Source organism: Caulobacter sp. AVps16 (assembly GCF_058681455.1).
The window spans coordinates 1127674-1239450 of the sequence record NZ_CM178739.1 but is presented as its reverse complement, the minus strand read 5'-3'; the positions used below and the strand labels follow the sequence as shown (position 1 = coordinate 1239450).

Annotated in this window: 116 protein-coding genes, 3 tRNA genes and 1 pseudogene (2 of these 120 cut by a window edge); 63 read left to right on the top strand and 57 right to left on the bottom strand. The window is 64.2% G+C overall.

Features of this window, described 5'->3' with window-relative positions; translation table 11 throughout:
- On the top strand, positions 1–532 hold the 3' portion of the coding sequence (locus ACW17U_RS05995; RefSeq protein WP_492055219.1) for a response regulator. It extends 1451 nt beyond the left edge of the window; 532 of the gene's 1983 nt are visible here — the last part of the coding sequence; the start codon falls outside the window, past its left edge; it ends in the stop codon at positions 530–532.
- Here ACW17U_RS05995 and ACW17U_RS05990 read toward each other — a convergent pair.
- Positions 529–960 (bottom strand): HIT family protein, encoded by a 432-nt coding sequence (locus tag ACW17U_RS05990; protein ID WP_062147019.1) that lies wholly within the window; start codon positions 958–960, stop codon positions 529–531. The two genes, ACW17U_RS05995 and ACW17U_RS05990, sit on opposite strands and share 4 nt — an antisense overlap.
- A gap of 53 nt (positions 961–1013) precedes the next feature.
- Between ACW17U_RS05990 and ACW17U_RS05985 the strand changes: the two genes are divergently transcribed.
- Positions 1014–1595, top strand: a complete 582-nt coding sequence (locus tag ACW17U_RS05985; RefSeq protein WP_492055218.1) for a DUF4287 domain-containing protein — start codon at positions 1014–1016, stop codon at positions 1593–1595.
- A gap of 48 nt (positions 1596–1643) precedes the next feature.
- Complete coding sequence (locus ACW17U_RS05980; RefSeq protein WP_492055217.1) at positions 1644–2129, top strand: pyridoxamine 5'-phosphate oxidase family protein; 486 nt, start codon at positions 1644–1646, stop codon at positions 2127–2129.
- Positions 2130–2138: 9 nt separating this feature from the next.
- Here ACW17U_RS05980 and ACW17U_RS05975 read toward each other — a convergent pair whose 3' ends face one another.
- From ACW17U_RS05975 to ACW17U_RS05960, 4 genes are all read right to left on the bottom strand, one after another.
- Entirely contained in the window at positions 2139–3299 is a 1161-nt protein-coding gene (locus ACW17U_RS05975) for a GNAT family N-acetyltransferase (RefSeq protein ID WP_492055216.1), read from the bottom strand.
- Complete coding sequence (locus ACW17U_RS05970) at positions 3296–4069, bottom strand: glycerophosphodiester phosphodiesterase (protein WP_492055215.1); 774 nt, start codon at positions 4067–4069, stop codon at positions 3296–3298. The genes ACW17U_RS05975 and ACW17U_RS05970 overlap by 4 nt, the downstream gene beginning before the upstream one ends.
- Positions 4069–4530: a RidA family protein gene (locus tag ACW17U_RS05965; protein WP_492055214.1), complete on the bottom strand. Its 462-nt coding sequence runs from the start codon at positions 4528–4530 to the stop codon at positions 4069–4071. Before ACW17U_RS05965 ends, ACW17U_RS05970 begins: the two co-directional genes overlap by 1 nt.
- A 135-nt stretch (positions 4531–4665) precedes the next feature.
- Entirely contained in the window at positions 4666–5100 is a 435-nt protein-coding gene (locus ACW17U_RS05960; RefSeq protein ID WP_062147030.1) for a phasin family protein, read from the bottom strand.
- Between the two features lie 286 nt (positions 5101–5386).
- On the opposite strand from ACW17U_RS05960, the gene ACW17U_RS05955 reads away from it, so the two are divergent.
- Positions 5387–6685, top strand: coding sequence for a D-alanyl-D-alanine carboxypeptidase family protein (locus tag ACW17U_RS05955; protein ID WP_062147032.1), 1299 nt, complete (start codon positions 5387–5389; stop codon positions 6683–6685).
- 88 nt (positions 6686–6773) lie between these two features.
- On the opposite strand, the gene ACW17U_RS05950 is transcribed toward ACW17U_RS05955, so the two are convergent.
- Entirely contained in the window at positions 6774–7574 is an 801-nt protein-coding gene (locus ACW17U_RS05950) for an alpha/beta fold hydrolase (protein WP_492055213.1), read from the bottom strand.
- Positions 7575–7744: 170 nt separating this feature from the next.
- Between ACW17U_RS05950 and ACW17U_RS05945 the strand changes: the two genes are divergently transcribed.
- Positions 7745–8284, top strand: coding sequence for a TetR/AcrR family transcriptional regulator (locus ACW17U_RS05945; protein ID WP_492055212.1), 540 nt, complete (start codon positions 7745–7747; stop codon positions 8282–8284).
- Between the two features lie 243 nt (positions 8285–8527).
- Positions 8528–9580, top strand: coding sequence for a 2OG-Fe(II) oxygenase family protein (locus tag ACW17U_RS05940; RefSeq protein ID WP_492055211.1), 1053 nt, complete (start codon positions 8528–8530; stop codon positions 9578–9580).
- A gap of 43 nt (positions 9581–9623) precedes the next feature.
- On the opposite strand, the gene ACW17U_RS05935 is transcribed toward ACW17U_RS05940, so the two are convergent.
- Positions 9624–10049, bottom strand: a complete 426-nt coding sequence (locus ACW17U_RS05935) for a J domain-containing protein (protein WP_062147040.1) — start codon at positions 10047–10049, stop codon at positions 9624–9626.
- 39 nt (positions 10050–10088) lie between these two features.
- Positions 10089–10925 (bottom strand): division plane-positioning ATPase MipZ, encoded by an 837-nt coding sequence (gene mipZ / locus ACW17U_RS05930; protein WP_062147042.1) that lies wholly within the window; start codon positions 10923–10925, stop codon positions 10089–10091.
- Positions 10926–11125: 200 nt separating this feature from the next.
- Here mipZ and panC point away from each other — a divergent pair, with 200 nt between their 5' ends.
- The gene (gene panC, locus ACW17U_RS05925) at positions 11126–11986 is read left to right on the top strand and encodes a pantoate--beta-alanine ligase (RefSeq protein ID WP_492055210.1); all 861 of its coding nucleotides are present in this window, start codon (positions 11126–11128) and stop codon (positions 11984–11986) included.
- Position 11987: 1 nt separating this feature from the next.
- Here panC and ACW17U_RS05920 read toward each other — a convergent pair whose 3' ends face one another.
- The 5 genes from ACW17U_RS05920 to ACW17U_RS05900 are packed head-to-tail and all read right to left on the bottom strand — an operon-like array spanning position 11988 to position 17352.
- The gene (locus tag ACW17U_RS05920; protein ID WP_062147046.1) at positions 11988–12386 is read right to left on the bottom strand and encodes a DUF1489 family protein; all 399 of its coding nucleotides are present in this window, start codon (positions 12384–12386) and stop codon (positions 11988–11990) included.
- Between the two features lie 19 nt (positions 12387–12405).
- The gene (locus tag ACW17U_RS05915; protein WP_492055209.1) at positions 12406–14367 is read right to left on the bottom strand and encodes an acetyl/propionyl/methylcrotonyl-CoA carboxylase subunit alpha; all 1962 of its coding nucleotides are present in this window, start codon (positions 14365–14367) and stop codon (positions 12406–12408) included.
- Positions 14368–14378: 11 nt separating this feature from the next.
- On the bottom strand, positions 14379–15218 hold the full coding sequence (locus ACW17U_RS05910; protein WP_492055208.1) for an enoyl-CoA hydratase-related protein: 840 nt from the start codon (positions 15216–15218) through the stop codon (positions 14379–14381).
- Positions 15215–15757, bottom strand: a complete 543-nt coding sequence (locus tag ACW17U_RS05905) for a GNAT family N-acetyltransferase (protein ID WP_492055207.1) — start codon at positions 15755–15757, stop codon at positions 15215–15217. Before ACW17U_RS05905 ends, ACW17U_RS05910 begins: the two co-directional genes overlap by 4 nt.
- 2 nt (positions 15758–15759) lie before the next feature.
- On the bottom strand, positions 15760–17352 hold the full coding sequence (locus ACW17U_RS05900; RefSeq protein WP_492055206.1) for a carboxyl transferase domain-containing protein: 1593 nt from the start codon (positions 17350–17352) through the stop codon (positions 15760–15762).
- A gap of 179 nt (positions 17353–17531) precedes the next feature.
- Between ACW17U_RS05900 and ACW17U_RS05895 the strand changes: the two genes are divergently transcribed.
- Positions 17532–19304 (top strand): patatin-like phospholipase family protein, encoded by a 1773-nt coding sequence (locus tag ACW17U_RS05895; RefSeq protein ID WP_166504340.1) that lies wholly within the window; start codon positions 17532–17534, stop codon positions 19302–19304.
- Here ACW17U_RS05895 and ACW17U_RS05890 read toward each other — a convergent pair.
- Positions 19282–20064, bottom strand: a complete 783-nt coding sequence (locus ACW17U_RS05890; RefSeq protein WP_492055205.1) for a methyltransferase domain-containing protein — start codon at positions 20062–20064, stop codon at positions 19282–19284. The genes ACW17U_RS05895 and ACW17U_RS05890 overlap by 23 nt on opposite strands.
- 136 nt (positions 20065–20200) lie before the next feature.
- On the opposite strand from ACW17U_RS05890, the gene ACW17U_RS05885 reads away from it, so the two are divergent.
- Together ACW17U_RS05885 and ACW17U_RS05880 are read left to right on the top strand one after the other, a co-directional pair.
- Positions 20201–20368 carry a hypothetical protein gene (locus ACW17U_RS05885; protein ID WP_492055204.1) on the top strand — a complete coding sequence of 56 codons (168 nt, stop codon included), beginning with the start codon at positions 20201–20203 and terminating at the stop codon, positions 20366–20368.
- Between the two features lie 94 nt (positions 20369–20462).
- Positions 20463–20548 (top strand): annotated as a pseudogene (locus tag ACW17U_RS05880) (hypothetical protein).
- A gap of 103 nt (positions 20549–20651) precedes the next feature.
- Here ACW17U_RS05880 and ACW17U_RS05875 read toward each other — a convergent pair.
- From ACW17U_RS05875 to ACW17U_RS05855, 5 genes are all read right to left on the bottom strand, one after another.
- Complete coding sequence (locus ACW17U_RS05875; protein WP_084746237.1) at positions 20652–21806, bottom strand: isovaleryl-CoA dehydrogenase; 1155 nt, start codon at positions 21804–21806, stop codon at positions 20652–20654.
- Positions 21807–21883: 77 nt separating this feature from the next.
- Positions 21884–23164 carry a lysozyme-family localization factor SpmX gene (gene spmX, locus ACW17U_RS05870; RefSeq protein WP_492055203.1) on the bottom strand — a complete coding sequence of 427 codons (1281 nt, stop codon included), beginning with the start codon at positions 23162–23164 and terminating at the stop codon, positions 21884–21886.
- Between the two features lie 103 nt (positions 23165–23267).
- The gene (gene mgtE / locus ACW17U_RS05865) at positions 23268–24722 is read right to left on the bottom strand and encodes a magnesium transporter (protein WP_492055202.1); all 1455 of its coding nucleotides are present in this window, start codon (positions 24720–24722) and stop codon (positions 23268–23270) included.
- Between the two features lie 154 nt (positions 24723–24876).
- Positions 24877–24963, bottom strand: a tRNA-Leu gene (locus ACW17U_RS05860).
- 82 nt (positions 24964–25045) lie between these two features.
- Positions 25046–25297 carry a FliM/FliN family flagellar motor switch protein gene (locus ACW17U_RS05855; protein WP_007670373.1) on the bottom strand — a complete coding sequence of 84 codons (252 nt, stop codon included), beginning with the start codon at positions 25295–25297 and terminating at the stop codon, positions 25046–25048.
- Between the two features lie 70 nt (positions 25298–25367).
- Between ACW17U_RS05855 and lipB the strand changes: the two genes are divergently transcribed.
- Positions 25368–26093 carry a lipoyl(octanoyl) transferase LipB gene (gene lipB / locus ACW17U_RS05850; protein ID WP_492055201.1) on the top strand — a complete coding sequence of 242 codons (726 nt, stop codon included), beginning with the start codon at positions 25368–25370 and terminating at the stop codon, positions 26091–26093.
- Here the strand turns inward: lipB and ACW17U_RS05845 are convergent.
- The 3 genes from ACW17U_RS05845 to ACW17U_RS05835 all read right to left on the bottom strand — a co-directional run bounded on the left by ACW17U_RS05845 (position 26090) and on the right by ACW17U_RS05835 (position 29024).
- Positions 26090–26479, bottom strand: coding sequence for a DUF805 domain-containing protein (locus ACW17U_RS05845; protein WP_492055200.1), 390 nt, complete (start codon positions 26477–26479; stop codon positions 26090–26092). The genes lipB and ACW17U_RS05845 overlap by 4 nt on opposite strands.
- A gap of 43 nt (positions 26480–26522) precedes the next feature.
- Complete coding sequence (locus ACW17U_RS05840) at positions 26523–26927, bottom strand: DUF805 domain-containing protein (protein ID WP_062147074.1); 405 nt, start codon at positions 26925–26927, stop codon at positions 26523–26525.
- A gap of 102 nt (positions 26928–27029) precedes the next feature.
- Positions 27030–29024, bottom strand: a complete 1995-nt coding sequence (locus ACW17U_RS05835; protein ID WP_492055199.1) for an acetyl-CoA carboxylase biotin carboxylase subunit — start codon at positions 29022–29024, stop codon at positions 27030–27032.
- Positions 29025–29180: 156 nt separating this feature from the next.
- On the opposite strand from ACW17U_RS05835, the gene ACW17U_RS05830 reads away from it, so the two are divergent.
- Positions 29181–32978 (top strand): LamG-like jellyroll fold domain-containing protein, encoded by a 3798-nt coding sequence (locus ACW17U_RS05830; protein WP_492055198.1) that lies wholly within the window; start codon positions 29181–29183, stop codon positions 32976–32978.
- 35 nt (positions 32979–33013) lie between these two features.
- Positions 33014–33511, top strand: a complete 498-nt coding sequence (locus ACW17U_RS05825; protein ID WP_062151562.1) for a GlcG/HbpS family heme-binding protein — start codon at positions 33014–33016, stop codon at positions 33509–33511.
- A 49-nt stretch (positions 33512–33560) separates the two neighbouring features.
- Here the strand turns inward: ACW17U_RS05825 and ACW17U_RS05820 are convergent, their stop codons facing one another.
- Positions 33561–34139, bottom strand: a complete 579-nt coding sequence (locus ACW17U_RS05820) for a DJ-1/PfpI family protein (protein WP_492055197.1) — start codon at positions 34137–34139, stop codon at positions 33561–33563.
- 9 nt (positions 34140–34148) lie between these two features.
- Positions 34149–34469, bottom strand: a complete 321-nt coding sequence (locus ACW17U_RS05815) for a heavy metal-binding domain-containing protein (protein WP_492055196.1) — start codon at positions 34467–34469, stop codon at positions 34149–34151.
- A 70-nt stretch (positions 34470–34539) separates the two neighbouring features.
- On the opposite strand from ACW17U_RS05815, the gene msrB reads away from it, so the two are divergent.
- A complete protein-coding gene (msrB, locus tag ACW17U_RS05810) occupies positions 34540–35022 on the top strand; it encodes a peptide-methionine (R)-S-oxide reductase MsrB (RefSeq protein WP_492055195.1) in 483 nt (160 codons plus the stop codon).
- A 104-nt stretch (positions 35023–35126) separates the two neighbouring features.
- Positions 35127–35729 carry an alpha/beta hydrolase gene (locus ACW17U_RS05805; RefSeq protein ID WP_492055194.1) on the top strand — a complete coding sequence of 201 codons (603 nt, stop codon included), beginning with the start codon at positions 35127–35129 and terminating at the stop codon, positions 35727–35729.
- Between the two features lie 242 nt (positions 35730–35971).
- On the opposite strand, the gene ACW17U_RS05800 is transcribed toward ACW17U_RS05805, so the two are convergent.
- The 3 genes from ACW17U_RS05800 to ACW17U_RS05790 all read right to left on the bottom strand — a co-directional run bounded on the left by ACW17U_RS05800 (position 35972) and on the right by ACW17U_RS05790 (position 38158).
- On the bottom strand, positions 35972–37108 hold the full coding sequence (locus ACW17U_RS05800) for a glycosyltransferase (RefSeq protein ID WP_492055193.1): 1137 nt from the start codon (positions 37106–37108) through the stop codon (positions 35972–35974).
- Entirely contained in the window at positions 37105–37881 is a 777-nt protein-coding gene (locus ACW17U_RS05795; protein ID WP_492055192.1) for a hypothetical protein, read from the bottom strand. Before ACW17U_RS05795 ends, ACW17U_RS05800 begins: the two co-directional genes overlap by 4 nt.
- Before the next feature lie 192 nt (positions 37882–38073).
- Positions 38074–38158: transfer RNA gene (locus ACW17U_RS05790), tRNA-Leu, on the bottom strand.
- 102 nt (positions 38159–38260) lie between these two features.
- On the opposite strand from ACW17U_RS05790, the gene ACW17U_RS05785 reads away from it, so the two are divergent.
- Positions 38261–39268: a P1 family peptidase gene (locus ACW17U_RS05785; RefSeq protein ID WP_492055191.1), complete on the top strand. Its 1008-nt coding sequence runs from the start codon at positions 38261–38263 to the stop codon at positions 39266–39268.
- Here ACW17U_RS05785 and ACW17U_RS05780 read toward each other — a convergent pair.
- The 3 genes from ACW17U_RS05780 to ACW17U_RS05770 form a co-directional block, all read right to left on the bottom strand.
- Positions 39255–39761: a MarR family winged helix-turn-helix transcriptional regulator gene (locus ACW17U_RS05780; protein ID WP_062147088.1), complete on the bottom strand. Its 507-nt coding sequence runs from the start codon at positions 39759–39761 to the stop codon at positions 39255–39257. The genes ACW17U_RS05785 and ACW17U_RS05780 overlap by 14 nt on opposite strands.
- 237 nt (positions 39762–39998) lie before the next feature.
- On the bottom strand, positions 39999–40817 hold the full coding sequence (locus ACW17U_RS05775; RefSeq protein WP_492055190.1) for a hypothetical protein: 819 nt from the start codon (positions 40815–40817) through the stop codon (positions 39999–40001).
- A gap of 84 nt (positions 40818–40901) precedes the next feature.
- The gene (locus tag ACW17U_RS05770) at positions 40902–41144 is read right to left on the bottom strand and encodes a hypothetical protein (RefSeq protein WP_492055697.1); all 243 of its coding nucleotides are present in this window, start codon (positions 41142–41144) and stop codon (positions 40902–40904) included.
- Between the two features lie 135 nt (positions 41145–41279).
- Here ACW17U_RS05770 and ACW17U_RS05765 point away from each other — a divergent pair, with 135 nt between their 5' ends.
- Entirely contained in the window at positions 41280–41462 is a 183-nt protein-coding gene (locus ACW17U_RS05765) for a DUF3606 domain-containing protein (RefSeq protein WP_492055189.1), read from the top strand.
- On the opposite strand, the gene ACW17U_RS05760 is transcribed toward ACW17U_RS05765, so the two are convergent.
- On the bottom strand, positions 41463–41885 hold the full coding sequence (locus ACW17U_RS05760; RefSeq protein WP_492055188.1) for a hypothetical protein: 423 nt from the start codon (positions 41883–41885) through the stop codon (positions 41463–41465).
- A 2-nt stretch (positions 41886–41887) separates the two neighbouring features.
- Positions 41888–42136: a DUF3297 family protein gene (locus ACW17U_RS05755; RefSeq protein ID WP_062147094.1), complete on the bottom strand. Its 249-nt coding sequence runs from the start codon at positions 42134–42136 to the stop codon at positions 41888–41890.
- 214 nt (positions 42137–42350) lie between these two features.
- Here ACW17U_RS05755 and ACW17U_RS05750 point away from each other — a divergent pair, with 214 nt between their 5' ends.
- The 5 genes from ACW17U_RS05750 (at position 42351) to ACW17U_RS05730 (ending at position 46626) form a co-directional block, all read left to right on the top strand.
- Positions 42351–42956 (top strand): YqaA family protein, encoded by a 606-nt coding sequence (locus ACW17U_RS05750; protein ID WP_062147096.1) that lies wholly within the window; start codon positions 42351–42353, stop codon positions 42954–42956.
- Positions 42953–43582, top strand: a complete 630-nt coding sequence (locus tag ACW17U_RS05745; RefSeq protein ID WP_492055187.1) for a disulfide bond formation protein B — start codon at positions 42953–42955, stop codon at positions 43580–43582. Before ACW17U_RS05750 ends, ACW17U_RS05745 begins: the two co-directional genes overlap by 4 nt.
- On the top strand, positions 43579–44139 hold the full coding sequence (locus tag ACW17U_RS05740; protein ID WP_062147100.1) for a demethoxyubiquinone hydroxylase family protein: 561 nt from the start codon (positions 43579–43581) through the stop codon (positions 44137–44139). Before ACW17U_RS05745 ends, ACW17U_RS05740 begins: the two co-directional genes overlap by 4 nt.
- Before the next feature lie 117 nt (positions 44140–44256).
- On the top strand, positions 44257–46014 hold the full coding sequence (locus ACW17U_RS05735) for a M1 family metallopeptidase (RefSeq protein WP_492055696.1): 1758 nt from the start codon (positions 44257–44259) through the stop codon (positions 46012–46014).
- Positions 46015–46071: 57 nt separating this feature from the next.
- Complete coding sequence (locus ACW17U_RS05730; protein ID WP_492055186.1) at positions 46072–46626, top strand: VanZ family protein; 555 nt, start codon at positions 46072–46074, stop codon at positions 46624–46626.
- 1 nt (position 46627) lies between these two features.
- Here ACW17U_RS05730 and ACW17U_RS05725 read toward each other — a convergent pair whose 3' ends face one another.
- Together ACW17U_RS05725 and ACW17U_RS05720 are read right to left on the bottom strand one after the other, a co-directional pair.
- Positions 46628–46813, bottom strand: a complete 186-nt coding sequence (locus ACW17U_RS05725; RefSeq protein ID WP_062147104.1) for a hypothetical protein — start codon at positions 46811–46813, stop codon at positions 46628–46630.
- The gene (locus ACW17U_RS05720; RefSeq protein WP_492055185.1) at positions 46814–47032 is read right to left on the bottom strand and encodes a hypothetical protein; all 219 of its coding nucleotides are present in this window, start codon (positions 47030–47032) and stop codon (positions 46814–46816) included.
- A gap of 108 nt (positions 47033–47140) precedes the next feature.
- Here ACW17U_RS05720 and ACW17U_RS05715 point away from each other — a divergent pair, with 108 nt between their 5' ends.
- Positions 47141–47449, top strand: coding sequence for a hypothetical protein (locus ACW17U_RS05715; RefSeq protein WP_492055184.1), 309 nt, complete (start codon positions 47141–47143; stop codon positions 47447–47449).
- Positions 47450–47809: 360 nt separating this feature from the next.
- Here the strand turns inward: ACW17U_RS05715 and ACW17U_RS05710 are convergent, their stop codons facing one another.
- The 4 genes from ACW17U_RS05710 to ACW17U_RS05695 form a co-directional block, all read right to left on the bottom strand.
- Positions 47810–48559, bottom strand: coding sequence for a DUF3313 family protein (locus ACW17U_RS05710; RefSeq protein ID WP_492055695.1), 750 nt, complete (start codon positions 48557–48559; stop codon positions 47810–47812).
- Positions 48560–48999: 440 nt separating this feature from the next.
- Positions 49000–49773 carry a LytR/AlgR family response regulator transcription factor gene (locus tag ACW17U_RS05705; RefSeq protein ID WP_492055183.1) on the bottom strand — a complete coding sequence of 258 codons (774 nt, stop codon included), beginning with the start codon at positions 49771–49773 and terminating at the stop codon, positions 49000–49002.
- Positions 49770–50909, bottom strand: coding sequence for a sensor histidine kinase (locus ACW17U_RS05700; protein WP_492055182.1), 1140 nt, complete (start codon positions 50907–50909; stop codon positions 49770–49772). The genes ACW17U_RS05705 and ACW17U_RS05700 overlap by 4 nt, the downstream gene beginning before the upstream one ends.
- 618 nt (positions 50910–51527) lie before the next feature.
- Positions 51528–51992, bottom strand: coding sequence for a helix-turn-helix transcriptional regulator (locus ACW17U_RS05695; protein ID WP_492055181.1), 465 nt, complete (start codon positions 51990–51992; stop codon positions 51528–51530).
- A 598-nt stretch (positions 51993–52590) separates the two neighbouring features.
- Between ACW17U_RS05695 and ACW17U_RS05690 the strand changes: the two genes are divergently transcribed.
- Positions 52591–53325 (top strand): hypothetical protein, encoded by a 735-nt coding sequence (locus tag ACW17U_RS05690; protein WP_492055180.1) that lies wholly within the window; start codon positions 52591–52593, stop codon positions 53323–53325.
- Between the two features lie 282 nt (positions 53326–53607).
- On the opposite strand, the gene ACW17U_RS05685 is transcribed toward ACW17U_RS05690, so the two are convergent.
- Complete coding sequence (locus ACW17U_RS05685) at positions 53608–54483, bottom strand: LysR family transcriptional regulator (RefSeq protein ID WP_492055179.1); 876 nt, start codon at positions 54481–54483, stop codon at positions 53608–53610.
- Between the two features lie 86 nt (positions 54484–54569).
- On the opposite strand from ACW17U_RS05685, the gene ACW17U_RS05680 reads away from it, so the two are divergent.
- The 7 genes from ACW17U_RS05680 (at position 54570) to ACW17U_RS05650 (ending at position 62333) form a co-directional block, all read left to right on the top strand.
- The gene (locus tag ACW17U_RS05680; RefSeq protein ID WP_492055178.1) at positions 54570–55292 is read left to right on the top strand and encodes a class I SAM-dependent methyltransferase; all 723 of its coding nucleotides are present in this window, start codon (positions 54570–54572) and stop codon (positions 55290–55292) included.
- Between the two features lie 114 nt (positions 55293–55406).
- Positions 55407–55847 carry a DUF6326 family protein gene (locus tag ACW17U_RS05675; RefSeq protein ID WP_492055177.1) on the top strand — a complete coding sequence of 147 codons (441 nt, stop codon included), beginning with the start codon at positions 55407–55409 and terminating at the stop codon, positions 55845–55847.
- 557 nt (positions 55848–56404) lie between these two features.
- A complete protein-coding gene (locus ACW17U_RS05670; RefSeq protein WP_492055176.1) occupies positions 56405–57163 on the top strand; it encodes a hypothetical protein in 759 nt (252 codons plus the stop codon).
- Between the two features lie 98 nt (positions 57164–57261).
- Positions 57262–58062 (top strand): SDR family oxidoreductase, encoded by an 801-nt coding sequence (locus ACW17U_RS05665; protein ID WP_492055175.1) that lies wholly within the window; start codon positions 57262–57264, stop codon positions 58060–58062.
- A gap of 579 nt (positions 58063–58641) precedes the next feature.
- Positions 58642–59022 (top strand): hypothetical protein, encoded by a 381-nt coding sequence (locus tag ACW17U_RS05660; RefSeq protein WP_492055174.1) that lies wholly within the window; start codon positions 58642–58644, stop codon positions 59020–59022.
- A gap of 989 nt (positions 59023–60011) precedes the next feature.
- Positions 60012–60971 carry a TraB/GumN family protein gene (locus ACW17U_RS05655; protein WP_492055173.1) on the top strand — a complete coding sequence of 320 codons (960 nt, stop codon included), beginning with the start codon at positions 60012–60014 and terminating at the stop codon, positions 60969–60971.
- A gap of 240 nt (positions 60972–61211) precedes the next feature.
- A complete protein-coding gene (locus ACW17U_RS05650) occupies positions 61212–62333 on the top strand; it encodes a hypothetical protein (protein WP_492055172.1) in 1122 nt (373 codons plus the stop codon).
- 144 nt (positions 62334–62477) lie between these two features.
- On the opposite strand, the gene ACW17U_RS05645 is transcribed toward ACW17U_RS05650, so the two are convergent.
- Positions 62478–63143 (bottom strand): TetR/AcrR family transcriptional regulator, encoded by a 666-nt coding sequence (locus tag ACW17U_RS05645; protein WP_492055171.1) that lies wholly within the window; start codon positions 63141–63143, stop codon positions 62478–62480.
- An 87-nt stretch (positions 63144–63230) separates the two neighbouring features.
- On the opposite strand from ACW17U_RS05645, the gene spt reads away from it, so the two are divergent.
- From spt to ACW17U_RS05630, 3 genes are all read left to right on the top strand, one after another.
- Positions 63231–64448: a serine palmitoyltransferase gene (gene spt, locus ACW17U_RS05640; protein WP_492055170.1), complete on the top strand. Its 1218-nt coding sequence runs from the start codon at positions 63231–63233 to the stop codon at positions 64446–64448.
- Between the two features lie 853 nt (positions 64449–65301).
- A complete protein-coding gene (locus ACW17U_RS05635) occupies positions 65302–65499 on the top strand; it encodes a hypothetical protein (protein ID WP_492055169.1) in 198 nt (65 codons plus the stop codon).
- A gap of 227 nt (positions 65500–65726) precedes the next feature.
- Positions 65727–66482 carry a DUF1889 family protein gene (locus tag ACW17U_RS05630; RefSeq protein WP_492055168.1) on the top strand — a complete coding sequence of 252 codons (756 nt, stop codon included), beginning with the start codon at positions 65727–65729 and terminating at the stop codon, positions 66480–66482.
- 321 nt (positions 66483–66803) lie between these two features.
- Here ACW17U_RS05630 and ACW17U_RS05625 read toward each other — a convergent pair whose 3' ends face one another.
- The gene (locus ACW17U_RS05625; RefSeq protein WP_492055167.1) at positions 66804–67799 is read right to left on the bottom strand and encodes an AraC family transcriptional regulator; all 996 of its coding nucleotides are present in this window, start codon (positions 67797–67799) and stop codon (positions 66804–66806) included.
- 90 nt (positions 67800–67889) lie between these two features.
- On the opposite strand from ACW17U_RS05625, the gene ACW17U_RS05620 reads away from it, so the two are divergent.
- The 5 genes from ACW17U_RS05620 (at position 67890) to ACW17U_RS05600 (ending at position 75112) form a co-directional block, all read left to right on the top strand.
- The gene (locus tag ACW17U_RS05620; protein ID WP_492055166.1) at positions 67890–69569 is read left to right on the top strand and encodes an alpha-amylase family glycosyl hydrolase; all 1680 of its coding nucleotides are present in this window, start codon (positions 67890–67892) and stop codon (positions 69567–69569) included.
- A 5-nt stretch (positions 69570–69574) separates the two neighbouring features.
- Positions 69575–70381: a phytanoyl-CoA dioxygenase family protein gene (locus ACW17U_RS05615; protein ID WP_492055165.1), complete on the top strand. Its 807-nt coding sequence runs from the start codon at positions 69575–69577 to the stop codon at positions 70379–70381.
- 64 nt (positions 70382–70445) lie between these two features.
- Positions 70446–71393 (top strand): apurinic/apyrimidinic endonuclease family protein, encoded by a 948-nt coding sequence (locus ACW17U_RS05610; RefSeq protein WP_492055164.1) that lies wholly within the window; start codon positions 70446–70448, stop codon positions 71391–71393.
- The gene (locus ACW17U_RS05605) at positions 71383–72870 is read left to right on the top strand and encodes an MFS transporter (RefSeq protein ID WP_492055163.1); all 1488 of its coding nucleotides are present in this window, start codon (positions 71383–71385) and stop codon (positions 72868–72870) included. Before ACW17U_RS05610 ends, ACW17U_RS05605 begins: the two co-directional genes overlap by 11 nt.
- A gap of 22 nt (positions 72871–72892) precedes the next feature.
- A complete protein-coding gene (locus ACW17U_RS05600) occupies positions 72893–75112 on the top strand; it encodes a GH92 family glycosyl hydrolase (RefSeq protein WP_492055162.1) in 2220 nt (739 codons plus the stop codon).
- A 202-nt stretch (positions 75113–75314) separates the two neighbouring features.
- On the opposite strand, the gene ACW17U_RS05595 is transcribed toward ACW17U_RS05600, so the two are convergent.
- The 5 genes from ACW17U_RS05595 to ACW17U_RS05575 form a co-directional block, all read right to left on the bottom strand.
- On the bottom strand, positions 75315–77168 hold the full coding sequence (locus tag ACW17U_RS05595; RefSeq protein ID WP_492055161.1) for an alkyl/aryl-sulfatase: 1854 nt from the start codon (positions 77166–77168) through the stop codon (positions 75315–75317).
- A 379-nt stretch (positions 77169–77547) separates the two neighbouring features.
- Positions 77548–78111, bottom strand: coding sequence for an HNH endonuclease (locus tag ACW17U_RS05590; RefSeq protein WP_492055694.1), 564 nt, complete (start codon positions 78109–78111; stop codon positions 77548–77550).
- 163 nt (positions 78112–78274) lie between these two features.
- Complete coding sequence (locus ACW17U_RS05585) at positions 78275–78928, bottom strand: DNA-3-methyladenine glycosylase family protein (RefSeq protein ID WP_492055160.1); 654 nt, start codon at positions 78926–78928, stop codon at positions 78275–78277.
- A gap of 41 nt (positions 78929–78969) precedes the next feature.
- Complete coding sequence (gene greA / locus ACW17U_RS05580) at positions 78970–79449, bottom strand: transcription elongation factor GreA (RefSeq protein WP_492055159.1); 480 nt, start codon at positions 79447–79449, stop codon at positions 78970–78972.
- 211 nt (positions 79450–79660) lie between these two features.
- Positions 79661–79771: a hypothetical protein gene (locus ACW17U_RS05575; RefSeq protein WP_236849452.1), complete on the bottom strand. Its 111-nt coding sequence runs from the start codon at positions 79769–79771 to the stop codon at positions 79661–79663.
- A gap of 155 nt (positions 79772–79926) precedes the next feature.
- On the opposite strand from ACW17U_RS05575, the gene ACW17U_RS05570 reads away from it, so the two are divergent.
- Both ACW17U_RS05570 and gluQRS read left to right on the top strand, forming a co-directional pair.
- Positions 79927–80547 (top strand): TetR/AcrR family transcriptional regulator, encoded by a 621-nt coding sequence (locus tag ACW17U_RS05570; RefSeq protein WP_492055158.1) that lies wholly within the window; start codon positions 79927–79929, stop codon positions 80545–80547.
- A gap of 4 nt (positions 80548–80551) precedes the next feature.
- A complete protein-coding gene (gene gluQRS, locus ACW17U_RS05565) occupies positions 80552–81391 on the top strand; it encodes a tRNA glutamyl-Q(34) synthetase GluQRS (RefSeq protein ID WP_492055157.1) in 840 nt (279 codons plus the stop codon).
- On the opposite strand, the gene ACW17U_RS05560 is transcribed toward gluQRS, so the two are convergent.
- On the bottom strand, positions 81388–82131 hold the full coding sequence (locus ACW17U_RS05560; protein ID WP_492055156.1) for a GNAT family N-acetyltransferase: 744 nt from the start codon (positions 82129–82131) through the stop codon (positions 81388–81390). The genes gluQRS and ACW17U_RS05560 overlap by 4 nt on opposite strands.
- Before the next feature lie 3 nt (positions 82132–82134).
- Positions 82135–82767 carry a TlpA family protein disulfide reductase gene (locus tag ACW17U_RS05555; RefSeq protein WP_492055155.1) on the bottom strand — a complete coding sequence of 211 codons (633 nt, stop codon included), beginning with the start codon at positions 82765–82767 and terminating at the stop codon, positions 82135–82137.
- Here ACW17U_RS05555 and argH point away from each other — a divergent pair, their 5' ends adjacent.
- The 4 genes from argH to ACW17U_RS05535 all read left to right on the top strand — a co-directional run bounded on the left by argH (position 82768) and on the right by ACW17U_RS05535 (position 86734).
- Entirely contained in the window at positions 82768–84192 is a 1425-nt protein-coding gene (gene argH, locus ACW17U_RS05550; protein ID WP_492055154.1) for an argininosuccinate lyase, read from the top strand. It begins immediately after the preceding gene.
- Positions 84189–84506, top strand: coding sequence for a hypothetical protein (locus ACW17U_RS05545; RefSeq protein WP_236849454.1), 318 nt, complete (start codon positions 84189–84191; stop codon positions 84504–84506). Before argH ends, ACW17U_RS05545 begins: the two co-directional genes overlap by 4 nt.
- Before the next feature lie 164 nt (positions 84507–84670).
- A complete protein-coding gene (lysA, locus tag ACW17U_RS05540; RefSeq protein ID WP_492055153.1) occupies positions 84671–85936 on the top strand; it encodes a diaminopimelate decarboxylase in 1266 nt (421 codons plus the stop codon).
- A gap of 189 nt (positions 85937–86125) precedes the next feature.
- A complete protein-coding gene (locus ACW17U_RS05535) occupies positions 86126–86734 on the top strand; it encodes an FkbM family methyltransferase (protein WP_492055152.1) in 609 nt (202 codons plus the stop codon).
- 131 nt (positions 86735–86865) lie between these two features.
- Here the strand turns inward: ACW17U_RS05535 and ACW17U_RS05530 are convergent, their stop codons facing one another.
- On the bottom strand, positions 86866–87450 hold the full coding sequence (locus tag ACW17U_RS05530; protein WP_166504215.1) for a phosphoribosyltransferase: 585 nt from the start codon (positions 87448–87450) through the stop codon (positions 86866–86868).
- The gene (locus tag ACW17U_RS05525; RefSeq protein WP_492055151.1) at positions 87389–88318 is read right to left on the bottom strand and encodes an MJ0042-type zinc finger domain-containing protein; all 930 of its coding nucleotides are present in this window, start codon (positions 88316–88318) and stop codon (positions 87389–87391) included. Before ACW17U_RS05525 ends, ACW17U_RS05530 begins: the two co-directional genes overlap by 62 nt.
- Positions 88319–88401: 83 nt before the next feature.
- Here ACW17U_RS05525 and ftsE point away from each other — a divergent pair, with 83 nt between their 5' ends.
- The 4 genes from ftsE to ACW17U_RS05505 are packed head-to-tail and all read left to right on the top strand — an operon-like array spanning position 88402 to position 91320.
- Positions 88402–89106, top strand: coding sequence for a cell division ATP-binding protein FtsE (gene ftsE, locus ACW17U_RS05520; RefSeq protein WP_166504344.1), 705 nt, complete (start codon positions 88402–88404; stop codon positions 89104–89106).
- Positions 89103–89996 (top strand): cell division protein FtsX, encoded by an 894-nt coding sequence (locus ACW17U_RS05515; protein ID WP_492055150.1) that lies wholly within the window; start codon positions 89103–89105, stop codon positions 89994–89996. Before ftsE ends, ACW17U_RS05515 begins: the two co-directional genes overlap by 4 nt.
- Positions 89993–90613, top strand: a complete 621-nt coding sequence (locus ACW17U_RS05510) for a YdcF family protein (RefSeq protein WP_062147142.1) — start codon at positions 89993–89995, stop codon at positions 90611–90613. Before ACW17U_RS05515 ends, ACW17U_RS05510 begins: the two co-directional genes overlap by 4 nt.
- Complete coding sequence (locus tag ACW17U_RS05505; RefSeq protein ID WP_062147144.1) at positions 90610–91320, top strand: lysophospholipid acyltransferase family protein; 711 nt, start codon at positions 90610–90612, stop codon at positions 91318–91320. The genes ACW17U_RS05510 and ACW17U_RS05505 overlap by 4 nt, the downstream gene beginning before the upstream one ends.
- On the opposite strand, the gene ACW17U_RS05500 is transcribed toward ACW17U_RS05505, so the two are convergent.
- On the bottom strand, positions 91317–91862 hold the full coding sequence (locus ACW17U_RS05500; protein ID WP_492055149.1) for a gamma-glutamylcyclotransferase: 546 nt from the start codon (positions 91860–91862) through the stop codon (positions 91317–91319). The genes ACW17U_RS05505 and ACW17U_RS05500 overlap by 4 nt on opposite strands.
- Here ACW17U_RS05500 and ACW17U_RS05495 point away from each other — a divergent pair.
- From ACW17U_RS05495 to ACW17U_RS05465, 7 genes are all read left to right on the top strand, one after another.
- A complete protein-coding gene (locus ACW17U_RS05495; protein ID WP_492055148.1) occupies positions 91813–92898 on the top strand; it encodes a DUF2125 domain-containing protein in 1086 nt (361 codons plus the stop codon). The genes ACW17U_RS05500 and ACW17U_RS05495 overlap by 50 nt on opposite strands.
- Before the next feature lie 93 nt (positions 92899–92991).
- Positions 92992–93792: a chorismate mutase gene (locus tag ACW17U_RS05490; protein WP_492055147.1), complete on the top strand. Its 801-nt coding sequence runs from the start codon at positions 92992–92994 to the stop codon at positions 93790–93792.
- A gap of 45 nt (positions 93793–93837) precedes the next feature.
- A complete protein-coding gene (gene hisC, locus ACW17U_RS05485) occupies positions 93838–94959 on the top strand; it encodes a histidinol-phosphate transaminase (RefSeq protein WP_492055146.1) in 1122 nt (373 codons plus the stop codon).
- Positions 94959–95897, top strand: a complete 939-nt coding sequence (locus tag ACW17U_RS05480; protein WP_492055145.1) for a prephenate/arogenate dehydrogenase family protein — start codon at positions 94959–94961, stop codon at positions 95895–95897. The genes hisC and ACW17U_RS05480 overlap by 1 nt, the downstream gene beginning before the upstream one ends.
- Positions 95878–96306 (top strand): ExbD/TolR family protein, encoded by a 429-nt coding sequence (locus tag ACW17U_RS05475; RefSeq protein ID WP_492055144.1) that lies wholly within the window; start codon positions 95878–95880, stop codon positions 96304–96306. The genes ACW17U_RS05480 and ACW17U_RS05475 overlap by 20 nt, the downstream gene beginning before the upstream one ends.
- Entirely contained in the window at positions 96303–96638 is a 336-nt protein-coding gene (locus ACW17U_RS05470; protein ID WP_492055143.1) for a DMT family transporter, read from the top strand. The genes ACW17U_RS05475 and ACW17U_RS05470 overlap by 4 nt, the downstream gene beginning before the upstream one ends.
- Positions 96639–96798: 160 nt before the next feature.
- A complete protein-coding gene (locus tag ACW17U_RS05465; RefSeq protein WP_492055142.1) occupies positions 96799–97092 on the top strand; it encodes an EF-hand domain-containing protein in 294 nt (97 codons plus the stop codon).
- Positions 97093–97154: 62 nt separating this feature from the next.
- Here the strand turns inward: ACW17U_RS05465 and ACW17U_RS05460 are convergent, their stop codons facing one another.
- A complete protein-coding gene (locus ACW17U_RS05460) occupies positions 97155–98723 on the bottom strand; it encodes a DUF885 family protein (RefSeq protein WP_492055141.1) in 1569 nt (522 codons plus the stop codon).
- 133 nt (positions 98724–98856) lie between these two features.
- On the opposite strand from ACW17U_RS05460, the gene pcaF reads away from it, so the two are divergent.
- The 4 genes from pcaF to ACW17U_RS05440 all read left to right on the top strand — a co-directional run bounded on the left by pcaF (position 98857) and on the right by ACW17U_RS05440 (position 105261).
- Positions 98857–100059 (top strand): 3-oxoadipyl-CoA thiolase, encoded by a 1203-nt coding sequence (gene pcaF, locus ACW17U_RS05455; RefSeq protein WP_492055140.1) that lies wholly within the window; start codon positions 98857–98859, stop codon positions 100057–100059.
- A 141-nt stretch (positions 100060–100200) separates the two neighbouring features.
- The gene (locus ACW17U_RS05450; RefSeq protein ID WP_492055139.1) at positions 100201–102072 is read left to right on the top strand and encodes a glycoside hydrolase family 9 protein; all 1872 of its coding nucleotides are present in this window, start codon (positions 100201–100203) and stop codon (positions 102070–102072) included.
- 113 nt (positions 102073–102185) lie between these two features.
- A complete protein-coding gene (locus ACW17U_RS05445) occupies positions 102186–104045 on the top strand; it encodes an ATP-binding protein (RefSeq protein ID WP_492055138.1) in 1860 nt (619 codons plus the stop codon).
- Positions 104046–104175: 130 nt separating this feature from the next.
- Complete coding sequence (locus ACW17U_RS05440) at positions 104176–105261, top strand: glutathione S-transferase family protein (protein WP_492055137.1); 1086 nt, start codon at positions 104176–104178, stop codon at positions 105259–105261.
- 134 nt (positions 105262–105395) lie between these two features.
- Here ACW17U_RS05440 and ACW17U_RS05435 read toward each other — a convergent pair.
- A tRNA-Gly gene (locus tag ACW17U_RS05435) sits at positions 105396–105470 on the bottom strand.
- A gap of 296 nt (positions 105471–105766) precedes the next feature.
- Between ACW17U_RS05435 and ACW17U_RS05430 the strand changes: the two genes are divergently transcribed.
- Together ACW17U_RS05430 and ACW17U_RS05425 are read left to right on the top strand one after the other, a co-directional pair.
- Positions 105767–107275 (top strand): methyl-accepting chemotaxis protein, encoded by a 1509-nt coding sequence (locus ACW17U_RS05430; protein WP_492055693.1) that lies wholly within the window; start codon positions 105767–105769, stop codon positions 107273–107275.
- Between the two features lie 25 nt (positions 107276–107300).
- Positions 107301–107765, top strand: coding sequence for a chemotaxis protein CheW (locus ACW17U_RS05425; RefSeq protein WP_062147165.1), 465 nt, complete (start codon positions 107301–107303; stop codon positions 107763–107765).
- 50 nt (positions 107766–107815) lie between these two features.
- Here ACW17U_RS05425 and ACW17U_RS05420 read toward each other — a convergent pair whose 3' ends face one another.
- A complete protein-coding gene (locus tag ACW17U_RS05420; protein WP_492055136.1) occupies positions 107816–108817 on the bottom strand; it encodes a UDP-glucuronic acid decarboxylase family protein in 1002 nt (333 codons plus the stop codon).
- Between the two features lie 142 nt (positions 108818–108959).
- Here ACW17U_RS05420 and ACW17U_RS05415 point away from each other — a divergent pair, with 142 nt between their 5' ends.
- Positions 108960–109565, top strand: a complete 606-nt coding sequence (locus ACW17U_RS05415) for an HD domain-containing protein (protein ID WP_062147170.1) — start codon at positions 108960–108962, stop codon at positions 109563–109565.
- Between the two features lie 25 nt (positions 109566–109590).
- Here ACW17U_RS05415 and ACW17U_RS05410 read toward each other — a convergent pair whose 3' ends face one another.
- The 3 genes from ACW17U_RS05410 to ACW17U_RS05400 form a co-directional block, all read right to left on the bottom strand.
- On the bottom strand, positions 109591–110481 hold the full coding sequence (locus ACW17U_RS05410) for a TraB/GumN family protein (protein WP_492055135.1): 891 nt from the start codon (positions 110479–110481) through the stop codon (positions 109591–109593).
- 84 nt (positions 110482–110565) lie between these two features.
- Positions 110566–111465, bottom strand: coding sequence for an alpha/beta fold hydrolase (locus tag ACW17U_RS05405; protein WP_492055133.1), 900 nt, complete (start codon positions 111463–111465; stop codon positions 110566–110568).
- A 95-nt stretch (positions 111466–111560) separates the two neighbouring features.
- On the bottom strand, positions 111561–111777 hold the final stretch of the coding sequence (locus ACW17U_RS05400) for a hypothetical protein (protein WP_492055132.1). It continues 461 nt past the right edge of the window; 217 of the gene's 678 nt are visible here — the last part of the coding sequence; its start codon lies off the right edge, out of view; the stop codon is at positions 111561–111563.

The window sequence follows — 111777 nt, the reverse complement described above, 5'->3', positions numbered from 1 at the left end:
GGGCCTGGCCATATCGCGCGCCCTGGTCGAAATGATGGGCGGCAGCCTGACCGTAGAAAGTACGGTCGGCCTGGGGTCCCGCTTCACCTTCAGCCTGCTGATGACGCGCGTTGACCACCTGGAGCCAGCCTTGGCTGCGCCGGCCCTGCCCCAGGATCTTCGCCTGCTTGTTGTGGACGATCACCCCATGAACCGGCAGATCGCCAGCCAGATGCTGGAGGCGGCAGGCTTCAAGGTCGATACGGCCGAGAACGGCGAGGACGCCGTACAGCGCGCCCGTGAGGCCCCGTATCATGCCATCTTCATGGACCTGCACATGCCCGTCATGGATGGGCTGACGGCCTGTCGCCAGATCAAGGCCCTAGGCGGCGCGGTCGGGCGGACGCCGATCATCGCCATGACCGCGGCCACCTCGACGGATGATATCGCCGCCTGCCTGGCGGCCGGAATGGTGGACCACATCGCCAAGCCGATCCAGCTGATGACCCTGATCGCAGCAGCCACCAACGCCGTGCCGAACGGGGCGGCCTAAAGCGCCGCCGCGATCTTCTCGGCCAGCACCTTGAGCTCCTCGACATCGGCCATGCCCTCGGCGTGCCGGCCCATCGCCTCACCCTCATAGCGGGGGATGACATGGAAGTGCAGGTGGAACACGGTCTGGCCGGCCGGGGCACCGTTGAACTGGGTGACAATCACGCCGTCAGGCTTCAGCGCGGCGGTGACGGCGGCGGCGGCCTTCTGGGTGGCACCGATCAGGCGGCCCAGGGTCTTGGCCTCGGCTTCCAGCAGGTTGCGGGCCTTTGAGGTCCTGGAGATCACCAGCATGTGGCCACGGGCCTGCGGGAAGACGTCCATGAAGCAGAGGACCTGATCGTCCTCGAACACCTTTACGGCCGGCATTTCGCCCCGGATGATCTTGGCGAAGATGTTGTCGGGATCGTAGGTTCCGTGAAGGCTCATGGCCGTCTCCTGATGAGAGGGGTGTCGTAGCAAACCACAGGAGGCGTGCAAGCATGGACACCAAGCCACCGGGCCTGACCGAGCAGCAGCAGAAGTGGTTCGCCTCGGTGCGGGCCAATCTGCAACGTGAAACCGGCAAGACTCTCGAGGAATGGGTCGAGATCGTGCGGCGCGAGTGCCAGGAAACGCGGCCAAAGGCCCGCACCGACTGGCTGAAGGCGACCTATGGCATCGGCCAGAACCGGGCCGCGACGATCCTCTCGGTCGCCTACCCGTCCGAGATGGGCTGGGACGACGCCGAAGGGTTGCGCGCGGCGCTGTGGACCGATCCGGCCGCGCTTTCGATCCTCGTGGCCATCGAGGCTTCAGTCTCCGACCTGCGTGACGTCGTCACCGGTCAGCGCAAGGGCTTCACGGCCTGGTCCCGCAAGAGCCAGTTTGCGGCCCTTAAGCCCTTAAAGGGCGGGGGTGCCGTCCTTGGCCTCGCAGTGTCGCCTGAGGCCGACCCACGCCTCCTGGAGCCGCGCAACGAGGGCTGGTCCGAGCGGCTTAAGGCCAAGCTCCCCCTCACCTCGCCCACGGATGTGGATGACGGAGTCCTGGCGCATCTCAAGGCCGCCTGGGAGCGATCCTGAGGGAACCTATGGCGCGCTTTCCCTTTGGTTTCCCAAATGGAGGAAGCCATGTCCCATCAAGCCGATCTCGTTGCCCGGTTCTGGAAAACCCTGAAGGCCGACCGCACCGTCATGCTGGGCCTTTCCGAGGTCGAGGGTGGACATGCCCAGCCGATGACCGCTCTTTTCGAAGGCGATCATAGCGGCCCGCTCTGGATCTTTACGTCATCCGAGACCAGCCTGGTGTCGGCACTAGGCAGCGAAACCCTCGACGGTATCCTGAACTTCGTCTCGAAGGGACACGAGCTCTTTGCCACAGTCCAGGGGCGTTTGTGCCTCGACACTGACCGCGCCACAGTCCACCGGCTCTGGAACCCCGCCATCGCCGCCTGGTATGCCGGCCGGGAAGATCCCAAGCTGCGCCTGCTTCGCTTCGAGCCCGGTGCCGCCCAGATCTGGCTGAACGAACACAGCCTGATGGCCGGCGTGAAAATGCTGCTCGGGGCCGACCCCAAGGCTGATTACAAGGACAAGGTCGCCGAAGTCCGGCTTTGACCGTGCGGCTCAGCGTTCTACCCTGAACGGCGAATACTCCTCGCTGAGCATCCGCATGTCATGCTCCACCGCCTCGCGCTCGCGCTCGAGATAGCGGGCCACAGGCTCGCGCAGCATCGGGTCGGCGATCCAGTGGGCCGAATAGACCGGGCTGGGCAGATAGCCTCGGGCAATCTTGTGCTGGCCCTGGGCCCCGGCCTCGACGCGTGGCAGGCCAAGGCGGATCGCATGTTCGATGGCCTGGTAATAGCAGAGCTCGAAATGCAGGAACGGCACGTCCTCGGCGCAGCCCCAGTGGCGACCATAGAGGCAGTCGCGGCCCAGAAGGTTCAGGGCCCCCGCGATCCACGGGCCGCCGGGCCGGCGCGCCATCACCAGCAACACCTTGTCGGCCATCCGCTGGCCCAGCAGAGAATAGAAAGCGCGGTTGAGGTAGGGCCGGCCCCACTTGCGGCTGCCGGTGTCCATGTAGAAGCCGAAAAAGGCATCCCAGTGGGCTTCGGTCAGGTCGCTGCCGGTCAGGGCCACGATCTCCAGCCCCTCCTGGGCGTCGCGGCGTTCGCGGCGGATGGTCTTGCGGCGGTTGGACGACAGGGCCATCAGGAAGTCGTCAAAGGTCGCGTAGCCGGCGTTTTCCCAGTGATACTGCTGGTCCTGCCGCTGCAGCAGGCCGCGCTGACCCATCCAGTCCCACTCATCGGCCCTGGGGAAGGTCACGTGCAGGGATGAGGCCCCCATGCGCTCGCACAGGGTCAGGGCCCCGCCCAGCAGGGCCGAACGTCCGTCGTCGACATCCACATCCGGCCGCACGATCAGCCGTGAGCCGGTGACCGGCGAGAACGGCGAAGAGCACTGGAGCTTGGGATAGTAGCGCCCCCCGGCCCGCTCATAGGCGTCGGCCCAGGAATGGTCGAAGACATATTCGCCCTGGCTGTGGGACTTCAGATAGAGCGGCATGACACCGGCGACCTGTCCGCCCTCGTCCTCGACCGACAGGTGCTGCGGTGCCCAGCCGGTGCGGGACGCGACGCACCCGCTCTCCTCCAGGATCGACAGGAAATCATAGCTGACAAAGGGATCGCCAGTCGGGGCGGCGCAGGCGTCCCAGGCCTCACGCCCGATCTCGGCGATCTCGCGATGGACGCGAACCGCCGGCTTGACTGCCGTCACGCGTGATAGCCCTCAAAGATCAGGTTGTCGCAATGATCGCGTACGGCATCCCACTGCTCGGGTGAGCGGACGGTCCAGGCGACGACGGGCATGCCCCGGGCCCGATAGATATCGGCCCGCGCGCTGGGCAGCATGTCGAGCCCCAGGGCCAGGAAGTCAGGACGGGCGATCTCGACATGTTCGAGAGCCGCAAAGGCCTTGCGCTGCTCGGGGGCCAGCTTGGCCGGCTTGCCGTCGGCATAGCTGTAGGAATCCAGCCCCCGCAGGATCTGCGGATGGTGGTCGGCGAACCAGGCATGGGAATAGGGATTGAATCCGATCACCGCGATCGGGCCGTTGTGATCGAGCAGAATCTCACTGACCCGCTTCTCAAGGGGACCGACCTCGCCGAATGGGGTCTTTAGCTCGATGTGAACCATGGCCCGGTGACCGATCAGGGTCAGGGTCTCGGCCAGGGTCGGGATGGTCTCGTCCGAATTCGCCAGCCGGATCGTGGCGAGCTCGGCGGCGGTGTGGTCCTTCACCCGACCGGACTGCGTCGTCATCCGGTCGAGGCTGTAGTCGTGAAAGACCACCGCCTCGCCATCGGACGTCAGTTGCACGTCCAGCTCAATGCCGTAGCCGTGGGCGCAGGCCGCCTGGAAGGCCGCCAGCGAGTTTTCCGGAGCACCGCCCGGCGTCCACAGTCCCCGGTGGGCGATGGCGGGCTCGAACAGTCGCTCCCAGGCCTCGCCGAACACTTCGGTAGACGGACGCTCGGGCGTGCGCATCAGGCGATCTCCACCACCGCATCGACCTCGACCGCGAAGCCCAGAGGCAGGCGGTAGACGCCGACCGCCGAGCGGGCGTGGCGGCCGGCATCGCCGAACACCTCGACCATCAGGTCCGAACAGCCGTTGATGACCTTGGGAATGTCGATGAAGTCCGGGCCGGCCTGAACGAAACCGCCCAGCTTGACCACCCCCACCACACGGTCCAGGTCGCCATCGCAGGCGGCCTTCATCTGGGCCAGCAGATTGATCCCGCACAGTCGCGCGGCACCCTGGGCAGTCTCAAGGTCGACATCGACCCCGACCGTCCCCTTGATGCCACCCGAGGCGTCGAGCGAAATCTGGCCGGAAATGTGGATCAGGGACCCTGACCGCACGAACGGCACATAGTTGGCGACCGGGGCCACAGGCTGCGGCAGAACCAGGCCAAGCTCGTTCAGACGGTCTTCGATCTTCGACATCGGGCACTCCATTCACGCGCCGCAATGCTTAACGCCACCCGGGTCAGGTACAAGAAAAAAGGCCCGAACCGTCACCGGTTCGGGCCTTCATTTCAGGTGTGCAGAGCCGCGCCGGGCGCAGCCCCGCAGGTCGCCTTAGCGGGCGGCCTGGAACTTTTCGACGGCGGCGCTGACGCGCTCGTTCAGGGGCTTCATCGAGTCCTTGATCGAGGCCGAGACGATCTCCGAAGCCTTGGTCATCTGGGCGATATAGGCTTCCAGAGCCGACTTGGCGAAGGTCGTCTGCAGTTCCATGGCTTCCTGGACGCTCTTGGCGCCGGCCAGCGACTTGGCAGCGGCGACCTGGTCTTCAGCGGCCTTCTTGGAATAGGCGAAGGTCTCGGCGCCCAGGGCTTCGGCACCCTTGGTGGCGGCGGTCACCGAAGCGACGACGGCTTCGAGGTTCTTCTTGGAAAGGGTGTTGGCTTCGGACAGAGCGGCCAGGGACTTTTCGACGCCATCCTTGAACGCTTGGTTCGAGGCGGTGCTGAACTGCTCGACGGTCTTCTTCATCGTTTCGGCGGCGGCCATGGGGAGTCTCCTGGCAATGTGGCGGGGCATGGCGAAGCTGTGCGAGCAGCCCCATGCGCTTGGGACAACGACGATTTGCCATGCTGCAGTGCAGCAGTCAAGAAAATTGTGCAGCGCACCATGACCTAGGGTCAGTCTGCAACCCGGCCGCAACGCGCACAATTTTTCCGCACTCGCGACAACATCGCTCACCGGTTGTTTACTTTGGCTAAAGGCGGGTCAGTTCATGCTAGGCTCACGCGTGTGGCGGTGCGGAACCGCTTTGTTCAAGTGACGGACGTCATTCATGTTCGCCAAGATTCGGTCCGCCCGAGCCCTCCTCGCCACCGTAGGCCTCGTGCTGTCCTGCATTCTCGGCGCCCTCGTCCCGACCACGAGCGCCTCGGCCCAGATCCCTTATCTGCAGCTGAACGCCACCGAACCGAAATATGCGTCCATCGTCATCGACGCCAATTCCGGCGAAGTTCTCTATGACAAGCGCGCCGACAGCCCGCGCTATCCCGCCTCCGTGACCAAGGTCATGACCCTCTACCTGGCTTTCGAAGCGCTGAGCGAGGGCCGGATGAAGGCCACCGACCGGGTGGTGATTACGCCCCGGGCCGCTGCCCAGGCTCCGACCAAGCTCGGCCTGCCCGCCGGCGACAGCATCAGTGTCGACGAGGCCATCCGGGCCATGACCGTCAAGTCTGCCAATGACGTGGCCGTGGCCATGGCCGAGAAGCTGGCCGGAAGCGAGGCGCGATTCGCCGCCCTGATGACCCTGCGCGGCCAGGAACTGGGCATGCGCAATACCCGCTTCGTCAATGCCTCGGGCCTGCCCGACAGCCGCCAGATCAGCACGGCCCGCGATCTGGCCATCCTGTCGCGCGCCACCATGCGCGACTTCCCGCAGTACTACAGCTATTTCAGCGTCAAATCCTTTGCCTTCCGGGGCAATACGATCCGCGGCCACAACCGCCTGCTCGACAGCATGAACGGCTTTGACGGCCTGAAGACCGGCTACACCAATGCCTCGGGCTACAATCTCGCCGGCTCGGCCGTGCGCGACGGCCGTCGCCTGATCGCCGTGGTTCTGGGCGGATCCTCGACCGCCTGGCGCGACAACAACATGGAAGACCTGCTGCTGACCGGTTTCGAGGTCCTCAAGCGCCGGGCCCATGGCGACCGCACAACCATTGCCGCCAACCTCTATGAAAGCGAACCGACCGGCCCGATCATGCGCCCCTCGATCGAACAGGGCGACGGCGAGCAGTCGAGCCTGCAGATCATGCTGACCGACACCCCCCGCGCCCAGCCGGTCAAGGCTGCGCCGACCTTGAAGGCTGCCAAGGCCGTCAAGACGTCCAAGGGCAACTGGGCGATCCAGGTCGGGGCCTTCAAGTCCAAGAGCCTGGCCAAGCAGCAGCTGACCCTGGTGCGCGGCCGCTTCGCCCGGTTCGTGGCCGATGCCGAGGGCGCGGTCGAAGGGGCCGCCGGCGGGGCCTTCCGGGCCCAGTTCCAGGGCCTGACTGCAGAGGCCGCCCGCGCCACCTGCGCGGCCATTACAGCCAAGCGCCAGCCCTGCATGGTCCTGTCGCCCCGCTAGGCCCGGCGGTTACCGCCGATCTAAGACGCCAGCAGGTGCGACTTGCGTGTACTGACAGCCAAGTTCCGCGGTGGTTCGGTCCGCCACTCTAATTCTGAGGGCCTGGAACTCCGGCTCCGATCCCCAACACAAAGCCATGAAAGGCCGCGTTGAAGGCCTCCGGATCTTCCAGGAAGGCCGAATGTCCGCCTTGGAACATCTGCACTTCGGCACCCGGAATTCGGCGGACGGCCTGCTTGGCAAAGCGCCAGGCCACAATCTGGTCGTGTCTGGCCCAGGCGAAAAGAACGGGGACTGCAAGACCTGTTGAGGCCTTGCGGAGGTCCGCATCGGGCTGGCGGAAACTGTCCCAGGCCTGTTTCAACAGCGATGCCATCTCAGGTCCGGCTGCGATGATCCGGGCACGTTGTACGGCGGCCCGCTTTCCGGACAGAACCAGCCGATAATAGGCTGCAAATGACCGGGCAAACCAGGCGGCACCCCGCTCCCCTGCCGCGAAGAATCCCACCATCCCGGCAATCACAGCCCTGGTGAGGGCACTGGGCGGCGCAAGCCCGCCGGGATTGCAGAGAACGAGTCCCCTCACCTTGCCGGGATGGCGCAGGGCAAAGGACAGCGCCGCCGCGCCACCAATGGAATTGCCCAGCAGGATTGGACGCTCGTCGCCACAGAGAGCCGGGATCAGATCGTCAAGCAGCGCGGCATAACGTTCGGCACTGGCCGTTCGGCCTGTCGTCTCTGCAGGGCTCGATCCATGCCCGGGCCAATCCACGGCGATGACATCATAGCCCAGCGGCGCGATCGCGGCGGCAAAGCCTTCATAGTCCCTCCCGCCGTGGCCCGTGGCGTGAAGGCAGATTACGGGAACCCCTTTGCCAGACCGGCTCACCGCAAGAACGGCACCATCTGCCGGTACCAGAGCCGACGGCGGCTGGACGCCGATGAGGCTGCGGAGCGTTTGCGATAGATCGGGATTTTTGATCATGCGACGGAAGTGATATATAAATCACTTAGAGTCAACGCAGTTGGATTCTCTGCCCAGGTTCCCGGGAGCTCATCATGAAGAAACGCGGACAAGGGCGTGAGGCGCTCATCGAGGCGGCCCGGCTCGAGTTTGAGGACCACGGCTTTGAGGGCACAAACAGCAATGTTATCGCCCGACGCGCCGGCTATGCGCCCCAGACCTTCTACCGGCACTTCGAGGACAAGCGGGCCGTCTTCCTGGCGGTCTACCAGGCCTGGGCGGCGGCCGAGGCGCGCGACCTGTCGGTAGCCGACTCGGCCGAGGCCGTGGCCGACGCCCTGATCCGTCATCACAAGACCCACCGGGTGTTTCGACAGTCTCTGCGGGCCCTGACCGTGAGTGATCCCGAGGTTGGCCAGGCCCGCGCAAGCGCGCGGCAGGCGCAAATTCTGGCCCTCGCCGCCCGCACGGGCCTGACTCACCCTGCCCGCTGCCTCACGGCCATCTTCAACATTGAAAGAGTTTCCGACGCCATCGCTGACGGGGAGTTTCAGGCTTGCGGCGTGAGCGAGGAGAGGGCCCGTGAAGAGCTCATCGCCGTCATCAGCAACCTGTTTGACGCGGGATTACGGTGACGTGCGGTGACAGTGCACCCTATTCCCGCTTCGGTTTGAGATCCGCGCGGCAGGCGGCGTGCGGTGCCAGTCAAGGGCACGGTCAGCCTAGCGCCATCACCGTGGTCAGCCGCATCCGTCGTCCAGAGTTTCGGGCTCAAGGCCGAGGCCGAGCTTGACGACACTCACCCCACGTTCAAGAACGTCGATGCAGAGCACGCTGTCCGCGACCGCAAAGGATGGCCGAACCAAGTCGGGGATAGAATGCCTCTCGTTGCCGGTTCACCAGCGCCGATGTTCACCGCCAAAACGCATAGTCGCCCCGACTTCGCGTTCGGCAGCCTGGGCGGCATGTGTATCCTGCTGGCCTTCCTGCCGTCTGACGCCGAGGTCCGGAACAGGGCTATCAGCTTCCTACAGGCCAGGCTTGATCTCTTTGACGACAGCGCCCGAACAGCCTTTTGCGTCCTTCGTGAGGAGGCCGAATTCGCCTCGCGCAAACCGCATATTCCAGGTCTGCGCTATTTCCACGATCAGGACGGCTTGATAGCCGACCAGTTCGGCCTCCTGGGTGATAGCGGTGAAACCCTGGGTCAATGGGTGCTGCTGGATCCCTCACTCCGACTCATCCACTCGGCACCGCTGGACCAGGCTGAGAGCGTCTTCGCGATGGCGAAAGCCTTCGACAATCCGGACGATCACGCCGGTGTGCCCCTGCATGCGCCCGTGCTGATTGTGCCCCGGATCTTTGAGCCGGCATTTTGCAAGGACTTGATCGCGGTCTATGAGCGCCATGGAGGCTGCGCTTCCGGCGTGATGCGTGACATCGGTGGCAAGACCGTTGGGGTCATGGATGACTTCAAGCGGCGTCGGGATGCAACGATCGAGGACGAAGACCTCAAACGTCAAATACAAAGCCGCATCATTGCGAGGCTTCTTCCCGAGATCGCCAAAGCCTTCGTCTTTCAGGCCACGCGCATGGAGCGCTACATTGTGGCGCGGTACGACGCTGAGGAAGGTGGCTACTTTCGCCCCCATCGGGACAACACCTCCAAAGCCACCGCCCACCGGCAGTTTGCCTGTTCCATCAATCTGAACGCCGAGGATTTCGAAGGGGGTGACTTGCGGTTCCCTGAGTTTGGACGGCGCACCTATCGCCCACCAACCGGTGGAGCGGTGGTTTTTTCGTGTTCCCTGCTGCATGAAGCCACGCCGGTCACTCGAGGGACGCGCTACGCCTTCTTGCCGTTTCTCTACAACGATGAGGCCGCCCGGATTCGACAAGAAACCGAGCAATTCCTTGCGACAACGACCTAGTTCGGACCGCCTGAGCCGCCACTGACGCGCCCTCACCCATGTCCTAGCGCTGAAGCAGCCTGTCTCGCGCGGCGTTGAGCTGGGCTGCCAGGCCGGTGGTGCCGCCCTTGTCCGGATGGGCCAGACGGATCAGGCGGGCATGGGCCGAGCGGATCTCCTCGGCGGTCGCCTCCGGACCGACCCCCAGGATCGAGCGGGCCTCGGTCAGGCTGGGCCCGCTGACCGCCGGGGCTGGTGCCTTGCCGGTGGCGGGACGGCGGCGCGCCTCCGAGGCGGTCCACAGGCCAATGACGCCCAGCACAATGCCGGTGCCCCAGCCGCCGCGAATCGTTGTGTAGGCCGCGCCCGCAAAGGCCACCAGGGCCGCGACCCCGGCACCAATCCGCCAGCCGTCACCCTTCAGGAAGGGTTTGCGTCCACCCCAGAACACCAGGGCCAGTACCAGGCCGCCAAGCAGCAGATAGATCATCGCCGTTCCGGTCGCGCCCGGCTGGCCCCCAATGGGCCCCTACTGGGCAGCGAGCAGAGTTTCCCCGGAATAGGCCGAAAGACCAAGCGAATGCATCAAGGCCCGCAGTTCCTGGCGCGCGGCCAAGTGCTGGAGCGACACCGGCACCGGACGAACCTGGGGCGACAGGTCGGCTATGGTCAGGCCGAAGGGGAACAGTTCGCGATAGATGACGCGGTCGCGCAGGCCAGGCCCCATGCGGAAGCCGACCCGCTTGGCCAGGGCGGCCAGACGGTCTTCCAGGCGCTTGCGATTGCGGGCCTCGGTGGTGGCCAGGCGGTTCCGCAGCACGACCCAGTCGAGCGCCTTGCGCTGTCCGCTCAGGGCCCGCGCCTTGCGGGCCTCCCAGACGGACTCTGAATAGAGGCTGGGCGAGGTCAGTTCCATGGTCACGGGGTCGACATGGCCCAGCATGTCGAAGTCGACAAAGCTGTCATTCATCGGGGTGACGATCAGGTCGGCCCGGCCATGGGCAATGCGGGAGATGGCGGTGTCGCCACCGGGGGTGTCGATCAGGACGAAGTCGGCCTCTTCGAGCGCGCGGGCGAACACGGCTTCAAAGCGCTCGACCTGCTCGCTTTCCGGAGCGGCGGCCAGGGCGACGTCGTCATCGCTGAGGCGCAGTTGCAGGGGCTCGGGCAGGTTCAGCTTCTTGTCTTCCAGCCAGGCCCGGCGGTTCTCGAAGAAGCGCATGGAGGTGCACTGACGCAGGTCCAGGTCGATCACCGCCACCCTGGCGCCGCCATAGAGCAGGGCCGTCACGAGGTGCACGGCGATGGTGGACTTGCCCGCCCCGCCCTTTTCGTTACCGACCACGATCACGCGCGTATCAGCCATGTGCTCGCTCCTTCATCCGCCGCGACTCGCACGGCCAATGAAAAGTTAACACGAGGTCCATAGGCCAACCGAGCGGTCATCGCTTTGTTCCACAGGCCCTTTTGTCGCAGGGGGTGTCGCACCTCGCCTCTTGTGCAGCGCAGTAGACGCCGTCGCGGCGCTCGGCCATAAGCCTCGCCTGTTTGTAAAGGAGGCCGTCCATGCCCCCAGCTTCCCCTGCCATTGTTCGCACCGTCGCTGACCTGCGGGCCCAGGTCGCCGCCTGGAAGGCCGCCGGGGATCAGGTTGCCCTGGTTCCGACCATGGGCGCGCTGCATGACGGCCACCTGACCCTGGTCAAGCTAGGCCAGACCCGGGCCAGACGGACGGTGGCCAGCGTCTTCGTCAATCCCCGGCAGTTTGCACCGCACGAAGACTTCGACGCCTATCCGCGCGGCGAGGCCCTGGACGCCGAGAAACTGGCCTCGGTCGGTTGTGACCTGATGTTCGCCCCCACACCCGAAGCCATGTACGGGCAGGGCTTTTCGACCTCGATCCAGGTCGCCGGGGTTTCCGAACCGCTAGAGGGGGCCGCACGTCCGCAGTTCTTCGGCGGCGTTGCCACGGTCGTGGCCAAGCTGCTGATCCAGTGCCAGGCCGACTTCGCCGTGTTCGGCGAGAAAGACTACCAGCAGCTCCAGGTCATCAAGCGGCTGGTGGCTGATCTGGACCTGCCGGTCGAAATCATCGCAGCCCCGACCGCCCGGGCCGAGGACGGTCTGGCCCTGTCCTCACGCAATGCCTATCTCACGGTCGAGGAGCGGCAGATCGCCGCCGCCCTGCCCCGCGTGCTGCACGAAGCGGCCCAGGCCGTCGCTCACGGGGGCCGCATCGACGAGGCCGAGGCCGCCGGCAAGGCCGCCCTGAGCGCCGTCGGCTTTGGCCAGATTGACTATCTTGAGGTGCGTCAGGCCCTGGATCTCTCAAGGCTGGGCCCGGGTCCGATGGGCCAGGCACAAGGCCGTATCCTGGTGGCCGCCTGGCTGGGCAAGACCCGCCTCATCGACAATATGGCGGTCTAGCCTACCAGGCCCCCAGTTCGCGGAGCTGGCGGGCCAGATCCAGCGGCATCTCGGCGGCTTCGCTTTCGCTCAGATCGGCCGGGGCGTCTTCTGCCGGCAGGTAGCGCCAGCCCTGAAAGGCCCGACGAGGCTGGGGCACGACGCGGATGATCGGCGGATCGACGGTGACCTCGCAGCGCTTGGCCGCGCCCTCGCCTACCGTGTCGATGGCCAGGATCTTCTGGCGGCACAGGACCTGGCCCTTGAACACGCGATAGAGCGAGCCACCGTCCAGCACCTCGTCGATCCGCTTGGGCGTCATGCGGGTGTGCATGATCCAGGGCTCACCGGTCCGGTGCCAGGCGACAAGGTCGTCGATCGAGTCGCAACCGACGACCAGCTTGATGATGTGCAGGGGCATGGGCGACTGTTAGCGCGGTTCAGGCCGCCGGTTCCAGCTTGACCAGCACCACACCTTCACTGACCTGCCCGCCGGCCACAGCCGACAGCTGCGCCACCACTCCGTCGAACGGCGCGGCAAGGGCATGCTCCATCTTCATGGCCTCCAGCGTCAGCAGGGTCTGGCCCTTGACGACGCTCTGACCGGCCTCGACGGCCACCGAGACGATCTTGCCCGGCATGGGCGACAGGATCGCCCCGTCCGAAGCCGCCGCATGGGCCCCACCACCCTGGTAGTCGAACGCGAACTCCTGGACATCGCCGCCCTCGAAAACGCGCAGCGGCCCATCGCCATGCGCCCCCGGCAGGACGTCGACATCGTCCAGCGCCCGGCCGTCCTCGACCGTGATGTCCCAGGACCAGTCGTCACCCCGCCCGCCGGCCAGGGCCACGCGCAACGGGACCTTGCGGCCGTCGATGCTCATCGGCAGGTCCATGGCCGCGCGCGGCGCATTCATCCGGAAGCCCAGCAGGCGTGATGGCGCACTGGCAAAGGGGTCAGCCTTGGGCTGGTCGGACTCCATGAAGGCTTCAAGCCTCTGGCCAATGGCCGCCAGGGTCGGGGCGTCCGTAAAGGTCCGCTCGACCAGCTCGTCCAGATGCGCCTCGATGAAGCCGGTATCGATGCGGCCTTGGACGAAATCGGGATGGCTGGCGCACTTGGCCAGAAAGGCGGCATTGGTCTTGACCGGCCAGACCTCGACCAGAGCGCAGGCCTCGGCGAGACGCTGGGCGGCATCCTCGCGATCGGCGCCGTGGGCGATCAGCTTGGCGATCATCGGGTCGTAGAACGGCGTGACCTCGCCGCCCTCCTCCACCGCGCTGTCGACGCGGACATCGCCCTCCGGCAGGCGGAAATGCTTCAGCCTGCCGGTACTGGGCAGGAAGCCGGTGACCGGGTTCTCGGCATAGAGACGGGCCTCCATGGCCCAGCCGTCCAGTTCGATCTCGTCCTGCTCCAGCGGCAGGGGCTCGCCCGAGGCGACGCGCAGCTGCCACTCGACCAGATCCTGGCCGGTGACCATCTCGGTGACCGGATGCTCGACCTGCAGGCGGGTGTTCATCTCCATGAACCAGATCCGGTCAGCGCGCAGGCCCTCGCTGGCATCAGCGATGAACTCGACCGTGCCGGCCCCGACATAGTCCACGGCCTTGGCGGCCTTCACCGCAGCGGCGCAGACGGCCTGCCGCGTGGCCTCGTCCATGCCGGGGGCCGGGGCTTCCTCGATGACCTTCTGGTGGCGGCGCTGCAGCGAGCAGTCGCGCTCGAACAGGTGGACGACATTGCCGAAGCTGTCGCCAAAGACCTGCACCTCGATGTGACGCGGCCGGGTGACATATTTCTCCAGCAGCACGCGCTGGTCGCCGAAGCTGGCGGCCGCCTCACGCTGGCATGAGGCCAGGGCCTCGGCAAAGTCCGCAACTGCCAGCACCTTGCGCATGCCCTTGCCACCACCGCCGGCCACGGCCTTGATCAGGACCGGAAAGCCGATCGCGGCCGCTTCTTTGGTCAGGCGCTCGACCGACTGATCGTCGCCCAGATAGCCCGGCGTGGTCGGCACCCCCGCCTCGATCATGAGTTTCTTGGCGGCGTCCTTCAGGCCCATGGCGCGGATCGCCGAAGGGGGCGGGCCGATCCAGACCAGACCGGCATCCAGAACCGACTGGGCGAAGTCGGCATTTTCGGACAGGAAGCCATAGCCGGGATGGATCGCCTCGGCCCCCATCTGCCGGGCCGCCGCCAGGATCTTCTCCGGCACCAGATAGCTCTCCCGCGCCGGAGCTGCGCCGATCAGGATGGCGCTGTCGGCCTCCATCACGAACGGCGCATCGGCGTCAGCTTCGGAATAGACAGCGATGGTCCGCACGCCCAGCTCCCGGGCGGTGCGAATGATCCGGCGGGCGATTTCACCCCGGTTGGCGATGAGGACGGAAGCGATCAAGGATGTGGACCCTATTCTGTCCAGGACGGTTTACGACGGGCGAGAAAGGCACGTACGCCTTCCTGGCCCTCTTCCGACACACGACGGCGCGCAATGCGCTTGGCGGACTCTTCGATCAGCCCCTTGTCGATCTTCTGATCCACAAAGTCATTGACCAGGGCCTTGGCGTCGCCGATCGCGCCCGGGGCGCAGGCGGCCATTTCCTCGATCAGGGCATCGCGGGCAGCTTCCAGACCGGCCAGATCGTCGAACACCTCGTCGACCAGGCCATAGCTCCAGGCCACATCGGCATCGAACACCCGGCCGGTGGCAAACAGCAGCTTGGCCGTGCGCGGGCCCAGGGCGGCAATGACATAGGGGCTGATCGTCGCCGGGGTCAGACCAAGCTTGACCTCGGAAAAGCTGAACCGGGCATCGGCGGTGGCCATGGCGTGATCGCAGGCCGCCACCAGGCCGGCACCGCCGCCGAAGGCGGGGCCTTCAACCAGGGCCACGGTCAGGGCCGGCACATCGTGCAGGGCCTTCAGCATGTGGGCCAGTTCGAGCGCGTCGAGGCGGTTGTCGTCCTCGCTCCAGTCGACCGCATCGGCCATCCAGGTCAGGTCAGCGCCGGCGCTGAACGCCCCACCCGTGCCACGCAGGAACACCACGCGGACACCTTCGGCCCCGTGCAAGGTCTCGAAGGCCTCGCGCAGGGCCGCGATGGTCTCCGCGTTGAACGCGTTTTTCTTCTCGGGCCGGTTGATCCAGACCGTCACAGCCCCTTCGGGCGTGCTTTCCAGGTGAACCAGCGGGCTCACGGCGTCGGTGTAGGGCACCTCGACAAGGGGGTCGGCGATAGGATTGGTCATTGGTCTTGGCCTTCCTGGGGTCTGGCTAAGCAATACATCACATGCGGTCGCAACGGATGATCCAGCGCAAGGTCGGGATGATCGAAGTCCCGCCCTTCGTCGCGCGTAAGGCCTAGCCGTTGCATAACCGCCTGGGACCGAACGTTCGAACGGGCCGTAAAGGCCAGAATCTCGTCAAGTGGCAGGCGCGCGAAGCCGTCGGCGAAGATCGACGGCATCACGCCGGAGACCAGACCCCGGCCGACAGCGTCGGTCCGCAGCCGCCACATGGCTTCGACGCCCTCAAGCCCGAACGCACCGTGCAGGTCGTGAAGGCCCGCGGCGCCGACAGCCTCGCCCGTCTCGTCCAGGACCGCCCAAATGCCCCAGCCTTTATCGGCCACGCCTGCCGCCACCCGCGCGAAGGTCGCGCGGCTACGCTCGGAGTCCATTGCGCCGCCCAGCCACTGGGCGACCAGCGGATCGCGATTCAGCGCGTCCCAGGCCGGGAACAGAGCCTCGGTCCAGGGTGACAGACGAGGATGGGGCGAAGCACTCATGGTTACATCCGGAAGATGCCGAACGTCGTCTCCGGAATGGGCGCATTCAAACTCGCCGATATGGCCAGACCCAGAACGTCGCGGGTTTGCGCCGGATCAATGATGCCGTCATCCCAGAGCCGCGCGGTGGCGTGGTAGGGATTGCCCTCATCCTCGTATTTCTGACGGATCGGGGCCTTGAAGGCCTCGGCCTCATCATCGGTCCACTTGGCGGCGTCGCGGTGGACGGTGGCCAGCACGCTGGCGGCCTGCTCGCCGCCCATCACCGAGATGCGGCTGTTGGGCCAGGTGAACAGGAAGCGCGGGCTATAGGCCCGGCCGCACATGCCGTAATTGCCCGCTCCGAAACTGCCGCCGATCAGCACCGTGAACTTGGGCACCTCGGCCGAGGCGACCGCCGTGACCAGCTTGGCCCCGTCCTTGGCTATACCGCCGGCCTCGTACTTGCCGCCGACCATGAAGCCCGAGATGTTCTGCAGAAAAACCAGTGGAATCTTGCGCTTGCAGGCAAGTTCTATGAAGTGCGCGCCCTTCACGGCGCTCTCGGAAAACAGCACGCCGTTATTGGCCAGGATCGCCACGGGCTGGCCCCAGATTCGTGCGAAGCCGCAGACCAGGGTCGTGCCGTAGAGGGCCTTGAACTCGTCGAACTCGCTGCCGTCGACGATGCGGGCGATGACCTCGCGCACGTCATAGGGGGCGCGGACGTCGGTCGGCACGATTCCGTAAAGCTCTTCGGCATCGAACAGCGGTGCCTTGGTCTCGGTAATCACCAGTTCGGCGGGCTTGGTGGTGTTCAGGTTGGCGACGATGGAGCGAACGATCTCCAGCGCATGCTCGTCGTCATTGGCCACGTGGTCGACCACGCCCGAGCGACGGCCATGTGTATCTGCCCCGCCCAGTTCCTCGGCGCTGATCACCTCGCCGGTGGCGGCCTTCACCAGCGGCGGACCGGCCAGGAAGATCGTGCCCTGGTCACGGACAATGACGGTTTCGTCGCTCATCGCCGGCACATAGGCCCCGCCGGCGGTACAGGACCCCATGACGCAGGCGATCTGGGCGATGCCCGCCGCGCTCATCCGGGCCTGGTTGAAGAAGATGCGGCCGAAATGGTCGCGGTCGGGAAAGACCTCGGCCTGGTGCGGCAGGTTCGCGCCACCGCTGTCGACCAGATAGACGCAGGGCAGCCGGTTCTGAGCCGCGATTTCCTGGGCGCGCAGGTGCTTCTTCACCGTCATCGGGTAATAGGCGCCGCCCTTCACGGTGGCGTCGTTGGCGACGATCATCACCTCGCGGCCCGAGACCCGACCGATCCCGGTGATGACGCCGGCGCCGGGCGCTTCGCCATCATAGAGATCGCAGGCCGCCAGCTGTCCGATCTCCAGGAACGGTGAGCCCGGATCCAGCAGGCGCTCGACCCGCTGGCGTGGCAGCAGCTTGCCCCGCGCCACATGGCGCTGGCGCGTCGCCTCGGAGCCGCCCAGCGCGGCTGCGGCGACCCTCTGGTGCAACTCGGCGACCAGACCGCGATTATGGGCGGCATTGCGGACGAAGGTCTCGCCGGACGGATCGATAACGGAGTTCAGCTTCGGCATGTGTGCGGCATAGCCTTTTACATTCAAACCCGAAAGGCGGTAATTTTAGCCTTCAGCCCTGTGAGATTTCGCGAAAACCCTCCGCCAAATCGGACAGGGCGGCGGGCGACAGTCGGACCGATCGCGTCCCGATGGTCAAGCCTCGGCATTCAAGCTAGCGTCCCTTCGTGGCAACGACTCTGAACGCCCCTGACGACTCGGCCCTGGCGCAACTGTTCGCCCGCGAGCAGCGCAGCGGCGGCGCGACCTGGTTTTCCCTGCCGGGTGGCGCGACGCTCTATGCGCCGGGAGAAAGCGCCGACCATCTCTATTTCCTGCGCACCGGCCGCATGGGCGCATTCCGGCGTGAGGAGGGCCAGGAGCCGCAGTTCCTGGGAGTCATTCGGCCGGGCGAGCCGGCCGGCGAAATGGCCCTGATCGGCGGCACGTCCCATTCAGCCAATCTGGTCGCCTTGCGCGACAGCGAGATTCTGGCCCTGCCCCGAGCGGCTTTCTTCGAGGCCGCCGAAACCGATCCGACGGTCATGATCGAACTGTCGCGACTGATGATCCGCCGGGCCCGCCAGGCCCAGACCCACGCCGCGATCGGCGATCCGTCGGTTTTTGGCTTTATCGCCGTGGAACCCGGACCCGCTATCCGGCCCGTGGTCGAGCGTCTGGCGCGGAGCATGGTGGCTCTGGGCTACTCGGTGACCGTCGAGGGCGCGGAGTCGCAACTGGCCCCCACCGAGTGGTTCAGCAATGTCGAGCGCGAGCACGACTTCGTGCTGTATGTGGCCGAGGCCGACGAAACCCAGTGGAAGCACGTGGTCGGCCGACAGGTCGACCGCCTGTTCCGGATCGGGCGTGGCGAACGTCCGCCACCGCCGACCATCCCGACCTATGCCTCTGGCCCCCTTCAGGCCCAGCGTCTCGTCGACCTGATTCTTCTGCAGTCCGGCAACCTGAAACAGCCCCAGGGTTCCGAGGCCTGGATGGAGGCCACCAAGGCGGCCCGCCTGTTCCATCTGCGCGAGAACGGCATGGCCGATGTCCAGAGACTGGCCCGGGTTCTGACCGGCCAGTCGGTGGGCCTGGTGCTCTCCGGCGGCGGTGCTCGGGCCTATGCCCATATCGGCGCCATCGAAGCCCTGCGCGAGCGCGGCATTCCCATCGACTTTGTCGGCGGTGCCTCCATGGGCGGGGTGATCGCGGCGGGCCTGGCCATGGGGTGGGACGACGGCGAGATGGAGGCCCGAATCCGCAAGGCCTTCGTCGAGTCGAGCCCCGTCGACGATATCGCCTTTCCGATGATCGCCATGACGCGCGGCGACAAGGTCAAGGCCCGCCTGCAGGAACATTTCGGCGACGTGCAGATCAGCGACCTGTGGCTGCCGTTCTTTTGCGTGTCCTCAAACCTGACCTCGGGTTCCTACCACCTCCACCGCCGGGGTCCGCTCCACAACGCCCTGCGGGCCTCGATCTCGCTGCCGGGTGTGCTGCCCCCGGTTTGCGAGAACGGCGCGGTCCTGGTCGATGGCGCGGTCATGAAGAACTTCCCCGCCGACGTCATGCGCGCCTTCCAGCTCGGCCCGATCGTCGGGGTGGATGTCACGCGTGGCCGCAGCATCACCGACGAGGACGTGGTCAGCCCCCCCTCGCTGTGGAAGTGGGTCCTGTCAGGCGAATGGCGCAAGGGTCCGCCGATCGTCGCGCTGTTGATGCGTGCTGCCACGGTCTCCACCGGGCGAGATCTTGCGGCCAGTCGTGAAGCCTCGGACGTGCTGATCACGCCGAAGCTGGACAAGATCGACATCCGTGACTGGCGCGCCTTTGAACCCGCCGTGGCCGCCGGCAAGATCGCGGCCGCGATCGCCATAGACTCACTGGACCGTCCGGTCACCGACCTACGCCGCCGTCCGAGCCTGGTCGAGCGCGCCCGCGAAGCGCTCAATCCCGTCGGGCGAGGATGAACATCCGGGTGAATGGAAACAGTGTCACGCCGTCCTCGCGGCGAGGATAGTCGCACGCCAGTCGCGCCCGCCAGGCGTCAAGGAACCCTGCCTTTTCCTCCGCGTCGGTCAGGGCGTCCAGATAGGGCAAAAGCGTCGTCCCCATTGTCCAGTCGACGATCGGATCCTGACCGTGCAGGGCGTGCAGATAGGTGGTCGTCCAGATATCGATCTCGGGGCACAGCGGTGCCAGCCATGCGTAGTAGTCGCGCGCATCATGTGACGGCCGCACCCCCTCGACGCCGGCCAGTCGCGGGGCCCAGGGGCCGGTCGCGGCGATCTCACCCAGGGTCTTTCGCCAGGCTGCATCCGTCACCAGCGGCATCTGGCAGGCCAGCACGCCGCGGGGGGCCAGGGCGGTCGCCAGACGCGGAAAGAGGACGGCATGGTCGTCGACCCATTGCAGTGCGGCGTTGGTGAACAGAAGGTCGACCGGTTGCTCGGGCGCGAAGCTGGCAATATCGCCCAGAACCCAGTCCACCCGGGAGGAAAGTCCCCTCGCCCGCTCCAGCATCTGGGGACTTGAATCCATTCCGTGCACGGTCGCAGAGGGGTGTCTCGCCGACAGCAGCGCCGCCTGCTCGCCCGCACCGCAGCCCAGATCCCAGATCTGAATTGGATCAATGTCACGCGGCAGCGCCGTCAAAAGATCGAGCGCGGGTCGTTCCCGATAGCTCCGATAGAGGGCGTAGATGTCGGGGTTCCAGACAGGCATAGGCATGGCCTTCACTTCGGGTGCGACAATTGGCGCGCGCCGGAGACAGCACAGCAATCGTTAACATCTTTGTTAATGCGCGATTCACACTATATCTAATTCAGGTCTCCGACAGTGAGACCTTAGGGAAGGACATGGAGCCATGCCTCGACCGGCCAAGCGCACTGTGGTCGTTGATCACCGCAAGGATGCGGTGGGATTGATGCCGCCACCGGCTCAAAGGCTTGATTTTCCCCGGCCCATGATGATCGCCGCGACCGTGCTGTTCTGGGCCGTGGTCATCATGACCCTGAAGATGCTGCTCGCCTGATCCCCGATCGCTCTGCGGCAAAAGGCCGTAGCTGAAATATCCGCTTTCCTTGCCCGGAATTTCGCGCCCATACTCTGCTTGTGTTGTTCAACAACTGAAAGGAGGTGACCAGTGTCTCATTGTCTCCAACCGAGGTCGCGCATCGTGACCTGGAGCCTGAAGATAGAGGTATCCGCCTAGAGGCGTTGAATCGCTCCAGGTTTCAGTCACGCCGCGCACCGCGGCCACGACGATGGAGGGCCGTTCCGGGCGACCGGAACGGCCCTTTTTCATGGCGCGAAGGTCAGTTGCCGACCAGTTCGCGGCCGATCAGGAAGCGCCGGATCTCGTTGGTGCCGGCACCGATGTCATACAGCTTGGCGTCGCGCAGGAAACGCTCGACCGGCCATTCCCGCGTATAGCCGGCACCGCCCAGGGCCTGAATGGCCTCCAGACAGGTCTTCACGGCATTCTCCGAGGCCAGCAGGATCGCGCCGGCGGCGTCGAAACGGGTGGTCTTGCCCGCATCACAGGCACGGGCCACGGCATAGACATAGGCCCTGGCCGAGTTCAGGGCGACATACATGTCCGCCACCTTGCCCTGCATCAGCTGGAACGAGCCAATGGCCTGGCCGAACTGCTTGCGTTCGCGGACATAGGGCAGGACGACGTCGATACAGGCCTGCATCAGGCCAAGCGGCCCCGCCGCCAGTACGGCGCGCTCATAGTCCAGCCCGCTCATCAGCACGCCGACGCCACCGCCGACCGGGCCCATGACGTTCTCCACCGGGACTTCGCAGTCTTCAAAGACCAGCTCGGCGGTATCCGATCCGCGCATGCCCATCTTGTCGAGCTTCTTGCTGACGCTGAAACCCTTCATGCCCTTCTCGATCAGGAAGGCGGTGATGCCGCGATCACTGGTCTTGGCATAGACCACCAGGGTGTCGGCATGCGGGGCGTTGGTGATCCAGAATTTCGTGCCGTTGAGTACATAGTGGTCGCCCTTGAGCTCGGCCCGCAGCTTCATGGACACCACGTCCGAGCCCGATCCGACCTCGCTCATGGCCAGAGAGCCGACATGTTCACCGCTGATCAGCTTGGGCAGGTAGCGGGTCTTTTGCTCGGGTGTCGCCCAACGGCGGATCTGATTCACGCAGAGATTGGAGTGGGCCCCATAGGACAGGCCGACCGAGGCTGACGCGCGGGAGATCTCCTCCATCGCGACCACATGTTCGAGATAGCCGAGCCCCAGGCCGCCGAACTCCTCCTCGACCGTGATGCCGTGCAGGCCAAGGTCACCCATGGGCACCCAGAGCTCGCGCGGAAAGCTGTTGGTTTCATCGATCTGAGCGGCGATCGGCGCGATCTTGTCGGCCGCGAACCGGGCAGTGGTGTCACGGATCGCGTCGGCCGTTTCGCCCAGCGCGAAGTCCATCGAGGGTGCGGAATTTGTCATCATGCGCCACCCCATAGCACAAACGCCCGCAGATCAACGAGACCTGCGGGCGTTCATGCTCATCGGCTTTTCAGCCGGGATCAGTCCTCGTCGCCCTCTTCGGGTCCGCCCAGCTTGCGCAGCAGCAGATAGGCCGAGACGACAAAGCAGATGGCCCCCACCATGCTGGCGCCGTAGCCGAACATCTTGATCTGCGAGAAGCCCGGACCCGAGGCCACGGTCAGGATCCACAGCACACCGCCGCCGAACATGGCCAAGCCCAGCACGCCGAGGCTGACCAGCAGGCTCAGATTGCCGAAGCGCGGGGCTTCCGGTTCGGTGAACGGCACGTCCATGGCGCTCAGGGTCACGTCCTCACTGGTCGAGAAACCATCGAGATTGAAGACCGAAGGCGAGGTTCGGGTTGCGGTTTCGAACAGGGTGGGCTCGACCACGAAGGGACGCGGGGCCGGGGTTTCGACCACCTCGACGACCGGCGTCGGCGGCGTGACGGGAGCCACCGGCTCCGGGGTCAGGCGGAACGGGGCGCTGACGGTCTCCTCGAAGTCCTCATAGAGGACGGCCGCTGGCACGGCGGCAGCCGGCACCGGCGGCTCCGGCAGAACCAGGTCGTCCCGCGAGGCGACATGAGCCACAACGACCGGGGCCGGGGCCGGGGCCGGCGTATCCGGCAGGATGGCCTCAAGACGCGCGCCGACGGCTGCAGCAGCCTGCTCGCTGGCCGAAGGAGCCTCGTCCGCGGGGGCGACCAGGATCGGGGCAGGCCCTTCCTCGCGCTCGATTGTGGCGCGATCGCCTTCGAAACGCGCCATCACCGTGGCCGGAGTCTGTTTGGGCACGGCGCAGCTGGCGTCGTAGTCGACCTTGGGCCGCAGGATCGGGCTGGGCGCCGCAACCCAGACGCCATCCGCAGGCGTCAGGAACAGGGCCTTTTCCGCCGAGCGACGGCGGACCAGGGCGTCGATGACGATCCGTTCGCCCTCGAAATCGGCCTTGCGCCACATCTCCATCGCGCAGGCGGCCTGCAGCAGCGAGCCCTCATTGACCCGGCGCAGAACCCCGGAGCGGATGAAATTGTCCAGACCGATATTGAAGGCGAAACAGACCAGCGCATCGAACTGGTTCTGGTTCAGCGGCGTATAGGTCTGTTCATTGACCGCATGGGCGACCGAAATCAGGTCGTAGAGCAGCAGGGCTTCGGCGTCCTGTTCCGTGACGCTCGCCCCGCCGCGAGCGGTCAGGGTATGGCCGTAACCGATGGTCCAGCGCCCGTCCGGGAGCTGAGCGGCTTTCATCCGGTAGCCTTCGAATCTCTTGATGAGATCGACGGCGGCGCGGGAGACCTGATGACGCGGTTTCATCGCGGAGAATGACCCAGTTTGAGACAGACGCAGGTGCGTTCGTCTCTCTCCCGGCAAGATAGGGGCCGCTTTGCCCGTTCCCGTGACGGGAGAGCTGATTTTTCTAGTTCAGCAGCAGGGCGGCGATCAGCAGGACCGCAAAGAAGCCCGTAAAATCGGTCAGGAAGGTCACGAAGATCGACGACGAGACCGCAGGGTCCCGGCCCATCTTCTCCAGGGCCAGGGGGGCCAGGATACCACCGACGGCGGCCGTGAAGATGTTGGTCACCAGGGCCAGGCCGACAATGATCGCCAGTTTCCCGTGATGGTCCTCGGGTCCGAAGATCATGTAGGTGGCCCCGCCCATCACGAGAGCAAGACACAGGCCATTGACGAGGCCGACCGACAGCTCGCGCAGAACGATCCGGCGGGCATTGGCCGTGGTCAGTTCCTTGCTGGCCAGAGCCCTCACGGCCACGGCCAGGGTCTGGGTGCCGGCATTGCCGCCCAGCGACGAAACGATCGGCATCAGGATGGCCAGGGCCACCAGCTTGGCGATCTCGTCCTGGAAGACAGCCACACCGCTGACTGCAATGGTCGCGGTGACCAGGTTGAGCAGCAGCCAGGGCAGCCGGGCACGGACGATGTCGACCACGCTGGCGTCACGGCCGGCATCCGACACACCGGCCAGGGCCAGGATGTCCGCCTGGGCCTCGTCGCGGATGACCTCAACGATGTCATCGACCGTGATCTGACCCACCAGACGGCCGCCCGGATCGATCACCGGCGCACTGATCAGGTGGTACTTGTCGAAGATATAGGCCACCTCTTCCTGGCCCATCTCGACCTGGATTTCAGTGACCGCCTCCATCAGGTCGGCCAGCCGGGTCTCGCGGCGGCTGCGCAGCAGCAGGCTGATCGGAATGGCTCCGACCGGCTTGTAGCTGGGATCCACCACATAGACGTCGAAGAACAGCTCAGGCAGAGAGTCGCCGGCCTCGCGCACATGGTCGATCGTATGGCCGACGCTCCAGAACTCCGGTGCCGCGAGAAACTCGCGCTGCATCAGACGGCCGGCGGTCTCGTCTTCATAGGACAGTGTCGTCTCGATCGCCGCGCGATCGGTCTCGTCCATGGCCGCCAGCACCTGGAAGCGTTTGGTGTCGTCCAGGTCATCGATGACGTCGGCGGCGTCGTCGGTGTCGAGTTCCTCGAGCGCGCGGGCCAGGGCGACCGACGGCGTGGCCTCGAGCACTTCCTCGCGGATATTGTCCTCGAGCTCGGCGATGATCTCGCCGAGGGCTTCGGGGTCGAGGAGCGGAATGACCTCTTCGCGATAGGCCGAGGAGAGAAAGCCCATCAGGTCGGCGACGTCGGCGGGCTCCAGGGCCCCGACCAGCTCGCGCAGGCGCTCGGTATTGCCGCTGTCGGCGGCGTCGATCACCATCTCGACATATTCGGGATTGAGCGCGTAGTCGTCGCCGAGGGCGAGGTCTTCAAGGTCCTCTGGAAGGGCGGCCTGGGAGAGCAGAGCCTTGTCCAGCGCGTCGTCGGTCAGTTCGGCGATGTCCCGGGTCATGGGGGCCTCCTGAGCTCAAAGGGCTTGGCGTCGCTGGCGTGTTCCGAAGGATGGCTGGCCCGCTTCCCGGGGGAAAGTCAGGCCTGAAAACGATTAGAGCGCGCCCGGCGAGTCGGAAACCGATTTCGCCAAGCGCGCTCTAGTCAGTTTCACCTGGTGCGGTCGAGAAGACTCGAACTTCCACGCCCTTTCGGGCACAGCGACCTCAACGCTGCGCGTCTACCAATTCCGCCACGACCGCACGTGGTGAGGGGCGGCTGGTAGCAAACTGAATCTGGTTTGGAAAGGGCTGAGTTCGCTGAAAGCGAACTTACCGCTAACGGTCAGACGCCGCCGGCCATGTAGTCATAGACATCAGCGGCCCGCGTCACCTGGATGGCGATGCGATCGTCGCTGATCTGGATCTCGCCGCGAGCGATCGGGTGGTTGTTGGCCAGGATCCAGACCTCGTCATTGGTCTTGGCGTCCAGCGGGATCACCGCGCCGCGACCCATGCGCAGCAGCTGCTGCATGGGGAGGATCGAGCGCCCCAAAAGAACGGAGATCTCGACATTGACGGCGTTGACCTGGCTCACGAACTAAGGCCCCTGAAATCGACTCTCGACCAGACTGGTCGCGCCATCGAGATTGCAAGAATAGGGCCGTATGCTTGATCGCCCGTTAAGCCTTGAAAATAAAGGAAACCCGCGCCTAGGACGCAGCGACGGCGCGCCCGTGGGGTGGGCGGTTTCGACCGGTTACGTCCCCTACCCGGCAGCCGTTGCCGCCATGGAGGCGCGTGCCGCCGCCATTGCCGAGGGCACGGCGGGCGAACTCGTCTGGCTGCTGGAGCATCCGCCGCTCTATACCGCCGGCATTTCGGCCAAGGGTTCCGACCTGATCGAACCCGACCGCTTCCCGGTCTTCGAGAGCGGGCGCGGCGGCCAGTACACATATCATGGCCCCGGCCAGAGGGTGGCCTATGTCATGCTGGACATGACCAAGCGCGGCCGCGACGTCAGGGCCTTTGTCGAGGCTCTGGAGGCCTGGATCATCGACGCCCTGGCTAGCTTCAATGTGGTCGGCGAGATGCGCGAGGGCCGGGTCGGGGTCTGGGTTGAGCGCAAGGGGCCAGGCTGGTCACGCGAGGACAAGATCGCCGCGATCGGGGTCAAGCTGCGCAAATGGGTCAGCTTCCACGGCATCAGCCTGAATGTGGAACCCGACCTTGGCCATTTCTCGGGCATCGTGCCCTGCGGCCAGACCGAGCACGGGGTCACCAGCCTGGTCGATCTGGGTTTGCCGGTGACCCTGGACGAGGCCGACGCGGCCCTGAAGGCCAGCTTCCAGAGGATGTTCGGGGCGGTGGAAGACGCGGACGCGCCGGTCTAGGCCGTGCGAACGCCGGCAGAATCCTTTGAGGGCCAAGAACAGAGCGCTATCCAGAACAGGATCTGAACGCCTGGAATGAGCGAAAGCCCGGCCCACCAGCCCGCATGCCCCATGTCATGCAGACGCTTCGACGACAGCGCCGCCAGAGCCCACACCTGCGCTAGCCACAAGGCCAAGGCCACGGCGGCGAGAGGCGGCCCCATTGCGGCGAGGGCCTCGGGGCGATGATCGATCATGCGGCCATAGGCGGCAAAGCTGTAGACCGGGGCCTTCGCCAGGAAACAGGCCAGGAAACCCAGGTTGCCGATCAGCCAGGTCACGGTGGTGTCCATCAGGAAGCGTTCCCGCTCCACCGCGCCACGCGCATCAAACCACCGCAGGATCATGCCTGACCTCACCTTTTTCGGCGAAAGACAGCAGCACTAAACCTTAGATCGAAATCGCCTTCAAGGGATTGGGGCCATAGCGATTGGCCCCCTGCTCGCTACCCATGACGCCCAGCTCGACGATGGCCCACAGGATGGCGATCGAGAACACGAAGTCGAGGAAGTGCTCGGGCTGGGGCCACACGGCCACGACAGCTACCAGGATCAGGGCGGCGAACCACCCTGAGCGGCCACGGTCATGCAGGCGCTTGGACAGCACGCAGGCGCCCGAAAACAGCAGGGCCGGATAGACCAGCCAGCCGGTCAGCCAGTGCAGGGTATAGCCGGCTATGGCCTCATAGATCACGGTGAAGCCGATCAGCACGGCCGCAGCGATCAGGAACGGTGTGCGCGACAGCCTGCCGTTCGACGACAGGAACAGCTCCGCCCATTCACTCTGACCGTTCATGCTTGCAAGCTCCAGCGACTCTCGAAGCCGAACCTAGGCCGACGGCAGGGCCAGTGGAAGTCGTCGAACGGCCACAGGGGCGGCGAAATGTCTTCCGCTGCCCTAGGCGAACTCGACAAGCACCTCATCGGCCGCGACCGGGTCACCGCCCTTGGCATTGACGGCCTTTACCACGCCGTCGCGCTCGGCGCGGATGATGTTCTGCATCTTCATGGCCTCAAGCACGCAGACCACCTCGCCCTCGCGTACCTGCTGGCCGGCGGCGACGTCCATCGAAACCACCAGGCCCGGCATCGGCGACAGCACCAGCTTGGAGGTGTCGGCAGCCTGCTTCTCGGGCAGCATGTCATGCAGCTCGGCGGAACGCGGGGTCAGAACCAGCACCCGGGCCTTGGCGGCGCGGTGGCGGATGGTGAAGCCCTCGGCCGCCGGCGCGACCTGAACGGTGAACGCAGCCCCGCCCAGCACGCCCCGGAATACGGGCTTGCCGGGACGCCAGTCGATGTCGCTCAGGATCAGGGCGCGACCCTCGTCGAGCAGGTCGACGGTCAGGTCCTCTTCACCCGACAGCTTCACGCGACGCTTGGCGTGGCCCACGGCCACCACCCACTCGTCACGAACGGTGCCATTGAGGCCCGCGACATTGGTCCGCGCACGGGCGGCATAGACCCGCTGCATGGCCGCGCCGACGGCGGTCAGCACATCGATCTGGGCCGGGGTCGGCTCGGTGCCGGCAAAGCCGTCCGGGAACTCGTCCTTGATGTAATTGGTCGACAGCTGGCCCGAGCGGAACCGCTCCTGGTCCATGACGGCATTCAGGAACGGGATGTTCTGGCCCAGACCCTCGATGTGGAAGTCCTCCAGGGCCCGGCCCATGCCGTCGACGGCGGCGATCCGCGTCGGGGCCCAGGTGCAGAGCTTGGAGATCATCGGGTCGTAGAACATCGAGATCTCGTCGCCCTCGCGCACCCCGGCGTCGTTGCGAACCTTGTAGCCTTCCCGCTGTCCCTCCTCCGGAGGGGCGTAGCGGACCAGGCGGCCGATGCTGGGCAGGAACTTGCGGTAGGGATCCTCGGCATAGATCCGGCTCTCGATGGCCCAGCCGTTGATCTTCAGGTCCTTCTGTTCGAAGGCCAGTTTCTCACCCCAGGCGCTGCGGATCATCTGCTCGACCAGATCCAGGCCCGTGATCAGCTCGGTGACCGGGTGTTCGACCTGCAGGCGGGTGTTCATCTCGAGGAAGAAGAAGCTCTTGTCCTGGCCGGCCACGAACTCGACCGTACCGGCGCTGTCGTAATTGACAGCCTTGGCCAGGGCCACGGCCTGGGCCCCCATGGCGTTGCGTGTGGCCTCGTCGAGCAGCGGGCTCGGAGCCTCCTCGATGACCTTCTGGTTGCGGCGCTGGATCGAGCATTCGCGCTCGAACAGGTGGACGACATTGCCGTGCTTGTCGCCCAGCACCTGGATCTCGATGTGGCGCGGGCTGACGATGAACTTCTCGATGAAGATCCGGTCGTCGCCAAAGCTGGCCTTGGCCTCGGCGCGGACGGCCGGGAAGCCCTCTTCGACGTCCTGCTGCGTCCAGGCCACCCGTATGCCCTTGCCGCCACCGCCGGCCGAGGCCTTGATCATCACCGGATAGCCGATCTGCTCGGAAATCTTGATCGCGTGGGCGGTGTCGTCGATCTCGCCGATATGTCCCGGCACGCAGGAGACCCCGGCGGCCTGGGCGAACTTCTTGCTCTCGATCTTGTCGCCCATGGCGCTGATCGCACCGGGATTGGGACCGATGAACACGATGCCCTCATCGGCGCAGCGCTGGGCGAAGCCGGCATTCTCCGACAGGAAGCCAAAGCCCGGGTGCACGGCCTGGGCCCCGGTCTGCCGGCAGGCGTCGATGATCTTGTCGGCCACCAGGTAGGACTGGTTGGCCGGCGACGGGCCGATGTGGACCGACTCGTCGGCCATCTCGACGGCGAGGCTGCCTGCGTCCGCGTCGGAATAGACCACCACGGTCGCAATCCCCAGCCGGCGACACGTCTTGATGACGCGAACGGCGATTTCACCCCGGTTGGCGATCAGGATCTTGCTGAACATGGTGTGGCCCCCTGCAAGCTTATTGTCTTGTTGGACACCGGTTATCAGGCCCGCGCCTGTTTGCAACCTTGCCCCTACGGCGGTACACCGGAGACAGGGCATGACACCGGTTTCCAAAAACAAGGCCCACGACGTCTGGTTAGGGGAGAAGCAGCCGTGATCAAGGCAATGATTCTGGGCTGGATGGGCGGTGCCCTCCTCCTGGCCGGCACGGCCACGGCCGCCTCCAAAGAGCAGCCGGCCCTGCTATTCCATCTGTCGGGCGACCAGGGACTGGTCGCTGATACGGCCGCCGGCGACGCCATCCCCAATTTCAGCGACAAGGTGACGCCGATCGCCGACGGCGCGTTCGGCAAGGGCTTTCATGCCGAGGACGACGGAGTCGTCGCCTGGAACGCGCCCGGCAATGTTCAGGCCCAGCGCGGGTCCCTCGCCTTCTTCTGGCGCTCAGGCTACCCGGTCGGCCAGGCCCCGTTCGTGATCTTCCGGGTCGGTTTCGCCGACCACAGCAGCTGGGACATGGCCTTCCTGCGGATCGACTGGAACGGCGCGGGCTTTGACGCCTTCGTCACCGACAACGGTCTGGCGCGCACCCGCGTCTCGTTCAAGCTGGACAAGGCCCCGAAGGCTGACGCCTGGACCCATCTGGCCTTCACCTGGGATGAAACCACCGGCGTTCAGCTGTTTGTCGACGGCAAGCCGGCCGCGCGCCGCGATCGCAAGGCGATCTATGATGCCGGCCTGGACCAGTTCGGCGTCGCGGCGCGGGTGATCGCGCCGCACCAGGTCCAAAGCCGCTACAACTTCCTGCGCGGCGGAGACCTGGATGAGCTCCGCGTCTATGACCGCCCGCTAGAGGCGGCCGATTTCGCTGCCCTGGCCAGGAACGCGCCAACCGAAACGCCGGCCCCGGTCGCCCTGCTCAGCGATCCGGCGACGCGCGCGGCCTGGCGTCTGCGTTATGGCTGGAACCGCGAGAAGGACCTGCCGCCCTATCTGGCCGCGCCCTCGACGCGCATCCGCAAGGTCGAGTTCACTGACGCCAAGGACATCAAGCAGTGGATGTGGCGGGCCAATGACGGGATTCCTGAAACCACCTGGCCCGGCGTCTATAACCGCTCGCGTCTGGAAGGCCGCAACGACTACTTCCAACTGCCGGACTGGAACGTCTATGTCGAGGGCGGCAAGACGCTGAAGCAGTCCCTGCCCGACGAGCCCATCAACCGCCTCGAGATCCAGGGCCCGGCCTATGGCGAGCTGACCTGGACGCCCGCAGCAGGCGGCAAGCCGACCAGGCTGGGCCACCGTGACAGGAACCAGGGCCGCACCGTCACCACCCTGGCCACCGCCGTGAAGGGCGGCGTGATCAGCTTCACCAATACGGCCCAGGAAACCCCGATCCAGGAGCTCTGGGCCTATAATGTGTCGGAGGGCCTCGAGCCGGCCGGTGCCTTCAAGATGAGCTACACGGTTCGCGCCGATGCAGAGCCCGACTATCTGAACCTGGCGGATCTCAAGCGCTACATTGCCGGCCGCCATCCGGTTGCGGAGCGCGCCACCGTGGTGGCCCTGCCGGAGGGTGCCCCCAGCCGCAAACGAAGCTCAGCCAAGGGACCGGTCTCAGGCCTGCCGATCGTGCATGTGCTGATCCCGTCGAATTTCGGCGACGCGCCGGCCAATCTGCCGCTTGCCCGCAACTGGGCCTATGGCTGGGAAAACGTGCGCGACGGCCTCGACGGTATCGCCATCGACATTCCGGCGCTCAACATCGCCGCCTCAGACGGCGAACTCGTGCCACTGAACATTCAGATCAAGGATCCGATCTGGCCCGGCCGCAACATGATCGATGTCAGCGTTTCGGTGAAGCCGGGCGAGGCCCGCACCGTCTGGCTGGACCTGCGCGACCGCATCCTGACCGCCGACAGTCTCTATCTGACCCTGGCCTCCGCCAGCGACGCGTTCGGCCCCCAGGCGCTGGACGGGACGAAGATCAGGCTGGTCTTCAAGGATCGTGACCTGGCCAAGGCCGAGCATATCGCCGACCGCTTCAACCAGATGAAGGACAACTGGGCCTTCCTGGTCGAGGAGCACACCACCTCCAAGCGTCAGGGCCTCTACCGCCGCCTGGATGCCGACATGACGGACCTGCTGCGGGTCGATCCCGATCACCAGCAGGGCCGCGAATACTGGGGCGACATCACCTATGGCAGCCAGGGCTGGCCGAGCTTCGAGCAACCCAAGGCCCCGGAAGGCACGCCACTCTGGGCCTTCCGCCAGTCGCAGGACCTGAAACGGGTCAGTCAGTTCGTCAACTGGTGGATCGACGAGCGTCAGTCGGAATATGGCGACTTCGGGGGCGGGATTTCCGACGATACCGACCTGACACAGCAGTGGCCGGGCCTGGCCCTGATGGGGGTCGAGCCTGACAAGATCCGCAGTTCCCTGAACCGCCTTGCGGACGCCGCCCATCGCAACGGCATGTTCACCGAAGGCCTGCCGACCATCACCACCGACGAGCTTCACGTCTATGAGGAAGGCATCAATTCTGATGCTGAATCCCTGTACCTCAACTACGGCGACCCGCTGGCCGTCGAGCGGATGATGGCCACCGTGCGTGGCCTGCAGCGGGTGGTAGAGACCAACCCGGCCGGCCACCTGCACTTCAATTCCAACTGGTTTGGCGGCAAGACCATCTATCGCGAAGCCCCCTGGGAATGGTCCAAGCCCTATTCCTACCTGATCCTGCACCCCGCCATCCTGCTGGGGACCTATAATGGCGACCCGCAGTCGCGGGCCATGATCATCGGTCTTGCCGACGGCTATCTGGCCCATCAGGCCAAGGACGGCAGCTTTCCCAACGAGATCAACTGGCGCAGCGATGCCGAACGCGGCGGCACCATGCTGCAGGGTTCGGGCGCCGGTTCGCCGATGCAGATCTTCTGGGCGGCCTATCGCTTCACCGGCGATGCCCGATATCTCAAGCCCATTCTCTGGCGCGTCGACAAGAATGGCCCGCGAACGATCGCGGACCTGACCGAGAATGTCCTGGTCGCACTCGACAAGCACGCCACCTGGGGCGAGGCCCTGACCCGGCGCGCCGAGACCGGGGGCGATTTCGAGCGCTTTGCCGCCTGGCAAATGACCGGGGACAAGGCCCACCTCGAGCGGCTCTATGCCGATGAGATCAAGTGGAACAGCCAGCACATGGCGATGCTGACGGAAGGCCACTGGTGGTCGGATCGCGTCGAGCTGCCCAGCGACCTGCTGCAGCGCTCGCGCCTCGGCGGGATCGCCCTGAAGCGCAACCTGCTCTATCCGGGTCACCTGGTCAGCTGGCGCTTCGACGGCGAGACCCGCGGCGAAGACGTGGCGATCCTGATCCAGGACACGACGCCCGGGCGCTTCAAGGTTCTGGCCCATAACCTGACCGGCAAGCCGGTACAGGCCGACATGACCGGCTGGGGTATTGCCCCCGGTCAGTGGACCCTGCGGCAGGGCCTCGACACCAATGGCGATGATGCCCTCGATGGCACAGCCGAGACGCGTGACCTGACGTTTGAACGGACACGGACCGTGCGTCTGACCCTGCCACCCGGCCAGACCAGCGTCATCGAGATGGCCCTGAAAACGCCGGGCGATGACCCGGCAGGGCGCGCCGATCTGGGCGTGGGGCGTGGCGATGTCACGGTCAAGGGCTCCAGGGTCAGCGTCGCGATCCACAGCCTGGGGGCCAAGGACGCCCTGGCGGCCCGGCTTGATCTGATCGATGCCGCCGGCCAGGTCATCGCCTCAACGCCGACGCCGGCGCTCAAGGCCCCCGCGGACCTCAAGCCGAAGGTGGGGCGCGTGACCCTGACCGCGCCTGCCGCCCTGAAGCCGTCAGGCCTGCGCCTGCGCCTTGTCACCGACCAGCCCCAGATCACGAGCCTCAATGACGAGGTTGGCGTGCCATGACTGACCCGATCCAGCCGCCCGAGGAATCCGAAGCCATGAAATCCACTGCTCTTGCCGCTGCCCTGGCCGTGGCCCTTGTCTCTCCCGCCATGGCGCAGACCGCCACGCCGCCCTCGGCACCGCCCGTCTATCCGCCCTATGGCCGCTCGGTGACCCTGGCCGAGGCCAAGATCGCCGTCGCCGCCGCCCAGGCCGAAGCCGTCAAGAACGGCTGGTTCATGGTCATCACCGTGGTCGAGCCCAATGGCGCGCTGGTGGTGAGTGAAAAGATGGACGGCACGCAGTACGGCTCAAACGATGTGGCGCGCCGCAAGGCCGAAACCGCCGCCAACTTCCGCCGGCCGACGCTCTTTTTCCAGGACGCGGTCAAGGGCGGGACGCTGAACGCCATCTTCACCGGGGCCCTGGCCATCGAGGGCGGCGAGCTGCTGATCGTCGATAACCGCATCATTGGTGCGATCGGCGCGTCGGGCGGAACGGGTGCCCAGGACGGCGTGGTGGCCCGTGCCGGCGCGGCGGCCCTGGCCAAATAGACGACTCCGGAAGGGCGGGGTCGGCAACACCCCGCCTTTCCACGGCTCGTCAGGCCGGAGCGAACTCCCTGGCGAACATGGCTTCGTAACCAGCGATCAGCGCTTCGGACTCCGGTGCGATCAGACGTGCGATTCCGGCCGCGAAGCTGACCGGCGCGATACCGGCGGCGCTCACGATCCTGCCGGAGGTCACCGCTCTCGCCTGATCGACGTACCGGGTGCCGCCCCCATAGCCGGGAGCCTGCTCCCCCAGCCAGTCCTTGCCATTGGAGGTATGGTCGCGACCGTCAAACAGCCTCGCTCGGGCCGCGGCGACGGTGCCCGCGCAGATCGCGCCGACGATCTTGCCGTCGGCGACGGCCTGCCGCAGCAGCCCGAACACCGCCTCATCGACAAAGCCTGTCCAGGCTTCCGAACCGATTAGCAGGAAGACGTCGGCGTCGGACAGGACCGGATCGTCAAACCTGTAGTCTGCAGCAGCCAGCAGGCCGCCGATTGAGGTCTGGGGCTCACCATCCGGCGTGGCGACCTCGATCTGGACGCCCAGATGCTCACGCAGAAGCGCCAGGACCGGCCCAGCCTCCCAATCGGCCCAGCCCGGTTGCAGAAATGCGACGGCAACAGTCATCGGCCTCCCCTAACGCAGCTTCACGGCGGTGCCGGCGGCGGTGACCATCAGCATGCCGCCGTCAGGGCCCAGCGACTCATAGTCGAGATCCACGCCCACCACGGCGTCCGCGCCCAGGCGGCGGGCCTCATCGTTCATTTCCTTCAGGGCGATGTCACGCGCCTCGCGCAGGGCCTTCTCGTAACCGCCCGCGCGCCCGCCGATGATATTGGTAATGCCGGCGAAGATGTCGCGGAAGATGTGCGCGCCGATGATCGCCTCTCCCGACACCACACCCAGGGTGGCAGCGGTTTCGCGCTCGGCGATCGAGGGGGTGGTAGAGGTCAACATCGGCTCGTTCCTTCCTGATGGGCGTCTTCGACTCTACCCGATTGGCTCCGGGCACCCTACACTGGGTGTCATGACAGACGCCGCCCTCCGATCTACCGCCGGTTTTGACCTGACCCCGCCCAACGAGGCCGAGCGCGCGCGCCTCGAGGGCGACCTCACCGCCGAAGAGGCGCGGGTTCTGCTGCAGCACGGCACCGAGGCCCCCTTCTGCGGCGGTCTGCTGGGCGAGAAAAGCCCGGGTGTCTATGGCTGCCGCCTGTGCGGCCTGCCCCTGTTCCGCCACCAGACCAAGTTTGAGAGCGGCACCGGCTGGCCCAGCTTCTATGCGCCCTTTGCCGAAGATCATGTCCGGGCGATCAAGGACAGCTCCTATGGCATGACCCGCATCGAAACCCGTTGCGCCCGTTGTGACAGCCACCAGGGACACGTCTTTCCGGATGGCCCGCCCCCCACGCGCCTGCGTTATTGCATCAATTCGGTGTCCCTGCAGTTTGTGAAGGCCGGCGATCCCCTGCCCGACCCCCTGCATCGCGGCGATCCTGCGGGCGACTGATCCGGGCCTTCAGGTTCTCTATATTCCTACCGAATTGATCTGGTTTGAATGCGCTGCTGCAAAAGGGTTTGGCTCTGGCCATCCCCCCTTTCGGAGGCCGCATCATGATCAGTATCCACGCATCGCACCGGCCTCGCCTGGCGCAGGACGACGGCCCGCCCATTCTCATCGTGCCAGGACTGTACAATTCCGGCCCGGACCATTGGCAGAGCCATTGGGAGCGCGACCTGCCCGGCGCGGAACGTGTCGAGCAGACGGACTGGGAACGTCCGGCCCTTGGCGACTGGACGATCAGCCTGGCAGAGGCCGTTCGGAAGAATCCCGGTGCCATACTGGTCGCCCATAGCCTGGGCTGCGCCCTGGTCGCCCATCTCGCCCAGGTGACCGGCGGGCGGGGTATCGGGGGCGCCTTGCTGGTCGCGCCGGCCGACGTCAACCAGGAGGGCCCCGTGGGTCGCCTGCTGACGGGCTGTTCGCCAATCCCGCGCCAGCGCCTGCCCTTCCCCAGTACGGTCGTGGCCAGTCGCAACGACCCCTTTGTCGAGATCGAGCGGGCCCAGGCCTTCGCCCGAGGCTGGGGCGCGAAATTCATCGATCTGGGTCAGGCGGGCCACATCAATGTCGCCTCTGGCCATGGCCCCTGGATCAAGGGCCGCGCCCTGCTGGCGGACCTGATCCGAGAAGTGAGAGTTGCTCGCCTTGGCTGACCGACGAAGCAAGCGTTGCAGTGCCACGTGGCCGTATCTGGATTAGCCAATCTGAGCTTCAGCCCAGACGATGAAGACCCACGGCCAAATCCTTCAGATGACGCGACTGTTCTGCATCATCCTTAGTAAGTGGCCCGTCAAACTGAACGCCAATCCAGGCCCTGATTGCAGAGAGCGGCAGATTTTTTCTGCTCCTGCCAAGGATCACAACCTGAATGCGCCCGTTTTCACGCTTGGCACTGTCAAGCTTTTTGCGCGTCGACGGCCTCTGCCAGGGCCAGCTTGGTCTTCGAAAGCTCGTCTTCCAGCTGACTCACGCGCATCTCCAGGTCCTGGCACTCCTTGATCCAGGGCCACCGATCATTAGCGCGCGGACTCGGAAGGCTGAGCTTCAAGAACCTGAATAGAGCCTGCGCCTTTTCGCGCTCGTCAGGTAATGGCTGCGCCATGGCTTCTTCATAAATGCCCACGAGACGGTCCAGCATGGGTTCCAGAGAGGCCATTTGACGCGCCTGGTCTGAAACCTGACGCGCATCATCGGGATCGTAACGCTCAATCTCTGCTGAAATCAAAGCTTGGGTCAACATCGGCGAAAGTGACCTCAGCCCAAAGTTCAGATCCCTCAACCGGGGCAGGTTGGTCGTCGTGACCATGCCGCCCAGGCCCCGAGCATCAAGAAGAATTACTGCGCAACCGGCACAGAGGGCTTCCAACGCCATCCGCGCCGTCGCGAACACGACATCGTACTTGAGGAGCTCGAATTCGGGGTGAGCGATAACCTTGTCGCCGACACCGATCACATCGAGTTGCATGCCGAATTTTCGGCATACAGCTTCGAGCATGGGAACATGGGTCTGGAACTTCGTGAAAGCCAGGGCCTTCAAAGGCCTGACTGGTAGAGGCACAGAGCGCGGGACGTATCGCGAAAGATCGACACTATTGTGAAGGATCTCGACGCGCTTCTTGTCTATGCCTTCGCTATGGACCAGGCGATCATGGACGGCCTGATCTACAGCAAGATAGCGATAGACCTGCGGGAAATCGGCAGGCTTTTCTTGCCAGAATGCCCAGGCGTGGCACATTTGAACGGCAGGCACCTCCGGGAAGTGGATTAATGCCTCTGCCGTCTGGATGAAGTGTTGGCCGTGAATCACATCCGGCGGGTCAGTGATGAGAGAGAGATCATTGACAACGGCGACACCTCTTTCTCGCAATTCTGCAGCAGGCGTCCCCAACACCGGTGAGTAAACAATAGGCCTGTGGCCGCGCTTCAACAAACCCAGAGAGATATCGCGTATCACCGTTTCAGTACCGCCACGACGCTGTAGCCAAACGTTGGTGAGCAGAACTTTTAGAGGTCGTTGGGCCGTACCGGTCACGCTCTGACATCCCTTGATTGATACGCGACAAGGCCACCAACTAACGGACCAATATGGTCCTTGTAGGTAATAAGTGTCTTGAAAACGCCGGAAGCCACCAAGGGAGCGGCGGCGATCTCGTATTGCGGGGTGACGCTCGGAGCCTTCAAGGCCTCAAGACCACTTGGCCGGTCATATAAAGCTTCACGATCAAGCAAACCGGGATCAATCTGGAGCAGTCGGTTGACCTCAAAGCTCAGCTCCGTCGCGCCGGCAACAGCCGACGCTTTGCGCTCAAGCTGGGCCGGACTCAGGACTATGGCTTCGAGCGGCTGCTGCACCCTGGTGCGAGATCCTCGAAATTCGATATCAAAGTCGAGGTGCCTGATTTCACGCTTCAGGATGCGGCCCGCTCGCTGCGCCGCTAGCGTTGAAATCATGCTGCAGAGGTCATGGACCGGGGAGTATTCTTCGATCGGATCACTGACAATTTGCTCCGCCAAATTGTCGACGAGGGCCGACGTCATGACGTCGAGCAGGCGGGTGAAAAAGCCCAGATCCTGGGCAAGGATCGCTGAATAGAATTCTCGATCACCGGCAAGACCGAACAGCGGCCCCGGCGTAGCACCGGCCGCCTTGATAAGCCTTCTGGATGCCTCGAGCCTGGGCGGCGCAGCCCGGCTTCCGGAACCATCCGTCCAGATCAGGACCAGGGGCTTTTCACGTTCCATCCAGCAATGGAGCAGAAGTTCATGGCCGGGATGGGCAACGGCAAGGACAGTTCTGAGCGGCATTTCAGAGCTCTAATCTGTAGTAATTTATCAAAAAATCTAAGCAGTTTTAGAGCCGAAATCACACGTGCCGGTTGCCTTCAATGCAAAACTTCTCAACACAACATTACTGCAGATTTGTTTGAGAACTCATACTAAACTAATATTGAACGATTCAGTTCGTTACCAAGGTGGAAAACTTGAGTTTCAAGTTTCTGGTGCGGGCGGTCGGGGTCGAACCGACACTCCTTTCGGAACCGGATTTTGAGTCCGGCGCGTCTACCAGTTTCACCACGCCCGCAGACTTCGCATTTCGCGAAGGGCCGTCTCTCTAGCAGGCGTCCGAGGTGAATTCCAGTGGCGAGACGACTGGCCTAGGGTTGGCCACCAGGAGATTCTCGCCATGCCTCGACCCGGCCCTCGAAACCTGATCACGGACGTGCCGGGACTGACCGTTGGGTCCGCCCAGGACGAGTCCATCCGCACCGGCGTCACCGTGATTCTCTGCCCTGAGGGCTGGAACGCGGCCGTCGATGTTCGCGGCGGTGGCCCAGGCGTGCGCGAAACCGACACCCTTGCGCCAGAAAACAGCTTCAGCCGGGCCCACGCCATCTGCCTCTCCGGAGGTTCGGTCTTTGGCCTTGGCGCAGCGGACGGAGTCGCCAGCTACCTGTCAGTCAAGGGAATCGGAGTCCGCCTGGCGGCCGGGCCGGTAGCCATCCCCATTGTGCCGGCCGCCGTTCTTCACGACCTGGCCAACGGCGGCGACAAGTCATGGGGCCTGACGCCCCCCTACCGAGAGCTGGGCCAGGCCGCTGCTGCCGCCGCCGATCACAGCTTTGAACTCGGCGCAGTCGGAGCCGGTCGCGGGGCCAGGGCCGGCCTCGTCAAGGGTGGGCTGGGCTCAGCCTCGATCGACCTCGGCGGCGGCCTGATCGTCGGCGCTCTGGTCGCGGCAAACCCCATCGGCGCGGTCTATATGCCGGACGGCGAAACCTTCTGGGCCTGGCCGTTCGAGATCGATGGCGAGTTCGGCGGGCGCACACCACAGGGGCCTGTCTCCGCGACGGAACCCCTGCCCGACGAATCAAAACTCGGCGCGGCCGGCCGCCTGCGGGCCGGGGCCAACACCACCTTGGCGGTCATTGCGGTCACAGCAGACCTGTCCACGGCCGAGGCCAAGAGAGTGGCGATGATGGCCCACGACGGCATGGGCCGCGCCGTCAGGCCGGCCCATACCAGTTTCGATGGGGATGTAGTCTTCGCCCTGGCCTCAGGCCAGGTCGAATTGCCCCGCGACCCTGGCACCCGGCCGGTCGAGGTTTCACGGCTGGGATCAGCGGCGGCGGATTGCCTGGCCCGTGCGATCGCCCGCGCTGTCTATGAAGCGCGGGATTTCAGGGAATTATAGTCTCACCGCCCGCCAGTTGGGTCGCTGTGACCTCAAGCCGGCCCAGGAGGCGCTTCAGGGTCACCACCTCGCTGGGGGCAAGGCCTGACAGCAGGGCCGCTTCATAGGCCAGGGCCATGGGAGCGATCTCGGCGAACAGGCGCCGGCCTGCGGCGGTCAGTTCCAGCCGGTGGGATCGACGATCCGCCCTGACCGTCGTGCGATTGACCAACCGCCTTTCCACCAGATCCTGGGCCGCGCGACTGACCCGGACCTTGTCCATGGCCGTGCGGGTTACGGCGGCGTGGGGCGTCAGACCCCCTTCAGCCAGAACAGACATCAGCCGCCATTGTGGAATGGTCAGGCCGAACCGGTCCTCATAGGCGCGCGCGATCAGCCGGCTGACCGCCGCCGCCGCCGTCACCAGGCGATACGGGACATAGTCGGCGAGGCTCAGCGCCTCTTCGGGTGCCACAGGCACCGCCGTCGTCAGGGAAGAGACCGTTGCGGTCATGACCCGTTCCTTTCGTCCTCCCGGGCGTGGTCGCCCATTGGAAGACGATCCTTCGCCAATCCTTGCGTCGTCACGACGACCCGCCGGGTCTCCGTGCATCTCGCGGCAAACTGATGTCACGCCCTGGCGGCGAGAACCACAATCGTCGAATCTCTCGTGCGACACAATCGGCGCATTTCGTGCGTCGGTTGTGCATTCGCGGCACAACTCGCCCGTGCCGTGGGCAGAGACCCGTCCCTAGTGGTGTGAGAGATCTTTCAGCTTGTTGTCCGGAAACGGTGTCGTGCTGGTCAGGGCCGCCTGGCAACGCTCGAGCTCCAGAAGGCAGTCGCCGCGGCTCCAGAAATCCGAAAACTCGACCACCGCCATCCGCACCTGCTTGGAAAAATCCTTGTGATCCAGAACCTTGGGTTCCGGCTCGGCATGGTGATCGTCCGCAGGCTTGGGCGGGCTGGGAGGATTGGAAATCACCACGGTCTGGCCACCGATCCGTGGGCCCAGAATCGTGACATTCGGCGCGGCCGCTTCGATCACCGCAACGACACAGCGCTCGCACTGGCAGGTGGGATCATGGCCGCCATGACCCACCGTCCCGTGTCCACCATGGTCGGCCACGCCATGGGCATGCGGCTGGCCATGCCCATGGCCATGACCATGACCACCGCCGTGCCCATGGGCGTCCTTGCCACCCTTGTCCTTTTCCTCAGCCGGCTCGCCCTTAAGCGCCTCGGCCAGACCCTTCATCGCCTTGGCGCAGGGGCCGCCGAACTGCAGGAGCGGCCCGATACGCCTTTGTACTTCCTCGACCAGTTCCTGGGTCTTGGAGACCAGCTCGCCCGAAGGCGCGCTCGTCGCTGCGACGCACTTGGCCTTGATCGCATCATGGATGGTCTTGGCAACGCCGCGCGACTGCTCACCCCTGTCCTTGCGGCCCAGGTTTCGCCCCACGGCAAAGGCCAGGGCCGCTATGACCACGGCGGCCAGCACCAGACCCGCCAGCAGGGTCGGGTCAAAGATCGGGATGGGCTGATCGACCGGAAACTCTGACTGGTACACCAACCCCTCCCCATACTGCGGCGACACCATGATGGCGCGACTTATGGTTAACGCAAGCCAAGACCACTTGCACCCTGAAGCTTGTCACCCTTTGCGGGAAATCACGCCCCTGGCCCGCGCGCCCTGATCATATCGTGACGGTCCGCCATAGACGGCGACCTCACAGAGGATGTCGCCACCTTCATCGGCGACCCACAGATAGTTCCGCTCCACCTCGACATCGCGGCCGGCCGGTGAAATGCCCTCGAACGTGTCGCCCCAGGGAATCACCTTGGACAGGTCGCGCCAGCTGAGGGTCATGGCGCGGCTCAGCTCATCGGCCGCCATGGCGTCAAGATCGGGGTCGCTCATCGGTCGGCCAGGCTCTGAAACGGAGGAATCGCGCAAAAAGATGCGCCGCGGGCGTCGCCTCGACAACTGTTGGAGCGCAGGATAGGTCGCGGAACAAGGCAGGAGACCAAGATGGGCGTTCCCAAGGGCAAGCGCGACTTTCGTGACGAAGACCGACTCGATCCCCGCGAACGTCACCAAGTCGAGTACTGGATGAAGCGCTGGGGCGTGACCAAGGACCAGATCGTCGCCGCCCACCGCAAGGTCGGCAATTCCATCAAGGATATCGGCGCGGAACTGGGCAAGAAGCGCTAGCTAGCGCTTGTCCCGTTGGAAGGCCTTGGCTTCCGCCGCCAGGGACGTCAGGGCTGGATCGGTCGCATCCGGCTCGGGCGCGAACGGCAGGCTGCCGGCCACGCCGCGCAGGGCCAGCCAGAGCGGATGGCTGAAATGGCCCAGAATCCGCAGCGGCCGCCGCTTGTCATCGGTCACATCCCAGCCTTCCCGTTCGAACTGGTCGGCCTGATCGCGCATCGACTTGATGTCGATGCCGTCCCAGCCTTCCGGATCCGGAATCTGGGCGGCCTCGTCGGCGGTCAGTCCGAAGGTGTCCCGCGCCAGTTGATCGATCTCCGGGAACTCCCGCCGCGCCTCGGGATCGGCGAAGGCAGGCTTCATCAGGGCCCTGTGTTCAAGGTCGGCAAAGCCGGGCAGATCGATCAGGCGACGCAGGGTCACGTTCAGGACTCGGCGATATCGCGGAAATAGGGAACCACTTCGCCCTGCAGCTTGATGGTCATCGGATTGCCCTTGCGGTCGAGCGTCTTGCCGGCCGTCACCCGGACCCAGCCTTCGCTGACGCAATACTCGTCAACATTGGTCTTCTCGACCCCCTTGAAGCGGATCCCCACGCCGCGTTCGAGAAGCTCGGCATTGTAGAAGGGGCTGTCGGGATTGGTGGCCAGACGGTCAGGAGGGGTATCGCTCATCGGATCGGCTTTCGAAGATGTCGTGGGCGCAAGCCCTTGAACGCGGGTGATAACCATCCGCCACCGGAAATCCAAGCGCCGCGACGCCAGCCCGACCCATGGTGCCCGATCCCGGAGGGAGATGGGCATCATTCTTGTGCCGGGAAATCGATCATGGCTGGGGACAATGGCCGCGCCCCCTGCTAGCTAAAGGGGTCACCAAACCGGAGTTCGCATGCTGCGTCGCCTGTACGATTGGGTCATGGGACTGGCCGCCTCGCGCCACGCCCCGAAGAGCCTGTTCGCCATCTCCTTTGCCGAAAGCTCATTCTTCCCCATTCCGCCAGACGTGATGCTGGCCCCAATGGTTCTGGCGCGCCCTGACCGGGCCTGGTCCTATGCCACGATCTGCACCCTGGCCTCGGTTCTGGGGGGTGTCCTCGGCTACGCGATCGGATTCTTCCTGCAGGATTTCGGCATCTGGCTGATGGCTGCGACCGGCCACGCCGGCGGCCTGGCCGAGTTCCAGTGCTGGTATGACAAGTACGGGGTCTGGGTCATTCTGGCCAAGGGCGTGACGCCCATTCCCTACAAGCTGGTGACCATTGCCTCTGGTCTGGCGGCCTTCAGCTTCCCGATGTTCATCATCGCCTCGGTGATCACGCGCGGCGCACGCTTCTTCCTGGTCGCCTGGGTGGTCAAGAAGTTCGGCCCCGCCCTGCTCCCGGTGATCGAACGCCGCCTCGCCCTTTTTGCCGGCGGCCTGTTCGTGCTGCTTGTGATTGGCCTGATGGCGAGCCATTTCCTGGGCGGCAGCAGCGGTGGTGCCTGCGCGGTATGACCAGCGACCTCAACGATCCCAAGGCGACAGCCGTCGGCCTCGCGCTTGAGGAAGCCCCCGTCCTTGACCCCGTGCGCGGTCCTTTGCCGGCCGAGGCCGTCGCGCCGGTCAGGGCCCCGATCATCGCAAAGGCCCTCGACGCCTGGCCGCTGGTTGCCCTGGTGGCCAGCGCCAGCCTGCTGGCGACCGCCCATGCCTTCGAGACCTTCGGCAAGCTCTATCCCTGCACCCTGTGCCTGAAACAGCGCGAGGTCCTCTGGGTGGCGGGCACCGTCGCCCTGGTCGCCCTGGCCGCACGCTACAGCCCGTGGGCCGCGAAGCTGCGTCAGCCGTTCGACCTACTGCTCGCCGCGGTCTTTCTCTATGCGGCCGGGCTCGCGGCCTTTCATGCCGGGGTCGAGTGGAAGTGGTGGCCCGGCCCTACCACCTGCAGCGGCGGCACGGTCGCGGCCGCCGGCGACCTGGTGGCCATGCTCAAGGGCGACAAGATCAAGCCCCCCGCCTGCGACAAGGCCGCCTGGGTCTTTCTAGGTCTTTCCATGGCCGGCTGGAACGCCCTGATTTCGCTGGGTCTCTCGGGTGCCAGCCTCGCGGCCGGCCTGCGCAAGTCAAAGGCAACCTCGTGAGCGGACCCGCGCCGCGTCGACCGGGGGCCGGGGCTGCGCGCGCGCGCCTGGCCGAGATTCTCCGCGTTGATCAGGCCGGGGAACTGGCCGCAGTCCATATCTATCGGGGCCAGGCTGCGGTCATGCGCGCCAGTCCCGGCCGCGAGCGGCTGGCAGAACAGCTGCAGGAGATGGAAGGCCATGAACAGGTCCATCTCACTCGCTTCGACCAGCTTCTGACCGAGCGCGGGGTTCGTCCGACCTTGATGTCGCCGGTCTGGCGGGCGGCCGCCTTCGCCCTCGGAGCGGGCACGGCCCTGCTGGGCGACAAAGCGGCCCACGCCTGCACCGAGGCCGTCGAAACGGTCATCGAAAAGCACTATGCCGCCCAGATCACCGAACTGGCCGATCGCGATCCCGACCTCGCCGCTGAACTCTCGAAGTTTCGCGACGACGAGTTGGCACACCGGGACCTGGCCGTTGAGGAAGGTGCCCATGACGCCGTGGCCTATCCCCTGCTGACGGCCGTGATCCAGGCCGGTTGTCGGGCGGCGATCAAGATCAGCGAGAAGATCTGACCCCCTTGGCGTAACGTCCGCCCCGGCCTACCCATGGCGACCATCATGCCGTGCCGGGGGTCCTGCTTGTCCTGCTCTTCCAATCCGCTGGTCGCCGTGGCCCTGACCACGGTCCTGATGCTCGGCAGTGATCTGGCAACAGCCGAGGTTCGGCACGCGTCCCCAAAGACCACCGCCCTCACTCTCGGGACCGGCGGCGAGGTTCCGGCCGAGCAGCGCGACATGAGCCTCGAGCATGTCGACCTGGGCCTGAAGGTGATCCCCGCCCGCAAGGCGATCGAGGGCGATGCCACCCTGACGATCAAGGCGCGGGGTCCGCTGAGCCGACTGGTCCTCGACCTTGACCGGAACCTGCCGGTCAGCCTGCTGGCCCTCGATGGCAAGCCCCTGGCTGCCGGCACCTGGAGCAATCCCGAAGGCAGGCTCACCATCACCTTGCCAGCGCCCCTGGCCAAGGACGAGACGGTCAAGCTCCGGATTCGCTATGCCGGGGTCCCGCATGAGGCGAAGCGCGCGCCCTGGGATGGCGGCTTTGTCTGGAAGACGACGAAGTCTGGCGAACCCTGGATTGCGACCGCCGTACAGGGCGACGGCTGCGATCTCTTCTGGCCCTGCATCGACCAACCGATGGGTGAACCCCGACTGGTCGACCTGCACGTTACCGTCCCTGCACCGCTGGTCGCACCGGCCAATGGCCAGTTCCTCGGCATGACCGAGAAGGATGGGTGGCGAACCTATAACTGGCGCGCCAGGTCGCCGAATACCTATGCCATCGCCCTGAACATCGGGCCCTATGTCGAACTGGCTGACAGCTACAGGAGCCGCTTCGGAGACAGTTTTCCGATCCGGTACTGGCACCTGAAGGGGCATGAGGTCGAGGCCAAGGCGCTGTTTGCTGAGTTTGCGCCCATGCTCGACTTCTATGAAGCGATGATCGGCCCCTATCCGTTTCGGGACGAGAAGATGGGCGTCGTCGAAACCCCTCACCTCGGCATGGAGCACCAGACCATCAATGCCTACGGCAATGGCTATGCCAGGGATGTCTATGGCTATGACTGGCTGCTGCAGCACGAACTGGCGCACGAATGGTTTGGCAATCAACTGACCAATGCCGACTGGGACGACATGTGGCTACACGAGGGGCTGGGCACCTACATGCAGCCGCTCTACTCCCAGTGGCTGCATGGCGACATGGAATACATGGCGCGGCTCAATACCCAGCGCGCCGCCATCCGGAACCAGTTCCCGATCGTGGCCGGAAAGGTCATGGCGGAAGATCAGGTCTATGATGCCAAGGTCGGACCGGGCAACGACATCTATTACAAGGGTGCCAACGCCCTGCACACCTTGCGGAGCCTGATCGGCGACGAGGCATTCTTCAAGGCGGTCCGTATCATCGTCTACGGTCGGGCGGACCCCCGGCCCGGCAATTTCGCACCGCGCTATGCCACGACCCGGGACTTCATCAATGCCGTCAATAACGTGACGGGCCAGGATTATGGCTGGTTCTTCAACGTCTATCTCTATGAAGCCGCTGCGCCGGAACTGGTGCAGAGCCATGAGGGCGAAGATCTCGTCCTGAGCTGGAAGGTTCCGGGGAACAAGCCCTTCCCGATGCCGGTCGAGGTTAAGGTCGGAAGCCAGGTCGTTACCCTGCCGATGACGGGCGGAACGGGCCGGGTCCCGGTCGGTGCAATGACGCCGGTCATCGTGGATCCCGCCTCGAAGATCCTGCGTCGCCAGCCTCATGTCGAAGCCTATCAGGCCTGGAAAAAGTCCAAGGACGAGGCCGCAAAGGCCGAGGCCGAAGCTCAAAAGAAGGCCGCCGCCAAGACCGCCAAGGCCAAGCGCAGGGCTAAGACTGCCAAGTCCTGACGGCTCAAGGCGAGACGAATTCAGACTTGGTTGACGATATTCCTTAACGGAACTGGTGTGAGGCTGGGGCTAGAGATCAGCCTTGCCGAGAGCTGGACCATGCTGACGCCCAACCATGTCGTGATCGCCGCTCGCGCCGTTCTGGCCCTTGGTGCCGCGACAGCCACGGCCCTGATGCTGGGACCGTTCCAGGGCCTGGAGGCGGTTCTTGGTCTTACGGACAAGAGCGCCCACGCCCTTGCTTTCGGCGCTCTGACGGCCGTGTCCTTCGCAGCCTTTCCACGGCTTCGCCGCAGCGATCTGGCCCAGGCCGCCCTGATCCTGGGCGGCGCTGCCGAGATCGCTCAGATGTTTGGGGGGCGAACCGCAAGCTTGGCGGACTGGGCCGCAGATGCGGTCGGCATTGGCACCGTCTATGGGGCCAGCCTGATCGAAAGCGCCCGCAAGATGGCCCGCGACCAAGGCCATCTGCCCCTCTCGACGATTATCGCCCTGGATCGCCGCAAGGCCGGAGGCCCCAAGCACCAGCCGATCGCACCCGGTGCAGAGGCCATGCCGGACCGCTTCGCAGAACGGGCCAGCCGGCACTTTCCGCGTCGTCCCGCCGCCTAGCTCAGGTCGCCGCAGCGAGGGCCTCCAGGCCCTCAGGCGTGATCTTCCAGCCCACACGGTCACGTTGTGCGAAGCCGAGATCGGTCAGGGCCCGGGCGTGGCTGATGTTGATCCAGTCGACATCCTCGCCGGCCTGCTTGCGCGCCAGGTTTTTCAGCGCCTCCAACTGACCGTCGGACAGGGCCATCTAGAGGGCGTCCAGGGCGGGTAGATCGCTCGTCTCAGCCGGCCGCGCCGCTTCGCATAGCTTGCGCAGTTGCTTGAGCATGGACGGACCACTGATCTGGCTGGGGGCATCGGAGTAGCCCTCGATCTTCAGCTGCCGTCGGATATCGGAAATGTTGCCGTATTCACCGGACCGCGCCAGCTGGAAGGCGCGTTCGAGAGTGGTTGGTCTGTGGGTCATGGGACACCGTACAGGAGACCACCCCCGACAGCGAGGCCTTGTTCCGGCGAGTCGGCGGGAACAGGCCGGTCCGGCGAACGTTGTTCATCCTCACCAGAGGACATGACCATGACTGACAACAAGCAGAGTCCAGCCAACTCAGCGCCCGGTGTTCTTGGCGACTGGTCCCAGGCCCAGGACCTTGGACAGGCAGGCCATCCCGAGGATCGGGTCAGCGAAACCGACGTGAAGGAAGCCTTCCAGACCGAAGCCTCCGCAACCAGCCGGAAGGTTGCCCCGTTGCCGGACGGCGAAACCCACGACAACCTCGCCGAACATGTCGATCAGGCCGAGGACCGTCAGGAAGCCCTGCTGGACGAAGGCCTGGAAGAAAGCTTCCCGGCCAGCGACCCCGTCAGCGTCAAACGCATCACCTGACATCCGGCTCGCCGCCGGTCTGCCTCACGCCTCCAGTTCGATGTCCGAGTAGAGGACACCAAGAACCGCCAAAACCTTCTCATACCATCTGTTTTAATTAAATATTTGATCGATGACCGAGCCTCAGCTTGAGGCTCGGTCATCACTGGTTCATCACTGCCTTAGGCGACGAACTGGCTCCACACTGGACTTTGCAAAAATCGAGAAGGCTTGCATTTCGAGCTTCGGCACGAGATGGCCAACGGACCGGCGTGACTCCCATTTCTCATCCAGCCGGAACGAGAGTCCTCGGTTGGTTTGCGCCCGGGTTTGGGTAGGTGGCAAGAGGCCGGTGCGCAGAGCTATCAGTCAGGCCCCGCCCTACGGCTTGGAGGCCTTGATCTCTCCTTCGGGCGCGCGCCCTGCGCCAGCGACCGAGGGGACGTAGAGACCCGTAGCGAAGCTGACCAGAAGGCCGCCTACGGCGCGTCCCGCCGTCTGCCGCGGGCCAAATCGAGCGCATGGGTCGGGCTTGGCGACTGGCCGCTTAAGGCTCCCCTTGGCCGCGAAAGCCTTACTTACAGCCTTAGCGAACGGCTTGGCGAGCTGAAGCGCGTCACCGACCGGCGAGAGCGAGGGATCGATGAAGCTGAGGCCCTCGACCGACTTGGTCCAGGTAAACGCCGCCACTTGTCGCCCCCCTGGCGCGGTCAGAGCCGCCTCCACGCCCAGTCCGCCTGATATCCCGCGACCGCGATAACGCACCGGAACCGGAACGAAGACGCCAGCCGCAGCCGTCGCCGCTGAGCCTGCCTTGCTAGTCGGCTTGACGGTCACGATCCTAGTACGGACAAGCCCCGCTTCGGGCTCGGGCGAGGTGGCGATCTCGTACTGCTGGCTAAGCTTGAAGCAGAGCTGGCGGTCGATTTCCCATCGGACCATGGCCTGGTCCGCCGCAGTGATAGGCGTGTCGTCACCAAGCTTCAGGACACTCGGCTCTATATACACGCGCTTGACCGAGTCAGCGGCCGCATCGTCGCGTTGAAGCCTTGCAACGGTCTGCTTGGCCTCTGCCGTAGGCAACTGCTGGGAAGGGGGGGAGAAGGCGGAGCCCGGCGCATTGGGCGGCATAGTTTGGCAAGCTGAGGCCAGCGTCGACAGCGCTGCCAGGGTAACAACCCTGACGCCGATGGGGGCACGGTGAGATTGTGGACTCACAGCTTCGGGTGAATTCATGGTGCAATCCTCGGGTAGAATTTTCTCGCCCGAAGTTTTTGACAGGCGCACCCCTGCTCTAGCGAACTTAATAAATAGAAATAAATAGCCTATTGGTACTAGTACATAATTTCAAAAATTAACTATAAACAATTCACCCTATCGATTCCTGCTGAATGCGCTTAATATAAAATTATAGATAGAATTCTGTTTCTGATTAAAATCACGGCAGAAGATCAACCTACCTTGCAGACCATGCGCTCGACAATCGAGCAATAGGCATCAAGTGGCTGCGAACGCTTGCGCGGAAACGGCCGCGTCCAGCAATCGGCATAACCGCTGCGCCCACCGCACCCCTAACGGGCCAGGGCGGTCCTGACTATGTTGCCATAGGTCCTGCCAACACGAATTTCGGCACCGTCGACGAGCACCAAGACAAATGAGGAAAAGGGCCCCGGTTTGACACGCGCGATCGCGCCGCGGCGAACGATTGCGCTGCGGTGAACACGACAGAAAACGGCTGGATTGAGCCGGCGCTCCAAGGAGGCCAAGCTCTCCTGATAGAGATATTCCGCGCCGGGGACCAGTATCCGGACATAGTCCCGATCGGCCTGAAAGCTGAGGATCGTTTCAGGCGCGATACGGATGTAATCGCCGCGTGACTTGACCCAAAACTCCCGCGTCTGCCCTGCCCCCGGATCCGAAACGCGCAGCACCGAAGACAGGGCTTCCTGCAACTCAAAGATACGCTCGGCCTGGACCTGAGAGCCGGCCGCGCACCGGGCGCGTTCCAAGGCCAGTGCGAAGCGTCCCGGCTCGATCGGCTTGGTCACGTAGTCGATCGCGTTCGCATCAAAAGCCTGCAGGGCGTGATTGTCGAAGGCGGTGACGAATACGATCACCGGTGAACCCTCACCAAAGTGTTGGAGCAGTTCGAACCCGGTGCCGCCCGGCATCTGGATATCCAGCAGCAGGATATCAGGCATCCGTTTCTTGATGCTCGCGGCAGCCTCGATGATATCGCAAGCCTCGTTGATATCTCCGACCCACTCGAGCTTGTTGAGCAGCCGGATCAGCCGACGACGTGCCAAAGGCTCATCGTCGACGACAAGGACCGAAAGGGGCGTCATTCGGTCCTCCATGGCAGATCCAGAGCAGCGCGGTAGATTCCCGGCTCTGCGGGTCCTGCGGAGAATTGCCAATCGTTCTTGAACCGCGCGCGAAGTCGACCCGCAACGTTCTTCAGCCCAACGCCCATGCCGGCCGGCTTGGGCAAGATCATGTCCACAGGCATATTGTTCTCGACGATCACTCGCAGGCGGTCTGCATCACGCGTCGCCGAGAGCCAGATACTGACCCGACCCGCCATGGCCCCCACCCCGTGCTTGATCGCGTTTTCGATCAGGGGTTGCAGGATCAGACTTGGCACCAGCGCTCGGCGCACCTCTTCAGGCATGTCGATATGGAAGCTCATCCTGTCCGAGAAACGCTGGTGCTCGATCTCCAGATACTCTTTCTGCAAGGTCAGCTCTTCGGACAGCCTCACATCGTTGAACGGATCCAACGTAAGCGTGGTGCGCAAAAACGTCGAGAGCGACAAGACCATCTGCTCCGCGCGCGCCGAAGAGCCCTCTTCGATCAGGCCCGCGATGGAGTTGAGGGTGTTGAAGAGGAAGTGCGGATTGACCTGGTAGCGCAAAGCTCGCATCTGGGCCGACAACGCCTCTTCCCGAACAGCCGCCAGCCGGCGCTCCCGGTCGCGGACATCGAAACTGAAGAGCAAGGTCAGGAACACGCAGGACCAGCCGAAAAACGCGACCCAACACATGAATAAGTCTTGAATGTTGCCACTGACAGAATAGTCCAAGTTCGCCGAAGCGTAGAAGATCCTATAAAATTCTCGACTTAGGAAAAAATCAGCAAAAGCCACAGCGGTAGCGACAATAAAGCAAACAATTATATTGTAGACCATCTTGCTTTTGCGGATATTCCAAACCGCGACAGACATAATAAATAGAGATAAGAATCCTGAAAAAACATCGACCAGCGTCGAATAACCAGCAAAACCCTTGGGCTGTTTCTCAGTCAGTCCGGATCCGGAAAAGTAAGCGGTGACGCCGAAGATCAACGCCGTCAAGAAAAGGTAGGTGACACCGAGCCTTAACGCCTCGCCGATCAGCGCCTTTCGGCCTCGAAATCCATTATCCATAGCAATCGCCTCTTCTCCGAGAGGCTGGTAGAAATGATCTTCGGATTGGTTTGTCATCAGTCAGCGCAGAACCAGTACACTCAGGAACTTGATAGCCCGCAGCCATCGCGGAGAGATTCTAGGATAACTCCTAGGCAGCGGTAACGTCATGATGCGGGCTACAGGATACGCTCCCGTTGGCCTGTTCTCGTCGCCGCATTGATCTTCCTCCAGCACGATTTTGGATACCCCTCAGCAACCTGGTCGACATGACCTTGGCGGTGGCTCCATTCCGACCGAGGGATCTCATCTTCCCCTGAGGCGACTGCCAGTCGAGGAACAATCTGCCGCTGTAAACTAACTCAATCTGATAAACAGAACGGCAAAACCATAGCTACCGTGCCGCCTTGCCGCAGCTGATCTTGCGCGGTTACGCTATGTCTGGCCCATTTGGCCGCCCCTCTACGTCGTCAGAAGTTTTGGGACAGCCGGGTCGCGGATTTAGCGGCAGGCTTGCCTCATCTGGCGTGGATATCTAGGCGGCGATTTTGCAGTGCTATAAGCCCCGATTTCCCAGCCTCGGCCGTTGGCGATCGTGGGGCGCCCGCCAGCGGTGCGCCGGCCTTTAAGCACCTCGGCACCGACCACTTTGAGACTTGGCGCGCCACGCGTGATCAGCGGCCAGTATGCAGAACCTCAGCAGGGGCTTGTGCTAGCCATCGTGCCCCAAACTGCGGCAACGGCACCGCGCGTGGCGACATTGAACAGGCGCATCAGTTGAGAAATATGATTCCGGACGGTGAAGTGCGACAGACTCAACGCTCGGCCGATTTCCTTGTTCGATTTGTTGCTCGCCAAGAGCTCGAGAATTTCCAGTTGCCGATTGGTCAGCATAGCTCGGCAATCTGGCGAGGCCTGGATGGGACGCCAGGCACCCCCGCGGCTGGTGTAAAGCAAGCAGCCTTGCGGCAGAGCCGTCCGGATCGTTTCGACGGCGTCTTCGGCCTGCTCGCTGCGAACGGCGAAAAAGATGAGCAAAGGCTCTGCGCCTTGGCGCTGAACATCTGGATACTCCGCGCCATGGCGGTCAACATCTGGATAAAGGCAGGAAACCGGCGACGGTTCTACAGTGGCGGTCTTGAGCATTTGCAGGGCCGACATGGCGAAGTCATCCGGTTTCGATGTTGTCTGGTAGAACCGTGGCGACCTGCTCGGTTGCGCTCAATACGGCGCTCGCCAGGCCGCTGTGGGCGACGGGGCGGCGTCAGGATTTTCGACGAATGGCTGTTTAGAGCCGACAGACGGCAGGGCTCAGACCTCGGGCGCGACGATCAACGCGCGCGTGGGAGCCGGTCGGGCCTCGGCTTCGGACTGACGACAGGCGCCTGACGTCGCGTCCTGGCTTTTGCATGCCGGTTAGCTCTCGCCGCTTGCGGCCAGGGCGAGCCTCGTCGTTCGTCGACACCCTCCTGAACTCTTGGGCCGCTGCGTTCCATTTGCGATCAGCCCCAAGAGAGCCCCGGTGGGGAGAGTTGTAGGCGACCGTCGGGCAGTCTCACGGCTCTGAACAGCTAGCCTGATGTCCCGGGTCATCGGCAGTGCAGCAACACCCTCCGACAGACGGTATGCCGATGCTGGAACAGCAAGCGACTTTGACATGCCGAACTCCCGCCACAATCGCCCCAGCCGAAACATCTCGCGCGACCAAGCGTCCGACAAACCACCAGCCAGTATCGTCTTTAGCAGTTGGGCCGGAATCATGTTTTCCGTCACAGCCCTCGCGCTAGCAGCTGGCACTGTCGGTGCCGGCTACTTCATTGGCGACACTGAACCGTCGCCCTCGGCCTTGGCCAAGACCCTTGGTTACGAAGGGCTGTCGCAGCAGACCGCTGGGCTGGGCAGCGCGGTCCCGAGTCCGGAAGCCGCACTTGCTATTGTACTGAAGACCCATCCAGAGCTGGTGCCCAAGAACGGCAGTCCGTTCAACTACAAGGCCCAGACCGTCATCGCTCTTGAAGACCAGGCTGTTCTGATAGCCACGGTTGGAGCCGAGTTAGCCCTTCCCAAGGTGACCGGCTCGATCGGTATCTTCTATCTGCTGGCTACGCCGACCGACAATGAGCAGGTCGGCGCTCGGCCCTCGCTTAGGATCGACGCCCCCACAGGCCTTGCCCCAGAGTTTCGCGTCGCGAACGAGTTTGGCCAGTGGCCAGTCCTTGTCGTCAGGACGCGTGATGTGCACGCAGGAATAGCCTGCGAGAGCACTCAGCTCGTCGAGCTGCGGCCGACCGGCCCCGTGGCCTCCGCCCCCTTCGTGTCGGGCTATGATGCGAGGGGCGTGCAAGGCCGCTCTGGTCGATCCTGGACCGGTCAAATTCGGGATGTCGGCTTCGCCGGCGGTTTCACCCTCGACACCGGGGAACGTAGCATCCGTTTCGTCCGTGATGATGGCCGCTACGTGCCCGCTCGCGGCTTCGAACCGTCCCGCTGCTAGGTGCCCCTCCCCTTGCCTGAACCTGGCTGAAAGGGCCTCACAGCTGACCACAAAGGCTGGCTTAGCTATCACTTAGTCGACGTCGTTGATGCTGAGCGCAGGACCCAAGTTCAAGTGCGTCCGCTTGGCTATCATCGCCCCAGGCCAATAGCGCCCCCTCAAGCTGAGCGAACGCACTTTATCCCCGGTTCCAAATGAGCTGCGGAGACAAGTCCTTGTTAGAGCGCCCACACCCAAGAAGCCCCCCACGCAAGAAGGAGCCGCTTGTTAGCTGGCGCAGCCCTAAATCCGAGCCAATTCCTCGGCCATGATCGCCTGGACCAGGCGGATGCTAGGGCTAGATTGCAGTTCCTGATGGGTGACCAGCCAGATTGGCACCGGAATGGGAGCCATCTCCGGCAAGAGATTCACCACTCCGGGGGTCCGCTCGGCCACCGCGCGCATCATCAAGCCCACACCCATGCCGCGCTTCACCATTTCCCAGATCACAACCGACGACTCCGACACGATCCGGAGATCCTCAGTGAAGATCGGGATACCGATCTCACGCATAATGCTGGAGAATTGAGGATCATCGAAGCCCATTAGGCCCGCCCGGGCGAGATCGGCAGGCGCTTTTGGCCGACCCTTGCGAGCGACCCAATCCTCTGACGCGAAGAAGCCCGCTTCGGCATCGCGGATATGCAAGCCGGCCAAACCAGGGCGATCAGGACGAACATGGCGTATGGCGATGTCCGCCTCCCCACGATGTAGATCGCTGATCTCATTGGAGGCGACGATCGCAATCGTGATCTGAGGCGCTTCTGATCTTATGCGCGCCACGATCTCGGGGAGGATATAGGCCGCAGAGATATCTGTCGCAGAGATGCAGACCCGCCCACCAATCTCCTGCGCTCGACCACTGGCCGCGAGAACGAGCGTGTCAGCGGCGTCCCCCATGATCCGAATGTGATCAAGCAGCTCCATCCCGGTCTGGGTGAGGACCAACTTGCGACCCCGTCGCTCAAACAGGGCGACACCCAGATCGGCCTCAAGCGCCAGGACCTGCCGAGACAGTGTCGGCTGGGTCAGGCCCAGCTGGCGCGCCGCTGCTGACAGAGATCCCGCAACAGCGGTCGCGTGAAACGCGCGAATACGGTTCCAGTCCATCGTCGTCATGCAAATACGTATATCATGGCTGTGAATTTAGGCAATTTCCTCAAAAAACGTATGTGTTATTCGCTTTCCCACAGGAGCATTCCGGCATGCACACAGCGAGCGACACGCGTTATTGGAACAAAATCTCGCGCAAATACGCCAAGGACATCATTGCTGATCAAGGCGGCTATGAGCGCACCCTGGATCGGACCCTGGCCCTGCTGCAACCAGGCGACAGCGTGCTGGAATTGGGCTGCGGGACCGGTAGTACGGCACTGCGGCTAGCAGGCGACGTGCGGAGCTATCTGGCGACGGATCTGTCCGCCGGAATGATCTCGATCGCCAAGGAGAAGCAATCCACGGGCGCCATCCAGGCCCTTGCTTTCCATGTCGCGACTGCCGAATCCCCAATGCTCATTGCCGGGCAATACAATGCAGTTCTGGGGTTCAACTATCTCCATATGGTCCGCAACGTGCAGGCTACACTATGTCGCATTCACGACCTGCTTGTCCCCGGCGGTTTATTCATCTCCAAGACGCCCTGTCTTGAAGATATGGGGCCACTGATAAGCCGGGTGTTGCTGCCAAGTCTGCGTGCGATCGGCATGGCTCCCCATGTCAGCGTCTTCAGACAAGCCGAGTTTTGCGCCCTTATCAGCGCAGCTGGTTTCGAAATCCTCGCCGTCGAGAACCATGCCACCAAAGGCAATGATCGCCGGCCCTGCATCGTGGCCCGCAAACGGTGCGCGCCCGAGGCGGGGCAACCCGCTGCAGAGGTAGGTCAATCTTCTACCTACTCCCGCAACTCGTGCCTCTACCTCGACGCGTGACGCCTAGGTTTGGGAGAAACCGTGCCCAGCTGCCAGCTCCGTTCGGTCGGTCCCAGCCTTAGCCGATTGCTGATCACACCCGAAATAGTCATCAATTTTTCCACGAGAATAACTATGAAGATCCAAAATTCAAAAATAACAAAATTGGAAGAATCCCATGTAAATCCAAAAATTGTGATGGCCCTTTTGTGGTCCAGCTTTATGTTCTTGTATATCTACCTAGACTACTTCCACCTATACATGCCCGGCTCATTGCGCGATATTCTCAATGGGAGAGTATTTGAATTTGACATAAGTCAAACTTTTACTTTTATTGGCCTTGCTTCGGTTACAATACCAACTCTAATGATTTTCCTTTGCGTAGTGCTGCCGGCCAGTTTGAATCGGTGGACTAATATAATAATCGCCACCATCTACATTCCATATTCATTGTTCAATTTGGTAGGCGAGGCCTGGCCACACATGTATTTTGGCGCAGCGGTAGAGGTCGTAATTCTAATCCTTGTTATAACGCATGCCTTTAAATGGCCCCGTGTCGAATCTGCAAATAACTGATATATTTAAGAATATAATTGCGCACGTCGCCACATCTGAACCAATTAAATACTACTGACGCCGGACCGGTTGCGAACAGAAACCGGTCCGGCACATTGGTCACCGCTCACCAGGCTGATGGATTCTGTGAGCAAGTTACATGGGCAGATCTGAAAATGAACGCATCAAGCCGCGCTCTGGCGCAGCCATGGCTAAGCCGCGAATGCCTGCCTTGCGGCAAACGGCAAGGTGCCCGTCTGCCGACGAACAATGCACCGGGTCATCTCGGCTCGGTGCCCCGGGATCGGGAAGTTCTACAATAGCGCACACTCCAAGTTCGCTTGGAGTCGAGGCAAGGCGTCACAGAGGCTGACCGGTTGAGCATGTTCGGTGACACCATCATTTGTCAGGTCCCGCCACCTCCAGGCCGATACGAACGACGCTCTGGCGGTAGCGGCCTGCACTTGAGGCATGCCCATGGCTTCGGACAGACGCCGAAGCCGCAACAGTGCGGCCAGCATAACCTCCAAGTACCCTCCACTGGCGGGCGACTGGTAACGATATGGAGAAGACCCTCCGTGCCCGAATCCCTGAAGCGCACCATTTTCAACTGCAGGCGGCTCTCCATTTTTGGCGCTGCGCTCCTCTCGGCGAGCAGCTTCACCGCCAGCCAACTCCATGCGCAGGATATGTTCCAGGTACTGTATGCTCAGAGCGCGTTTGCCGAACAGCAGCGCACTGCCGCGAGCATTCAGGCGTATTACAGCAACAGATCCAGCTCCAATGAAGTTCGCTATGCGGCACCTCCGGCAAGGGGCCTGAGTCTTAAAGAAATCGCGGCCCTCGAAGCGGAGCAGAAGGAAAGGGACGCGGAAAAGGAAGCCGAGTACCAGCGATGGCTCAAAGGAAGCTGGCAATTCTTCCAGAGCCGGGAGCCTGCCGAGCCCGGCGAGTTTTGTACCGCTATGTACCAAAGCCCCAAGGGCATGATCACCCTGAGTGGCTTCGACAAGAGCTGGGAAGGGGGTCTCCTCATGTTCACGGGCGAAGCCATCCCAACCCCCCGCCGCTTTAGCGAAGTCAAAGTCACGCTTACCCAGTCAGGCACCCCACCAGCGACAGTCAAGGCTTTCAACCGCGCCCGGGACCCCCGAATGGGTCCGCTTGGCACCATCGTACTCGCGGTTCCAGCTATGGAAGCAGCACTCGTTGGCATGACCGACGAACAGGAGTTCGCCTTGGCCGTCGGCGGCCGGGAGGTCTTTCGCATGGCCTGGAAGGACGGCGTCAAGGCTGCTGGCGAACTGCGCAAATGTATCCGCAATCGCCGCCCCTAGAAACACTGAAGGCTCGTGGTTATCGGCTTTCTATTGGCAGATTTCACCAAGCCTAGCTGCTTCCAATTCTGTAAAGTTAACTTAGTGAAATTAAGATCATGGGCAGACTGAACGATAAGATCGCGCTAATCACTGGCGCGACCCAAGTCATCGGCGAAACTATTGCTCGAGCCTTTGTTGCAGAAGGCGCACGTGTACACTTGACCGACATCAACGATGAAGCAGGCGTCGCACTAGCCACTGAACTTGGCTCCTCGGCGATATACCACCACCTAGATGTCGGCCAAGAATCAGACTGGCTGGATGTAATGCAAAAAGCTCTTGCCCAAGACGGCCTTCTAGACGTGCTCGTCAACTACGCTGGCATTCCCGGCTATGAGACTGCAGGCGCTGCAGACGCTTCAGGCGAGGTAAGCTTGGAGAAATGGCGCACGGTTAGAAAGACTAACTTGGACGGGGTTTTCCTAGGCTGCAAACACGCCGTCCGTGCCATGCGTGGAACTGGTAGAGGATCGATAATCAACATCTCGTCCCGCTCCACTCTGGCCGGAATGCCTGCTGACATTTTCGCTTCTTCGAAAGCGGCGGTCCGCAACTGCACCAAATCAGTCGCACTCCAGTGCATTGCCGAAGGCTTGGCGATACGCTGCAACTCTATCCATCCTGACGGCATCCCGGCTCCAATGAGAGAGCTGGAGCTGGGCGACAGCTACGATAGAGAGCCGATTGTTGCTCCGCCCGTTCGCTCCACGTCCTCGACAAGATCTGGACACCCAGATGAAGTGGCTGCTGTTGCCGTGATGCTGGCGTCCGACGAAATCGCATACATGACAGGCGCCGAGTTGAACCTCGCATTCGGATTACCCAACGGGCCCGCTTCATCGCCCGAGCGCGACTAACCACGCAAATACTCTTCACAAGAAATGTCACATATATTCAATATGCAATTTTCTGTGCTTCAAGCCTTGAATTGCGGCACCAAACTCCAGGACAATTAATTTAGTTTCGACATTTCCCGATTATTGGCTGCACTGGAACGGGAACGACTGCCAGGACTTGTATTTCATTGGCGCTATCGCTCCGCTCTAAAATACATTTTTCTGAAACAGTAGATCACGATTGCACTCCTAACTGGCCTCGAAGCACGAAGCCATGAGCCTCGACGCAGATCTGGCCGGGCTACCAGCCCCCCCCCCGACCGCACTTGGGACGCCAATGCAGAGACAATGCTGGTATCAGCATTATTGGGCTGCTCCTCTAGAAAATGTCGGTCTTATTTTTTCCACTTAGTAAATATGCATCGTTACATTTTCACTTTAATTGAATCTTCGGCAGACTCTACGCGGCAATTTGTGCCGAAGGCTTGAATATCACCGCCAAAACATAATTTATCTTATTGTTTTTGTTAAATAAAATTACATCCCAACTTGCACGAAACTTGCGAGGAGAAGTGCACTCAGTTTTACTTGGGAGCTCCCATGCAACTCTACAATTCCAGCAGCACCTCGGCGACACATCACGCGGCGGCCTTGGCAAGGATCAAAGGCGTTACAGCCTCGGCTGCTACAGCCGTCCCGATACCGACCACCGCCACGACCGAAGCCAGTGAAAGCCCCAGCGCGGCGGGGGCCAGGTCAACCAAGGATGAGTTTCTCGACTATGCAAAACTAACGCCCGCACAAAAGATGCGCGCGGCAATACTCAGCAAGCTGAAAGTCACCGAAGAAGATCTAAAGGCGATGACCCCCAAGGAGCGCCAGAAGATCGAGGATCAGATAAAGGAGATGATCAAGCAGCAGGTCTTGGGATCCGACAAAGAAAAGATCCAGAAAGGCGCGCTGGTCGACCTTAAGGCCTAGAATAGTCCACATAGCGACGAGGCGGGGTCAGCGCAGCCCCGCCGCCCGTTGTCCGGCTGACACCTGTAGATCTAGACGTACCAGCACTATGCAAACTGCTGCCTGGTCCAGCCTTCGGCACGGCCATAGCTCGAGGCCGCTGAAGTGACCCTACCAGCAGGTCATCTATGGTCCTGATCGCCGACCTTGAATGGCTGCCTGTGGCGTATGTTCGGACAACTTGGCAGCTTGACGGTGGCTAGTTGAGGCAAGGTCACCCGCGCCGCAAAGCTAGGTCCTCAAACTACATCTCGCCGCGCCAGGTGGTTCCGCGCTAGTCGCCCCAACGCCAAACATCGGACAGTTTGGGGATTTCGCAGAAGAGGCTTTCGCTCGATGTGTCACGACCTGCCGGTCACGCTGATTTACGTTCAAGCAGAATGTTCGGGATCGCCAGCAAACCGCCGGTCACGCTCTTCAACCTAACGATACCGCCGCCTCTCTTCGCAGGCCGTCGTCGAGACACGGCCGCCATTGCGGGCGCAAGTCGTACAAAGGCCAAGGCAACACAAAACGCAGTCTTGAACATGACAAAACTCACCATTCAGGCTGCCTAAGCGTTCCTATTTCAGGCCCCTCAGAACAAGCTTGGCGATGCACCGGTACACCGTCGCGATCGCCTCACGAGACGCGACCAGACGCGCCCGCAGAGTTGAGCTTTGTAGGCTCAAAGCCACGTCGCAAGAGCGGCCTGAACACCGGCACCCTCGCCGGCAAAGAAGCTGGAAGCCTTTGCGCAGCCTAGGGTGGCGGGCCTGGTTAGGCTGCCGGCGATGTCTTTGTGCCGGCCGCCGGTGACCGGGACGAACAGGTTTTTCCGGACGCGACACGCCCAGTCAGTGCCAAGAGCGGTGCCCCCGTCAGCCCTCCAGCGGCGACCTTCCAGCCAGCCCAAAGTCGCATTTTGACCTTAATGGTCGCGTTCAGGCTCTCAAGAACCGATCAGGGATATGACAGTGAAATTGAAGTACTTATCGCTAGCGCTGGGATTGATTGCACTCCTGCCCACTGCGGCCCTCGCCCGGGTAATTGATGATCCCGAGGCGACAGTGGTCGAGGCCTTGGTGGTCAATGCCCGATTGCCCGGACCGGCCTGGTGGAAGGTCTCCGACAGTGACACGACGATCTTTGTACTGGGCCTTCCCTCCTCCCTACCCAAGGGTATGGCCTGGGATAGTTCAGTGCTGGATAACCGCCTAAAGGGCGCATTCGCCTATATCACGCCGCCCACGGCCCGGGCGGGTCTCACCGACATTCCTGCCCTGCTCCGGCTGCGCAAATCGCTGCTGGCCGACAAGCCGCTGGAAGAGACCTCACCGCCGTTGGCGGCACGGCTTTCGCGGGCCTGGGCAACTGCAAATCCCAAGTCGCCCGATGATTGGCGCGACTGGAAGCCTCTAGGCGCGGCTCTATTCCTGACCGACATGGCCAGCAAAAGTACCGGCCTGGACGATAGCCAGCCTGAAAAGGCCATAGCAAAGCAGGCGCGAAAGAACGGAGTAAAGGTACGCGCGGCAGCCAACTATAAGGCTATGCCGATGATGAATGCCGTCGCGCGTAAGCACAGTGATTCAGCGGGCCTAGCCTGCCTGGAGGAAGTGCTCGACGACATCGACCGCGGGCCCGAGCCCGACCGGCAGGCGGCCCGTGCCTGGGCCGAGGGATGGGTCCGGGGATCGCTGGCGGCCCGCCGAGGATACGACCGCTGTAGCCTGCTGCTGCCTGGTGTCTCCGCTTTCATTCGCCGGACTGCCTCCGATGAAGTGACGGCCCTCTCCGAGGCTTTAAAAACCCCGGGTCACGCGGTGGCGGTCTATTCAGTGCGGGGACTGGTCGCCTCCGATGGCGTTCTGGATCAACTCCGAGCTCGGGGTTATTCGGTCAAGACGCCTGCCGACCCGTCGCCCTGAGCGGCCCGGGCTGGACCCACTTCCACTATCGCCTGCTGCGATGTCGGGTCGAACAACCGCAACGCCGTCTTGGCATGCGAGACCAGCAGCATGATCCCCCTAACGCTCCAGGTGCCTCAATGCGGGGCCTGGAGCGGGCCGGTCGCCCTCCCTATCGCGCCCACTTGTTCGCCGGTGCCTTTCTGGCCTTACCCAGCAAGGCCTGACCACCCAAGACTTCAAACCGTGACAGGCCTGCCCATGACCATAATCGGATCTTCGCCCTATGTAGCTGGCTATGCCAATGCCGGTCTGGCCACAGGAAAGACCACGCCGACCGCTACCGACAGCGCCGCCTCCGGCACAGCAACTAAGGCAACCGCTGCAGTCAATGTCACATTGTCCGCCGAAGCCCAGGCCGCGCTAAAGACCCAGACCGATGCTCGATCAACCGACGTCGTCGTCGCCCAGGCCCGGGCAGCCATAGACGGCCTTCTGACGGCCGCGCGAACCAATAGCGCGCTGGCCGACGGCAAGCCGACGATCAGTTTGACAGATCTTGATCGCCGCGAACTCTTTGCTGTTGCCAGCGGCCGAAGTGGCAAATTTGCGCTCGATGAGCAAGTTGTCGCGACCTTGGAGCTAAAAGCCCGCCAGGCCGACGCCTTCTCCAGCCCTGCCGCTACAGCCAGGACAACAGGCGACTATGCCGGCCTCTACCAGGCGGCCCTCGACAGGCTCGATGCAGCCGGAGCGGAAGAGAAATCTACGGGGCAATGGGCCAAGGATCGTGCGGCCCTCGTCGAGGGACGCAAACAGGCCATTGCAAAGCCTGGTGTGGCCCCAGTTGGGGTCGAGGGCGATCCCATAGCGGCCTATCTCAAGGACATCGGCTCTGTCGTCGCCAACGCAAAAACCCGCGACTTTGGTAAGGTTGGCATCGATGTCCGGGCCGTGCTCGATCGGCAATATAGCCTCGCCACAGCCGACGGCGCAGCGAAGGGAGCTGACAGCGGCGACATAAACTTTGCCCGGTTCGACACGCGGTCTCTTGCGGCGATTTCGCTTAATCGAGACGGGTTGTTCTCGGACCACGAGGTCACCGAAGCCACCAGCGAGATACGCGCCCGAGAGCATTCGTCGGTCATGACTAGCTACAGGGCAAGCGCCGCTTCGACCGACGCCTCCAGCTTTGGTAAGGCTATTATCACCCAATATGCCACCATGAGCGCCGAAGAACGCGAAGCGTCGGGATGGACCCCGGAGCTCTATAACAAAATGGTCGCCCTGCAGGATACTCGCGAAAAGCTGGCCTCACTGTTTGGCTCAAACGGTGGCTTGGCTGAGGCTGGCACTATGACGCTGCTGGACTATCTCGACTAGGCAAACCCGCAAGGCGGCCTTTCTGTGCACGCGGACATTCGCCCCCCTCCCCGCAGCCGAGGCTTAAAGGCCGTCGATGACCGATCCTTTGGGAAACAAGCTTTCGACAGTTATCAGGATCATCGCGCTACTACGTCCACAGCGTCAGGACACGCGCATGCCGATATGGGCCATGAGCCTCTCTGCCAGTTCGGGTCGAGCCAGGTCGGTCGCGCAGGCAACCACCGGAGCTAGGACTGCCACTGCGCTCGTTTCAAGAAAAACGTCATCGGTCGCGTCGCCGCTCGCCCAATCGTAGATCGCCCCCAGATAGTTGGAATAGATCGTTCGCCCCAATCGGTCGGGATCAACGGCTTTGGAAATCACGCCGGCAGCCTGGGCTTGAGCCATGGCGTCAATGACGATCTGGGCCGGTTCACGGCCCAAATGTGTACCTTCAAAGAGCACACGCGGGATTCTCACGAGGACTTGTCGGTAGAGGCACGCGTCGTCGACATACATCCGTGCCGAGAAGATGGAAGCTTCGAGCGCAAGTTCGATGCCTGTCGCGTCGGTCTTGGCCAGAACCGTGTCTATGCGATCCAACGCCGCGTTCATCACAGCCAGCGCAATCGCGTCGAGCCCCCCGATCAAGTTGTAGATAGTTTGTGGAGCCACATGCGCAACGCCGGCAATCTGACCTAGCGATACCTTGTCGATCCCCTGCGCGCGCCAAAGAGATGACGCTGCGGCAATGATCGCCGCGCAGCGCAGGGCCTTGCCGCGCGCGCGCAGTGCCAGCATTAAATTTGGATTGGGATCTAAATTCATTGTTGTATTTATTTTTAGACTGTAATCCAATTTTCAACAAGCGAACCCTCGCGGGGCCATCTGGCACCGCCCCTCGAAAGCATCTCCTTGGGCCTATTTGATTCCCACGCTGCCTTGCGCGCCCGCTACAACGCCGCACAATCGGCCGGCCGAATGCCCACGGGCGTGGTCATGGATCAATTGTTGTCAGCCAGCGAAGCCATCATCAACGGCAAGCGGACGACCACGGTCGGCACCCATAACTATCTAGGCCTCGCTTTCGACGAGGCTTGCATCGAGGCCGCGATCGCGGCGGTCAGACGCGAGGGAACCGGTACATGCGGCTCACGGATCGCCAACGGTTCGTTTTCGGACCATGTGGCTCTGGAGCAAGAACTGGCCGACTTCTATGGCATGCGCCACGCCATGGTGTTCTCAACCGGCTACCAGGCCAACTTGGGGATCATCTCCACCCTTGTCGGGGCCAGTGACTTCCTCCTGCTGGACGCAGACAGTCACGCCTCCATTTATGACGCCTGCAAACAAACCCGGGCCAACGCCATCCGCTTCAAGCACAACGACGCCGCTAGCCTCGATGCGCGCCTGCGGCGCCTGACAGGCGAACCTGGCAACAAGCTCGTCGTCGTCGAGGGCATCTATTCAATGTTAGGCGACATGGCTCCGCTGAAGGCCATAGTCGAAGTCGTCAAGCGGCACGGTGCCTACATCCTGGTGGACGAGGCCCACTCAATGGGCGTGCTAGGTGAGCGCGGCTGCGGCCTGGCCGAGCAAGAGGGCCTGCTCAACCAAGTCGACTTCGTGGTCGGTACATTCTCCAAGAGCCTTGGCGCAGTGGGCGGTTACTGCGTATCAAGCCACGAGCAGTTCGACATCCTACGCGTGGCCTGCCGAGCCTATATGTTCACAGCCTCGCTGCCACCTGCCACCGTTGCGTCAACACGCGCTGCGCTGAAGGTCATGCGCGAACGCCCGCACTTGCGCGCCAAGCTTTGGGAAAACGTCTACCGGCTGTACGATGCTTTGACCGGCGCGGGCTTCCGGTTGGGCTCAACACCCAGCCCGATCGTCGCGGTGTGCCTGCCAAGCGAAGAGGCTACCCTGACCATGTGGCGGGAGCTGCTCGATAGCGGCTATTACGTCAATGTCGGCCTACCGCCAGCCACGCCCTCAGGCGAAAGCCTACTGCGCTGCGCGGTCTCAGCGGCGCACTCCGAGGACCAGATCGACGGGCTCGCCGATCAGATGATCCGCCTTGGCCAAGCCTTGGGAGTTTTGCAGAAATCTCGAAGCGTCGCCAAAGCCTGAGTTGGGGCAAAGCGGCCACCCCTAATCCTGTTAACCCGGCTCTGGGTAGGCCGGTTCGCGCCGACCGCCCTTAGTTCGGCGATCAAAGCAACGGCAGCAGCTCCCGTCGAGTGGGCTCAATAGACCCGGCTGCTCTATTTGCCCTACAAGGAAAAACCCTCGCCGATCGGTCCAATTTTGCGATCATAAGCAATTGCTTAGCTGGCTATCTTCTTGTCCGAAAGCAGCGACGGTCATCACACGTTTTGGCCGTTTCGGGCCCAATGACCAGCGTTAAGGAACAGGGCGCCGGCGGCTTTGACGCCGCTCTCGCCCATTACGAAATCAAAGCCTTAGCGTTGGATCATAGAGCGTGCGGACAGAGTAGACGCGCGCTGCTTCATACGAGCATGACGCCCGTCCTACTCAAACCCCCGACTGGCCGAGGAAGGCCAGGAACGATGTACCGGGTCACTGCAGCCGATTGTTGCAGAGCCTGCGGCGTATAGAAATTAGGCGCTCTTCAATCGCCCTCCTCGATGCCGTCGACTGGTCAACCTGCCCGGCGCACCTGGGGCGCGGGCATGCCGAGGTATCGGCCTCATCGTGCACCACCATCTCGAAAGCTGCTCTTGCTGAACTCCTGCCTGAACACCGCCACCTTGAGATCAGCCCTGCCCGACGCCGCAGCCGCGGCGCACCCAAAGGCTGCAGCAAGCGAGCCAGTCGAAACTGCGGCTGTCGCCAAGTCCTTCGCGACCGAAAGTCTCCTGCGGCAAGCCGACGGGTTGCAGGCGGCCATTCAAGCCAACCACGACAACGGCCTGATCAGCGCCACTGCTGATCGAGACCCACTCCTCCCATTGAGTTTCTCATGAACTTTCATCTGCTGATCGCCACAGCCCTCATTGGCCTTGCCTACCTTGCCACCGCAAGCAGCGCTGCTGCGGCAAGCCAGCCCGCCATCCCGTCTGTGATGGATGTCCACAACGTCACCCTCGCTCCGACGCAGTGGGCCGGAAACGGCACCAACGGCTGTTTCCACAACCTGGTGGCCCAGTCCGTAGACTGAGGTTGCGCAGCCTGGATAGCAGGCTCGCCTCACTAGCTGCTCGGTATAGGCGAGGACTTTCGAGGCCAAGCGCGCTAGCGGCCCGCAAGTCACCGACAGCGTGCGCAATGTAGGGCGAGCTCTACCAGAACTCTGCATCGCCAGAACTTTTGGGACCGCCGGGGCTGCGGGTTCAACGCGGAGGTTCAACGAACCTCATCTTTCGCGACAACAAAAGGAAGCACGGCATGGCCGAAATCATCCGCGTCTTGGTGCCGCTCGACAGCCATGCTGCCGGAACGATCCAGACCGCACTCGAATACGCCAAAGTGATGTGCGAGACGACCGGCGCACGCGACATCATCCTGCTGACCCACAATAAAAGCCAACTGGAACACACCCCCTTAGCGCACCACCTGGGTGATCACACGGTTCGAGCCCTTGCCAAGGGCCCAGTCAGCGTCTCGGCTGGGATCAGCCTGCAAGCCGAGAGTAGACGGACCTTGCGACGGCTGCGTGGGCCCGCTGTGCTCATCGTTTACTACGCTGAGAGCGAGATCCTGGAACTTGCCGACGGCGCGCGGAACGTCGCCGGGGTAGTGGCCGTGCCCGACTACCCGGGACGGGCCGATGATTGGGCTGAACGCTGGAACGTCAGCGTTCACGGACAGGTACGCAAGGCGCCCGTGCCCCTGATCGACGACCCGGTGGTCGTTCGCGCCCTCGAAGAGCTCACCCAAGTCATTAATCTGTCGACGGGCTTGATCCACCCTCACGACAAAGAGATGGCCGACGAGTTCCTACGCATCCTTCGCGCCAAAGGTCATGCCGATCCGACGGAAAAGATCCGCTCCTGGGCGATCCGCAATGGCTGGAAGCCCGACCACACAGTCAAGCTTAAGGCCTTGTCGCGAAGGATCTGGCGTCTGAAATCCAAACCTAGCCTGCTGAAGTTTCACAACCCGCAAGAGCGCTACAAACGATGGCTCACGGGCGACCATTGATCGCCCGCTCAGCACACCCTTTCGGGGCTGGATGAGAAATGGGGATCACGTGACCCCCATTTCTCATCCAGCCATAACGAGAGTCCTGGGTTGATTTGAGCCCTGGTCGTGGTGGGTGGCAAGAGGCCGGTGCGCAGAGCTATCAGCCAGGCCCCGCCCTATCCAGGGGCAACGGGACAGGCTGGCCTTGCAAGCCCACGGGGCATTGGCAGCCAAGGTTGGGAGCCGGCAGGATTCCGGGAGAACAGGTTTGGCCGCGTGGTCGCCGGCGAGATCTGCCGAAGGCGGGGCCGGCGGATGAAGGCCTTCTGTCCTAACGCATCATTTGGCGTCAGCTTTGAGATCGACCGCGCGCCGGTACTCTCGTGGAGACACGCCGATCCGGCGACGGAACTGAACATTGAAGTTGGAGAGCGTGGGCAGGCCGCAAGCGAAAGCGACGTCAATGATGGGCTGATCCGTTCGCCGCAGAAGCAGGCAGGCTTCAGCGATGCGCAGGTCGTTGACATAGTCCGTGAAAGACCGCCCGACGAGGCGCTTGAAAGCGCGGCTGAAAGCCGCTGGCGTGACGTGAAGATGTTGCGCGGCGGTGGCAGCGCAGAGGTCCTCATGGAAGTGGGCGCCGACCCAGGTCAGCAGCCTGTCGATTCTTCGCGCATCCGCAGCCGCGGTCCCTTCGTGGCGAGGAGACTGCAGGCCTAGAGGGCGTCGCAACGCCAGGTCGTTGGTGCCGGAAATCAGGTCCAGGATGGACAGGCCCACCGCCAGTTGCGCCAGTCCGCGCGATTGCAATAGCTGCGGCATAGCCCGACGCACCTCTTCGGCGACGCCTCCGCCAAGGATCCAAGCCGAAACCGGTTCGTTGATCAAGCGACCGATCCCGTCAGCCCATTCCGGCAATGACGTCAGGCTCGCCGTGGGCCGAACCTGCATCACCATGGCTTTCACGCCACTGGGCTGCGGCCCCCATGACAACCAGGCGTGTGCTGCGTTTGGCGCAACGAGAACCAGGTCGCCGGTATCGAAGGGCTCGACCGAACCGCCCACAAAACGCAAGCCGGACCCCTGAGAGATCCAGGTCAATTCGATCAGGGGATGGGCGTGCACGGCCCCGGCAAAGGCAGGGAGCGCCAAGTCCAGAACCCGCAGCGTCTTTCCTTCGGCAAACGGAACCGCCTCTTGCACGACCTTCATCGACAGGAACTCCTCCGAGCCAAAGCGGCAGATGCTCTGGCGTTCCGCCCGGGGCAGAGGCCAGCCGTGCAGGGCACGGCACACAAGGGCATCCAGATCGTGCTGCCAAATGTCCGCGCTCACAGCATTCTAACGCCAACAGGCGTCATAAAACAGTCAGTATGGGTCGACTACAGGTTAGAACCCCGCTGCGCTCCACCGCATACTGAGGCCATGCACCCTGGCCCTCCAACCAACGAAAGCAGCCGGATCCAAGAGGCGCCCTGGTGGCGCGGCGCGGTGCTTTATCAGGTCTATCCGCGGTCGTTTCAGGACAGCAATGGCGACGGCATCGGCGACCTAGCCGGGCTCGGCCAACGCCTGCCCTATATCGCAAGCCTCGGGGTCGACGGCGTGTGGATCTGCCCCTTCTTTCCAAGCCCCATGCGGGATTTCGGCTACGACGTGTCAGACCACCGCGACGTCGACCCGCGGTTCGGCACGTTGGCCGACTTCGACCATGTCGTGCGCCAGGCTCACGCCCTCGGCCTGAAGGTGATCATCGACCAGGTCTGGAGCCACACGGCGGTAGAGCACCCTTGGTTCACGGAAAGCCGTTCCAGCCGGGACAACCCCAAGGCCGACTGGTACGTCTGGGCCGATCCCAGGCCAGACGGCGGCCCGCCGAACAACTGGCTAAGCTGGATGGACGGGCCAGCCTGGCGCTGGGAGCCGCGGCGGCGGCAGTACTACCTGCACAACTTCCTGCCCCAGATGCCGGACATCAATTTCCATTGCGAGGCGGCCCAGCAGGAAATACTGGCCATCGCCCGCTTCTGGCTGGACCGGGGGGTGGACGGCTTTCGGCTCGATACCGCCAACCTCTACGCCCACGATCTTCAAATGCGCGACAACCCGCCCGCGCCACCTGACCAGCGCGGCGACAGCCCGGTGCTGATGCAGCGCCATGCCTTCACCATGGATCAGCCCGAATCCCTGGCCTTCCTGCAGCGCCTGCGCACCGAGATGGATGTCTATCCCGGACGCATGGCCGTGGGCGAGATCGGCGGCGCGGACGGGCTGACGACGATGCTGGCCTATACGCGCGGCGGCACTGCGCTGCACACGGCCTATGCCTTCGCCTTCCTCGGCGCGCGGCCTGACGCCCCGGCGGTGGCTCGCCAACTTGCTCCCTGGGCCGAGGGCGAGGGCGAGGGCTGGCCGGCCTGGGCCTTCTCCAACCACGACGCCCCCAGGGTGGCCACCCGGTGGGCGGGTGGTGACGCGGCGACGTTTGCTTTCGGCGGCCCGGCCAGTGCGGCTGCGGCGGGCGCGGGTCCGCTCACCTGGATGGCCCTGCTGATGGCCTTGCGCGGCACGATCTTCATCTACCAGGGCGAGGAACTGGGCCTGCCGCAAAGCGATGTTCCCTTCGAGCAGATGCAGGATCCGTTCGGCCTCGCCAACTGGCCGCTCATTCCCAGTCGTGACGGCTGCCGGACACCCATGCCCTGGGCGCACGCAGCCGCACACGCCGGCTTCAGCACCGCCCAGCCCTGGCTGCCGGTGGACCCCGCCCATGTGGATCGCGCCGTGGACCGGCAGGAGGCCGATCCGGAGTCGATGCTGCAGCAGACCCGCCGGCTTCTGGCGCTGCGTCGCGCAAACCCTGCCCTGCAGTCCGGCGCCTGCCGCGTGCTTTGGGCCGAGGGTGAGGTGCTCCTTTTGCAGCGCGGCGACGGACCGGACGCCATCCTTGCGCTCTTCAACCTGGGCGCAGGGGAGGCTCCCCTGCCCCCCATACTTGCCCCTGAGGCGGTCAGTCAAAGCCCGCTGCTATGGGCCAGTCACACGGACCTGACCCAGGCGTCTCGTCTTCCCGGCGGTGCCGCCCTTTTCCTTCGCGCGACCTGAACCCCATGATCGACATCGACAGCCACTATCCGCTCTCCGCCCAGCAGATCGCTCAGTTCCGCCGCGATGGCTTCATCAAGCTCAAGGACGTGCTCAGCGCCGATGCCCTGGCCCATTTCGGCAACGAGATCACCCGCCTGACCATCGATCTCAACACCGAGCAACGTCCGCTGGAGGAGCGCAGCACCTATGACCGCGCGTTCCTGCAGGTGATGAACCTCTGGGAAAAAAGCCCCCTCGTGGGACGCTTCGTCATGGGCCAGAGGCTGGCCCGCATCGCCGCCGAGCTGCTCGAGGTGGCAGGCGTGCGCCTCTACCATGACCAGTCCCTGTACAAGGAACCGGGCGGCGGCATCACGCCCGCTCACGCCGACCAGTATTACTGGCCCTTGGGATCCGACCGCACCGTCACCGCCTGGATTCCGCTGCAGGCGGTGCCGGAGGAGATGGGCCCGCTGGGCTTCTATGCGCGCAGCCAGTCTGTGGCCTTTGGGCGAGACCTCGGCATCTCGGACGAGAGCGAGGAAAAGATCAGCGCCAACATGGCCCTGCACGGCTTCGAGTTCTGCACCGGTGCCTTTGATCTTGGTGATGTCAGCTTTCACCTGGGCTGGACCTTCCACAAGGCCGGTTCCAACGTCAGTCCGAGACCGCGATCGGTCATGACGGTCATCTACATGGACGCAGACCAGCGCCTGGCACCCGCCCTCAACCCTGTGCAGAGCAACGATCGCGACCAGTGGTGCCCCGGTGCCCGCGAGGGTGAGGTGATCGCCACGCGGAAGAATCCGGTGATCTGGAGGCGCGCGTGATCTTTCTGGCGCAGACAGGCTTGATCCAGGGCCAGCCGCTCCAGCGCCCAAGCCACTCCCGGCCATGACCCAACCCGTCGATCACAGTCACGATGGTCTGGCCGGGGAGCCGCGGCTGCGTCGCGACCTCAACCTCGGCACCCTGGCCGGCCTGCCCCGCGCCTCTCGCGGCTGGCGGGCCACGCTGCGCGAACAGTTGGCGCTGCTGAAAGCCGACGGCTATGAGGCGGTACAGATCTGGACGCCCGACGATGCGGCCTGCGACGCCGCCCGTGAGGCGGGCCTGGCCCTGACCGGCATGGGCAGCGCGCGCGTACCGGCCGAGGTGGCACCCCTGGTGAAGCACCAGCTCGACCTGGGTTGCGGCATCACCACCCTTCACCTGGGCGATAGCTTCGAGTCCGACGCGGAGATGGACGCCTTCGCGGCCGCAGTGCTGGACGCCTCGGCCCGGCACGCCCAGCCCGTCTATGTGGAAACCCATCGCGGCACGCTGACCCAGGACATCCGCCGGACCCTGGACTGGGTAAGGCGCTGGCCCGCCCTGCGGTTCAATGCCGACCTGTCCCATTGGTATACGGGCCATGAGCTGACCTATGGCGGCGAGTTCCAGACCCGCCTCGCGCGGTTGCAGCCGGTGCTCGACCGCGTGCGGTTCCTGCATGCGCGGGTGGGTAATCCGGGCTGCATCCAGACGGCGCTGGACGAGCCCGGGGACAGCCTGGGCCATTTCCGGGAGATGTGGACCCGCTGCTTTGCCGGATTCCTGCGGAGCGCGCGGCCAGGCGATTTTCTCAGCATCACCCCGGAGCTCCTGCCCCAGCGTCTCGGCGAGGGCGCGGGGGCTTCCTGGCTGCACTACGCGCAACCGCGCGCCGACAGCCGCCGACGGGCCTTCGGCGGGGAACCGAGTGATCGCTACGACGACGCCGCACGCCTGTGGGACATCGCCAGCGAGTGCTTTGTCGTCGCGCGCCAAGACCTGACCCCGGGGCAAAGCCATGCATGTTGATCCATCTCGCCACAGCACCGGCTTTCTCATTCTGCTGAGCCTGCCCACGGCAGCGATCGGCTTCTCGCTATCGGCCGCCGTGGCATCGACCACCTGGTTGCTCAGCACCCGCTACGGCCTGCACCTGGACAATATTGCGCTGATCTGGCTTGCGGGTCCGCTGATGGGCCTGTTTGTCCAGCCCCTGGTCGGTGCCCTGAGCGACCGAACCTGGCTGCTGGGCGGACGCCGTCGGCTCTACCTGCTGATCGGGGGCACGGCCGGGGCGATATCGATGTACGCCCTGCTTCATCTGGACCAGCTTGCGGCCGTCACCACGCTCAGCCTGCTCTCGGTCGCAGTGGTCGTGACCCTGCTGCTGGATCTGAGCACCAATGTAACCTTCAACCCGGCGCGCTCGCTGGTGGCGGACCTGACGGCCGAGGGCCCGCAGCGGGTCCGGGGATATGCCTGGATGCAGACCGTCTCAGGCCTCTTCGGGGTCAGCGCCTATCTCGTCTCCATCTTCCTGGGCAATGCCGTGCTGATCCAGGTGACCGTGGCTGTGACCTTTCTGTGTACGGCCCTGCCCACCCTGCTGATCCGCGAACCGGCACCGACGCAAGTCTTGCCCTCCCCCAGCGCGGCCACCCCCGCGAGAAAGGCTGGCGGACACCCGTTTCGGGCACTGCTCCCGATGGTCGGCTTCGGGATCTACGGTCTCTACGTCGCCGTCGACAAGGTGCTGCTGAAGGGAGCGTTTTCCGGCTTCGCGGTAGCGCTGTTTCTGCTGGCCGCCGCCAGCACCCTGGCCTGGGGCGTGAGCCTGGTCTGGCGGGATCGCGTCCAAGCCAGTGCGGCCCTGCGCCTGCCCAAGATCCTGCTTGCACATGGACTGGCCTGGCTCGGAGTGCAGGGCATGTTCGTGATGGCCTTCTTCTTCGTGCGCGATTTCATCGTGCCGGGCAGTCCCAGTCAGGCGATCATGGCCAATGTCTTCCATCGCTGGATCAACGGCTCGGTGCCCAGCGCTGCCGACACGGCCGGCAACATCCTCTCGATGGGCTTCCTGTTGATGAACATCGTCGGTGCCCTGTTGCCCGTGACGGTGCTGGACCCCTTGTGCCGGCGATGGGGCAAGGTTGCGGTGCATCGTAGCGCGATGGGCCTAATGGCCCTGGGCTTCTTGTTCATCGCCTTGGCGGCCCGGTCAGAGGGCAGCTACTATGGCGGCATGCTGCTCGTCGGCGTGGGCTGGTCGTCCCTGATTTCGATCGTGTTCGCGATCTTCTCGGAGTCCGTCGACCCGCGAGAAATGGGCGTCAGCATGGGGGTCTTCAATTCGAGCCTCGTCCTGCCGGCTCTGGCTGTCCCCGGCCTTCTGCAACTCTCCGAGCACCTCGATCAGCACCGCTGGATTTTCGGCCTCTTCGCCGCCTGCCTGGCCTTGTCCTGGGCCTTCTGGCTGACCGTCGCAGAGCGCCCTCAAACACCATGAGCCCCTTCCGGAGACCGCGAGGATGATCGACCTGCAGATTCGTCGGTTTCTGCGGCCAGGCGGCCGTGTTTCGCATTGGCTGAAGGCGGAAGGTCGCCGCTGGGTGATCGCAATCTGGTGCGGAGCCCTATCGGTCTCGACCGCGTCGGCCCAAACCTTCACCGATTGGGTCGACCCCTTTATCGGCACACAGGGCACAGGACACGTGACCCCGGGCGCAACCGTGCCCTTCGGCATGGTCTTCCCTGCGCCCGACAATGCCGATCGCGGTTGGAGCTACAGCGCCGGATACCAGTATGGCGACCGCAGGATCCTCGGATTTTCCAATACCCACCAGAGCGGTGCGGGCATCCCGGAACTGGGTGACGTCCTGCTCCTGCCCCGGGCCGGTACGGCCTGGACCTCCGGCGACGGCGACTTTGGCGCCCTGAAATCGATCGAGCGCGCGCGACCCGGCTGGTACTCCGTGCGGTTGCAGGACTATGGCGTGACCGTTGAACTCACGGCAGCGCCCAAGGTGGCGCTGCAGCGCTACCGCTTCGACCGGCCTGGGCGCGTACAGGTCCTGGTGGACCTCCAGCATGGGCTGAACTACCTGGAGCAGCCCCCGGTGGTGGCCTCCAATGTCACCTCCCGCGACGATGGCCTGCTGGGCACGCTGCACCGCCGGAACTGGGTCAGTCGCCAGGTGTCCTTCGTCGTGCGGTTCAGCCACCCTGTGCTGCGCAGCCAGACCCTGCCCGCTCGTCCCGGCGAAAAAGCCCCTCGCCTTCTGCTGGATTTTGACCTTGGCACCGGTCGCACCCTCGAGGCCCGGGTCGCCCTGTCGACGGTCGATGAGGCCGGCGCAGAGCGCAACCTGAACACTGTCGCGGGCCAGGATTTCCATGCCGTGCGCCAGAGTGCCGATCAGGCCTGGAACGCCCTGCTGGGCCGGATTCGCATCCAGGCCGACGCGCGCAAGAAGCGCCTCTTTTACTCGGCGCTCTATCGCACCCTGCAGCATCCCAGCGACATCGCCGATGCCGATGGCCGGGTGCGCGGCCCTCGCGGTGAAGTGCTGCAGGCTCCAGGCGGCGTCTATTACTCAACCCTGAGCCTCTGGGATACCTTCAGGGCATCGCACCCCCTGTTTACCCTCGTTGTACCGGAACGCGTGCCCGGCTTCGTCAACACTCTGCTCGCCCATCATCGTCAGATGGGCTACCTGCCCCTGTGGACCAGCTGGGGTCAGGAGACCTATTGCATGATCGGCAACCCGGCCCTGCCGGTGATCGCCGACGCACTCGTCAAGGGCTTTGGCGAGGGGGGACGCATCGACGAAGAGGCGGCCTTGACGGCGATGGTGGAGACCAGCACCCGCGAGCGCCCAGACGCTCCCGAGTGGGCCCAGCGTGGCTGGGCGGTGCTGGACCGCTACGGCTATCTGCCCTTCGATCTGCAAAAGGGAGAGTCCGTCAGCATGACGGCCGAATACGGCTACGGTGACGCGGCTGTGGCCACCGTCGCCGAGCGCTTGGGCCGGCAGGACATCGCGAAGCGTTTCCGGGCCCGGTCACAGAGCTGGAACCAGCTGTTTGACGAAGAGACCCGCACCCTGCGCGGCAAGGACAGTTCGGGACGCTGGCGCACGCCCTTCGATCCTGTCGCGGCGACATCGCCCCTGAAGAACCCTGGCGACTATACGGAAGCCAATGCCTGGCAGTATACCGCGACGCCCGCGCTCCACGACGCTGCAGCATTCCGTGACCGGCTCGGCGGCGCGGAGGCCCTTGAAGCCTGGCTGGACCGCTTCTTCACCCTGCCCGTGCCCAACCCTGACAAGCATCTCGGTCAGGAGGCGCTGATCGGCCAGTACGCTCATGCCAACGAGCCCAGCCATCACATTACCTGGCTCTACGCCCTGACCGGGTCGCCGGAGAAGGGCCAGAGGCTGCGTGAACAGATCGTACGCCGCTTCTATGGGACCGGACCCGACGGCCTTGTCGGCAATGACGATGTTGGCCAGATGAGTGCATGGCTGGTCTTCACCATGCTCGGCTTCTACCCTGCCGAGCCTTTCAGCGGCCGCTATGTCCTTGGACAGCCGCTCGTGTCAGGCGCTCAGATCCAGATCCCTGGCGGCAGGATGGTCCGCATAAGCGGCACTGGCCCGCTGCCGATCCTGGATGAAAAGCCTCTTCCCAAGCATCAGGTATCGCACAAGGACCTCCTCGCTGCCCGTTCATTGCGGTTCGAGTGAACTGCACTCAGGCCCCAAGACGGCGGCCCTCCCGGAAATCGGAATGGCCGTCGTGCGAGATTTCCCCAGTACGGCCGCTGCCCCGAAAGCGGACCCTCCCAAGGTCTGAGAAGAGTCAGAAGCAGCGGTTTGCGCCCAAGGCGCATTACCGGAAATCTTCCGAGCAGATTTGGACCGGGTGGGGCCTCACCGGCACAACGATCTAGGGTGCCGAGATCTCGAACCAGAGGTCGAAGCGGTCCAGGAGCGCCAGCAGGCTAATCAGGGCACCCGCGCCGGGCCCCTCCAGCGCGACCTCCTCGGGCGTCTTAGCGCCGTGCACCAGATCGACCAGAAGATCCCGGGTCAGCTCGACCTGCGGACCGCCTGCGCCAGGCCTATGGTGCAGCACGGCGTTCTCCACACTGACCGCGAAGCGCTCGCCGGTGTCGGTGAAGATCGCCGTAAATGCGATCTCCGTCGCCCCGGCCTTCTCGCCGTTCAGCCGCACCGAAAGGGAATCAAGCACATTGTCGGTGGGCATGGTCCGCAGCTGGCCGGCCGAGGCCTGGCGGGGCGTGGCGCTGGGCGGCCTGGGATATCGCAACTCCTGGGCACCGGTCAGGTAGAAGTCGCGCCAGGGCCCGGACTCCGCCTGAAAGCCCATCTGCTCGAAGGCGTCGGCCTGCAGGGCCCGGGCTTCCAGGTTGGCCGGATCGGCGAACACAAGATGGCCGACCAGTTCGGCGACCCAGCGGTAGTCGCCGGTCGCGAATGCCTCGCGCGCCTGCGCCAGCAGCCGCTCGGCCCCGCCCATCGCCGCGACATAGCGCCGGCCCGCAGCCTCGGGCGGATGCTTGTGCAGGTTGGCCGGGTTGCCGTCGAACCAGCCGAGGTAGCGCTGATAGACCGCCTTGGCGTTGTGGCTGAGCGTTCCATAGTAACTGCGCGTGTGCCACTCGGCTTCCAGGCTCGGCGGCAGCCGCAGAACCTCGGCGATCTCGGTGGCGTTGAGCCCATGGTTGGCCATACGCAGCGTCTGGTCGTGGATGTACTTGTAGAGGTCGCGCTGCTGGGTCAGGAATCGGCGGATCGGACCGGCGTCCCACCGTGGCCAGTGGTGGCTCGCGAACATCACCCTCGTATCCGCGCCGAACAGCGCCAACGCCTCGTCGATGTAGAAACTCCAGGCCTTTGCGTCCCGCACCTGGGCCCCGCGCGGCGTGTACAGATTGTGCAGGTGACAGGTACAGTTCTCCGCCATGCACAGCGCGCCGAACTTCGGGAAGAAGAAGTTCATCTCGGCCGGCGCCTCAGTGTCCGGGGTCACCTGGAAGCGGATCTCGACCCCGTCGACCGTCAGGGTCTGGCCAGTGTGGGTGATGGACTCGGTAGGTGCCACCAGGGCGACACGGCCCGTGGACGTGCCCTTGCCGAGCCCGGAGTCCACGTGGCCCTGCGGATCCTTGGGCAGCAGGCCGCCGTACATGTGCGTCGCCCGGCGGCTCATCACATTGCCGGCCAGGACGTTCTCGGCGACGGCCGCCTGCAGAAAGCCCTCGGGGGCGATGATCCTCAGGCCTGCAGCGATCTCCTCCGGCGAGGCGACACCCAGGATGCCGCCGTAGTGGTCCACGTGGCTGTGGGTGTAGATCACCGCGCTGACCGGCCGGTCGCCCTTCTCGTCGCGCAGCAGCTTCAGCGCTGCTGCCGCCGGCTGGGCCGAGGTCAGCGGATCGATGACAATCCAGCCGGTCTCGCCTTCGATGAAGGTGATGTTGGAGATGTCGAAGCCGCGCACCTGGTAGACGCCGGGCGTCACCTCGAACAGGCCGTGATGGGCGTTGAGCCGCGCCTGCCGCCAGAGGCTGGGGTTCACGGTGTCGGGCCGCTCGCCCTCCAGAAAGGCGAAGGGACGTTGGCTCCAGGCGCCGGGCACGTCAGCGTCAGAGATCGAGCCGACGAAGCCACGCTTTGCCAGCACGAAGTCACCACCGTCATCGGCGGGTAGAGCCGCCGCCATGGCCGAATGCGCCGCCCGCGTCGCCTCGGTGGCGGTCTTCCGTGTCAGGTCCATGTCGCTGTCTCCCCCGGCATCGTCTTCCAGCGCCCATTCCGGACTGCCACCATACAACAGCGACTTTGGGTCGACAGGCAGGCCTTTAAGCGGACCAGGAATGTCTTGGTCCCTGTGGCCTCGACCCTCAGGCCGAGCCCCTTGAGCTCCGCGACCTAAACCGTATAGCGCGCACCCTCCTTCTCGAAGGTGTCGATCGTGCGCTTGTTCAGGCGCGCGATGCGCACCCCGTCCCTATCGATAGCCATAGCCGCCAAGCTCTTTGGTCACCACGGGTCAACATTTGGTCACCACGCATCAGGTAACTGCCGAGAACCACCACCACCCATGAGGCCGAAAAGCACAAGCTTTTCAATGTCCAGGCAACCTGACAAGCCCCTCAAGCCTCCAGTTCTATGTCCCAGTAGAGATAATCGAGCCAGCTGGCGTGCAGGTGGCCCGGCGGGAAGCGGCGGCCGCGATCCTGGAGTTCGTGCATGCTGGGTCGTCGCGCCGAATGGAACGGCAGCATTCCCGCCTCTCGCGGCGTCCGCCCGCCCTTGCGCAGATTGCAGGGTGCGCAGGCGGTGACGATATTCTCCCAGGTCGTCCTGCCGCCGCGCGAGCGGGGTATGACATGGTCGAAGGTCAGGTCATCCGGTGACGCGCAATACTGACAGCTGAAGGCGTCGCGCAGGAACAGGTTGAAGCGCGTGAAGGCCGGCGGCCGGTCCTGCGGGACATACTGCTTCAGCGACACGACACTGGGCAGTTTCATCTCGAAGGACGGCGAATGAACGACGTGATCATAGGTCGACACGACCTCGACACGCTCAAGAAACACCGCCTTGATCACATCCTGCCAAGGCCAGAGTGACAGGGGATAATAGCTGAGAGGCCGATAGTCGGCATTCAGCACAAGGGCCGGCATGCCTGACGGCGGTCGGGAGAGGACCTGCATCAGGATCTCCCTCTGGAGCCTGAGAGACTCCTGAAAAGCGGATACGCGATCGGACTGAAGACGGGCCTCCTTCCTACGCATTCAAAGGGAATCGCCATTCATTCCCGAACGCACCGAAAGGATGATCCAACTCCGCGACGGAACCAAGACATCTGGCGGATAGCGATCAGATTGGCGGAATTTCGCCCATTTTGACCGCGCCGTAGCAGCGCCAGAGCAAATGGGCCGCGACTCCGCGATACGGCTTCCAGGCTTCAGCCCTGGCATAGGCCTGTTTCTCGTTCGGGCGGACCTCGGCACGGTCGGCCCAGCGCATGGCTTCCTGCAAGGCGACGTCGCCCCCCGGAAACATGTCCAGCCGGCCTTCGCAGAACATCAGATAGGTCTCGGCGGTCCAGCGGCCGATACCCTTGACGGCCATCAGAGCGGCGGCGGCCTCATCATCCGGCAAATTGCGCAGGGCGTTGAGGTCGCAAAGTCCTGTCACCTGGGCCTCGGCTATGGCGCGCGCATAGCGCACCTTGGGCCGGGAAAGTCCCAGTCCCTGCAGATCGAGGTCCTCAAGCGCCAGAATGGCCGGAGCCGTAATCTCTCCCAGTCCGGCCTCGACCCGGCGCCAGATCGAGGCGGCCGAAGCCAGGGACACCTGCTGGTAGACAATCAGCTTCAGAAGTCCGGCAAAGCCAGGCTCGGCTGATCGCCAGGCAAACGAGGGGGTCACGGCGTCAATGGCCGCAAGGGCCGGGTCAACAGCCGCCAGGTGGGCGCGAGCGACCTTAATCTGGTCAGGCGTGGGCGACGGATCGACAGACATGGCCATGGACAGACCATCGCCCCGCAAGGCCTGCAACCCGATCCTTGCTAGGAGACCGAGATGATCTCGACTTCACCACCCGCCACCATGGCGGTGTCGCCGACCGTCTTGCCCAACAGGGCCCTGGCCAGGGGAGAAACATAGGAGACCGAACCCCCTGCAGGATCGGCTTCGTCCTCGCCGACGATGCGGAAGGTCTGGCGGCGGCCATCTTCGCGCTCAAAGGTCACCGCCTGGCCAAAATGGACCACATCGGCCGGACCGGTCGGTTCGGTCAGTTGGGCGCTGGCTCGCCGGGCCGCAAAGTAGCGCAGGTCTCGCGTCGCCCGAGCCATGGCCGTGCGATCCTCAGCCACGCCTCCCGTGGCCTGGGCGGCGCTATAGGCAGCGCGGGCGGCAGCCAGACTGGCGTCAAGCTGGGCAAGACCTCTGGCAGTCACCAGGTTGGGATTGGGTGAGATCGGCCGATCCAGCAGGTCGGCGGCGAAGGCCTCGCTGTCGCCTTCCTTGGTGAAGGCGACGCTCATCGGCGGACACTCTGGAAGTTCATCGACATCAGCTGGGAATCCGAAGACCGGCGGTTCAGTCCCGGCGCGGGCCTGAAGTCCCAGGCGCATCGGCTCTCCGTGCTAGCGCCCGACCCAGGGGGATTCAAGGGCCGACAGGCGTGATAGGCGGGGTCGCGATGGCGGAGCGGTCCTGACAGGCCCAGCTCCGCCGTTCACGGATAAGAGTCGCTTAGAGAACGATGCCTGCGACAGAGCCGGCGAGCGCCAGAGCGAGAACCAGGAAATAGCCACCAGCCAGGCGGTCGACGGCGTTTTCAAAGGCGTTAAGCGAACGGAGCATGGTGCAGATCCTTCTGTTTTTGCTGGGCCCAACCGCTTGCCGGTCCGGGCCTGTCCAATCTGGACAATGCTTAGATAGCACCGATCTAAACGCCGTCAAGATAATCTTGACATCGTTTGGATGAAATTTAGGAAATCAGGCGTTAGAGTAGGACGATGACCAGCGCAGCCAACGAATCCCGTCCGTACCACCATGGCGACCTGAGCCGAGCTCTGGTCGATGCTGCGCGGCGAATTCTCGAAAAAGAAGGGCCGGCGGCCCTGTCCCTGCGGGCCGTGGCCCGGGAAGCGGGTGTCAGCCCTGCAGCGCCCTATCACCACTTCAAGGACAAGGGCGAACTGCTCGAAGCGGTGGCCCATGAGGGCTGGGTGGCCCTTGACGCCGCCCTGACCGAGTCACGCGCCGCGGCCAAGGACGCTCGGCAGGGCATGACCAATATCGGCGTCACCTATGTGCAGTTTGCCCGCGAAAATCCGGCACTCTACCGGGTCATGTATGACTGCTCGCGCGACAAGGACGCCCTTCCGGACCAGATGAAGGAGGAAGGGGCCTATTGCCAGGTGCGGGATTCGATCTCAGCCCAGTCCGACGGCCAGTACAGCGACATCGACCTCGAACTGGCCACGATCGCCGCCTGGTGCGCCGGCCATGGCCTGGCCGAGATGACCAGCTTCAAGCAGTTTGCCCCCCTGAAAGAACTGCTCGGCGGCGAGGAGGCCTTCCTGCGGGGCGTTCTGGAGCACCTCGGCATGTTCGCGAAGTTCGACAAGGCCTAGGCCCTTGGGCTTCGTCACCCGGTTCGCGCCATCGCCCACCGGCTACCTCCATCGCGGCCATGCCTATTCGGCCCTGACTGCTTTTGAAGCCGCCCGCGCGAGGTCCGGCAGGTTTCTGCTGCGGATCGAGGACATCGACGCCACCCGCTGTCGACCAGACTATGAGGCAGCGATCCTGGACGATCTGGCCTGGCTGGGCCTGACCTGGGAAGAACCCGTCCGCCGCCAGTCCGAGCACATGGCGACCTACCACGCCGCCCTTGAGGATCTCCGCCAGCGCGGCCTCATCTATCGCTGCTTTCGCACCCGCCGGGAACTCGACATCGGGCGGGCCCCACATGAGCATCAGGTGCCGTTCCGGGGCGCTCCCCTGCCCCGGTCTGAGGAGGAGGCACGCCTGGAGCGCGGCGAACCCTTTGCGTGGCGGCTGAGCCTAGAAGCTGCGGCCGAGGCCCTGAGTGGTCTAGAGCCCCTGACCTTTTTCGAGGCCGGGGCCGGCCCCGCCGGCGAGCAGGGCTGGATCCGCGCCTGCCCTGACCGGGCGGGCGACATCGTCCTCGCCCGAAAGGATGTCGGCGTAGCCTATCATCTCGCTGTCGTGGTGGACGATGCCCTGCAGGGCGTCAGCGATGTCATTCGCGGCGAGGACCTTTTCGAGGCGGCACATGTGCAGCGCCTGCTCCAGGCCCTTCTGGGCCTGCCGACGCCGACCTATCGCCATCACCGACTCCTGACCGGTCCGGATGGAAAGCGCTATGCCAAGCGCGACAAGGCCCAGAGCCTTCGCGATCTTCGGGCCTCGGGCGTCACCGCTGCGGCCCTACGCCACGACATGGGCCTTTAGAGTACCCAGTACTGATAGGCATAGGCGGGCTGAAAGCCTTCAGAGCCATAAAGGGCCAGGGCCGGAGCGTTATCGGCCTCGACCTGCAGATAGGCGTGGCTTGCCCCCAGTTGCGCCGCCTCAGCCAGAAGGGTGGCGAACACGCGCCGCGCCAGACCCTTGCGGCGCTGCTCAGGGGCCGTCCTCATGCCGAAGAGGCCAACCCATGACCCCTCGACCGCGCACGCACCGAGCGCGGCCGTCTGGCCGCCAAGATCCAGACTGGCAAAACGGGCCGGTGCCGGTATGCGCGACAGGGTCTCCAGTCGCTCCCGCGCGTCTGCGACATTGCCGGCCGCAGACGCAGTGAACACCGCCTCAAACCCGGCATCCGGCCGGTCCGACAGTCGCACAGCGCGGTCCGGTTGACCCGCAGTGCTGCCCGTCAGGACCAGGGTCTGCTTGCAAGCCTGATAGCCTCGCCGTGCCAGCCTCTGGGGTAGGTCTGCCGGTGCCGTGGCCCCCTCAGTGAGCTTGAAACGCGGCGGCAGTCCCCGCGCACCAAACCAGGCCTCGACCACATCGAGCGCAGCCTCGACGTCACGATCAGGCTCCTCCAGCGGCCAGCAGGCATTGGACCGCATCGACCATCCTGAGGTCGCATTGAGCCGCCAGCCCCCGAGCCTGGACCGTTCGCGGGCCGGCCAGGCGCGATCGGCAATTAGCTCCAGAATGACGGGATCGACGGGATGGATAACCATGGCCTAGCGCTCAGCCAGCAGTTTCTCGACCAGGCCGCGGGCTTCGGGGCTGGACCAGTCAGCATCGCCCGACAGACGCGCCCGCTCGCGGCCCTGTTTGTCATAGACCACCGTGGTCGGATAGCCGGCCGCCCGTGGCTGCATCTCGAATGACATCCTGTAGGACGGATCGCGATAGAGCTTCAGCGGTGGATTGGCCGCCATCTCGGCCTGGGCGAGGTTGAGATCGGCATCGCGATCAACACTGACCGGCAGCACCTTGAAGGGCTGGGTGGCATAGACAGCCGCCAGCTTGGCCAGGGTCGGCATCTCTTTCTTGCAGGGTGCGCACCAGGTCGCCCAGAGGTTCATCACCACCACCTGGCCCTTGAAATCGGCAAGGGTGACCGGCTTTCCGGCCTCATCGAAGAAGGTTGTGCCGGGCGCGGCCCGCGGCGAGGCCGGGACATCCAGCTTGGCCAGCGAGGCCCGCTTGAATTCACTGAGATTGGCCGGCCCTGAGGGTTTGAACGAAGCGGCGACGATGACGTATAGAACCGCCGCGACGCCGACGAGCATGGCGGCGCCGATCGCCCACTTCAGCGGATTGCGCTTGGCCGCGCCCGTTCCGTTCTCGCCCGACTGGATTTCGCTCATATGACCGACAACGCCTCCAAAAAACCCGAGACCGCCGGCGGCGGAATGGGTCAAGCCATGTGGGGCGGCAGGTTCTCGGCCAGGCCGGCGGAACTGATGCAGGCGATCAATGTCAGCATCGGCTTCGACAAGCGCCTCTGGGCGCAGGATCTGGCGGGCTCCCGCGCCCATGCCCGGATGTTGATCAGCCAAGGGGTGATTGCAAGTAGCGACGGCGAGGAAATCCTCGAAGGCCTGGCCAGGATCGAGGACGAGCTGCTGACCGGGACCTTCCCGTTCCGGGACGAGTACGAAGACATTCACATGAATATCGAGGCGCGCCTGCGTGAGCTGATCGGCCCGACTGCCGGTCGACTGCACACGGCGCGTTCGCGCAATGACCAGGTGGCGCTGGATTTCCGGCTGTGGGTCCGTGAGGCCTGCGACCGCTCTGCAGCCCAGTTGGACGCCCTGCAGCGCGCCCTGCTCGCCCAGGCCGAGGCCCATGCCGACGCCCTGATGCCGGGCTTCACCCACCTGCAACCCGCCCAGCCCGTGACCTTTGGCCATCACCTGATGGCCTATGTCGAGATGTTCGGCCGTGATGCCTCGCGCTTCCGCGATGCCCGGGCCCGCATGAACGAGTGTCCACTGGGCGCGGCGGCCCTGGCCGGCTCGCCCTTCCCGATCGACCGACACGCCACGGCCGCAGCCCTCGACTTCGACCGTCCGACCGCCAATTCGCTGGATAGCGTCTCGGCCCGCGACTTCGCCCTGGAAGCCCTGTCTGCCGCCTCGATTACCGCCACGCACCTGTCGCGCCTGGCCGAAGAGATCGTGCTGTGGACCACGCCGATGTTCGGCTTCATCAAGCTGACCGACGCCTTCACGACCGGCAGCTCGATCATGCCGCAGAAGAAGAACCCCGATGCCGCCGAGCTGATCCGCGCCAAGGTCGGCCGCATCCTCGGCTCCCTGACCACCCTGACGGTCGTGATGAAAGGCCTGCCTCTGGCCTATTCCAAGGACATGCAGGAAGACAAGGTCCCGACCTTCGAGGCCTTCGATGCCCTGGAACTGAGCCTGCTGGCCATGGCCGGCATGATCGCCGACCTTACACCCAATACCGACAAGATGGCCGCCGCCGCCGGTGCCGGCTTCTCGACGGCCACGGATCTGGCCGATTGGCTGGTGCGGACGCTGAACATGCCTTTCCGCGACGCTCACCACGTGACAGGTTCGGCCGTGAAGACAGCCGAGGCCCTTGGCGTGGATCTGGCGGACCTGTCCCTGGAGCAGTTCCAGGCGATCGAGCCCAGGATCACCGCCGAGGTCTATGCCGTCCTCACCCCGGCCGCCTCCGCGGCCAGCCGTATCAGCTATGGCGGGACCGCTCCCGCCCAGGTCCGCGCCCAGATTGCGCGTTGGAAGGAACTGCTCGGATGACCCTGCGCCCCCTCGCTCTTCTGACCCTCGCCGCGCTCAGCCTGGCCGGCCCGATGCTTTCGGGTTGTGGCAAACAGGCAGAACTGGAACGCCCGGCCCCGATGTGGGACGCGCAGAAAAAGGCCGCTTGGGAAGCCGAACGCCGCGCCGCCTCTGGCACAGCCAATCAGCCTGCCCGCGTCGGCGGGTCCCAGGAAATCCTCGACCCGGCCTCCAGCAATCGTACGGTGCGCGCTGCCCCGCTGGCCGGTACGGCACCCAACCCGTTCGGCGGTCCGTCGGCAGCCGGCTTTCCCGGCGCCACGCCCAACTGACGGCAAGCACCGCACTTCATCGACCCAGCCCACAATCGCCGGCATCCCGGCGAAGGCCGGGATCCAGATGAAGCCCTGCTGATGCTCTGGATGTCTCCGGGTCCCGGCCTTTGCCGTGATGATCGGATGATGAAAGGGCTCGTGATGAGAGAGCTTCAAGTCCCGTGAACCACTTCGAATACGGCCCCGAGGGTTTGGCCTGCGAGGGCGTCCCCCTGGCGCACATCGCCGCCGAGGTTGGCACACCGGTCTATGTCTATTCCCGCGCCACCCTGGAGCGGCACTTCACGGTGTTCCGCGACGCTCTTGAACTGGCCGGAGTCGCCTCCCCCCTGATCGCCTATGCTGTGAAGGCCAACTCCAACGTGGCGGTCCTGAAGGTGCTGGGCGATCTCGGTGCTGGGGCCGACACGGTCTCGGAGGGCGAGGTCCGTCGCGCCCTGGCTGCCGGTATTCCGGCGGATCGCATTGTCTTCTCTGGCGTCGGCAAGGCCCGACGCGAGATCCAGTTTGCCCTTCAGGTCGGCGTTGCCGAGATCAATGTCGAATCCGAACCCGAGCTGAACCTGATCGCCGAGGTCGCTGCCGAACTGGGCGTCCGCGCAAAGGTGGCCTTCCGGGTCAATCCGGACGTCGCCGCCGGTGGTCACGCCAAGATCGCCACCGGCAAGGCCGAAAACAAGTTCGGCGTCTCGTTCGCCGAAGCCGCGCGCCTCTATGCCAATGCCAGCAACAATGCCGCGCTCGAGCCGATCGGCGTGGCCTGCCATATCGGCAGCCAGATCACCGACCTGGCCCCCATGCGCGCCGCCTTCAGCAAGATGCGCGGCCTGGTCGAGCAACTTCTGGCCGAAGGCCTGTCGGTGGAGCGGCTCGACCTGGGCGGCGGTCTGGGCGTGCCCTATTTCAACCATCCAGAGCCGCCCTCCCCCGCCGATTTTGCGACCATGGTCGGCGAGGTCACGGCGGGCTTGCCGGTCAGGCTGGCCTTCGAGCCCGGTCGTGTGATCGCCGCCAATGCCGGGGTGCTGGTCTCGGAAGTGATCCACGTCCACGAACGTCCGGAAGGGCGCAAGTTCCTGGTCATCGATGCGGCCATGAACGATCTGGTGCGCCCGGCCATGTACGACGCCTTCCACGACATCCGCCCGCTTGTGAAGCGCGACGGCGAGGCGGTCTATGACGTGGTCGGCCCGGTCTGCGAAACGGGCGACACCTTTACACGGGATCGGCCCATGCCGCCGCTGGCAGCAGGCGACCTGGTGGCCTTCATGTCGGCGGGGGCCTATGGGGCGGCCATGGCCAGCGAGTACAATACCCGTCCGCTGGTGCCCGAAGTTCTGGTCGATGGCAATCGGTTCGCCGTGATCCGGGCGCGTCCGACCTATGACGCGATGCTGGCACGGGATCTGGTGCCGGACTGGGTGTAAAGGCCAGGCCCTTCGCGGCCATGGCGAGGGCGAGCTGCTGCATCTGGTCAATCCACACCCTTCTGCCTTGACCTTGATTTGAAATGCGCTGAGATTTGCAACGCGCTGAACATCTCAATCTTTCAGCGTATCTGTATTTGGGTTCGCTTTCTTTATATTGAAAATCTGATCTGATTTGAGACAAATCTTATGGATCTATCACTGATACTGGTGGGTGCCCACGACGGTTCGAAGACACAACAATTGGTGGCCAAGGCTTGCCAACAGGGCAAAGCGCTTCTTATCGAGCCGGTACCGTGGCTCTTTGAAAAATTGAAGGCTCGCTACTCCGGCAACCCGAATATCATTCTGCACAATTCGGTCATTGCTGGCGTCGAGGGCGAAGTTGAATTCTACGCTCCGCTCGAGTCTGCAAATGAAGTAGATGAAACAGGCGATCAGCTCGGCTCTCTAAACCCAAGTCATGCTGTATTGCACAACTCGGAATTTGAACAAAAATTCCAAAAAATTTCCGTTCACGCTGATACATTTGAATCTCTGTTTGCGAGATTCGACATAGGAAAAGTAAAATTTCTAGTGACAGATACAGAAGGTCATGATGCCGTCATTCTGTCTCAGTTTCCATTCGCCAGGACAAAACCGCGCCAGATCATGTTTGAACACAAACACATAGACGGAATTCATAGAATAGGTCTAAAATTCGCTGAATTACTGATAATGCTAGATGGCGCTGGCTACAGAATGAAAATTCTGGACCAGGAAAACTGCCTCGCACAACTCATGAACTCCGAGCCGTAAAGACCCGTCAGACCGGTAGAGTTCATCTGCAACAGACAAAGTCGCTCTGTCCGCATGAGCTGCGTTTCCGCCGCCTTGATTAAGAAGAGCCGGCGATCAGTGTCAATGGGCACCCATCGCGTCCTGAATCATCAGTCCAGGGCACCGATATATGGAAGGCCCCGGCTTTTGCCTTCATCGTCGAGTCCGTAGCCAACCAGATAGCGCGCAGGCGCTTCCCAGGCCACGAAATCGGGCTCCATGCCGCGATCGGTCGGCCAGGGCTTGCGGGCAAAGACAGCCGTCAGGACTTCACTGGCACCGGCGTCCTTCACAAGGCGCGAGGCCTCACTGAGCGACAGCCCGCTGTCGAACACGTCATCAACGACCAGGGCGCGACGGCCGACCAGCGGGCGCTGCAGGTCAGCGCGAACCTCGCAGCGACCGGTACTCTTGCGTTCGTCATGATAGGAGGCGAGCCAGAGGGCATCGAAGCGGACATTGCGACCCGCCCGCCAAAGTGCGCGGGTGAGATCGGCAGCAAACCACAGGCCACCGGTCAGCAGACAGACAGCGACAGTGTCATCATCGATGCGCGGCGCAATGGCATTGGCGAGGGCCTGAACGCGCTCGGCGATCTCGGCTTCCGAAATCAGGACTTCGGGCTGGGCGGTGTCATTCATGATGCGCAGGTTCGTGAGAGTCGGAGGGAGGAGCTGTTTCGGCTCCGGTCTCATGTCCCGAGGGGTCGTGTCCAGCCGCAACTGCCTCGGCGGGAGCCTCTTGAGTTCCGCGCAGGGCGAGTTCCGGGTCGGCATGAGCGGCAGGGGCCTTAAGCGCCGCCTTGACCGCCTTGGCCGCGCCCGGCTCAACGGCGAAGTCGATAACCAAATCCTTGGCCGTGCGGGGCGGGTCAAGAATGGTGATCGCGAAGTGACGGATCTCGCTGGGCGGGATCTTCGGATCGGCGGCGGCGGCGATGCGACCGGCCACACGCTTGTCCTTGGCGTTGCGCAGTTCAACCCGCAAGGGCGGTGCCACCACAGTATGGTCGGTGATGTTGCGCATGATGCCGGTGATGGTCACGGCGGCATGGCCGTTTTCCAGCGAAGGCTCGGCCTTGATGTTCTCGATCACCAGACCGACGGTGTTCACCGGCAGTCCGACACTGGCATAGGCTCCAGCGGTCGCCGGCCACAGTCGCACCATGTCGATGCGGAAAATCAGAGCCCCAATGACCATGGAGGCCATGGCGGCCGCCATACCGGCCCAGACCACGCCAGTGGTCGTGGCTTCACGCAAACGGCGCTCGGCGTCGGCGCGCGCCCGGAACACCTTGGGCAATTCCTCACCCGGCAGGGCGCTGACCGGCGGTTCAGGCTCGGGCTCAGGGACGTCTGCTTCGGCGACCGGGTCCAGAGGAACCGACATCGGATCGCCCGCGAGGGTAGAGGTCGCGGGCTCGTCGAACAGGTCTGTCGGCTCTTCGTTGCGCGCGGTCCAGCGATGGCCACAGGAGGCGCAGCGCACGACACGACCAGCCGCACCGACCTTGGAGTCATCGACGAAATAGCGGCTGGCGCACTCCGGACAGGTCAGTATCATGGCCGCGAATCGTAGGCTCCCCGCACTAACAAATGGGGTCGCCGATTTTGTCCCTGATGTCCAGAAAGCCCGGCGAAACCTCATTGCGGATCGAGGCAGATCAGGGCGATGACGCCCTTCCCGTTGTTCGCTTCGAAGGCGTGTCGATGCGCTACGGACGCGCGCCCGAAACCCTGAGGGACATTGGCTTTTCCCTGGCCCCCGGGTCGTTTCACTTCCTGACCGGGGCTTCCGGGGCGGGCAAGAGCTCCCTGCTCAAACTGATCTATCTGGCCCATCGTGCGTCACGGGGTCGCGTGGAGCTGTTCGGGCGCGATGTGAGCCGTTTGCCGCCAGGAGACCTGCCGTTCCTGCGACGCCGGATCGGCGTGGTTTTCCAGGAATTCAAGCTTCTGGAGCACCTGTCGGTGTTCGACAATGCCGCCCTGCCCCTGCGGATCCAGCAACGCAAACCGGCGACCTATCGCGACGACGTCGGCGAGCTCCTGACCTGGGTCGGCCTCGGCGAGCGGATGCACGCCCTGCCCGCCACGCTCTCGGGCGGCGAGAAGCAGCGCCTGGCCATTGCCCGCGCCGTGGTCGATCGTCCCGATGTCCTGCTGGCGGACGAACCCACCGGCAATGTCGATCCTGCCATGTCCCTGCGGCTCCTTCGCCTGTTCGTCGAGCTCAACCGGCTGGGTACGACGGTCCTGATCGCGACCCATGATGAAGAGGTGGTGGCCCGCGCCGGCCGCCCGACCCTGCATCTGGAGCAGGGCCGGCTGGTCGAGGGAGGCGACCGATGAGCGAGGTCTTCCAGGTTCAGCGCTGGCGGCCCGGTCCCCTGCTCCCGCCGCGTGATGCCCGCGACGGCTCGCTGGTCTTTGTCGTTGCGGTCCTCTGCTTTCTGGCCTGCCTGACGGCCCTGGCCGCCCTGGCCGCCAATCGTGCCGCCGAAGGCTGGACCCACCAGCTCACGGGTTCAGCGACCGTCGTCGTTCGGGCCCGTCCCAATGAAACACCTGACTCCGCTGCCGCCCGCGCTGCCGAGGCCCTGGCCGGGGTCAAGGGGGTCATCGAGGCGCGAGCCCTTTCCAGAGACAAGGCAGAGGAATTGCTCATTCCCTGGATCGGCAAGGAGGCCCTGGTCGACGATCTTCCGACGCCGCGCCTGGTGACCCTGGACCTCGATCCGACGCTCCCCGCCACCGCCACGGCGCTGGATCAGGCCCTGAAAGCGGCGGGTGTTGACGCATCAGTCGACGATCACAGCCGCTGGATCGCCGATATCGAGCGCAGTGCCGGCCTGGCGCGCTGGGCGGCCCTCGGGGTCTTTGCGCTGATTGCGGCGGCTGCGGCCTCGGTCATAGCCTTCGCCACGCGGGCGGGCCTGACCGCCAGGGCGGACGTTATCGAGGTGCTGCACCTTTCCGGGGCCGAAGCCCGGTTCATCGCCGGACTGTTTCAGTGGCGTTTTGCCGTGATGGCCGCGATCGCGGGCTTGCTGGGCGGAGCCGGGGCGACCATCATCGGGGCGGCGATCCGGACCCTGGGCGGAGGTTCAGGACTGGCACCGATCCTGCCCCTGGCCTGGATCGATCTTCTGGCTCCCTTGCCCTGCCCGCTGATCGCAGCCCTGGTTGCGGGCCTTACTGCCCGCGTCGCCGCCTTGCGGCTCTTGAGGAGCATGCCGTGAAGAGCCTCGCCGCACTCTTGATCCTGGGCATGATCTGGGCCGTTGGACTTCTGGCCTTTTCCGGTCGGGTCGAGCAGTCGACCCCCGCAAAGGAGCCTCCGGTGGCTGATGGGGTGGTCGTCCTGACCGGGGCTTCGAACATCCGCCTGGAAGCGGCCACGAAACTTCTGGAAGCCGGCAAGGGCAAGCGGTTGCTGATCTCCGGGGTCAACCGCGAAGCCACACGCGAAGACGTCCTCAACGTCACCAAGGCCGTCAAGCCGATCTATGACTGCTGTGTCGACCTCGGCTTCGCCGCCGCCAATACCGTCGGCAATGCCCGGGAGACGGCCGAATGGGCCAGGGCCAAGGGCTATCACAGCCTAATTGTGGTCACAGCCGACTATCATATGCCGCGCGCCATGCTGGAACTGCGCGCAACCCTGCCCGACACTGTGCTTTATCCCTATCCAGTCGCCACTGAGGGACTGGACGCCCATCGCTGGTGGAAGCAGAACGCCACCACACGCCGGATGGTCGTGGAATACTGCAAGTACCTGGCGATCCTGGCACGCGAAGCGTTCCTGGGCCTGGGACCGAAGGAAGAGGCCGGTTCGCCGGCGGGGAAAGCGTCTTGATCTACCTGCGTTCGTTTCTGTTTCAGCTCTATTTCTGGGTCTGGTCTGTTTTCACGGCAACCTGGATGGTGGCCCTTCTTCCCTTGCCGCGTCGCTTTGCCGTCGCCGCCCTGACCTTCTGGTCCAAAGGCCTGTTTTTTGGCCTGCGCTGGGTGGCCGACGTCAAGGTCGAGGTGCGGGGACGCGAATACCTGCCGACCGGGCCTGCGCTGGTCGCTGCCAAGCACCAGTCGATGTTCGACGTCTTCAGCCAGTTTGGCCTGCTGCCCGACGCCTGTTTCGTGATGAAGAAGGAACTGCTGAACGTACCGCTGTTCGGCTGGCACGGCCTGAAGGCCGGCATGGTCGTCGTCGACCGCGCCGGTCACTCGGCGGCCCTGAAAAAGCTGGTCCGCGATACGCTGGAGAAGATGAAGGAGGTTCGCCAGGTGGTGATCTTCCCTGAAGGCACCCGCGGCGCGGTCGGCGTTCCCGGCGACTACAAGCCCGGCATCGCCGCCCTCTATCGCGAGCTCGACCTGCCGGTTACACCCTTGGCGCTCAACTGCGGCGTCCACTGGGGCAAGAGCTTCCTGGTCAAGCCCGGCACGATCGTCTTCGAATACCTGCCGCCGATCCCCGCCGGCCTGAAGCGCGGCGAGTTCATGCGCGAACTGCAGACCCGCATCGACACCGCGACCAAGGCCCTCGAGGACGAAGGGATTTAGGCCCCCTCCCGCGCCTCGACCAGTTTGAGCAGCGTCTCCATCGCGTGATCGCGCACGCCGTCCTCGCGCAGGTGGCCGACGAGGTCGCTGAGATAGTCGATGTTGCGCCCCGACACCCCCCTGGCCCCCGCGATCAGCTCGGCCTGCTGTTCCAGGCTGAGCGCGCCCGCCCATTGGCTGTGCTTCATGTCCGACAGGAAGACCAGCGAGGAGATCTTCGCTGCCTCGCCGTCGATCTTCAGATCGCTCCAGGCCTCGAAATAGGTCTCGGTCGGCTGCTCGCGCTCGCGCAGATAGCCGTAGACCTCATCCCACTGCGCCGCCGCCACCCGATAGGCCGCGCCGCGCACTGAACCGCCGGGCGCGAGGCCCAGAACCAGCCCCGGGCGCTCATAGGTGCCCCGGTGATGGACCGAATAGATGCAGAAGGCGCGACGACGGCCGTGGAGAACCGCGCGCCTTCGCTCTACAAATGGAAATCCGGGACGCCACATGAGCGATCCGTATCCGAACACCCAACGGTCTCCGCTCTCGACGCTCATCTTCAATCCCGACTGGACGCACGCATTCATGACCCATACCGACGCCGCGCCCCCTCGCAAAGTCCGCCGACGGGGTCTGTTTGCGCCTTTCATCATCACGCTGGTCTTTGCGGCGGCCTGGTGTGTCGGCTGGTTCTGGCTGCGCACCCAGGCCGAGCAGCGGATGGACGTGGCGGCGGCCTCACTGAAGTCCCGCGGCTATGACCTGTCCTGGAGCGCCCGCACCTTTTCCGGCTTCCCGTTCCGTCTCGACGTGAACCTGGCTGATGCCCGGGTCGCCGAGCCCTCCGGCTGGGCGCTGCGTCTGCCTGAGCTCAAGGCCGAAGCGATGATTTATGGTCTGGACCACTGGGTGGCCACGGCCCCGCGCGGAGCCCTCCTGACCCGCCCCGACGGCGGCGACGTGGCCATCGGCGGTCAGGCCCTGCGCGCCAGCCTGGCAGGACTGAAGGCGTATCCGCCCCGGATTTCCGTCGAAGGTGCCGGCCTGGTCTTCTCAACCGCCCCGGAGGCCGCGCCCTTTCCGCTACGCTCGGTCGAGACCCTGCAGTTGCACCTCCGCCCCGGCCCCGATGATCAGGCCGCCATTCTGTTCAAGGCGGATGGAGCACGGGTCAATTTCACGGGCCTGCTCGGCCGGATCGCCCAGGAAAACACCGCCAGCATGATCCTCGACGCCCGTCTTTCCAAGGTCTCGGCCCTGAGGGGCGGCAACTGGACCGACGCGGTGGGGAAATGGAGCACCAGCGGCGGCGCGATCACCATGGAGAATGCCAAGATTACCGCCGGCGAAGCCGAAGGCACAGCGAAGTCCGGTGCCCTGACCGTCGACGCCGCTGGCCGGCTGCAGGGCAAGCTGGAGGTCGTGCTCAAGGAGCGGGTCGACCCCAGGACCGCCCGGACGCCGGAACAGATCCTCGCCGCAGCCGCCCAGGCCCTTGGCCGCGAGCCGATCATCGAGGCCAGCCTGATCCTGCAGGATGGCCGCACCCGCCTCGGAAGCCTCGACACAGGGCCATCTCCGCGCATCTTCTGACCCTTGAGCCGCGCAAGTTTCTTGCCGTGAACGCCACCTATTGCGCCAGCGGCGGCAAGGACTATGGTCCGCCCTCCAATTTCGGGGATAAACATGGGTACCGACGCGGCCAAAGCGCCTCCGTCTCTTGAGGAAGTCCGATGGCGACTCGACGCCATTGATGGCGAGCTTTTGAAGCTGCTGGACGAGCGGGCGTCGCTGGCTGGTTCGGTAGCGGCGGCCAAAAGGGCGGCGGGCGACACCGGGTTTGGCCTGCGCCCCGGCCGCGAGGCCCTGATCATCCGCAGGCTGCTGGCCGCGCCCCGCAGTGCCGCCAATGACGCGCTGGTCATCCGGATCTGGCGCGAGATCATGAGCGACAATCTTTCGCGACAGGGCCCCTATCATCTGGCCGTCTGGGGCGGCAAGGATCCGACCCGCACCGTCGAATTGACGCGCCTGAGGTTCGGAACCGCCCCGCGCCTGCAGGTCCTGCCCGAGGCCAAGGATGTGCTGGGCGCAGCCAAAACGCCCTGGGGCGTCGGGGTGCTGGCGCTGACCCCCGACAGCAACTGGTGGGGAAGACTGCTGGCCGAGCCGAAGCTGAAGGTGTTCGCGGCCCTGCCCTGCCTCAACCGTTGGGGTCCTCAGGCCGCCCTCGCCGTCGCCGAGGTCGAGGTCGAGCCCACGGGCGGCGACCAGACCTTCTGGGTCACTGATTCGCCCAAGAGCGCCGCCGCGATCGTCGAGGCGCTGAGCCCCAGCGGCGTCGCCGCCGAACCCCTGGCCGAGTCGGGCGGTCTGAAGTTGTTTTCGTTGTCGGGCTTCTTCCAGGTAAATGACGAGCGCCTGGCCCAGGCCCCCGGCAAACTGACCGGCGTGATCGGTGCGGCACCGACACCGTTCGACCTTTAAACGGGCGACGTGTAAGACGACCGCGCAATCGCCCCGAGTAAATCCATGACCACGCCTGCTCCTGATCGCTCCGCCGCCCCGCGCCCTCAGCCCAAGCCGGGCCTGATGGATATTCATGCCTATGTCGGCGGCAAGTCGAAGATCGAGGGCATCGCCCATCCGGTGAAGCTGTCCAGCAACGAGAACGTGCTGGGTTGCAGCGAGGCGGCCAAGGAAGCCTATCGCACTGCCGTCGATCGGCTGCACCTCTATCCCGATGGCAAGGCCAATGGCCTGCGCGCCGCAGTGGCCGAGCGCTACCGGCTGGAGCCCGAACGCCTGACCTTCGGCGACGGCAGCGACGAGATCTTCGCCCTGCTGTGCCAGGTCTATCTCGAGCCCGGCGACAATATCGTCCAGGGCGAGCACGGCTTCGCTGCCTATGCGATCGGGGCCCGCGCTTGCCAGGCCGAGGTGCGCATGGCCAGGGAGCCGGGCCAGCGGATCGATGCCGACGAGATCGCCAAGTGCATTGACGAGCGTACGCGGCTCGTCTTCATCGCCAATCCGGCCAACCCCACCGGCACCTGGTTGACCGGCGAGGAGATCCGCGCCCTCCACGCCGCCATCCCACCCTCGGTCGTGCTGGTGCTGGACGGTGCCTATGCCGAGTTCGCCACCGATCCGCGCTTCGAGGACGGTCTAGACCTGGCCCGCACGGCGGAAAATGTCATCGTCACCCGCACCTTTTCGAAGATCCACGGCCTGGCCGCCCTGCGGGTCGGCTGGGGCTATGGGCCCGCCGGGATCATTGAACCGATCGAGCGAATCCGGCCGCCGTTCAACACCTCGATCCCGGGCCAGGAGGCTGCTATCGCGGCCCTGGCCGACCTTGAGTTTCAGGCCCGTTCGGTGGACCTGGTCGAGCAATGGCGTCCATTCCTGGCCCAGCAGCTGGGCGGCCTGGGCCTGGAGGTCACGCCCTCGGCGGCCAATTTCGTCCTGGTCAACTTCCCTGACCAGCCGGGCAAGACCGCGCGGGAGGCCGAGGCCTTCCTGGCGACGAAGGGCTATCTGGTCCGCGCCGTGGCGAATTACGGCCTGCCGGACGCCATTCGCATCACCATCGGCCTCGAGGCTCACAACCGGGCCGTGGTTGAGCTCCTGACCGAGTTCATGGGTCGCTGATGCCGAAGTCCGGAATTCTCTATCCCAAGATGACCGTGATCGGCTGTGGCCTGATCGGCGGTTCGGTGATCCGCGCCGCCCGCGCCCACGGTGTGGTCAGCGAGATCACTGTCGCTGACGCCAGCGAAGCCCACCGGGCCCGAGTGGTCGAGCTGGGGATCGCCGACCACGTCACCGGCGATATTGCCGAAGCGGTTCGCGACGCCGATCTGGTCGTTATCGCCACCCCGGTCCTCTCGGTCCCCGAACTGGCCGGCCTGGTGATCCCGGCCATGAAGCCGGGGGCCACCCTGACGGACGTCGGCTCGACCAAGGCCAATGTCGCAGAGGCCTTCCGCGCCCAGGACATCTCGAAGATCTTCGCCATCCCCGGCCACCCGATTGCCGGAACCGAGCAGTCAGGTCCCGACGCGGGCTTCTCCGAGCTGTTCGAGAACCGCTGGACGATCTTGACCCCCTTCGAGAGCGACGACGAACACTACGCCGCCGCCGTCGCCAAGCTGTCGGCCCTGTGGCGCGCGTTCGGCGCCCAGGTCGAGCTGATGGACGAGAAGCACCATGATCTGGTGCTGGCCGTCGTCAGCCATTTGCCCCACCTGATCGCCTACACCATCGTCGGCAGCGCGGCCGATCTGGAGAACGTCACCGAGAGCGAGGTGATCAAGTTCTCGGCCTCGGGCTTCCGCGACTTCACGCGCATCGCCGCCAGCGACCCGACCATGTGGCGCGACATCTTCATCGCCAACAAGGACGCGGTGCTGGAAATGCTGGGCCGCTTCACCGAGGATTTGCAGGCCATGAGCCGGGCCATCCGCTGGGGCGATGCCGACACCCTGCACAGCCACTTCACCCGCACCCGCGCCATCCGCCGGGGCATCGTGGCAGCAGGCCAGGAAAGCGCCGAGCCGAACTTCGGGCGTGATCGCGGGAAGCACTGAGGTGGGCCGGCGGCGCTTGTTGTTCCTGGGTGTTGGCGTCGCTCTGCTCGGGGCGCTTATCGTCGCCTGCTCGACAGGCCTCTTAGCAATTCAGATCGACGTCGCGACGCCGAAAAGCGGGTCGTTTGCGGACGCGGTGAAGCTAGTCGCCTGGCAGCAGAACATCAACGTGAAGGAAGACGGATCGCTAAGTCTGGGCGGCCGCCCCACAACCTTGGAGACGTTGGAGTCCGATTTGGCCGCCGCCTTCGCGCGAGAGCACGCGCCTTTTGACCGGTCGCAGCAACCCGTCACGATCTGGGCCGACGAGGGCGCTCCCCGCGCATCAATTGATGCCGCCTACGAGAAGTTACTCATATCCGGCTGGATCGAAACCGATCTCTCCATGAAGACACGACAAGTCCAATGAACGGCTACGCTTGGCTGACCATCGCCATTATCGCCGAGGTGATGGCCACTTCGGCGCTGAAGGCCACCGAAGGCTTTACGCGCCCACTACCATCGATGATCACGGCCACCGGCTATGCAGTCTCGTTCTTCGCCCTATCGCAGACCCTCAAGACCCTGCCGGTGGGGATCGCCTACGCCATCTGGTCTGGCATTGGGATCGTTCTGATCACCGGCATCGCTTGGATCATGTATCGCCAGCGCCTGGATGTGGCCGCCGTAGCGGGGATCGCGCTCATCATGGCGGGCGTACTGGTGATCAACCTGTTTTCAAAGAGCAGCGCACCGCACTAGCCCCGTCCCGCCCGACTAGCTGTCGCTGCTGCTGCTGCTGCCGCTTGGCTCGCGGACCATATCCTAGGCCTTTCTCCACTTTGTGAAGCGCAGAAACATGGCCGCAACAATTCAGACTGATCACGCTGAACGGGAAGCAAGTCGGAAGGGACTCCACACCATGCGCCGTACCATCTTCGCCGCCGCCCTAGCCTCCATCACCACCCTCGCCGCCGGCGCAGCCATGGCCCAGATGCCGCCCCCCGCCGAGATCATCAAGGCTTGGGACAAGAACGCTGACGGCGTCGTCGACAAGGCTGAATGGGTGGCCGCCGGCCGTCAGGCAGACCGCTTCGCCATGGTCGATGCCGACCGCGACGGCAAGGTCACGGCTGATGAACTGGCCGCCGCCATGGCCCGCATGCGCGCCAGCCAGCCAGGCGGCGGTGCGCCGTCCGCCGAGCCCAAGAACTAGGCCTGCCGTCAATCTGAGAAAGAAGCGCCGTCCGGTCCCAGCGACCGGGCGGCGTTTTGCGTTCAGGCCGCGCCCAGCACTCGCGCCCGCAACATGGACAGCGGCAGGGGGCCTGGAACCAGCACGGCGTCATGGAAGCGACGAAGGTCAAATGCCGCGCCAAGTCGCTTTCGGGACTCTTCGCGCAGCCGAACCAGTTCCAGCCAGGCCAGGCCCTGTCCCGCTGCCGCAGCCGGTCCAATGGCGATGCGCTCGAGGCCTTGCGAGACCGGAGAGAAGACCGGCGGTGGGCCTTGCAGGTCGTTCAGGAAGGTCGTGGCCTTCTCGACGCTCCAGCCCTTGAGGTGAACACCCAGATCGGCCAGCAGCCGGCCGACGCGGAAAAGCATCCACTGGATGTAACCCAGCTCGGCGAGCGGCTCCCCGGCGAAAGCCCCCTCTTCATCGGCCAGTTGTTCGGCATAGATGGCCCAGCCTTCGGAAAAGCCCGGGAAAGCCATGCGGCTGCGCAACGCATGGGCACCGGAACGTTCCTCCAGCGGCATCTGCACCATGTGACCCGCCACGCTCTCGTGGTGGACGACACTGGGCAGGGTCCAGCCTGGACGAGTGCGGATGGTGCTGAGATCGGCAAAATAGGCACCCGACCGGGTGCCATCAAAAGCCGGAGCTTCGCGATAGCCCTGCCGGCGGGCCGCTTCGTCTGCGGGGGACATTCGGCTCATTGTGACCGTGAGACTGCCGGGCGCGACAGTGGCGAAGGACGCCGGCAGGCGCGAGACGGCCCTGGTCAGCCAGAGGTTCATGTCGGCAATCAGCCGGTCACGGCCGACATCATCATCGCTGTAGAGCCAGCGTTCGTCGCGGCTGAGCGCGGCCAGGCGCGCGCCGACCGTTCCTTTGCTCAGTCCCTGGGCCTTCAACAATGTGTCGGCGCGGGTCGTCAGGGCCTTGGCGGCGGCGGTGGCGCGCGCCCAGGCCTGTGAGGGGGCGATATCAGCGCCCATGGCGGCCTGGAGCAGCAAGGCATAATAGGCCTCGCCGTCCTTGAAACGGCCAACGCCGATCCCCTGTCCGGCCTGGGGACGCAGGGCGATCAGGGTCGCGCTCTGGCGCCCCAGGGCGGCGGCAAGCTCAGGCGTGGCCTCAACGGTCCTGGCGGTATCAGCAAGACCCGCGACCAGCTTGTCGATCACGAAAGCCGGGAGGATCACGCCCTTGGCGGCATCGTCCGCGATCTGGACAGTCTCGAGGTCGAGGCGCTTCACCACGGCCTCGAGCGCCCCGCCGCCCTTCCCGGCGGCCTCGGCCGCCCGCAACCAGGCCCCCGCCCGGGTTGTCACCACATAGGGTGCCGTCGCGCCCGCGCCGAACGGAAAGCGGCGGACGATCTCGGCCTCAAGAGTCAGGGCCGAAAGCACGGACTCGTAGTCCAGGCGCGCGGCTGGACCGAGGCCGGTCGGCGAAAACGCTTTCAGGGTTGCGAGCTTCTGATCGGTGGACCCGCCCTGGGCGAGTCCGTCGAGCAAGGCCTTGAGCCCGGCATCATCGCTGGCCGCCTGAGCGCCGCTGGCCGCCAGCAGCGCCGTACCGGCCACGGCTCCGCCCATTACCTCGCGCCGGCTGATCATGGCGTCTCTCCCGGAAGTCTCTCGTCTTGGCCTCAGGTCTAGGCGATCTGACACCGGTGTCCAGCCATTCGGCGACTTGATCGCACCCTCCTGCCCGCTAGGGTGCGGCGAACAGCTGTTTGAGAGACGCACCATGGCCGAAGCCTTCATCTGCGATGCGATCCGTACGCCTATTGGCCGCTATGCCGGTGCGCTGTCGTCCGTGCGGGCCGACGACCTGGCGGCCATGACGCTGAGGGCCCTGGCCGCGCGCAATCCCGGCGTCGACTGGAGCCAGATCGATGACGTCGTGCTCGGCTGCGCCAACCAGGCCGGCGAGGACAATCGCAATGTCGCGCGCATGGCCGCCCTGCTGGCCGGGCTGGGGACCGATGCCTCAGGCTCGACGATCAACCGGCTCTGCGGCTCAGGTCTGGACGCCGTCGGCGTGGCCGGGCGCGCGATCAAGTCCGACGAAGCCCATCTGCTGATCGCGGGCGGCGTCGAAAGCATGAGCCGCGCGCCGTTCGTGATGGGCAAGGCTGACAGCGCCTTCTCGCGCAATGCCGAGATCTTCGACACCACAATCGGCTGGCGCTTTGTGAACCCGGCCATGCGCAAGGCCTATGGCGTGGATTCCATGCCCGAGACGGCCGAAAACGTCGCTGACGATTACGGGATCAGCCGCGCCGACCAAGACGCCTTCGCCTTGCGCAGCCAGGCCCGCGCCGCCGCCGCCCAGGCCTCGGGCCGCTTCGACGTCGAGATCACGCCCGTGAGCCTGCCCCAGCGCAAGGGCGACCCGGTCGTGGTCAGCAAGGACGAGCATCCGCGCGCCACGACGATGGAAGCCCTGACGGCGCTCAAGCCGATCGTGCGCCCTGACGGCACGATCACCGCGGGCAATGCTTCCGGCGTCAATGACGGCGCTGCGGCCCTGATCATCGCCTCGGAAGACGCCATCAAGCGCCATGGCCTGACGCCCCGCGCCCGCATCGTCGGCTCGGCCGCCGCAGGCGTTGCGCCGCGGGTCATGGGCTTTGGCCCCGCCCCCTCGACCCAGAAGCTGCTGGCGCGCCTTGGGCTGACCATCGGCCAGATGGACGTGGTGGAGCTGAACGAAGCCTTTGCCGCTCAGGGTCTTGCAGTGTTGCGCGCACTTGGCCTGCCCGATGACGGCGAGCATGTGAACCCCAATGGCGGGGCCATCGCCCTGGGCCATCCGCTCGGCATGAGCGGCGCGCGTCTGGCCTTGACCGCGGTCGAGGAACTGCACCGGCGCAAGGCCCGCTACGCCCTGGCGACCATGTGCATCGGCGTGGGTCAGGGAATCTCCATGGTGATGGAACGGGTCTGATCCCGTCGGGGCTCGAACTGGTGGTCGACAGGAGCCGCTGAAGCCCGCCTGGAAATTTTCCGAATGACAACGCTGTCACCTTGCCCCTAACTAGGGAGGAACGGCGTGCGCCTGCGACACGCCGACAGGCAGGAAGACGCTATGACCAGGATCCGCCACGCCGTGACGGCCATCGCCCTGACTCTGATCTGCGGGACCGCGGTTCGAGCCGAGGAGCCCGCGCGCACCATTCGCCTGAACCAGCTGGGCCTGGAAACCGCCGGACCCAAGCGCGCCATGCTGGACCACCCCTCCACAACGGCCCTGGCCTGGACGCTACGCGACACGCGGGGAGCCGTTGCGGCGAGCGGCAAGACCAAGGTTTTCGGCACCGATCCGTCGTCTGGTGAGCATGTCCATCAGATCGACTTCAGCAGCTTCCGCGGGAGCGGTGACGGCTATCGCCTGCAGGTCGGCGAGGCCGAGAGCCGGTCCTTCGCCCTCGGCGAACGGCTCTATGGACCGCTGAAGTCCGACGCCCTCGGCTTCTTCTACCAGAACCGTGCCGGCATCCCGATCGAGGCGCGGTTCGTCCAGCGTCCCGACCTGGCCCGACCGGCCGGCCACGCGCCCGACAAGGCGACCTGCTTCAACAAGCCGGACGAACGCGGCCAGGTCTGGGCCGGTTGCGACTACACCCTCGACCTCAGCCGCGGCTGGTACGACGCCGGCGACCACGGCAAGTATGTGGTCAATGGTGGCATTTCCGTCTGGACCCTGCAGAACGTTCATGAACGCGCTCTCTTGCTCGGCAAGACCTCGACCCTGGCGGCCTTTGCGGACGGCAAGGGCCGTATTCCCGAGAACAGCAATGGCTTCCCGGACCTGCTGGACGAAGCCCGCTGGGAGATGGACTTCCTTCTGGCCATGCAGGTTCCGGCCAAGGTCACCATGGCCCTGCCCGTCGGCCACCAGCAGGTTGGGCCCAAAGGCCGCCTGGTCCTGAGCGATCTCGACGCCTCCGGCATGGCCCATCAACGCCTCGGCAACGAGTACTGGACCGGCCTGCCCACGGCCCCGGCTGACGACAAGGTCACCCGCTATCTCTATCATCCGACCACCGCAGCCACGCTGAACCTGGCGGCCACAGCGGCCCAGGCCGCACGGCTGTGGAAAACCCTGGACCCGGCCTTCTCGGCACACTGCCTTGATGTCGCCCAGCGCGCCTATGCCGCCGCACGGCGCAATCCCGAGGTTTATGCCCTGGGCGCGTTCACCGGCAGCGGCGGCTATGGCGACAACAGCGTCGAAGACGAGTTCTACTGGGCGGCTGCCGAACTCTACGCCACGACCGGAGCCCAGGAATATGAGGCCGCCGTCCGGGCCTCGCCCCTGTTTCTGGCCGGTCCTTCGGCGGGCGGCAAGCCGACCGGCGATATCGGCTGGCCCTCGGTCGGGGCCCTTGGAACGATCACCCTGGCCCTGACCCCGAATGGATTGAAGCCGGCCGAGATCGCCAGAGCCCGGGCCAATCTGGTCGCCAGCGCTGCCCGGTATCTGGCCGACGGCGCGACCCAGGGCTACGCCCATCCCTATGCACCCAACGGCTATCCCTGGGGCTCGACATCATCGGTCCTGAACCGGGCGATGGTCCTGGGCCTGGCCGCCGATTTCACCGGCAAGGCGGCCTATCGCGACGGCGCAGCCGACGCGATGGACTGGATCCTCGGCCGCAACCCGCTGGACCGCTCCTTCGTCACCGGCCATGGGGCTCGGCCCATGCAGCATCCGCACCACCGGTTCTGGGCCAAGCAGGCCGACGCCCGCTACCCTACCCCGCCGCCCGGCGTGATCTCCGGCGGGCCAAACTCGACCAATATGAGCGATGAGATCGCCAAGGACATGAAGGGGAAATGCGCGCCCCAGACCTGCTGGAGCGACGACTATCGCGCCTTCACCCAGAACGAGGTCGCCATCAACTGGAACGCCCCCCTGGTCTGGGTCGCGGCCTGGCTGGATGAGCCCGCGCGTTGAATGCTCACCACAAAACTCTGGCCACGCGGCATAATGGCGCTGTGGCTGGCATAGCTTCCTTCACCTTTCGCCCGGATAGTAACCCGGCAAAATGATCGAGGCTGAGCATCGGAATGCCATTTGAGGCAGCTGAGGACAGGCTGAGGGGTGATCCTGTCAGGCTCGCCCTGGTTGGACAGGCACACCGCAACAGTCTGGCCACCTTGGCCGTTCAGGCAGCCTCAGCGATCGGTGTGACTGTAATCGCCCTGCCGGCCGAACGCCCGTTCCACGTGGCCTGGCTGGTCGTTGTGATGGTGGTCCTGGCGGCCCGGGTGGTTCTGGACCGACTTACGGGTGCCGCCCTAGCGGGAAAGCGGCTGCGAAGCCGCCTGGCGGTACTCGCCGCGCTCAACAGCCTGGGCCTGATCGTCAGCGCAGGGCTTTGGGCCTATCTTGCTGCTGTCCGTATACCCCTCGACAGTCCTCTTTCCCGCTATGCCCTGATTGTCGTGCTGTCGGCTCTGGCCGGAGGGGCCACGGGCGTGCTGTCGCCGCTGAAATGGACCGGGCGGATCTATATCACCCTGATCCTGGTTCCCGCCTCGGTGACCCTGATCGTGGGCGGCGGCTCGGAGATCGTCCTGGGTGCGCTGGGGCTGATCTTCTGCGCCGTCATGCTGGTGGGCCACAGCAACAATCACGCCCTGCTGGTCGACTGCCTGCGGCTGCGAGACGAGAACCGCGACCTCATCGCCGACATCCAGCGGCGAAACCATGACGCAGACCTGCTCAACAGGGACCTCGAAACCCGCGTGCGGGCCCGGACCCAGCAACTCGAACTGCTGTCGGAAAAGGCCCAGGTCGCCAACCGCTCCAAATCGCAATTCCTCGCCATGGTCAGCCATGAGATGCGCACGCCCCTGAACGCCATTCTCGGCGAAGGCCAACTTCTGGCGCGCGAAACCCTGACCGCGCCGCAACGCGCGCGGCTTGGCGTGATCAAGACCGCCTCCCGCGTCATGCGGCAGTTGATCGACGACATCCTGGACATTTCCCAGATCGAATCCGGCGGCCTGCAACTGAGACTGAACGTGTTCTCGCTGGACACCCTGGTCAGCGAGATCCGTGAACTGCACCTGCCGTTTGCCCAGGATCGGGGACTGTCCCTGACCTTGTCGGTCCAGCCCGATCTGGCCCGGTACCGTCGCGGCGATGCCGAGCGATTGAGCCAGTTGATCGGCAATCTCGTCGACAACGCTTTGAAATTCACACGCCAGGGCGGGGTGACCGTCAAGATCAACGGCGATGACCAGCAGCTGCAGGTCGCTGTCATCGACACCGGAATCGGCATCGCCGCCAAGGATCACGAGTCGATCTTCGAACGCTTTGTGCAGGTCGACAATTCCTCGACGCGCAAGGTCGGCGGCATTGGACTGGGCCTGGCGATCTGCCGCGAAATTTCCGAACAGATGGGGGGAACCCTCAAGGTCACCTCGGCACCCGGGATCGGCGCGCGCTTCGATTTTTCAGCGCCCATTCCTTCGGTTGTTTCCTCAGAGCCACTGATCAACGTAGCTGAGGAGGACGAAGACGAAGCGGTAAATCAGGTCCCTGCCAGCCTGCTGATCGTCGACGACAATCCGGTCAACCGCCGCATCCTGGCGGCCCTTGTGCAGCATTTCGGCGTCACCTGCGGCTTTGCTGAGAATGGCCGCGAAGCGATTGAAGCCTGGCGGAGCCAGCCCTGGGACGCCATCTTCATGGACATCCACATGCCCGAAATGGATGGCGTCGAGGCGACCCTGGCTATTCGTCGCGAAGAAGCCCGGACCGGCGTCGAGAGGACGCCGATCATCGCCGTGACCGCCAGCGTCCTGCCCCATGAAGTGGAAGGCTACGTCAGGGCCGGCATGGACGGTGTTCTGCCCAAACCCGTGGAGGCAGCGGCCCTGGCCGCCACACTGTCGCAGTGCATGGCCGCTGCGGCCTGATTGCAGTCGCTGACTAGCCTTCGGGTGAGGATGCCTGACCGTCCTTTAAGGAAACGATCCCAGTATTGACACTCAAAGTGCCATAATATTGATTGAGCCCGACGCTGCTGCGTACAGAGGGCCAAGGCCGGTGCTGATCGTTCATGGACTGGACCTTTCCTATTTCACCGGAAAGCTGGAAGGCTATCTGCGCGCCAAGGGCCTGACCTATCGTCTGCAGGAAATGGATACGGCCAGCTTCCGCGCCCAGGCCCATCGGACCGGCATCCGTCAGATGCCCCACCTCGAACTGCCCGATGGTCAATGGCTCACCGATACGCCCCTGATCATCGACAGGCTCGAGCAGATCAGCCCGCAGAGCAGTCTGACGCCCAATGACAGTGCCCTTCGTTTCCTGGCGGATTTGATCGAAGCCTATGGTGACGAGCACCTGTGGCGGCCCGCGCTCTATTATCGCTGGGCCTATGCGGCTGACGCTCACCTGATGAGCGGCAGGCTGGCGGACGGGATGTTTGCAGATCTTCCCCTGCCCCGCGCGCTTCGCCGGCAGATTGCCCTGCGGCGACAGCGATCGGTCTATCTGCGCGATGAAGGCGTGACCAACGCCAATCGGGACAGGATTGAAGCCGACTATACCGACCTGCTCGCCGCCCTGAACGGGATCTTTTCGGCGCGAGACTGGCTTTTGGGAGACGCTCCGACCCGGGCAGACATCGGACTGTTTGGCCCCCTGTTCCGCCATTTTGCCAGCGATCCGACGCCAGCCAGAATCATGCGCGACCGCGCGCCAAGGGTCGCCGAATGGGCCGCGCGCCTCTGGGCCTTGAGTCCTGACCCCGCGCGCTCCGCCATAGACCTGACCCGTATTCCGACCGATCTGGGCCCATTGCTTCACCTGATCGAAGGCCGGTTTCTGCCAGAAATGGCCGACAATCAGCAGGCCGTCAGGCGCAGCGCGCCCCTCACCCGTCACTACGATCAGGGCGTGAACTTTACCTATCGGGCCAATGCCTATCGCGCTTGGAGGCTGTCGCGGCTGCAGGCGTCCTTTGCCGCGCTGACGGTTCCAGCCCAGATCACCCTCGATCGACATCTGAGCCCGAGATCCGTCACGATCCTCGGATCAGGTCACACAGTGCAGCCCGATGGTCCCACGCCCTCGCCCGAATCCATGGTCCGGGATCGCTGGTGGAGACCCGTCGAGCGCAGGGCATGATCCGGCACGTCCCGCACCCTGCAGAACGGCTGACACTGAAGATGTGGAACGGCAGAAGGCCCAAAGCAGATCAGGGCCTGAAAGCGCCGAAAGCCCAAGATCGAAGGTTTGCGCGCGCCTTTGCCCGCAAAGGCTGGAGCGGGCGATGGGAATCGAACCCACGACATTCTGCTTGGGAAGCAGACGCTCTACCTCTGAGCTACGCCCGCGAAAGCGTTATAATTCAAAACGTTACTGGCACCCAGACCATTCTGGAGGAGCACAGTTTTCACGTTGGTTTGCACCAACGCTCCAGGGTCGTTCCCATAGCCCGTCCTTTCCCGTCGCTCAAGCAGCACAATGAGTTGAAGGGCCACAATCGCCGCCATTGCGTCGCGCGACCGGCTTCATCCTGCTTCGGCGAGACGTCCTAAGGTGCCCAAATGCCCGGCTCGAATTTAGGGTTAATTTAACGATTCCACCCGTCTTTTCACTTTTGATACATTCTCAAAATGGGAAGGCGATGATGGTTTTTTCGAATTCCTCCGCAAAGAAGCAGGCCTCCCTCGCAGCCGAGATGCGCGACCTGAAGGCTCAGGTCGCTGCGATGGATCGCTCACAGGCGGTGATCGAGTTCCAGCTCGACGGAACCATCTTGAAGGCCAACGCCAACTTCCTGAACGCCTTGGGTTACAGGGCGGATGAGGTCATCGGCAAGCATCACCGGATGTTCGTTCGGGCGAGCGAGGCCAACAGCGCCGAGTACCGCAGTTTCTGGGACGACCTGAATAGAGGCCAGTTCGTCGCCCGCAAGTTCTTGAGGCTCAACAAGCAAGGCTCGGAATGCTGGATCCAAGCGTCCTACAATCCAGTCCTCGATGAGAACGGTCGCCCCTACAAGGTCATAAAGTTCGCAACGGACATTACGGCAACCGAGGCGGATCGAGTCCGTTCGGATGCCGAGAGACAGCGCACGACCGAAGAGCAGGAGGGGGTCGTGGCCGACCTTGCCGCGAGCCTGAAGCGCATGGCCCAGGGAGACCTGACCGCCAGGATCACCGCCCAATTCTCGGGGCGCTATGGCCAGATCAAGGATGACTTCAACGTCGCGATTGATGCGCTGTGTCAGGCCATGGGGAGTATCGCCTCGACCACAAACGGTCTGCGCGCTGGGGCTGATGAGATATCGTCGGCGTCTGACGATCTGTCCCGGCGAACGGAACAGCAGGCCGCGAGCCTCGAACAGACGGCCGCTGCCCTCGACGAGATCACCGCTACCGTCAAGCGCAGTGCTGCCGGGGCCAAGCAAGCCTCCACCTCCGCCTCCGGCGCCCGCAGTGACGCCGCCCGTTCGGGTGACGTCATGCGAGACGCGGTCGCCGCCATGGGCGAAATCGAACAGAGCTCCGGTCAGATCACCCAGATCATCGGGGTCATCGATGAGATCGCCTTCCAGACCAACCTCCTGGCCTTGAATGCCGGGGTGGAAGCGGCTCGCGCCGGCGAAGCCGGACGAGGATTTGCCGTTGTCGCCCAGGAGGTCCGAGCCCTGGCGCAGCGGTCCGCTGAAGCCGCCAAGGAGATCAAGGCCCTGATCGCCAGCAGCACTGCCCAGGTGGAACGAGGCGTCAGGCTTGTGGGTGACACCGGACAGGCCCTCACGGGCATTGTCAGCAAGATCGCTGAAATCGACGTCCTGATCTCCGAGATCGCAACCTCGTCCCAGGAACAGGCCACGGGCCTGAACGAGGTCAATACCGCCGTCAATCAGATGGACCAGGTGACACAGCAGAACGCGGCCATGGTCGAGGAGGCCACGGCCGCCGCCGCTAACCTGAAGTCCGAAGCGGCTGCGCTGACGGCTCTGGTTGAGCGCTTCGAGACCGGCGGCGGTAGGTCGAGGCCCGAACCGGCCCAGCAAGGCTATCACCGACCGGCAGGCAATCCGGTGGCACGTTCCCAGGCCAAGGCCGCCGCCTTCGCACGCTCAAGCGGTAGTGCGCAGGCCGCCACCCAGGTTTGGGATGAGTTCTGATCGATAGCCGGAACGGACAGGCAGCATGATTAGCGGTGGTGGACTGCTCAACGAAGGCCTGATTGAGCTGATCTCCTTTGAGATCGGCGGCCAGGAATTCTGCATTGATATTCGCAGCGTACGCGAAATCCGCGGGTGGTCGTCCGCGACCCAGATGCCTCATACGCCCTCCTATATTCTGGGCGTTATCAATCTTCGCGGCGCGGTCATGCCCATCGTCGATCTGCGCAATCGCTTGGGCCTGGGTGAGACCGAGCCGTCATCCCGCCACGTGATCGTCGTCATTCAGCATGGCTCGCAATTGGCCGGCATTCTGGTCGATGGCGTACAGGAAACCTTCCAGGTGGATGCCAGCGTGCTGCAGGAGCCGCCCCAGATCGAAACGACCACGCCGGACCTTTTCGTCGATGCGATTATTCCCATCGAAGATCGTCTTCTCAGTCGCCTGGTGGTGAGCGCCCTGCTCCCGGCCCAACGTCAGGCAGCCTAGGGCGGTCCTTTACCGGCCCGCCGTTCATGTTTGGTGGGAAGAGATCCGGGTCAGCGCCCCTGGCGCTCTGTCTCGGCCAACCCCTTACCCAGCAGGGCGGCAAAGTGGGCGATGGTCTTGGCCAGACCTTCCTTCAGCTGGGTCCTGGGCTCCCAGTCCAGTGAGGCCTTGGCCAGGCTAATGTCGGGCTGACGCTGCCGCGGGTCGTCCTGCGGCAAAGGCTTGCGCTCGATCGACGAGGCCGAGCCGATCTGGTCGATGGTCAGCTGCGCCAGCTCCAGGATCGTGAACTCGTTGGGATTGCCCAGATTGACCGGACCGGTGAAGCCGGCCGGCGTGGCCATCATCCGGATGAAGCCTTCGACCAGGTCGTCGACATAACAGAAGCTGCGGGTCTGTTGGCCTTCGCCATAGATGGTGATCGGCTGGTTGGTCAGGGCCTGGACCACGAAATTGCTGACCACGCGGCCGTCATTGATCGCCATGCGCGGGCCGTAGGTGTTGAAGATCCGCACCACCTTGATGTCGACACCGTCCTGCCGGAAGCTGTCGAAGAACAGGGTCTCGGCGCAGCGCTTGCCCTCGTCATAGCAGGCGCGCGGCCCGATCGGATTGACCTTGCCCCAATAGGTCTCGACTTGGGGGTGGACCTCCGGGTCGCCATAGACCTCGCTGGTCGAGGCCTGCATCACCCGCGCCCCGGTACGCTTGGCCAGGTCCAGCATGTTGATCGCGCCCAGGACATTGGTCCGCACGGTCATGACCGGATCATACTGATAGTGGATCGGCGAGGCCGGGCAGGCCAGGTTGTAGATCTGGTCGACCGGAATGAAGATCGGGTGGTTCACATCGTGGTTCACGAACTGGAAGTTCGGATGATCCAACAGGTGGGCGATATTGTCGCGGCTGCCGGTGAACAGGTTGTCCAGACAGACCACATGGTCGCCCCGCGCAATCAACCGGTCGCACAGGTGTGAGCCGACAAAGCCCGCACCGCCGGTCACCAGTATGCGCAGGGGGGTGTGTTTTCCGGACGAGGCTTGGGCGGACATGAATCAATCTCTGAGGCGTCGTCTGCAGGTGTGACCCGTTTGCCTAGCGGGTCTCGCGCCGGGGCTCAACCGGCGGCCTGCGTTGACGGACCCGACCGACCGGCGCACGATCGTCAAAACAAACGTTCGGGAGGACTGTGACATGGCCGATGGAGAGGACCACGCCCGTACCGGGTTCCACGCCATGGTTGACGGGACGGCCGAGGACTGGGGCGTCATTGCCAAGGCCGCTGCGGATTTCGGACGCAAGCTGCCCGAACGGCTCGTGACGCATCTCAAACTCCTGCAAGGCGACTGCGGCGGCTTCGCCGTCGACCGGCTGGAACACAGCCTGCAAACCGCCACCAAGGCCCATCAGGATGGTCGTGACGAGGAATATGTCGTCTGCGCCCTGCTGCACGACATCGGCGACATCCTGGGCCCCCGCAATCACGCCGATATCGCCGCAGCGATCGTCCAGCCCTTCGTGTCCGAACGGAACCACTGGATGGTCGCCAATCACGCCATTTTCCAGGGCTACTACTTCTTCCACCACCTGGGCCTGGACCGTGACATGCGGGAGCAGTTCAGGGGACATCCGGACTTCGAATACACGGCCCAGTTCGGGCATCTCTATGATCAGGACGCCTTCGACCCGAACTTCAAGTCCATGCCGCTGGAGGCCTTCGAGCCGATGCTGCATCGGGTCATGAGCACACCCAAGCGCTCGATCTATCTGCGCAAGCCCCAGGTCGAGGCGGCCGAATAGGCTTCGGCCGCCGCTTCCCGAGGTCTTAGTTCACGCGCTCGGCCTTGATGCCGAGCTTGCCCAGCTGGGTCTGGACGCTGTCCTCGCCCACCAGGTGGCCGGCCCCGACCGCCACGAAGCTGACACCCGATCCCGCCAGCTTGCTCTTCAGCTGGTTGGCCCAGTCGATATTGCGCTTGGTCAGCAGCACGTCATAGACGTCGGCATAGGGCCCCTTCATCTCGGTGATGAACTGGTTTTCCAGTGCCTTCAGGTCACCGGCCGCCCAGGCCGCGACCATCGAGTCGATCTTGGCGGTTCCGGCATCGGCATCATCCAGGGTCGAGCGGAAGAGATCGACCTCGGCCTTCGGGGTCATGTCGGCGAAGAAGCGGATCTGCTGCTCGGCCGTCTCGAAGGCGGAGGCGGCCTTGCCGTCCGCCTTCATCTGGGCGCTGATCACCTGCTCGACGCCGCTCTTGGGGTCATAGCCAGCCTTCATCACCGGCAGCATGGCCAGAGAGATCGAGGCCAACCAGGGGCGCATCGGCTCCAGGGCCTGGGGCGGCAGGCCGGCGCTCTGGGCCAGGTCCTTGGCCCGCTTGAAGTCCTCGGGCGACAGCTTGGTGGACAGCGGCTTGGCTTGGTCGATGCCGTACTTCATGACCAGAGGCTGCATCAGGGCCGGGTCGTCCGCACCCTGGACCTCGATGACCAGATCGCCACTGGCTTTCATAGCGCTGTCGATGCTTGCCGAGCGCCATTTCGTTTCCGGCCGCAGCACGTGGATCGTGCCGAACAGATAGATCGTCGAGTCCTTGTCCTTGATCGCCCACAATGCCGGTTCGGCCATGGCCGGAGCCGCGACGCCGAGCGCCAGGATCGTGACGAGCCCGGCGGCCATGCGGCGGGCTGGGCGGAAGAGAGTCGAAAGCATGGTCCTGTCCTTGGTTATGAAGTCTGAGGTGAAGTAGCGAGAAGTCTGGCCGGAGGCGGGCTAGTCGCGGCCCGCCGGGCCGGGTCAGTTCAGAAAGCGTTCGACGGCAGCGGCGAAGGCCGCAGGCTGATCCAGCATGATGAAGTGGTAGGCCCCATCGATCCGCTCAAGGCGTACGCCCGGAAGCGCGGCATAGGCCCCGGCATACAGCTGCTCGACGCGCTCGACGGGCGCACCCATCATCGGATCGAACGGATAGAGCACGACCGTCGGGGCGCTGACCGCCGCCAGATCAGGGCGCAGGTCTGTGGTCAGTACGTCGTACATGGCGCGGGCAAAGACCGAGCGATCCGTCGTCTTCGACCAGGCCAGGGCCGCCTTAAGGCCTTCCGGCGACTTGACGAGGCGCGGCATGGTCATGGTCTGCTGGGCGTCGAAGCTCTCGGTCGGCATGGCGATCAGGCCGTCGCGCATGCCCACGGCCTGGGGCCGGACTGCCTCGACCGTGGCGGCGGGCGAGAACAGCAGCGGATAGAAGGGCAAGCTGTCGACGATCAACAGGCGGCCAACGTCGGCCGGATGGCGGCGCGCCAGAGCCAGGCCCGTCAGGCCACCCATCGAATGGCCGATCACCGCCGGCGACTTGAGACCGGCTGACCGGATGTAGCCGTCGATCGCTTCAACCAGCGGCGCGACGACTGCGCCCTCCCCGTTGCCGCCGACCGGGGCCCCGGCAAAGCCGGCGACCTGGACAACATGCACCCGGTAACGCCCTGAGAGCTGAGCAACCGTCACGTCCCAAACAGCGCCCGACGAAGCGAGCCCGGGGATCAGGATCACGTCGGGGCCCTTGCCCGTAACGGTGACGCTCATGCGGTCGGCGGGATCGGCGGCGTGGGCGTGGTGTCCGCCGAAAACGCCTATGGCGGCCAGAAGGGCGATGATGATGACCAACAGCCGGGGCCGGGCTTGGGATCGGAACATGGGAAGGGTCCTGGGAAACAGGCGCGCAACAACATTCGGCGGTGCGGGCCGGTGAAGACGGTTAGGGTGTGAGGCGTGTGTGGCGGCGCCGGGCCTTAGCCGCCCAGGCCGCGGCGCGACGAGATCAGAGTGGCGATCAGTAGATAGCTGGCCATCAGCACCGAGACCGCATCCCAGAGGGTCAGAGCCGGAAGCAGGTTCAGCTTCTCGCCGGCGGCCCACAGGAACAGGGCGCCCTGCAGCAGCCAGAAAGACACCGCCCCGGTCTCGGCCATCACCTGGCGCACCAGCTCGTCGCTCCGCGACCAAAGG

Coding starts and splice junctions, on each gene's coding strand:
- ACW17U_RS05990 (WP_062147019.1), bottom strand. CDS start 960: ATGAGCCTTCACGGAACCTACGATCCCGACAACATCTTCGCCAAGATC.
- ACW17U_RS05985 (WP_492055218.1), top strand. CDS start 1,014: ATGGACACCAAGCCACCGGGCCTGACCGAGCAGCAGCAGAAGTGGTTC.
- ACW17U_RS05980 (WP_492055217.1), top strand. CDS start 1,644: ATGTCCCATCAAGCCGATCTCGTTGCCCGGTTCTGGAAAACCCTGAAG.
- ACW17U_RS05970 (WP_492055215.1), bottom strand. CDS start 4,069: ATGCGCACGCCCGAGCGTCCGTCTACCGAAGTGTTCGGCGAGGCCTGG.
- ACW17U_RS05965 (WP_492055214.1), bottom strand. CDS start 4,530: ATGTCGAAGATCGAAGACCGTCTGAACGAGCTTGGCCTGGTTCTGCCG.
- ACW17U_RS05960 (WP_062147030.1), bottom strand. CDS start 5,100: ATGGCCGCCGCCGAAACGATGAAGAAGACCGTCGAGCAGTTCAGCACC.
- ACW17U_RS05955 (WP_062147032.1), top strand. CDS start 5,387: ATGTTCGCCAAGATTCGGTCCGCCCGAGCCCTCCTCGCCACCGTAGGC.
- ACW17U_RS05945 (WP_492055212.1), top strand. CDS start 7,745: ATGAAGAAACGCGGACAAGGGCGTGAGGCGCTCATCGAGGCGGCCCGG.
- ACW17U_RS05940 (WP_492055211.1), top strand. CDS start 8,528: ATGCCTCTCGTTGCCGGTTCACCAGCGCCGATGTTCACCGCCAAAACG.
- ACW17U_RS05935 (WP_062147040.1), bottom strand. CDS start 10,049: ATGATCTATCTGCTGCTTGGCGGCCTGGTACTGGCCCTGGTGTTCTGG.
- mipZ (WP_062147042.1), bottom strand. CDS start 10,925: ATGGCTGATACGCGCGTGATCGTGGTCGGTAACGAAAAGGGCGGGGCG.
- panC (WP_492055210.1), top strand. CDS start 11,126: ATGCCCCCAGCTTCCCCTGCCATTGTTCGCACCGTCGCTGACCTGCGG.
- ACW17U_RS05920 (WP_062147046.1), bottom strand. CDS start 12,386: ATGCCCCTGCACATCATCAAGCTGGTCGTCGGTTGCGACTCGATCGAC.
- ACW17U_RS05910 (WP_492055208.1), bottom strand. CDS start 15,218: ATGACCAATCCTATCGCCGACCCCCTTGTCGAGGTGCCCTACACCGAC.
- ACW17U_RS05905 (WP_492055207.1), bottom strand. CDS start 15,757: ATGAGTGCTTCGCCCCATCCTCGTCTGTCACCCTGGACCGAGGCTCTG.
- ACW17U_RS05900 (WP_492055206.1), bottom strand. CDS start 17,352: ATGCCGAAGCTGAACTCCGTTATCGATCCGTCCGGCGAGACCTTCGTC.
- ACW17U_RS05890 (WP_492055205.1), bottom strand. CDS start 20,064: ATGCCTATGCCTGTCTGGAACCCCGACATCTACGCCCTCTATCGGAGC.
- ACW17U_RS05885 (WP_492055204.1), top strand. CDS start 20,201: ATGCCTCGACCGGCCAAGCGCACTGTGGTCGTTGATCACCGCAAGGAT.
- ACW17U_RS05875 (WP_084746237.1), bottom strand. CDS start 21,806: ATGATGACAAATTCCGCACCCTCGATGGACTTCGCGCTGGGCGAAACG.
- spmX (WP_492055203.1), bottom strand. CDS start 23,164: ATGAAACCGCGTCATCAGGTCTCCCGCGCCGCCGTCGATCTCATCAAG.
- mgtE (WP_492055202.1), bottom strand. CDS start 24,722: ATGACCCGGGACATCGCCGAACTGACCGACGACGCGCTGGACAAGGCT.
- lipB (WP_492055201.1), top strand. CDS start 25,368: ATGCTTGATCGCCCGTTAAGCCTTGAAAATAAAGGAAACCCGCGCCTA.
- ACW17U_RS05845 (WP_492055200.1), bottom strand. CDS start 26,479: ATGATCCTGCGGTGGTTTGATGCGCGTGGCGCGGTGGAGCGGGAACGC.
- ACW17U_RS05840 (WP_062147074.1), bottom strand. CDS start 26,927: ATGAACGGTCAGAGTGAATGGGCGGAGCTGTTCCTGTCGTCGAACGGC.
- ACW17U_RS05835 (WP_492055199.1), bottom strand. CDS start 29,024: ATGTTCAGCAAGATCCTGATCGCCAACCGGGGTGAAATCGCCGTTCGC.
- ACW17U_RS05825 (WP_062151562.1), top strand. CDS start 33,014: ATGAAATCCACTGCTCTTGCCGCTGCCCTGGCCGTGGCCCTTGTCTCT.
- ACW17U_RS05820 (WP_492055197.1), bottom strand. CDS start 34,139: ATGACTGTTGCCGTCGCATTTCTGCAACCGGGCTGGGCCGATTGGGAG.
- ACW17U_RS05815 (WP_492055196.1), bottom strand. CDS start 34,469: ATGTTGACCTCTACCACCCCCTCGATCGCCGAGCGCGAAACCGCTGCC.
- msrB (WP_492055195.1), top strand. CDS start 34,540: ATGACAGACGCCGCCCTCCGATCTACCGCCGGTTTTGACCTGACCCCG.
- ACW17U_RS05805 (WP_492055194.1), top strand. CDS start 35,127: ATGATCAGTATCCACGCATCGCACCGGCCTCGCCTGGCGCAGGACGAC.
- ACW17U_RS05795 (WP_492055192.1), bottom strand. CDS start 37,881: ATGCCGCTCAGAACTGTCCTTGCCGTTGCCCATCCCGGCCATGAACTT.
- ACW17U_RS05785 (WP_492055191.1), top strand. CDS start 38,261: ATGCCTCGACCCGGCCCTCGAAACCTGATCACGGACGTGCCGGGACTG.
- ACW17U_RS05780 (WP_062147088.1), bottom strand. CDS start 39,761: ATGACCGCAACGGTCTCTTCCCTGACGACGGCGGTGCCTGTGGCACCC.
- ACW17U_RS05770 (WP_492055697.1), bottom strand. CDS start 41,144: ATGGCGGCCGATGAGCTGAGCCGCGCCATGACCCTCAGCTGGCGCGAC.
- ACW17U_RS05765 (WP_492055189.1), top strand. CDS start 41,280: ATGGGCGTTCCCAAGGGCAAGCGCGACTTTCGTGACGAAGACCGACTC.
- ACW17U_RS05755 (WP_062147094.1), bottom strand. CDS start 42,136: ATGAGCGATACCCCTCCTGACCGTCTGGCCACCAATCCCGACAGCCCC.
- ACW17U_RS05750 (WP_062147096.1), top strand. CDS start 42,351: ATGCTGCGTCGCCTGTACGATTGGGTCATGGGACTGGCCGCCTCGCGC.
- ACW17U_RS05745 (WP_492055187.1), top strand. CDS start 42,953: ATGACCAGCGACCTCAACGATCCCAAGGCGACAGCCGTCGGCCTCGCG.
- ACW17U_RS05735 (WP_492055696.1), top strand. CDS start 44,257: ATGCTCGGCAGTGATCTGGCAACAGCCGAGGTTCGGCACGCGTCCCCA.
- ACW17U_RS05725 (WP_062147104.1), bottom strand. CDS start 46,813: ATGGCCCTGTCCGACGGTCAGTTGGAGGCGCTGAAAAACCTGGCGCGC.
- ACW17U_RS05720 (WP_492055185.1), bottom strand. CDS start 47,032: ATGACCCACAGACCAACCACTCTCGAACGCGCCTTCCAGCTGGCGCGG.
- ACW17U_RS05715 (WP_492055184.1), top strand. CDS start 47,141: ATGACTGACAACAAGCAGAGTCCAGCCAACTCAGCGCCCGGTGTTCTT.
- ACW17U_RS05710 (WP_492055695.1), bottom strand. CDS start 48,559: ATGCCGCCCAATGCGCCGGGCTCCGCCTTCTCCCCCCCTTCCCAGCAG.
- ACW17U_RS05705 (WP_492055183.1), bottom strand. CDS start 49,773: ATGACGCCCCTTTCGGTCCTTGTCGTCGACGATGAGCCTTTGGCACGT.
- ACW17U_RS05700 (WP_492055182.1), bottom strand. CDS start 50,909: ATGACAAACCAATCCGAAGATCATTTCTACCAGCCTCTCGGAGAAGAG.
- ACW17U_RS05695 (WP_492055181.1), bottom strand. CDS start 51,992: ATGTCGGCCCTGCAAATGCTCAAGACCGCCACTGTAGAACCGTCGCCG.
- ACW17U_RS05690 (WP_492055180.1), top strand. CDS start 52,591: ATGTTTTCCGTCACAGCCCTCGCGCTAGCAGCTGGCACTGTCGGTGCC.
- ACW17U_RS05685 (WP_492055179.1), bottom strand. CDS start 54,483: ATGACGACGATGGACTGGAACCGTATTCGCGCGTTTCACGCGACCGCT.
- ACW17U_RS05680 (WP_492055178.1), top strand. CDS start 54,570: ATGCACACAGCGAGCGACACGCGTTATTGGAACAAAATCTCGCGCAAA.
- ACW17U_RS05675 (WP_492055177.1), top strand. CDS start 55,407: ATGAAGATCCAAAATTCAAAAATAACAAAATTGGAAGAATCCCATGTA.
- ACW17U_RS05665 (WP_492055175.1), top strand. CDS start 57,262: ATGGGCAGACTGAACGATAAGATCGCGCTAATCACTGGCGCGACCCAA.
- ACW17U_RS05660 (WP_492055174.1), top strand. CDS start 58,642: ATGCAACTCTACAATTCCAGCAGCACCTCGGCGACACATCACGCGGCG.
- ACW17U_RS05655 (WP_492055173.1), top strand. CDS start 60,012: ATGACAGTGAAATTGAAGTACTTATCGCTAGCGCTGGGATTGATTGCA.
- ACW17U_RS05650 (WP_492055172.1), top strand. CDS start 61,212: ATGACCATAATCGGATCTTCGCCCTATGTAGCTGGCTATGCCAATGCC.
- ACW17U_RS05645 (WP_492055171.1), bottom strand. CDS start 63,143: ATGAATTTAGATCCCAATCCAAATTTAATGCTGGCACTGCGCGCGCGC.
- ACW17U_RS05635 (WP_492055169.1), top strand. CDS start 65,302: ATGAACTTTCATCTGCTGATCGCCACAGCCCTCATTGGCCTTGCCTAC.
- ACW17U_RS05630 (WP_492055168.1), top strand. CDS start 65,727: ATGGCCGAAATCATCCGCGTCTTGGTGCCGCTCGACAGCCATGCTGCC.
- ACW17U_RS05620 (WP_492055166.1), top strand. CDS start 67,890: ATGCACCCTGGCCCTCCAACCAACGAAAGCAGCCGGATCCAAGAGGCG.
- ACW17U_RS05615 (WP_492055165.1), top strand. CDS start 69,575: ATGATCGACATCGACAGCCACTATCCGCTCTCCGCCCAGCAGATCGCT.
- ACW17U_RS05610 (WP_492055164.1), top strand. CDS start 70,446: ATGACCCAACCCGTCGATCACAGTCACGATGGTCTGGCCGGGGAGCCG.
- ACW17U_RS05605 (WP_492055163.1), top strand. CDS start 71,383: ATGCATGTTGATCCATCTCGCCACAGCACCGGCTTTCTCATTCTGCTG.
- ACW17U_RS05600 (WP_492055162.1), top strand. CDS start 72,893: ATGATCGACCTGCAGATTCGTCGGTTTCTGCGGCCAGGCGGCCGTGTT.
- ACW17U_RS05595 (WP_492055161.1), bottom strand. CDS start 77,168: ATGGACCTGACACGGAAGACCGCCACCGAGGCGACGCGGGCGGCGCAT.
- ACW17U_RS05585 (WP_492055160.1), bottom strand. CDS start 78,928: ATGGCCATGTCTGTCGATCCGTCGCCCACGCCTGACCAGATTAAGGTC.
- greA (WP_492055159.1), bottom strand. CDS start 79,449: ATGAGCGTCGCCTTCACCAAGGAAGGCGACAGCGAGGCCTTCGCCGCC.
- ACW17U_RS05575 (WP_236849452.1), bottom strand. CDS start 79,771: ATGCTCCGTTCGCTTAACGCCTTTGAAAACGCCGTCGACCGCCTGGCT.
- ACW17U_RS05570 (WP_492055158.1), top strand. CDS start 79,927: ATGACCAGCGCAGCCAACGAATCCCGTCCGTACCACCATGGCGACCTG.
- ACW17U_RS05560 (WP_492055156.1), bottom strand. CDS start 82,131: ATGGTTATCCATCCCGTCGATCCCGTCATTCTGGAGCTAATTGCCGAT.
- ACW17U_RS05555 (WP_492055155.1), bottom strand. CDS start 82,767: ATGAGCGAAATCCAGTCGGGCGAGAACGGAACGGGCGCGGCCAAGCGC.
- argH (WP_492055154.1), top strand. CDS start 82,768: ATGACCGACAACGCCTCCAAAAAACCCGAGACCGCCGGCGGCGGAATG.
- ACW17U_RS05545 (WP_236849454.1), top strand. CDS start 84,189: ATGACCCTGCGCCCCCTCGCTCTTCTGACCCTCGCCGCGCTCAGCCTG.
- ACW17U_RS05535 (WP_492055152.1), top strand. CDS start 86,126: ATGGATCTATCACTGATACTGGTGGGTGCCCACGACGGTTCGAAGACA.
- ACW17U_RS05530 (WP_166504215.1), bottom strand. CDS start 87,450: ATGAGACCGGAGCCGAAACAGCTCCTCCCTCCGACTCTCACGAACCTG.
- ACW17U_RS05525 (WP_492055151.1), bottom strand. CDS start 88,318: ATGATACTGACCTGTCCGGAGTGCGCCAGCCGCTATTTCGTCGATGAC.
- ACW17U_RS05515 (WP_492055150.1), top strand. CDS start 89,103: ATGAGCGAGGTCTTCCAGGTTCAGCGCTGGCGGCCCGGTCCCCTGCTC.
- ACW17U_RS05495 (WP_492055148.1), top strand. CDS start 91,813: ATGAGCGATCCGTATCCGAACACCCAACGGTCTCCGCTCTCGACGCTC.
- ACW17U_RS05500 (WP_492055149.1), bottom strand. CDS start 91,862: ATGAGCGTCGAGAGCGGAGACCGTTGGGTGTTCGGATACGGATCGCTC.
- ACW17U_RS05490 (WP_492055147.1), top strand. CDS start 92,992: ATGGGTACCGACGCGGCCAAAGCGCCTCCGTCTCTTGAGGAAGTCCGA.
- hisC (WP_492055146.1), top strand. CDS start 93,838: ATGACCACGCCTGCTCCTGATCGCTCCGCCGCCCCGCGCCCTCAGCCC.
- ACW17U_RS05480 (WP_492055145.1), top strand. CDS start 94,959: ATGCCGAAGTCCGGAATTCTCTATCCCAAGATGACCGTGATCGGCTGT.
- ACW17U_RS05470 (WP_492055143.1), top strand. CDS start 96,303: ATGAACGGCTACGCTTGGCTGACCATCGCCATTATCGCCGAGGTGATG.
- ACW17U_RS05465 (WP_492055142.1), top strand. CDS start 96,799: ATGCGCCGTACCATCTTCGCCGCCGCCCTAGCCTCCATCACCACCCTC.
- ACW17U_RS05460 (WP_492055141.1), bottom strand. CDS start 98,723: ATGATCAGCCGGCGCGAGGTAATGGGCGGAGCCGTGGCCGGTACGGCG.
- pcaF (WP_492055140.1), top strand. CDS start 98,857: ATGGCCGAAGCCTTCATCTGCGATGCGATCCGTACGCCTATTGGCCGC.
- ACW17U_RS05450 (WP_492055139.1), top strand. CDS start 100,201: ATGACCAGGATCCGCCACGCCGTGACGGCCATCGCCCTGACTCTGATC.
- ACW17U_RS05445 (WP_492055138.1), top strand. CDS start 102,186: ATGCCATTTGAGGCAGCTGAGGACAGGCTGAGGGGTGATCCTGTCAGG.
- ACW17U_RS05430 (WP_492055693.1), top strand. CDS start 105,767: ATGGTTTTTTCGAATTCCTCCGCAAAGAAGCAGGCCTCCCTCGCAGCC.
- ACW17U_RS05425 (WP_062147165.1), top strand. CDS start 107,301: ATGATTAGCGGTGGTGGACTGCTCAACGAAGGCCTGATTGAGCTGATC.
- ACW17U_RS05420 (WP_492055136.1), bottom strand. CDS start 108,817: ATGTCCGCCCAAGCCTCGTCCGGAAAACACACCCCCCTGCGCATACTG.
- ACW17U_RS05415 (WP_062147170.1), top strand. CDS start 108,960: ATGGCCGATGGAGAGGACCACGCCCGTACCGGGTTCCACGCCATGGTT.
- ACW17U_RS05410 (WP_492055135.1), bottom strand. CDS start 110,481: ATGCTTTCGACTCTCTTCCGCCCAGCCCGCCGCATGGCCGCCGGGCTC.
- ACW17U_RS05405 (WP_492055133.1), bottom strand. CDS start 111,465: ATGTTCCGATCCCAAGCCCGGCCCCGGCTGTTGGTCATCATCATCGCC.